This window comes from Roseibium sp. AS2, assembly GCF_038900065.1.
Lineage (GTDB): Bacteria > Pseudomonadota > Alphaproteobacteria > Rhizobiales > Stappiaceae > Roseibium.
In genome coordinates this window covers 569,166-682,544 of record NZ_JBBMQN010000002.1, presented here as the reverse complement: position 1 = coordinate 682,544, position 113,379 = coordinate 569,166, and the positions used below count along the sequence as shown (strand labels likewise).

The window sequence follows — 113,379 nt, the reverse complement described above, 5'->3', positions numbered from 1 at the left end:
GGGACCGGTGTTGACGTGATCGATATCGAGGATCGGCAGATCGTGATACCCGCGCTCAACCAGCTCTTCCAGCAGCTTGCCAGTGATCTCGTCTCCGGCTTCGCAGTAGATTTCACCGCTCGTGGCATCGACAAGGTCTTCGGCCAGATACTGGGCGTGCAGGTCCTCGTCGGTCACTTTCAGCGCGGTGACGCCCTTTTCCTCGAGCTGACGGATGGTGCGCGCGGTAATCTTGCGCCCGCCCTCGATGACAACGTCGCCGCTGTCCGCGTCGATCAGGTCAAATGAGGCCTTGGTGCCCTTGAGGCGGTTGCCGTCGAACGGCATGCGCCAGGACCCGTCCTTCTGGCGGGTGTAGTCGATCCGCTCGTAGAAGGTGTTGAGGATTTCCTCACCGTCCAGACCGAGCGCCATCAGCAGAGATGTCACCGGGATTTTGCGACGGCGGTCGATACGCGCATGCACGATGTCCTTGGCGTCGAACTCGATATCGAGCCAGGAACCGCGATACGGGATCACGCGGGCTGCGAACAGCAGTTTTCCGGAGGAATGGGTCTTGCCCTTGTCATGATCGAAAAAGACGCCCGGAGACCGGTGCATCTGGGAGACGATCACGCGTTCGGTGCCGTTGACGATGAACGTGCCGTTGTCCGTCATGAAGGGCATGTCGCCCATGTAGACGTCCTGTTCCTTGATGTCCTTGACGGACTTCGCACCGGTGTCCTCGTCGACATCGAAAACGATCAGGCGCAGAGTGACCTTCAGCGGCGCGGCGAACGTCATGTCGCGCTGGCGGCACTCGTCGACGTCGTACTTCGGAGCTTCAAATTCGAAGGAAACAAATTCCAGCAGTGATGTGCCGGCAAAATCGGAGATCGGAAATACGGACTGGAAGACGGCTTCCAGGCCTTCAACCTTGCGGCCACCGCCCGGCATCTCGTCGACCTGAAGAAACTGGTCGTAGGATGCTTTCTGAACCTCGATGAGATTGGGCATAGCCGCGACATCGCGGATCGATCCGAAATATTTACGGACCTTTTTGCGACCGTTGAACGTTTGGGTCATTGTCGCTCCTCGTATCGGCCGGGTAACGGCTTCCCGAAACGCCCCTTTTTCAATCGGGCCTGGGCCCGGGCGCTTCGGAAAACCGTCCCCCTCGGATCAACCTGCTTCAAAGTGACCTCACCAGAAAGCAGACGCGTTGATCGGTCTGTGGGGTCCAGGACATACCGTGCCATCGGCAGTTTCGGCATGCCCTAGTGGTACGTTCGCCCCGGAAACGGGTCAGACCCGCCGGGGCAATCAACGGTCCCGGCGAGCCGGGACCGTTCATAAGGCCAAAGGCCCTATTATTTCAGCTCTACGGAAGCACCAGCTTCTTCAAGCTTCTTCTTCAGCTCTTCAGCTTCGTCCTTGCTGACAGCTTCCTTGACGGCCTTCGGAGCGGACTCGACGAGTTCCTTGGCTTCCTTCAGGCCCAGGCCGGTGATGGCGCGGACTTCCTTGATGACGTTGATCTTCTTGTCGCCGGCGGCGGTCAGAACGACGTCAAATTCGGTTTTCTCTTCAGCAGCGGCAGCTTCGCCGGCACCACCGGCAGCAGCGGCAACTGCGACCGGAGCAGCAGCGGATACGCCCCACTTTTCTTCAAGAAGCTTGGAAAGTTCAGCAGCTTCCATGACGGTGAGGGCGGACAGTTCTTCTACGAGCTTTTCAAGATCAGCCATTTTCTTAGTACCTTAAGTTCGAACCAGTGTTGGTTTCGTGAGACAGTGTTTGGTCGCCTTATGCGGCCTCGTCCTTCGCGGCATACGCATTGAAGACGCGGGCGAGCTGCCCGGCCGGTGCGTTGACAACCTGAGCGATACGGGATGCCGGGGTCTGGATCATGCCAACCAGTTTCGCGCGCAGCTCATCGAGCGACGGCATGGTTGCCAGGGTCTTGACCCCGTCCGGGTTCAGGTTGGTCGAGCCAAGAGCACCGCCAAGGATTGCAAACTTCTCGTTTGCCTTGGCGAAATCGACGGCTGCTTTCGGAGCGGCTACCGGATCGTCGGAGTGGACGATGACGGTCGGGCCCTGAAACAGGTCGGAGATGTGCTCAAGGTCGGTGCCTTGAAGGGCGAGTTTCACAAGGCGGTTTTTCGCGACTTTCACAGTGCCGCCGGCTTCACGTACAGACGCCCGCAAGGCGGTCATCTGAGAAACCGAAAGACCTGCATAGTGCGCAACAACAACAACACCGGAGCTACCCAGCTCGGCGTTGAGAGCCGTCACGAACTCGTGCTTTTCCGCTCTTTCCACTTGCCTTCTCCATTTGGCGGCGTTGCCGCCGCCGGTTTACCTTTGCCGCCCGAAGGGTGGTTCCGAACCCGGAACCGCCGGTCAGGCGACGCTCAGGGTCCTGTCCCCTCGCCTTCACACCTGTTCGGTGCGCGGCAAGGTCTGGTTCGAACCAGGTGGTCCGCCGGATCGGCGGAGAAACCGGTTCTCACCCATCTATGCAGGCCTTGATGGCTTAAGCCGGTTTCCCGGCACCTGCAGTCTCGGACAGGGCAACCCGGCGGCGAACCGCCGGATCTTTCCGGCCTTGCGGCCGGAATCTCTTCAAGTCAATCCGGCCTGGCCGGATTACTCGCCGGCAACGCTGGCGAGATCGATCTTCACACCCGGGCCCATCGTCGAGGACACGGCGATGCGCTTCAGATAGGAGCCTTTCGAGCCGGACGGCTTGGCCTTCTGGACGGCATCCAGGAGCGCCTTGACGTTCTCCGCGATGGCTTCTTCGGAGAAGGACACCTTGCCGACGCCGGCATGAACGATACCGGCCTTTTCGACGCGGAATTGGACGGCACCGCCCTTGGCGTCGTTGACGGCTGCGGTCACGTCCGGGGTCACCGTTCCGACCTTCGGGTTCGGCATCAGGCCGCGCGGGCCAAGCACCTTGCCGAGACGGCCGACCAGCGGCATCATGTCCGGAGTGGCGATGCAGCGGTCAAAGTCGATCTTGCCGCCCTGCACTTCCTGGACAAGTTCTTCCGCGCCGACGATGTCGGCACCGGCCGCCTTGGCCTCGTCGGCCTTGTCGCCACGGGCGAACACGGCGACACGGACATTCTTGCCTGTGCCGTTCGGCAACACGCACACGCCACGGACCATCTGGTCGGCGTGACGCGGGTCAACACCCAGATTGATCGCAAGTTCGACGGTCTCGTCGAATTTGGTCTTGGAGCGCTCTTTCACGAAGCTGATGGCTTCGCCGAGCGAGTACAGCTTGTTGCTGTCGATGCCCTCACGAGCGGACTTGAGACGTTTTCCAACCTTCGCCATGATCTTACCCCTTAACCTCAAGGCCCATGGAGCGGGCGGAACCTTCAACCATCAGCATCGCGGCTTCGATGTCGTTGGCATTCAGGTCCTTCATCTTGGACTCGGCGATTTCCTTGACCTGTTCGCGGGTCACGGAACCGGCGGTGCCGCGGCCAGGGGTCTGTGCGCCCTTCTGAACCTTGGCGGCCTTCTTCAAAAAGAAGCTGACCGGAGCGGTCTTCACTTCGAAAGTGAAGGACTTGTCCGAGTAATAGGTGATCACGGTCGGGCACGGAGCACCCTTTTCGACATCCTGGGTCTGGGCGTTGAACGCCTTGCAGAATTCCATGATGTTCAGACCACGCTGACCGAGCGCCGGCCCGATGGGCGGCGACGGTGTCGCGGAAGCTGCCGGTACCTGAAGCTTCAGGAAACCAGTGATTTTCTTCGCCATGTGTCTCTCCTGTCATTTACAACCGGTCGGCAAACCGGCTGCCTGGGAGGTGGTGGTACGGCCCTTGACGGGACCCGGCGATGAGCCCCAGAACCTTCCACCCAATTCACCGCGGCACCTGCCTCTTCAGACCGGCGCCGGGCACTCGAATCCGCCCTTGCGGGCGGACAACAGTCAGAGCTTGTCGACCTGACCGAATTCCAGTTCCACCGGCGTCGCACGACCGAAGATGGACACGGCCACCTTGAGACGCGCGCGCTCGTCGTCGACTTCCTCGACCAGACCGGAGAAGGAGGCGAACGGCCCGTCGGACACACGCACCTGCTCGCCGATTTCGAAGGTGACGGACGGCTTCGGCCGGTCCACGCCTTCCTGCACCTGGTTGATGATGCGCAAGGCTTCCTTTTCCGGGATCGGCATCGGCTTCTGGTCCGCGCCCAGGAACCCGGTCACTTTCGGGGTGTCCTTGATCAGGTGGAAAGCCTCGTTGGTCATGTCCATCTTCACCAGCACGTAGCCCGGGAAGAACTTGCGCTCGGCGTCGACCTTGCGGCCACGGCGCACTTCAACGACCTTCTCCATCGGAACGAGAATCTCTTCAAACAGATCGGACAAGCCTTGCTGTTCGGCCTTTTCGCGGATGGAATCGGCGACCTTTTTCTCGAAATTGGAGTAGGCGTGCACAATGTACCAGCGCTGAGCCATGGATTTCAGTTCCGCTTCTTGTTCTTTGTCTTCTAACCGGTCGGCTGCAACTGCCTAGCCGCCGACACCCAGCAGGTAACCGATCCCGAGGCCCATCAACTGGTCCGCCACGAGAAAGAAGATCGAGGCGATCAGGACCATGATGAACACCATGACGGTGGTCACCGCGGTCTCGCGCCGCGTCGGCCAAGTCACCTTGGACGTCTCCGCCCGCACTTCCTGGATGAATTTAAAGGGATTGGTCTTTGCCATTCCGATTCCGGTCTTCTAAATGCGAGCGGGCGCGCGAAAATCATTCGCGCGCCTTGCTCAAGGAAACTGTTTAAGCCCTCGAGGCAAACTAATCAAGAGCAAAATGGCAGGGGCAGCAGGGTTCGAACCCGCGACCTACGGTTTTGGAGACCGTCGCTCTACCAGCTGAGCTATACCCCTTCAAGGCGTCCGCTTTCACGAACACGCTCCTGATACCTCTCAACGCTGCTCACCGCAACACTTAAGAGGCGCGGCCGCCGGACACAAGTCCGGCGGCCCGTTCATCTTACTCGATGATCGATGCGACGACGCCGGCGCCGACGGTACGGCCGCCTTCGCGGATCGCGAAACGCAGGCCTTCTTCCATGGCGATCGGAACGATCAGTTCAACGTCGACGGAGACGTTGTCGCCCGGCATAACCATTTCCGTGCCTTCCGGCAGCGACACCACACCGGTCACGTCCGTCGTACGGAAGTAGAACTGCGGACGGTAGTTGGTGAAGAACGGAGTATGACGGCCGCCTTCTTCCTTGGTGAGGATGTAAGCCTCGGCCTTGAACTTCGTGTGCGGGGTCACAGAACCCGGCTTGCACAGAACCTGGCCGCGCTCCACGTCTTCACGGGCAACACCGCGGATCAGCGCGCCGATGTTGTCGCCCGCTTCACCGCTGTCCAGCAGCTTGCGGAACATTTCAACGCCGGTAACCGTCGTCTTCGTGGTGTCCTTGATGCCGACAATCTCGACTTCCTCGCCAACCTTGACGATGCCGCGCTCGACACGGCCGGTCACGACGGTGCCGCGGCCGGAGATCGAGAACACGTCTTCGATCGGCATCAGGAACGGCATGTCCTTCGGACGTTCCGGGGTCGGGATGTAGGCGTCGACCTGAGCCATCAGTTCGCGGATCGCGTCACGGCCGATGGCCGGATCGCGGTTTTCCACGGCTGCCAGCGCCGAGCCCTTGACGATCGGAATGTCGTCGCCAGGATACTCGTAGGAGGACAGAAGTTCGCGGATTTCCATTTCGACGAGCTCGAGAAGCTCTTCGTCGTCGACCTGGTCAACCTTGTTCATGAACACCACAAGTGCCGGAACGCCGACCTGACGGGCAAGCAGGATGTGCTCGCGGGTCTGCGGCATCGGGCCGTCTGCGGAAGACACCACAAGGATGCCGCCGTCCATCTGCGCGGCGCCCGTGATCATGTTCTTCACATAGTCGGCGTGGCCAGGGCAATCAACGTGAGCATAGTGACGGTTTTCCGTCTCGTACTCGACATGCGCCGTGGAGATCGTGATCCCGCGCGCCTTTTCTTCAGGCGCACCATCGATCTCGTCGTAGGCTTTTGCTTCGGCTCCACCGCTTTCCGCAAGCGTCATCGTGATCGCTGCGGTCAACGTCGTCTTGCCATGGTCAACGTGGCCAATCGTGCCAATGTTAACGTGCGGCTTCGTGCGCTCAAATTTTGCTTTCGCCATCGGCGTCGCTCTCTATCCAATACTCAGTTCGGTCGACACAGGCCGCTCTCCGGCGTCAAGGACAGGTCCGAGAACGACGAATTGCTTCCCATTGAACTTCTTGTCAGGATTCCCGGGCGAAAGAGCCTTCCGTTCCGGACACTCCGATCAGCACCCATGATGGAGCGGGTGAAGGGAATCGAACCCTCGTCGTCAGCTTGGAAGGCTGCTGCTCTACCATTGAGCTACACCCGCACAACGAGAGAAACAGAAACGATGGTGGAGGAGGTTGGATTCGAACCAACGTAGGCATAGCCAACGGATTTACAGTCCGTCCCCTTTAGCCACTCGGGCACTCCTCCATCTCGTCCTGCTTCACGCCGAAGCGAACAGGATGGCTTACCGAAGAGCCCGCCCGGATGGGGCGAGCAATCCCGTGGCGCGTGTTATGCAGATGCGGACCTGCCCTGTCAACGCTGATTTTGCAAACAAATGCACAAAATCAGCGGGTCGCTCGAAACAGGTGCTTCGAACGCATCGGATCGCCCCGGGCGGCCACCTGCCAAGAGTGCCGCGCATGCGTTCGAATGTCACCAATTCCCGTGAATCGGACCTTTGAAAACCATGCCCGCACCGCCAGCCTGTGGACAACTTTCCACCGGCCCGACCGGTGCCCCGCGGTCTTGCGCCTTGCCCGCGCCCATCCTTTGTTGTACCTACAACAGATGACGTCTAACCTTGATGAAATCGACTTTCTGCATATGGGCAGAACCTGTTTCGGGCACGCCGCGCGGCGCACCGCGAATCTGCTCACCCGGCACTACAACCGGCACCTGGCCGGGCTCGGGCTGGAACTGACGCAGGCGCAGCTTCTGGCGGCCATCGCCGAAGGCTCCGCCGGCTCCGCCGCGGAAATCGCGCGTTTCCTCGGCATCGACCGGTCCACCCTAGCCCGCAACCTGAAACCGCTTGAGAAGGCAGGTCTCATCACCCGGCGGCAGGATGGCGGCCGCAGGGTTCTGCCGGTCCTGACAGCGGACGGTGAGCGCAAGGTCATCGAGATTCACCAGGCCTGGCAACGTGCTCAGGACGAACTCGGCGCATTGCTCGGTCCGGACGGTGCCGAAGCAGTCCGGGCCCACATGTCCGCGCTGCGCAAGGCCGTTCATGTTCTGGAAGACCATAAGCCGCCACGACCGGCAGACGTCACATCGCCTGCGGAAACCCGAATTCAGCCCCTCAATAGCAGTCAGGACCCGAGTTCATGACCGACACCATCACCGATAACGGCAGGACCCATGCGCTCGACGCCCTGCCCCGGTCCGCCTTCGCCACCCTGACGGGTCTGGAGATCTTTGAAAGAATGATGGCCGGCGACCTGCCCGCGCCGCCGATCATGGCGCATTCCAATATAAGAATGAAGGAATTCGAAAAGGGACGGGCCGTGTTCTCTGGCCTGCCCGCGAAGGAATTCCTGAACCCGCTCGGCACGGTCCACGGGGGCTGGATCTCGACCCTGATCGACACGGCGCTCAGTTGCGCCGTGCACACGACTCTGCAGCCCGGCGAGTTCTACACCACCACAAGCCTCAACGTGAACATGGTACGCCCGCTGCGGGCCGACAGCGGCGAAGTCATCTGCGAGGGCCGGATCGTGCATCGCGGCAACCGTCTTGCGACCTCCGAGGGAGACCTGCGCGACAGTGCCGGCAAGCTGATCGCCCACGGCACGGTCAGCTGCATGATCCTGCAGCAGGCGTGACACACAAACGCCGGCTCATCGTCACCAGGCTCTTTTCCTGCGTCGGGATTCCGGTTAGAGCTGCGCCATGAGTGACGACAGAAAACCGTCGCGCCCGGGCGGCAAGCCCGGATATCGCGGCAACAGGAAATTCGCCGGCAAGCCGGCCCCGCGCCGGCCCGGCCTGCCGCCGGAAGGCCCCGTGCTGCTCTACGGGCTGCACACGGTCGAGGCCGCCTTCGCCAATCCCGACCGCAAGCGGCTGAAGCTCCATGCGACCGAGAACGCGCAAAACCGGCTTCAGGAGCGCGGCATTGTCATTGACGTGCCGGTCGAACCCACGATGCCGAAGGCGCTCGACCGCATGGTCACCAGGGATGCCGTGCACCAGGGCATGATCCTGGAAGCAGATCCCCTGCCCGCCTATGGCCCGGAGCACCTGTCGGGCGCGAAGCTGGTGCTGGCGCTCGACCAGGTCACCGACCCGCACAACGTCGGCGCCATCCTGCGTTCCGCCGTCGCGCTCGGTGCAGATGCCGTCGTCACCACCGAACGGCATGCCCCGGAAGAAGGCTCGGTGCTGGCCAAGTCCGCTTCCGGCGCCCTCGACATGATCAAGCATGTGCGCGTCAAGAACATGGCGCGTTTCGTCGCCGAGATGACCGACGAGGGCTTCGGCTGCATCGCGCTCGACAGCGACGGTGCCGCCAGCCTGGAGGAGACGCCCTTCACCGACCGGACCGTGCTGGTGCTCGGCTCTGAGGGCAAGGGCGTGCGCCACGGCGTGCGCGAGGCTTGCGGTCTGACCGCCCGGCTTGACATGCCCGGTGCCATCCGCTCCCTCAACGTCTCCAACGCCGCCGTGCTGTCACTCTATGTGGCACGGATGAAGATGGGCCTTTAGAGCAAATCGCACTTGATCGGAATCGCTTTTCACTTTCTGGAACCAGGCGTTCCAACGCAAAAAGCGATGCTGATTTTTCCGTTCGAATGCAAAACGCTCCAGGAAACAGTCCCGTGCATATGGCCGTCCGGCTGAATGCCGCAGCAGGTGAATGCTCACTCGGCGGACTGGGCCTGCTGCCGGTTTGCGGCGCGCGTGAGAAATGGCGCCAGCACAAGACTCAGTCCGATCATCGGCGCCAGTGCCATCAGCCCGGCCCGGATGCCGTAGGCATCGGCCAGCGGTCCGATGATCAGCGGCCCGACCAGAAAGCCGAGCAGCGCGACGAGCGAGAGCACGGCGACATTGGACGCCGCGCTCGTTCCCGGGGCGGACGCGGCCGCGCTCACACCGAGCGGAAAGGCCAGCGCCGCGCCGACACCCAGGATGCCGAGCGCCGCCAGAGCCGCCGGCGCGCCCGGAGCCAGCCAGATCCCGGCCAGACCCACCAGCGCGACCACCGCCAGCCCCTGCCCGAGACGGCTCGGCGGTGCCACCTGCCGCAAACGGTCACCGAACAGGCGCGTCGTTGCCAGGCACAGGGAGAAAACGGAAATGCCGAGCCCGGCCAGCCCCGGGCTGGCCGCGAACGCATCGCGCAGGTAGACCGCCGCCCAGTCGGCGACGGCGCCTTCCACCAGCGTGGTGCCGAAGGTGAAAACGCACACGCCCAGAAGCAGCGGATGCGGCAGCCTCACCCCCTGCCGTTTCGGGGCCACGGCCGCGCCCGCCCCGGCAACCCGCTCCGGCAGGCCCAGGATGATCGGCAGGACCAGGGCCTGCACCACAAGAGCGATCCCCAGCCCGGCCACGAACGGATCGAAGCGCAGGCCGGCGACGGCCGAGCCGATCAGGGTCCCGGACAGCAGGCCGAAACTCCAGCAGCCGTGGGCCTTGCTCATGATCTTGCGGCCGGTGTCCTTTTCATAGTCGTCCGCCAGCACGTTCAGCCCCAGTTCCAGCACCGACAGGGATCCGCCGACCAGCACAAGCGCCCCCATCAGCAGCCATTGTGAGGTTGCCAGAAAAGGCAGCAGCATCGCGCACAGGAAGACCGGATAGAACACCAGCGTGATCTTCCGCGCGCCGATCCGGTTCGCCAGCCACCCGGCCACCAGCAGCGCGGACGACGTGCCCACCGGCCCCCCGACGAGCGCGAGCGCAAGCGCGCTGTTGCTGAGCCCGAGCGCCGTCTGAACACCGGGAATATGCGGCAGCCAGGCCCCAAGCGCGATCGGCTGAAGAAAAAAGACAAGGCAAATGCGCTGCGACTGGGTCATCTGGACTGGTCCGGGAAAACGGGTGCTGACCGCCGGCATGCCGTCCTGCCGCGCAGTCTTGCGATGCAGTCTTGCGATGATGGCTGAAACCCGAAGGATCGAAGACGGCCTGCAGCCGCCCGAAGAGAAATACGCTGCTACCAGACACGCTTTGCCGGGCAGTTTCAAGTCGTGGCACACGACCGGGGTCAAGACCGGCGCGGCGCAGCGCCGATCCGGACCGCACTTGTTTTCGCACAACACAAACACCCCCGGCCGGCCCGTGTCGTTCCGCACGTTTGTCCACAGCGGCTATGCAATTTCATGAAAAATCTCAGTGCCTTGACGCGAAACAAGCGCAGCTTGCCAAAAATTTCACTCGAGAGCATGGACAAGCGCGCCCAATCTGGTAGAAGCCTTCCCGGCGCCGGTATAGCTCAGCTGGTAGAGCACGTGATTTGTAATCTCGGGGTCGCGGGTTCGAATCCTGCTGCCGGCACCAGTTTTCCCTTTTCGATCCGAGTGATGAAAGCCCGCAGCGAACCTGCGCAAGCGCGCGCCTTCGCGTGCAGATGTAGTGTAGCGCGCAACTTCGACTGGCGTTCCCGATTGTAGCCAACCGAACCGGTGCCGAGTCCGGTTTGCCCCTGGCCCTGATGACTTCCGCCACTATTTGTCCCAGTCGGGAATGAGGGGGAGCGATTCAAGTATCGAAGATTTCGGAGGCGCTGAAGGCGTTCATGGCGACGCGCCGGGAAGAAGAAGTTCCTGTTGCGGAGATCTGGCGTGAGACCGGGACCGGCCGGGTGGACCGTTTCAACTTACCCAACACACATGCGGGTCTGATGCCGGCGATGCTATGTGCCTGAAAGAAGCTCGATCATCTGGTCGCGCATCACGAATTTCTGCGGCTTTCCGGTGATGGTCATCGGCAGATCGTCAACGATCCGGACGTGTCTGGGCACCTTGAAATGCGCAATCTGGCCATTGCAGAAGTCCCTCAGCTCTTCCCCGGAAATGTCCATCCCCGGCTTGGGGATCGCCCAGGCACAGATCTCTTCGCCGGATTTTTCATCCGGAATGCCAAACACCTGAACATTGCTGACCTTGGGATGACGCATGAGGTATTCTTCGATTTCGCGCGGATAGATGTTCTCGCCGCCGCGAATGATCATGTCCTTGGCCCGTCCGACAATCGAGCAGAAGCCGTCCGCATCCAGCACCGCGAGATCGCCTGTCCGCATCCAGCCGTCCTGAATGCTGTCCGCCGTCTTCTCTGCATCGTCCCAATAGCCCTTCATCACCGAATAGCCGCGCGTGCACAATTCGCCCGTTTCGCCCACGGGAACAATCTGGCCATCTGATCCGATGACCTTGACCTCGAGATGAGGATGGACACGGCCGATCGTTTCGCAGCGCTTTTCAGTCGGATCGTCGACAAAGCTCTGAAAGGACACCGGCGAGGTCTCGGTCATGCCGTAGCAGATGGTGACATCGCCCATGTTCATGTCCGAATTGACCCGCTGCATGATCTCGACCGGGCACGGTGCTCCGGCCATGATGCCGGTGCGCAGGCTGGAGAGATCGCGCGGCGCCTTTTCCAGTGCTTCCAGCATGGCGACAAACATTGTCGGCACCCCATAGAGCGCCGTGCAGCTTTCCCCCGCCAGAACATCAAGCACCCTGTCGGGCTGAAACGCTTCGCCGGGAAACACCATGGCCGCGCCCTTGCTGACGGCCCCCAGCACGCCCATGACCATCCCGAAGCAATGATAGAGCGGCACCGGAATGGCCAGCCGGTCGGTTTCCGTGAGCTGTATCCTGTCGGTCACGAACCGCGCGTTGTTGACGATGTTGTAGTGCGAGAGTGTCGCCCCCTTGGGCTGCCCGGTGGTGCCGGATGTGAACTGGATGTTGACCGCATCATCAGGGCTGAGCGTCTTGTCGATGTCGGGCAGGCGCAGCTGTTGCGCCGGGCCGCCGAGTGTCCTGAGTTCCCCGAATGAATACGTTCCCGCCAGGCCGGCATCATCCATCAGAACGACGCTGCGCAGGTGCGGCAGTCTGGCTGCGCGCAGGCGGCCCGGCTGACACCGGTCAAGCTCGGGAGCCAGAGACCTGATCATCCCCGCATAGTCTGAAGACTTGAAGGATCTGGCTGCGATCAGGGCCTTGCAGCCCACCTTGTTGAGCGCATAGTCCAGTTCGGCCAGACGGTAGGCCGGGTTGATGTTGACCAGGATGAGGCCGACCCGCGCGGTCGCAAACTGGGTCAGCACCCACTCGAACCTGTTGGGCGACCAGATCCCGACCCGATCGCCCTTTTCCAGCCCGAGCGCCAGCAATCCGGTTGCCAGCTCGTCAACGGCCCGGTCAAGATCATAATAGCTCATCCGGATATTCTGTTCGCAAAACACCGCCGCCTCGCGGGGCCCGAACCGGGACACCGCCTCGCGCAGCAACCTGGGGATGGTGATATAGGCCAGCGGCGGATCGAAAGCGCCTCTCACATAGGAAACCCCATCCGCCGGAGCCGTTGTGTCAGCACCCGCACCAGAGCTCGTGTCCCAGCCGGCGATCCGGTCTGCAAGGCTTTCATTCAAGATCGACATGACCGTCTCCTTCAACCGGTGCGCCAGTCGCCGCTTTGTTCAAACGCGTGGGCGGCCTGATAGATTTTCATTTCACCGTAATGCGGTCCGACCAGCATCATGCCGATCGGCAATCCCTCGATCAGTCCGCAAGGAAGGCTCATGGCCGGCAATCCGCCATTGAAGGGCGCGGTGTTGGCGACCATTTCGAAGGCACGCTGGACATAGAGACTGATGGAACAGTCCGCGGGCGGAATTTCCTGCGGCTTGACCGGCATGGTCGGCATCAGCAGGACATCGAAATTCTGCAGCGCCGCCAGATAGCGTTCGTTGGCCCTGCGCATGAGGTTTTGCCCCTTGCCGTAGAACCGGCCGCGGTACTGGGTCTGGAAGTGTTCGCCGACGAACATGCAGGCCTTCAGTGAATGGCTGAGTTCGTCCGCCCGGTTGCGCCATTGCGCCATGTGATCGGTCATCGACGGCAGAAACAGGCCCCGGTAATTGCTGCCCGTGGAATGCCCCCACATCATGCCGTCCTGCAGGCCTTCGAGCGTGATCGCCGTCCAGGCGTCCATCGCCATGTGATGCTCCGGAATGGACACGTCTTCGACCCGCGCGCCCAGTTCGCGGAACCTTTCCGCTGCCTGCAGAACTTTCTGGTCAACGTCGCTTTCGCTGTTGGGGTGTGCAAAACCTTCCTTCAAGACGCCGATCCGCAGCCCCTGCGCGCCCCGGCCCAGAGCGTCGGTATAACGGTAGGTCCTGGGCTTGTACTGGCGCGGGTCCAGCCCGTCTTCACCCGCCAGCACTTCCAGCAGAAGCGCGTTGTCGGCAACAGTCCTGGTGACCGGCCCCAGATGATCGATCGTCTGTTCGATCGGCATCGCGCCGGTATAGGGCACCAGCCCGTGCGTTGCCTTCATGCCATAGACACCACAGCACGATGCCGGCAGGCGGATCGATCCGCCCTGGTCCCCGGCAATCGCCATGTCGACTTCGCCTGTTGCGACCAGAACGGCGGACCCGCTCGACGACCCGCCGGCCATATACCCGTGTTTCCAGGGATTGTGGACTGGCCCCTTTGCGTTGGTATGCGAGCCGCCGGACAGGCAGAAGTTCTCGCAATGCGCCTTTCCGGCAATGACCGCACCTGCGTCCAGGAGCCTTGTGACGATGGTCGCGTCGATTTCGGGCGTGTACCCTTCCATGATGGACGACCCGTTCATCATCGGGACACCGGCGAGGCAGATGGTGTCCTTGAGGGCGATCCGCTTGCCACGCAAGGGTCCATCGGGCGCGCCGCGCACCTCGGTCTTCACATACCAGGCGTTCAGCGGATTTTCCGAAGGGGCCGGGAAATGTCCGGGACTGCGCGGATAGCGGACTTCCGGCAGATTGTCCGGCATTGCGTCCAGACGGTCATAGGCCTGCATGTAAGGTTCGATGATTTGCGAATATTCGAGCAATTCCGCATCGGAAAGGCTCATGCCGAAGCGATTTGCCATCTCGCGCATTTGCGCAAGGGTCGGACGTTTGACTGTCATTGCTGTCACCGTGGAAGGCCGGATGTCTTGTGGCGGGGAATGCGGGTGGGCGATCGAAGCGGAGGCGGCCGCCTCCGGGCCCCGGATCGGTCCAGGATCTGTGGAGTGGCGGGATACCCTCTCCCCTGGTCCCCGGGTCGCGCGCGCTGCGCCCAACCCGAGAAACTGGGTCACCTTGGTCTGATCGGAGAGTTCGTGCCTGTTCAGCTCTCCCGTGATGCGGCCGCGCTCCAGCACGAGAACCCTGTCGGAGAGATCGGCGATGAAGTCGAAATTCTGCTCCACCAGAAGGATCGACAGACCCCGGGTCTTCTTGAGCTGCAGCAGTGTTTCAGCCATCTCTTCGATGATCGACGGCTGAATGCCCTCCGTCGGCTCGTCGAGAAGCAGGAAATCCGGATCGCCCATCAGGCACCGTGCAAGGGACAACAGTTGCTGCTCTCCACCCGAAAGCGCTCCGCCATCCCGGTCCAGCAACCGGTGCAGCCGTGGAAAATCCTCCAGAACCTTGTCGAGAACGTCCTCTTCCGGCCCGCCGGAATACGCGTGCCAGGCAAATCTCAGATTGTCGCGAACCGAAAGCTGCGGGAAAATCCCGCGCCCTTGCGGAACGTAGCCAATACCCAGTCCGGCCCGCTGGTTGGGGGGCATCCGGGTCACGTCGGTTCCATGAAACCTGACCGTGCCCGACGCCGGGGCCAGAAAGCCCATCAGGGTTTTCAGGAGGGTCGTCTTGCCCATGCCATTGTGGCCGAGAATGCCGACGACCTCGTTTTCAGCGACGGAAAACCCGATCCCGTGGAGGATGGGAACGCGCCCGTATCCGCCGGAGAGCGCCTTGACGTCCAGAATTGCCGAGACATCATCTGTCATGTCAGGCCTTCCTTCCAAGATATACGTTGCGCACGGTCGGGTCGGACATCACCTTGTCGACATGGTCCTCCATCAGCACCGCCCCCTGATGGAAAACCGTCACGTCCCGGGCAATCGAGCGAATGAACTGCATGTCGTGTTCGACAATGACGACGGCCGCTGTCTTGTTGACCTCGTGAATGATCCCGGTCATGCGCTCGACATCCTCGGCGCTCATTCCGGCGGCGGGCTCGTCAAGCAGCACCAGCCAGGGGTCGCCGACGGCAACGAGCCCCAGTTCAACGCCCTGGCGTTCGCCATGCGCGAGACGACCCAGATCGGTTCGCGCGATGGCGTTGAGCGAAAGGCGCTCGATGATTTCCTGCGTTTTCCGGTTGGCCTCGCCCTTTGGATGAAAGCGGCGGGCCGCCAGCCAGATGTTCTCGAAGACGCTCAGGGCATCGAGGACATTCGGGGTTTGCGTCTTGATCCCGACACCGAGCGAGGCGATCTCGTGCGGCAGCCACTGCGTGGTCTCCTCGCCGCGCATGTAGACATGCCCCTCGCTCGGCGTCTGCAGACCTGTGACGCATTTGAAAAACGTGGATTTGCCGGCGCCGTTGGGACCGATCAGACATCTCAACTCACGTGCCCTGAGCTTGAAATCGACGTTGTTGGCCGCCACAACGCCGCCGAAACGCATCGTCAGGCCTGTGGTCTCCAGGACGATTTCAGCCATATCAGACCTCCCTCCGGCGCGTATGCCGGGCACGGATCGTCCGCCCGGACCGCCGGCGCCAGGGCACGCTCCTGAAGAGATCCACAAGTGTCGGCACCGCCCCGCGCGGCAGGAAAAGCACGAACAGAACGAGGATGAGGCCCATGATCAGCGTGTTGTCGATCATGCTTTGCTGACCGAGCAGAAACTTCAGGTAAGCAAGCCCGGCAGCCCCGAGGATCGGACCGAACCGTGTCCCCAGACCTCCGACGATGCACCAGATGATGATTTCCGCGGACTGGCCGAGCGAGAAGAGGTTCGGAGTGACGATCTCGCCCCAGTTGGCAAAAAGCGCACCGGCCAAACCCGCGATCGCGGCCCCGGCGGTGAACAGGACCGTCTTTCGGGCCCGCACGTCATATCCCATCAAGGACATGCGGGTTTCGTTTTCCCGGATGCCGACAGCGATGCGCCCGAAACTCGATCGCAACAGCGCCGAGACCAGAAGAAAGACCCCGGCAAGCGCAACGGCACACACATGGAAATAGGCATCCCCCCAGATGTAGGCGTCCGGTCTGCCCGGAACATTCAGGGTCTGGAAACCGGGGATGCCGTTGAAGCCACCCAGACGCGCGTTTCCGATGGTGTATTGAGGCCCGGCGGTCGAGTTGATGAACTTGAAGAGAATGAGGGTGACGACCAGCGTGATCACCCCCAGATACACATCGTTCAGGCGGCCGTAGAACATCATCGCACCGAGCAACGCCGCAAGGACCGCAGGCACGGCGACCGCCAGCAGCATCGGCAAGGTGCTCTCGCCGATGTTGAGGGCCGCAATGGCATAGGTATAGGCGCCAAGCCCGAAAAACGCGGCCTGACCAAAGCACAGGATTCCACCGAAACCCCAGATCAGGCCGAGGCTCAGGCCCAGCATTCCATAGATGATCAGCACCGTGAGCGTGAATGTACTGATGAAGACCGGCATCAGCCATATAAGCAGCGCCGTTGCGATCACCGTCACGACGATGTCTTTCTGGAAACTGCCGTTCATCAGAATTTGCCCCGGAAGAATTTGCTTGTGATGCCTTGCGGGATCAGGCGCAGCAGAACCACGGCGGAGACCAGGAGGGCGACCTCGCCGAAGACGGGCGACACGGCAAAGGTGAACACCTGGTTGACCGCGCCGAAGAAACCGGCGCTGGTGAGCAGGCCCGCGATCAGGGATGGTCCGCCGGCAATGACCGTGATGAAAGCCTTGGCGATATAGGCGCCACCGGAGGTTGGCACCAGGCCGACCAGAGGCGCCAGAACGGCGCCGGCAAGTCCTGACAGCGCCGATCCGCAGAAGAACGTCGCCATGTAGATGCGCTCAGGGCTGTATCCCAGAGCTGCGGCCATGTCGGCGCGCTGCATCGCGCCCCTGGCGATCAGCCCGGCCCGGGTTGTTTTCAGTATCAGGAAGACGGCCAGAAGCAGAAGAAACGCGACGGCGATGATGAAAAAATTGTAGCCGCTGATCTGATAGTTTCCGACCGAAAACCCTGGGATGGGTGTCGAGATACCGGTCGTGGTATTGCCGAAGATCATCGTCGCCAGACCGATGAAGAACAGGCTCAATCCCCAGGTCGCCAGCATGGTATCGACAAGCCGGCCGTAGAGCCGACGGATCACCAGCCGTTCAACGACCAGTCCGATCATCCCCACGATGAGGGGGGCAACGACCAGCATGGCGATGAAGATGTTCACGCCCAGGTCCACGGCGGTGATGGTCGCATATCCGCCCATCATCATGAATTCGCCATGGGCAAGGTTGATCACCTTCATCATGCCGAAGACCACTGCAAGTCCGGCGCTGATGAGGATGAGAGACCCGATGGCGTAGAGAATTTCCAGCAGGATTACGAAGAAGAGATCCATCCCAGGTGCCCCACGGCAATAGTTACCCTTGGAACGCAAGCGCGTTCCGCCCATCGGCTGCAACGGCACGCGCCGTCGCAGCCGGTCAAGTCCGGGAGGTCAGATCTTGATTTCGTATTGTTGATTGTCGTTGGGATTCGCCTTCAGATCGCACACGGCCTGGGTGTCGATAGGCGCGCGCTGCGGCAGACCCTTGATGACCTTCATGCGCTGGTTCTCAAGCTCCATGATGTAGACATCGAGATAGGCATGGTGCGATTTGGAATCGACCGTGACCTTGCCGGCCGGGCCATCGATCGTCACGCCGTTCTCGAGAGCCTCGACCACCTGATCACGGTCCAGGGAACCGGCTGCCCGAATGCCTTCAGCCCAGGTCATGACGCCCTGGTAGGTGGACACGGCAAGTTCGTGAATGCTGCTCGTGTCGCCATAGGCCCGTTCCCAGTTTGTCTGGAAATGGGTATTGGCCCGGCCACGAAGCTCTTCACTGTAGTTGTAGGCAACCATGATTCCATCGCCCTCTTCCGGCGTCAGGACCTTGTGTTCATTGCCAACGCCAAGCGTGGTGGAGGCAAGCGGGATCCGGTCTTTCATTCCAGCCGCGGCCCATTGACGGAAGAAGGACAGATGAGCCCCGCCGACCAGCGGCGCAATCACGAGATCGGGTGCTGCTGTCTGGATCTTGGCGATTGTCGATCCGAAGTCGGACACATCCAGCGGGAAGAAATCCACGGCAACCGTTTCGCCGCCGTTTTCGGCAACATATTTCTGGATCCACTTGGCCGTAATGTGTCCGTAGTTGTAGTCGGCGGCGAGAACGTAGACCTTCTTGCCACCCGCCTTTTCCAACGCATAAGGCACCAGCGCCTCGACCTGCTGCGCAGGCGTGACACCGTTGATGAAGATGTTGCGGTCGCAGACGCCCCCCTCATAGAGCACGTTGTAGAAATACAGCGTCTTGGATTTGCGGAGCGTTTGCCGGATGGCCTCGCGGGACGCCGACAGGATGCCGCCGTGCACCACGTCAACCTGATCCTTGCGGACGAGCTGCTGCGCATACTGGGTGTAAAGGGCGATGTCGGACTGGGTATCGTAAGCCACGACATCGACCTGCCTGCCCAGAAGGCCGCCGAATTCATTGATTTCATTGACTGCGAGCCGCAGCGCCATGTCCATCGGTTTACCGTAGGCGTCAAAAATACCGGACGTATCAAGCAACGACCCCAACTTGATGGTCTCGGCGGCCATGGCCCCGCGCGGCAGCAATGAGGATCCGGCAAGAGCTGTGGCTGCTGCCAGTAGACTTCTTCTGTTCAATGTCATTTCAGACCTCCTGAGTGGACCTTCAGTCCCGTGGTGGAATGCGCCCCGGCATCATTCTTTGGTTTTTGGCTGGATGCGGTTGGCATAGTCGGCCGTGCGGCCGGCAAGGTTGGCATCAAAATCCAGACCGATTTCTTCGCCCATCTGTTTCATCGCCGGCAGGCGAACCGCCATTCCGAGGATCTGATCCATGGCTGAGCCGAAGGCGCCGTCGGCGCCGTCACCGGAGCCGCCGCCGTTGACGCCGGTAATCTGGTTGATGCGAATGGAATCGATCTTCTCGACCGGCTTCATCATCTGCGTCATGATTTCAGGCATGCGGTCGAGCTTGCGCTCTTCGAGCCGCATCCGGATCACCGCTTCACTCAAGGTGTTTTCCGCGGAATTGAGCGCACTCATGCCGGCAGCTTCAGCCTCCATGCGAATCCGGCCGGCCTCGGCGGTCCTGGCTGTCGCAGAGGCCTCCGCCTCGGCTTTGGCCAGCAATGTTGCCGTGTCGCTTTTGACCCGGGCGGCTTCCAGCTCGAGGTCCTTGTCCTGTTTCAGACGCGCAATCTCGCGCTCGCGTTCGGCAACCGCGCGGTCTTTTTGAACCTGGACGTTCTCGGCGGCGAGCAGAACCTGCGCCCGGGCCTCTTCTTCGGCCGCTTTGGCTTCGGCTTCCTCTGTCCGTTTTCTGGAGAGCTGAATGCTGTTGGCAATTTTCTCTTCTTCCAGCGCCAGAAGCGCGGCCATTTCCGTGGACCTGAGTGTCTGGTCGTTCTCGACCTGGCTTGCCTTTGCCCGGCCGTCATTTTCGATCCGGACCTTTTCGCTCGCGAGCTTTGCATCGTTGCGCGCGGCCTCTTCGCGTGAGGCGGCATCGGCTTCGAGTTTCGCCAGATGTTCGTGCTGGGAAATCTGGGCTTCACGTTCTTCGCGCTGCAATTCCAGTTGCCGCTGATGTTGTGCCAGCCGGCTTTCGCCTATCGAAATTTCCGCTTCGGTTTCAATGCGAATGCGCGCCTTCCGCTGATCGGAAACAAGCTCGGCCAGTCGGCGCATCCCCAGGGCGTTGAAGGCGTTGTTTTCATTCCACAGGCCGAGATCGCTCTGATCCAGAGAGACAATGGAGGCGGAAACGAGCCGGAGCCCCATGAGCCCAACCTGGGCATCGACCACTTCCGCCAACTCTTCGGAAAACCCGCTGCGATCCAGATGGATTTCTTCCAGGGTGCGTGCGGCCCCAGCATTTTGAATGGCATGGACCAACGCACCGGAAATGACCTCCCGGACGGTTTCCCCGCCCCGGGCGATCCGCTGGCCGAGGGATTTTGCCGCGGTGGCAATCCCTTCGGCATCCGGTGCAACCTGGAACTCGAATTCGCACGAGATGTCGGCCCGCATCTGGTCCCGGGTCAGAACGGCATTCCGGCCTTCACGCTCGATCGAAACCGTCAGCGCGCCCATGGACACTTTCTGCAGGCGGTGCAGGAACGGCAATACCAGGCACCCGCCGTCCATGACGACACGCCGGCCGCCAAACCCGGTTCTGACCAGAGCCGTATCCAGAGACGCCTTGGCGTAGAAGCGTTGAAGAAACCAGATTCCGATCAGGACGATCAGTGCCAGTAGCACCGTTGAGATAATCCAGAGCAAGCCCGTTCTCCCCTAGCTTGTCGAGCGCATCGCACATTTTTTTTGCGTGCAACCAAAGTCGGCAAAGCGTGGGAGATATTAATTTCCAATTCAAGTAAAAAATATGAATTGGAAATTAAAAAATTATAAGGCTATGATTTATAATTGTTTTATCACTTCAAATTTCAACCCATCTGCACGTGCCAGATAGATCGGTGCCCGGCTGCTCTGGCTTGGAACCTGGATATGACGGCCGCTGCGATGCCTCACGGTCAAGTCCGCGGTGACACAGCGCCGACGCCACTTTCCGGGATGTCCGTGCATGAGCCCGGCCAGAAAATGAACCCCTTCGTAGGTGGATTGCCCAAGCCCGTTCAGAACGGGAGCCTGATCTCCGTGCAGACTGTAGTAAAGCTCCTTGAAGGCCGCATTGGCATCCGTCGGCAAGGATCCGAAATAGGACGATGCCGAAAACATGCGTTTGCTGTTTCGTGAGCCACAGGCCAGAAGGCCGTTCTCCTCGATGGCACAGGAAAGGCGAACCATGCGGTTGTGCAGCCCGGCACTTCCGAAGGCCCGGTTGAAGGCAATCGCATCCTGGCCAACAAGGGAAATCAGCACCGCTTCGGCACCGGAGGTGCCGATCGCCTCCACACGACGGGCCATATCTCTTGCCCCGAAAGGCACATAGCTCTCGTGGGCCAGTCCTGCGGACATCTCCTTCAGCTTGGCCTTGGCATAAAGATGAGACGTTCGCGGCCAGACATAGTTGTTGCCGATCAGCGCCCAGCTCGATGGCCGGAATTCATTTTGAACGAACTCCATGGACGGCCCAAGCTGCTCCTGCGGCGTCTCACCGATCGCGAACACCCCGGCCGTGTTTTCCCCTCCCTCGTAGAGAGGGGTGTATATGTAGGGAATTCTCTGGCGAACCACCTTGCTCAGGCGTTGACGGATCGCGCTGATATGCATCCCGACGATGGCATCGATGGCGTTGGTCTCGATCAGGTCGTTGATGGTCTCCTCGATCAGAATCTGCGCTTCGAGCGCGGCATCGATCATGATGAGTTGAACCTTGCGGCCGTCAATGCCGCCTGCCCGGTTGAGTTCCTCGACCGCAACCTGCGCACTGGAGATACAGGACGGTCCCCAAAGTCCGGCCGAGCCGCACAAGGGAATCAGCAAGGCTATTCGATAGGTCGCTCTTCTGCGCAGATGAATATCATCACGCAGCTCATCCAGCTCGGTGGGGACAGAGGACATTCTCAAAAGCATTGCGTTCTCGGCTGCACCTGCCTCCATGGACGTGAAGTCTACATTTCATTTGAATTTATTTTCCAAGTCAACTAAATTTCAGTCTGAAACACCGGTGAAGAGCATGGACCCCAAAAACAGCCCCATCCAGAACTACCTGTCTTATGCCCTTGCAGCAGCGCACAGGAAGGTCAGCACCTCCCTGAACGCGCGGCTGCGCAAACACGGCATCCAGGTCGAGGCCTGGCGCATTCTTGAAACACTGGAAGCAGGGGACCGCCTCACCATGGGCGAACTTGCGGAAATCGTGCTGATGAACCCGCCGACGCTGACCAAACTGGTGGACCGGCTTGTGTCCGACGGACTGGTGCACCGCCAGGTCGCCCGGAACGATCATCGTCAGGTCAACGTCCTGCCCACGGCCCTGGGCAGAAAACGCATGGTTCAGATCCGGCAGGAAATACAGGATCAGGACGCCATGCTGCTGGAAAAACTGGGCGATTCACAATCGCAACAACTCATTCAGTTGTTGCGCGGGATTGTCTGAAATCAGAGTGCCCGATCCGCTCCATCCGATCTCGCGCGCCGCGTAACCGGGAATGACCGGCCACACCCTGGCTTGCCGCAGGAACCAGCGGGGCTGGCCTGTTTCAGGTCAGCCCCGCCAGGCTATTCGGGCCACTCCAGCCAGGGCCTCTCCAGCCAGAGCTTGTCCCGACCAGCCTCCTGATCACCGCTGCGGAATTCCCTTGCGCTCCCCGTCACCCGCATCGCGCGTGGTGACGCCGTCGACCAGGACAAAAACGATCGAACACGGCTCGGTGCCGCGGTTGGACCAGGCGTGGTTGGTGCCGCGCTGGACAACGGTATCGCCGGCTTTCAAAAGGACCTCGTCCTCGTCGAGCAGCATGTAGATTTCCCCGGTCAGAACAACGGCATAGTCGACGCTGTCAGTGCGGTGCATGAACGGATGGCGGGCGTTCTCGACGATATTGTCCCCTGCCCCCATCTCCGCGAAGGCGGCCTTGCCGTCGAGTGTCGCCATCACTTCCGGATCCTCGGGCAGGAATTCCACCACGCGGAAGACGCTGCCGTTTCTCGGCGGATGCAGGATGAACGGCCCGTCGCAGGTCTCCACCGACCCATCATATTCGGCGGGCGTTCCTTCCGAGATCCAGAAATTGGTCAGGGTCACGCCCGGGCGGCTCGGCCGCTGCAGCTTGTGGCTCGCGATGACGTCGCTTTCGACAATCGCGACGCCGTTCTGGTCGTGACCGGTTACGACGCGCCGGAATTCTCTCGTCATGTCAGTTCCATCTTTGTCAGTGTTTGAGGGAAAACGGTCTGCGGGGCGCATGCTGCAGCACCTGCCAGGCCAGCAGCAGACCGCCGATGGCGGCGGTCGGCCAGGATTGCACCAGCAGGCACAGCCCGGCCGCCAGAACGATCAGCCTGTTGACCGGCGTGAGCGGCGAAAACAGGCAGCCGACCACGCCCGCGGCGACGGCGCCGACACCGGCGACCCCGGTGACCACCGCCATCAGGTTGGCCACGCTGTCCGCCTGCAGCAGCAGCCCCGGACCGAACACGAAAGCGAACGGCAGCACGAAACTGGTTGCGGCATAGGCCGCAGCCGTCCAGCCGACCTTGTTGACGTCCGCCCCGGCAATGCCTGCGGCCACGTAGGAGGCCAGCGCGACCGGCGGCGTGATGGTCGAGATACAGCCGTAGTAGAAGACGAAAAAATGCGCCGTCAGCATGGGCACGCCGAATTTCACCAGCGCCGGTGCCACCACCGTCGCCAGGATCAGATAGGCCGCGGTCGTCGGCAGGCCCATGCCCAGTATGATCGAGGCGATCATCGTGAACAGCAGCGCCAGGAACAGATGGCCGTTGGAAGCCACATCGATCAGCAGTGCGATCTTCGATCCGAGGCCGGTGATGCCGAGCGTGCCGGAAATCACTCCGGCGGCGGCACAGGCCGCCGAAATGGTGACGACGTTGCGCGAGCCTTCCGCGATGCCCCCGGCAATGCGTTTGAGAAGCGCAAGATCCGCCCGGCGGCGACTGACGACATCCAGGCCGATCAGCACGCCCATGGCCCAAAGCGATGCCTTGAACGGAGAAAACCCGGCCAGCATCAGCGCAAGCAGGCTGCCGAACGCCCCGATGAAAGGTGCCCCCTGGATCAGGACCGCACCGAGCGGCCGGCCATCGTGCTGCGCGTCCTGAACCGGTTCGATGCCGGATTTGACCGCCTGAAGATGGACCACGACAAAGGCAGAACCGAAAAACAGCAGCGCCGGAAGAATGGCCACGCTCATGACGGTCGTATAGGGAACGCCGACAATTTCAGCCATGATGAAGGCCGCCGCGCCCATCACTGGCGGCATCAGCTGCCCGCCGGTCGAGGCGACCGCCTCGATCGCGCCGGCCTGGTGGGCCTTGTAGCCTTCCCGTTTCATCACCGGGATCGTCACGGTGCCCGTGACGGCGACATTGCCGGCCGCCGATCCGGACACCATTCCGATCAATGTCGAGAACAGGACCGCCGACTTGGCGCTCGCGGCCCGCAATCCCCTGGTGAGCCGCGTCGAGATCTCGAAGAAGAAATCCCCCGCCCCGAAGCGGGACAGCATGGCCCCGAAAATCGTGAACACGATGATATAGGTTGCCGCGACACCGATCGGGATGCCGTAAACGCCCTGCGTGTCCGTCGTCAGGAACAGCACCATGCGCTCAAGGCTGTAGCCGCGGCCATTGAGGATGCCCGGCAGATAGGGGCTGAAAAACGGATAGCAGAAGAAAACCAGCGTGATCAGCGCAAGTATGAGGCCGACACCGCGCCGCGCGGCTTCGAACACAACAAGGAGAATGATCGCGCCGGCGTAGAAATCGCCGTCTGTAGTCAACCCGCCGCTGAAGGCGATTGCCTTCCAGCGCGTGATCAGCCAGACGCTCGCCCCGACAATCGCGGCAATCAGGATCAGGGTCGCCGCAAGGTCGCGCTTCGTGCCCTTGAGACCGGGCGTGAGCGGTTTCATCGCGAACAGAAGCGAAAAGGCGAAGGCCACATGCACCAGCCGCATGGGCATGGTCGAGATCGCGATCACGCCGGAGACGGCCGCCAGATGGAACAGGCCAAAGACGAAGGCCGCCGCCAGAACGAGGCTGTGGCGACTGATCAATGAAGTGTTTTCGAGCTTGCCCGGCACCTGGCCTGCCCTTTCTCAGGAAACCGTAAGCGGAACCCGGCAGACCGGGTTCTGCTTAGCGAGGAATGATGGCCGTTTCAGCCGGCCTATTTGTTGAAGTAACGCGCGGCACCTTCATGCAGCGGGATCGCCAGGGTCTTTGACTGTTCCGGCTTGATCTGCTTGGCGTTGGCGTTTTCGGCCTGGAAAGCGTCCAGGTGATCGAAGACCGAAGCGACGATCTTCTCAACGACATCGGCCGGCATGGAGTTTGGCGCGATCAGCATGTTGTTGACGCCGATCACCGTGCCGGGCGCCTCCGTGCCATAGACATCGGCCGCGATGTCGACCGCGTTATAGGCGCCGTTCTTTTCAAGCGCCTTGTCGAGCATGCCGTCGGAGAAGGCAATGAAGCGCAGCTTGCTGCCCGCCGCCGCCTGCATGACCGCCCCTGCCGGATAGCCGGACAGGGCGAAAGCCGCATCCACGTTGCCGTCGCTCAACTGGCTGAAGCCATCCGAATAGGACAGGAAGCTCGGCACGATGTCATCCAGGGACATGTCGTGGAGCGGCAACAGGAAATTCATGAAACCGAGGGTGCCGCCGCCCGCCGGACCCACGGCAACGCGCTTGCCCTTGATGTCCTCGAAGGTCTTGATGTCTGAATCTTCCAGAACGATCATGTGCAGAACGCTCGGATGCAGCGCAGCGACGGCGCTGATGTCGATGGGGCCACTCTTGTAGGGACCTTTGCCGTTTACAGCCAGGACCGCGAGGTTGTTGTTGGTGATTGCGATCTCGACCTCGCCGCTGTCGACGAGCCTGGGGTTCTGGACCGATCCGCCGGTGACAACCGGAACCATCGTGATGTCACCGCCCGCGTGTTCGTTGACCAGGTTGGCGATGCTCTGCCCCATCGGATAGAAGGCGCCGCCGAGGCTGGCCGTGCCGATGCGCAGTTCTTCAGCCTGCGCGATACTCGCCGAGACGAGGAAGCCGACGGCGAGGCCCGTCGTTTTGATCAGTTTCAACATGGTAATCCTCCCGAGATTTTCACTCAGGTTAAACGATATTTATCCTCTTTCAAGTTTTTTATCGATTTTTTAAGAGCGCTAACACCGCCGGCCGGCGAGACAAGGCCGCGTGTCCCCTGGCAGCTCACAGTCAACGCTCCTGACCGGAAAGCCTCGGCAAATATACCGGGGCCATCCCGGACAAGCGCAGCAAGTCCCGATGCCATTCGTTTCAAGAGCAGTTGCAATAGGACACGCCGTCGCCGGAAGCGTCAGACCTCGTCCGGACCTCCGGGCCTGTCTGGCCCGGACACCTCTCGAGGCGGCATCGGCTGCAGGGATTGTTTCTCCCGGCGGGAGCCGCGTCACATCATCCGGTGATGCAGGTCCGTCATGATCCACAGGCTGCCGCCGACCATGATGACGATCAGCACCGCGGCAAAGCCGAGAAAGAACAGGTTCTCCGCCGGGGTCGATCTCAGGTTGAGGTGCAGGAAGAACACCAGATGCACCACCACCTGCATGAGCGCGGCGGCGGCGATGACCGCGTAGACGGCCGGGCCGGTCACCAGCCCGCCCCAGACGATGGCGAAGGGAATGGCGGTCAGGATGATCGCCAGCACGAAGCCGGTGAGATAGGTCGCAACGCTGCGCTCGGCGGTATGGTTCATGTTGCTCGCTCCTACATCACGCCCGGCAGATAGATGACCGAGAAGATCCCGATCCAGACGATATCGAGAAAGTGCCAGAACAGCCCGAGCCGGATCAGCCGCGAACGGACCGGCAGGGTCAGGCCCTTGATCAGCACCTGTCCCGTCATCACGACGATCCCGAGCGCGCCGAATGCGACATGCAGGCCATGGGTGCCCACCAGCGTGAAAAACGCGGACAGGAATCCGCTGACCTCAGGTCCTCCGCCCTTGGCGATCATGCCGTGGAATTCCAGCAGTTCCATCACCAGAAACCCAAGGCCCAGCGCCAGCGTCACGATCAGCCACAGCACCACCCGGCCCGCGCGGCCCGCCGTCATCGCGATGGTCGCCATGCCGAAGGTCAGGCTGGACAGGAGCAGCAGCGCCGTTTCCACGGCAGTGTGCCTCAGATCGAACAGCTCGTTCGAGGTGGGCCCGGCCGCGGAATTCTTCGACAGGACCACATAGGTGGCAAACAGGAGCGCGAAGATGATCGCGTCGGTCATCAGATAGACCCAGAAGCCGAACTCCCTGGCTTCCAGCGATCTGGTCTCTTCTTCTTCCAGAACGGTCGCAACGGACATCGCTCGATCCTTTTCTAAACCGTCCCGGGCAGAGGCGCACCAGAGGCGGCTCCGCGCGGCAGGAAATCACGCATGTCATGAAGATCCGCCGGACTGATCTGCGCCAGCCGTTCGGTCTCGATCCGGGCAACCTCAGCCGCCGGCAGCACGAAGTCGGTGTCGTCGTCGCAGGCACGGATGGCGACACAGACCAGCGAGAGCAGGAAGCAGAGCGCCACCAGCCACCAGATGTACCAGACGAAGGCAAACCCCAGACCGAAGGCAAGCGCGCCGAGGACCGGGCCGATCCAGGTGCTTTTCGGCATGACGATGTCTTCATACTTCTGCGGCGGCCGGTAGGCCTCCCCCGCAAGCTTCATGTCATGAAAGGCGTCCAGGCCGTGAACCTCCGGAAGGACCGCGAAATTATAGGGCGCGGCCGGCGACGAGGTCGCCCATTCCAGTGTGCGCCCGTTCCAGGGATCACCGGTGATGTCGCGGGCCGACCCCCAGGTCTTCGCCGAGACATAGAGCTGGATGGCGATACAGGCGATGCCTGCCAGGACACACAGCGCCCCGATCGCCGCGACGACAAGGTAAGGCTGCCAGTTCGGATCGGCGTAATGCTCCATGCGCCGGCTCATGCCCATGAACCCGAGCACATAGAGCGGCATGAACGCCAGATAGAAGCCGATGAACCAGCACCAGAACGAGCGGATGCCCCATTTGGCGTCCAGCTTGAAGCCGAAGGCCTTCGGGAACCAGTAGTTCAGGCCGGCGAAATAGCCGAACAGGGCGCCGGGAATGAGCATGTTGTGGAAATGCGCCACCAGGAAGGTGGAATTATGCATCAGGTAGTCGGCCGGCGGCAACGCCAGCAGAACGCCGGTCACGCCGCCGATGACGAAGGTCACCATGAAGCCGATCGTATACACCATGGACGGGTGGAACTCGATCCGGCCGCGGTACAGGGTGAACAGCCAGTCGAAGATTTTCACCCCTGTCGGCACGGCGATGATCATGGTGGCAATGCCGAACACGGCATTCACGTTGGACGAGGAGCCCATGGTGAAGAAGTGGTGCAGCCAGACGGTGAAGGACAGCAGCGCGATGCACGCCGTCGCATAGACCAGCGACGTATAACCGAACAGGCGTTTGCGCGAGAAGGTCGCGACGACCTCGGAAAAGATGCCGAAGGCCGGCAGGATCAGGATGTAGACTTCCGGGTGCCCCCAGATCCAAAGGAGATTGGCGAACATCATCATGTTGCCGCCGTCGCCATTGGTGAAGAAGTGAAACCCCAGCGTCCGGTCAAGCGTCAATTCGGCGGCGACCACCGTCAGCCCCGGAAAGGCGAAGGCGATCAGCACCGAGATGCACAGCGTCGTCCAGGTGAACAGCGGCATGCGCATGTAGGTCATGCCCGGACAGCGGTTCTTGACGATGGTGACGATGAAATTGATGCCCGCCAGGGTGCTGCCGATGCCGCTGACGATCAAGGCCCAGAGCCAGTAGTCGACGCCGACGCCGGGGCTGTACTCGATCCCCGAATAGGGCGGATAGCCGGTCCAGCCGGCCTGGGAGAACTTGCCGACCACCAGCGAGACCAGCACCAGGGCGGCCCCGGCCGCCGTCAGCCACAAGCTGACGGAATTGAGGAACGGAAAGGCGACATCGCGGGCCCCGATCTGCTGCGGCACGATGATGTTGATCAGCCCGGTCAGGAACGGCATCGCCACGAAGAAAATCATGATGGTGCCGTGGGAGGAGAAGATCTGCTCGAAATGCTCCGGCGGCAGATAGCCTTCGCTGTTGAGCGCGATCGCCTGCTGGGCACGCATCATCAGGGCATCGACGAAGCCCCGCACCAGCATCACCAGGGCGAGCACCACGTACATGATGCCGATCTTCTTGTGATCGACGCTGGTCAGCCAGTCGGTCCACAGCACCTTCCAGGCACGCAGATAGGTGATCAGCAGGAAGACGGCGAGCCCGCCGCCAACGGTCACCGCCGCTCCGCCCATGGCGACCCACGAATAGAACGGCAGGGCATCGACGGTCAGACGTCCCAGCATCACGAATTCCCCCGGCAGATCAGTTCGGCCGCTTCACTTTCGTACGGACCGACGATCGGAGCGTATTTGCGCAAGATGATGTCGAACAGCTTGGCTTCCGTGGCCGAATAATAAGCCACCGGATTGGCTGTGCTGTCCTTGTGAAGTTCCAGATAGGCCGGCGCGTCGAGCACATCCGCTGACGCGGAGACCTTTGCCTTCCAGGCCGTGAAGTCGCTTTCGCTCATCGCATGGGCCTTGAAGTGCTGATCGGAAAAGCCGTCGCCGGAATACATGGTGTTGCGTCCCGTGAACACGCCCGGCCCGTCCGCCAGCAGATTGAGCTCCGAGCGCATCCCGGCCATGGCATAGATTTGCCCGCCGAGCGCAGGGATCATCAGCGAATTCATGACCGTGTCGGAAGTGATTTCGATGGAAAGCGGCCGGTCCGCAGGAAAGGCAAGTTCATTGACGCTGGCCGTTCCCAGCTCCGGATAGACAAACAGCCATTTCCAGTCGAGCGCGACCGCCTGGACCTTGAAGGCCGGTTTGTCGGAGACCAGCGCCTTGTAGGGGTCGAACTCATGGGTTCTGGTCCAGACCAGCGTGCCGAGCACGACAACGATGGCCCCCGGCACCAGCCAGACAACCGCCTCCACGATCCAGGATCCGTCCCAGTCGGGTGTGTAGACGCCGCCGTTCTTTCTCTTTCGGTAGCGCCAGGCGAAGAACAGGGTCAACACGATGGCCGGAATCGCGACGATCATCATGATCGCGAAGGCCGTGAACAGGAGATCCCGCTCAGCCAGTGCGATCGGTCCCTTGGGAAAAAGCACCGGCGCGTCGGAAAGCCCACAGCCCGAAAGCAGAAAACCGAGGAAGACAGGCGCTGCCGACAGCACGATTTTGCGAAGCCATTTTGAACAGAAACCGGCAATCACGTCCATTCCGCCCCTTGCTGGAAAGACCAGAGGCAACCGAAACGGATACACCGCCGCCCATGTCTTCGCCCGTGTCACAATCTGTATCTATGTGACTGGATCCTAAAGAGAATCGGTGAAGATACCATGACCGTCACTTCAGGAATCACTTGTTCCGGGAAAGCCTAGCCGAGCACAGCCGCCTTTGAAAGGTCACAGCCGGAGAATCTCGCCGGCACGCCCAGCGGTCAGAAACGGCACCTGTTCGGGACCGGATCATCACCGAAGCCGGAGTGACGTCAGCGGGAAGCCCCGGACAGGTCGATCAGCGCCTGCAGCATCAGGTTCGCGCCCTGCACAATGTCTTCCCAGTCGCTGTGTTCTTCAGGGGCATGGCTGATGCCCGCACGGCTCGGTACGAAAATCAGCCCGGCAGGGCAGAAACCCTGCAGCGTCTGGGCGTCGTGGCCGGCGCCGGACGGCATCCGCCTGGCGGGCAATCCGTGCGCGTCGGCCAGCTCCGACAGGCGTGCGGCAATGTCCGCATCGAGCCGGACGGGTGCCAGCCAGCTCCGCTCCGTGGTCTCCAGGCTCAGCCCGTGCCGTCCCGCGACAGCAGCAGCGCGCTCCACGAACCCGGACTTGAGCGCACGCATGACCTCTTCGCATGTATCGCGCAGGATGACCGAGAACACCGCCCGGCCCGGGATCGTATGCGGCTGATTGGGGCTCAGCTCGACATGTCCGATGGTGATCCGGCTCTGGTCGGTGCCGTGCTCCAGGATCAGCTCCGGGACGGTCCCGGCGAGTTCGGCCAGGCCGGCAAAGGCATCCGACCGCAGATGCATCGGCGTGGTTCCGGAATGATTGGCAATGCCGGTCAGCGTCAGTTCCAGATAGCAGACACCGGAAACCTCCTCGGCAATGCCAATGGGCAGCCTTTCCTGTTCCAGCACCGGCCCCTGCTCGACATGCAGTTCCAGAAAAGCGGCAATGGAACCGGCAGGCCGCGCCGCATCGAGGATATGACCGGGCTCAAGACCGCTGGCCGCCATCGCCGCGCCCAGGCGGATGCCGTCGGCATCGACGGCACCGTCGATCCAGCCGGCAGTCACCTCCCCGGTGATCGCCTGTGATCCCAGCATGCCACCGAACCGGCCTTCTTCCTCTGACGTTGCGACCACCTCGATCGCCCTGTCCGGTTCAAGACCGGCGTCTTTCAGGGCACGGACGCATTCCAGCGCGACACAGACCCCGAGCGCACCATCGAAGGCACCGCCGTTGACGACCGTGTCCAGGTGGGATCCGGCCATGATGCAGGGTCCGTCCGGCGGCCCGAACCGCCCGAATAGATTGAGGGCGCCGTCGCTCCACACTTTGAGGCCATCGGCCTGCATTTGCGCGGAGAACCAGGTCCGGCAGTCAAGGTCCGCACCGGAGAACCCCGGCCGGTTGTAGCCCCCCGTCGCCGGGTCGAATCCGAAGCTGTTGACGCCGGCAAGAAGCGTTTTCAGACGCTCCAGTTCGATGGTGGCGGAAGGCCGTGGCATCCGGAATTCTCCCCATGTTTCAGCGCTTAAGCGCTCGATTGGCCTGGAGTCGCACCCCTCAGGCGAAATTAAATATGAAATAATTGTTGAATGAATGCAATTAATCATGATTAATTATTCGTCAGAACACAATGAGGGGAATGGTCATGAAAAACATCCTAGCCGCGGCACTCGCCTCGGCCTTCCTGGCTCTTGCGCCGCAAGCGCAGGCCCAGACACCGCCCAATGTGCTGGTCGTCGGCCAGATTGCCGAACCCAAGTCGCTCGACCCGCATGCGGTCACGGCGGTCAATGACTTCCGCATCCTGGTCAACCTCTATGACGGGCTGGTGCGCTACAAGGACGGCACGCTGGAGGTCGAACCGTCCCTGGCCGAGAGCTGGACGATCTCCGAGGACGGCAAGAGCTACACCTTCAAGCTGAAGGAAGGCGTCACCTTCCACGACGGCACGCCGTTCAACGCCGAAGCGGTGAAATTCAATTTCGACCGCATGCTGAAAGAGGACCATCCCTTTCACGACACCGGCCCCTTCCCGCTGTCGTTCTTCTTCTCCACCGTCGAGGACGTGACGGCCGAGGATGACACCACGGTCACTTTCAGCCTCAGCGCGCCCTACGCACCGTTCCTGTCCAACCTTGCCTATCCCACCGGCCTGATCGTCTCACCGGCGGCGGTCGAAAAATTCGGCAAGGATTTCGGACGCAATCCCTCCGGCACCGGCGCCTACAGGTTCGGCGAGTGGGACGCGAACGCAAAGATGGTCGCGGTCCGCAACGAGCACTACTGGGACGGCGTTCCCGACCTTGAAGCGGTCATCTACCGCCCGATCACCGATGCCAACACGCGGATTGCCGAAATGCTCTCCGGCGGTCTGGATGTCATGGTCGAGGTGCCGCCCGACAGCCTGCAGCAGTTCAAGTCGGATGAGACTTTCACGGTGCTGGAACAGGCCGGACCCCACGTCTGGTTCCTGATCCTCAACGCCAGGGAAGCCCCCTTCGACAACAAGGCCACCCGTCAGGCCGCCAATTACGCCATCGACAAGAAGGCACTGGTCGAGAACATCCTGCAGGGCACTGCGGAAGTTGCCGCCGGCCCGACGCCGCCGGCTTTCGCCTGGGCATACAACGAAAGCCTGAAGCCCTATCCATACGACCCGGAAAAGGCGAAGGAACTCCTGAAGGAGGCCGGCTACAACGGTGAGGAAGTCACGTTCTACGTCACCGAAGGCGGCTCGGGCATGCTCGATCCGATCGCAATGGGAACGGCCATCCAGGCCGACCTTCAAGCCGTCGGCATGAACGTCAAGATCGAGACCTACGAGTGGAACACCTTCCTCGGCAAGGTCAATCCGGGCCTTGAAGGCAAGGCGGGCATGGCCGAAATGGCCTGGATGACCAACGATCCGGACACATTGCCGTTCCTGGCCCTGCGCACCGGCGCCATGCCCGACAAGGGCGGCTTCAACTCCGGCTATTATTCCAACCCCGAGGTGGACGCGCTGCTGGAGAAAGCCCGCGAGGTCACCGATCAGGCTGAACGCGCGGCCCTTTACAAGGAAATGCAGGAAATCGTCCAGGAGGACGCCCCCTGGGTCTTCGTCGCCAACTGGAAGCAGAACGCGGTGACGAAAGCATCGGTCGAGGACTTCAAGCTGCAACCGTCCTTCTTCCTGATGCTTCAGAACGTGAAGAAGCCGCAGTAGGCTGAAAACACGGTCCCGGCGAGCCTTCAGGTTTGCCGGGATGCCGGAATTTGCTTCCTGAACGCAGGGCGGGTCCGGCGCAGGCAGCACCTCTTGCGGCAATTTTCCTGGCCCCTTGATATGGCGGTTCACGGATTGATCGAGAATTCCAGACGACGTGCCGTCCCGGCCTTGAGCCGGGACCTGCCAGGAGACCCCGGCTCAAGGCCGGGGAAGCGCAAGGGACAAAAGCCTCACACCGGCCTGATAGGGAGATAACGCCGGCGAAACTGTTGGCATGATCCTCTTCGGGAGGGGCGACCGGAGCGAGAACCGCAGTTCGAAGTCCTTTGTGACAGCGCTGCGCAAAAGAGGGGGAGAACGTTGGCCGCTTATATCGTCAGGCGTTTGCTCGCCGCCATACCCGTTCTGTTCGGGCTGACCGTGATTGTCTTCCTGATCATGGCCATGATCCCCGGAGATCCCGCAACCGCCATTCTCGGCTCTTACGCCACCCCGGAAAATGTCGCCAGGCTCAACCGGGACCTCGGCCTCGACAAGCCGCTGGTCCAGCAGTATTTCATCTGGATCGGCAACCTGTTCCAGGGCGACCTCGGCCGTTCCTACACCCTCAACCGGCCGGTGCTCGACGAGGTGCTGGAGCGGTTCTCGGCAACCCTCATCCTGGCCGGCACCTCGCTCATACTCTGCTCGATCCTCGGTCTGCTGGCCGGTATCGTCTCCGCCGTGCGGCAATACGGCTGGGCCGACAAGATCATCACGCTTCTGGTTCTGATCGGCATCTCGACGCCGTCCTTCTGGCTCGGCCTGCTGCTGATCCTGATCTTTGCGGTCAATCTCCGCCTGTTCCCGGCCTCCGGCATGTACGCGATCTATGGCGGCGGTGATCTGCCGGACCTCGCGTATCACCTGGCCCTGCCCGCGCTGACCCTGTCGGTGGTCGCGACCGGCGTGATCGCCCGCCTCACCCGCACCGCCATGCTGGAAGTGCTGCGCCAGGACTATATCCGCACGGCCCGCGCCAAGGGCCTGTCGGAGCGCAAGGTCATCTACAAGCATGCCTTCAAGTCCGCCCTGGTCGGTGTTGTTCCCGTGATCGGCATCCAGGCCGGTTTCGTTATCGGCGGCGCGGTCTATATCGAGACCGTGTTCCAGTGGCCCGGCATCGGCTCCATGCTGGTGACCGCCATCTCCACCAGGGACCTGCTGCTGGTGCAAGGCGGTGTGCTGGTCGTCGCCGCGGCCTACGTGCTCTTCAATCTGGTCGCCGATGTCGTCCAGACCGTTCTCGATCCGAGGTTGCGCTGATGAGCGACACCTTGAGCCCGGCGGCGAAGTCCGCCCGAAAGCCCGGCCGCAAATCCGCCCGGCCCGGTACCCTCGCCCTTCTCCTGAACAACACCCTCGCAACCGGTGGCCTGATCATCCTGGCCGCCATCTTCCTGGTGGCGCTCGCGGCGCCAATCCTGCCGCTGCCGAACCCGGATGTCACCGCCCCGGCCAATCGCCTTCTGCCGATCTTCAGCGACGGCCACCTGCTGGGCACCGATCACCTCGGACGGGATCTCTTGTCGCGGCTGATATGGGGCACACGGGTTTCGCTCGCCGTGGGCCTGTCGGCAACGGTCATCGCCGCCTTCTTCGGCTCGCTTCTGGGGCTGGTGGCCGGCTATGCGGGCGGGCGCACCGACACGCTCATCATGCGCGGCATCGACATGGTGATGGCGTTTCCCTACATCCTGCTGGCGCTGGCCATCGTCGCGGTTCTGGGACCGGGACTGCTCAACGCGCTTTACGCCATCGCCCTGGTGAACATTCCCTTCTTTGCCCGCAACATCCGCGGCATCACCCTCGGCCTGTCGCGGCGCGAATTCGTCGATGCGGCGCGGCTGTCCGGCAAGTCCCCCGCACAGATCCTGTTTCTGGAAATCCTGCCCAACGTGCTGCCGGTGATCGTGATCACCATGTCGACTACGGTCGGCTGGATGATCCTGGAAACGGCCGGCCTGTCTTTCCTCGGCCTCGGCGCCCAGCCGCCCCAGGCAGACCTCGGTTCCATGCTCGGCGAAGGCCGCAAGATCCTGTTCACCGCGCCGCATGTCTCGATCATCCCCGGCCTGATGATCTTCGTCCTCGTCATGAGCATCAACCTGTTCGGCGACGGCGTGCGCGACATTCTCGACCCGCGTCTCAGGGCCGGATCGCTGACCCGGCCGGTCTCGCGCACGGCTGTCGAGCGAGACGCGTCCGATATTCCCGCCCCCTCCGCCCACGACGGAGTTCTGGAAGTCCGGCAGATGCGCACCGAATTCCGGATAGGGTCCTCCGTCTACAAGGCGGTCGGCGGCGTCTACCTCAACCTGCAGCAGGGCGAGTGCCTGGGCATTGTCGGCGAAAGCGGCTCGGGCAAATCCGTCACCGCCATGTCCATCATGGGCCTGGTGCCGACGCCGCCCGGCCGCATAGCCGGCGGTGCGGCCTATCTGGAGGGCGAGGATCTGTTCGCAGCCAGCGACAGGCGCATCCGCGACCTGCGCGGCGGGTCGGTTGCCTATGTCTTCCAGGATCCGCTGTCGACCCTGCATCCGCTGTTCACTGTCGGCGACCAGCTCAGCGAAGCGATCACCGCCCACCAGCCCCTGTCCGGGGCAAAGGCAACCGCAAGGGCCGTCGAATTGCTGTCTCTGGTGCGCATTCCCAACCCGGACGAGCGCCTGGGTGCCTATCCCCACGAACTCTCCGGCGGCATGCGCCAGCGGGTCTGCATCGCCATGGCGCTCGCCAACGACGCCAGGGTGCTGATCGCCGACGAGCCGACCACGGCCCTCGATGTCACCGTCCAGGCCCAGATCCTGACCCTGATGAACGGCCTGCGCCGTGAGCGCAACGCGGCGATCCTGTTCATCACCCATGATTTCGGTGTGGTCTCTTCCATCTGCGACCGGGTGGCTGTGATGTATGCGGGCCGGATCGTCGAAACCGGCACGACCGAAGAAGTCCTGAACAGCCCGCAGCATCCCTACACGGCCAGGCTGATCGAATGCGTGCCGGTTCTGGGAGAACCGGAACGCCGGCTCGATGCCATCGAAGGCCGTCCGCCCGTTGTCAACGACCTGCCCGCGGGCTGCGCCTTCGCAGATCGGTGTCCCAGTGTGCAACCGGCCTGCCGGCATGGAGAAATCGAGCTGGCCATGAGTTCCGGCTCACGTGGCGTGCGCTGTCTCTTTCCGCTGACTTCGGGAGCCTCCGCATGAACGCGTCGAGCCGGAAGCCGGCGGGAGACGAAGCGCTCCTCACCATCGAGGCCGTCGAACGCATCTTCGGTGGAGGGCGCAAGCTCCTCGGCGGGCATCACCCGGCTGTTCACGCGGTTCAGGGCCTCAGTCTCGACGTAAAAAAAGGCGAGACGCTCGGTGTGGTCGGGGAATCCGGCTGCGGCAAGTCCACTCTTGCCCGCCTTGTCGTCGGTCTGGACCTGCCAACCTCGGGAACGATCACCTTCAACGGCGAGGATCTGACGGCTCTGGCCCGGAAGGATCGCAGAGCTCTCGCCCGCAAGATCCAGTATGTCTTTCAGGACCCGGTCGCCTCGCTCAATCCGCGCAAGACCATTCGCACCATCCTCGAAGCCCCGCTGAAACACCTCACCGGGCTGAACGCCGACGGACGCAAGCACCGGCTGGACGAGCTTTTGCAGGCGGTCAACCTGGCGCCAGAGTTTCTGGACCGTTACCCGCACGAGTTTTCCGGTGGTCAGGCCCAGCGGATCGGGATTGCCCGGGCCCTTGCCGCAGGGCCTGAACTGATCGTTCTGGATGAACCGGTGTCCGCGCTGGATGTCTCCGTGCAGGCCCAGGTGCTCAACCTTCTGGACAGGCTGAAGGACAAATTCGGCCTCACCTACATCTTCATCAGCCACGACCTCTCGGTCGTGGAAAGCGTCAGTGACCGGGTGGCGGTGATGTATTTCGGTCGTTTGGCCGAACTTGGCCCGGCAAGGGATATCTTCCGGCAGCCACTGCATCCCTATACCGGCCTGCTGATGCGCTCCGCCCCCGCCCCCGGCCGGCACGACCTCCTGGCCGAGGATGCCACGACCGAATTGCCCGACCCGTATAACCCTCCAGCGGGCTGCGCCTTTGCCGCCCGATGCCCGAACCGGACCGACACATGCGTTACCGCGAGGCCCGCGCCGGATGAGGCCAGCGGCGGACCGGATCATTTCGCGGCTTGCTATCATCCTCTGGGGCGGGCATAGGCTCTAACAAGGGGCAACCAGATTATACGGTCATGAGAATTCCTGAAGGCGCAACAGATCCGAAGACCCGCAAACGGCTGAGGCGGTCCGACCTGGTCGCCCAGCAGATCCGCGAGCAGATCGTCGAGGCGGGCTTGCGGCCCGGAGACCGGGTGCCCAACGAATGGCTGTCGCCGGATGCCGTCAGGGTCGCGCGCGGCACCTTGCGCGAAGCGCTCAAGGTGCTTGAATACCAGGGGCTGATTTCAACCCGAAGCGGTCCCGGCGGCGGCGTCTTTGTCGCGTCGGTGGAACCGGGTGAAGCCATCCGCCTGCTGGACAACCTGTTCCTGTTCGACCAGCCGTCCATTGCCGACATCTACACGCTGCGCAAGCAACTGGAACCGGAACTTGCCGCCTCGGTCGCCGGCACCCTGACGGAAGACGCCTTCCAGTCCCTGCAGGGCTGCATCCGGCTCTACGAGGATGAGCCGAAGACCGCGGAAGAGGAATACGCGCAGCGCCTCGCCGAACTCGATTTCCACGAAGAGCTTGCCCGGCACTGTCCGAACCCGATCCTCGCCTTCACCTGTTCGTTCCTGCTCAGCCTGCTGCGCGACATGACCGTCTGCCGGTCCATTTACAAGCAGCCCAACCCGAATTTGAGGGCAACGGGACTGCATTATCAGGTGCAATTGCTGCGCGCGATCAAGGCGGGGGATGCGGAACTCTGCCGCATGATCATGCGCGGCCATATGATCGAGGCAGAAAAGTACATGCTCGAGCGGGCTGCCATGCGCGCCCGGCGCGGCGCGCCATCGCCCGCGGCACGATAGGCCGAGCGCCGGTCGACGGCCGCAGCGGGACGAACGATGCCCTTTGCCGGATCGCCGAGCCGGACGGCGTTTCCACCACCCGCAACCGTGTTTGTCCGGCCGGTTTCAGTCTCCTTTAAACCGCATGCCGGACAATGGGACCCGTAACGGGACCCGAAGACATGCTTGCCAGTGCAAAAAAGCCCCGACCGAAGGCTGCGGCGCCGGGCCGATCGCTGCGCCGCTGGGCAACACCGGTCCTTGCGGCCCTCGCCGCCTTGGCAGCCATTCCCCTGTCCGTTGCCGGCGACCTGACTGTCATCGACAGCACCGAGGCACCCTGGCCTTCCATCGGGCGGGTCAATGTCGGCGGCTATCGCTCAACCTCCATGTGCACCGGGACGCTGATCGCCCCCGGCATCGTGCTCACCGCCGCCCATTGCCTTTTCAACAAGAAATCGCTCAAGCCCTTTCCGGTCGAGGATATCCATTTCATCGCCGGGGTTCGCCGTGACGAATTCGCCGAGCGTCTGGATGCCGCATGCGTCCTGACCGCCAAGGCCTATGTGCCGCGAACGGGCCCGAAACTGCGGGACGTGCACAATGATGTCGGCATCCTCGTGCTGAAGGACGCCAGCTCCCTGCCGCCCGTTCCGGTTCTCTCTCCGGCCGATGCCGGCATTCTGAACCGGGACACGCGGTTCCGCTCCGTCGGCTACCGGCGCAGCCGTCGGTTCCTGCCCACGCTCATACCCGCCTGCCGTGTCCTGGGAACGGTGGGGGAAAGCTGGGTCACCGACTGTGCTTCCGAAAGCGGTGCCTCGGGCGGCCCGCTTCTCGTCGAAACGCCTCACGGGCTCCGGGTCGCCGGCGTCATGTCGGCAAGCATCGATGACACCCGCTCCGCGATCGTGCCGTTTTTCGCCTGGCAGGAGCTGCTGGAAAACCCGGTGTGCCCGGCGCCGGAGACTGCCGCGAAACCGGCTCTGCGGAGTTCGATCGCGGACAACGGCCGGCCGGCGAACACGGCCCCCAGGTAAATTTTCTCTGCCCCTTGGCGCACAGCCCGGTTATGGTGCTGCTCCACACCCTTGGCCGGCACGCTGTTCGACAGACGGACGTCCGGGACCGGGCAACGCTGTCAGACACAGATCTCCGCAGGCCATGAACCAATCCCTCCCGCCCGATCCAGAATTCCTCCGTCCCGCAGCGACGGAAAAACTCGCCTTCGTCTCGAGCGATACCGAGGAAGCCCGCGAAGCGCTCGAAGAGCTTTCCGAGCGTTATGGCAACGTCCCGCCACAGGAAGCCGACGTGATCGTCGCACTTGGCGGCGACGGCCTGATGCTGCAGACGCTCCATGCCCACATGGGCTCCGGCAAGCCGATCTACGGCATGAACCGGGGTTCGGTCGGCTTTCTGATGAACGAGTACCGGCACAACGATCTGAAAGAACGGCTTTCAAAGGCGGACGTGACCACGATCCGGCCTCTGGAAATGACGGCCACCACCGAGGACGGAAATGTTCACAAGGCCCTGGCCATCAACGAAGTGTCCCTCCTGCGCCAGACCTCCCAGGCCGCGCGCCTCAGAATCTCGGTCGACGGCCGGGTCCGGCTGGATGAGCTCATCTGTGACGGCATCATCGTCGCGACACCGGCCGGCAGCACCGCCTACAATCTGTCCGCGCACGGCCCCATTCTGCCCATTAATGCCCAGCTCCTGGCCCTGACGCCGATCAGCGCGTTCCGCCCGCGAAGCTGGCGCGGCGCCCTTCTGGCGAACGGAGCCCGGGTGGACATCGAGATTGCCGATGCCTCCAAGCGCCCGGTCAGCGCATCCGCGGACCATACCGAGATCCGGAATGTCACCCATGTCGCCGTAAAGGAATCGACCGAGGCGCAAGGCGTGATCATGTTCGATTCCGATCATGGCTGGGACGAGCGTATCCTCACGGAAATGTTCCGCTACTAGAGCCCTTCCCGCTCGGATTCGTTCATTTGACAGGAGCGCCCTTGTTTGCGGATGAGGCGACTTGCGCGCGTTGGTGCAAACACCGGGAGCGCAAGCCAACGAAGTCAGCGAGCAAATCAGCCAATCTGAGCGGGAAAGGCTCAAACTGTCCAAACCGACAGAACAGTTTTTGTGCGATCGGTCGCCGATCTCGTCTCGCATCGGCGGTCCGGCAACGCCCTGTTAAGCATGTTTACCGATACTCGTGGTCAACGGTTCCCTGCCGGACCTGCTGATGAGGACACCTAGCGTTATGGCTGACACCGCCAAGGATGAGGACTACGAGATCCTGTCCCCGCCAACCAACCTGCGCGACAAGGTCAGGGAACTGACACCCCGGGAAGCCAGGAAGTTCGATCCCGTCAAGGCGGCGGAGGCGGCGCTGGCACGGCTGTCCCCCCAATTCGGCAACTGGATGGACGATGAGACCAGGACCCTCATGAGCGCGTGGCAGGCGGTTCGATCCGACGGACTGAACGAGGAAACGCTGGCGACCCTGTTCCAGGCAACCCACAACATCAAGGGTCAGGCCCTCACCCTCGGCTTCCCGCTGGTCGGACAGGCCGCCGCCGGCTTCTATCACCTCATGGAGAACATCCCTTCCCCGGACAAGCTGCCGCTCGAACTGGCCGAACGCTATGTGACGGCCATCCGCGCAATGGTCATGGAAGGCGCGAAGAACGACGACAACAAGACCGGGGTCGCCCTGCTGAACTCCCTGAACAGCGTCACCGCAGACTATCTGGCCCAGTTTCCCAAGAACCCCGACGAGAGCTGATCGGGCGAACGCTCCCTGGGCACTCTCCGGTCACTCGGGCCGGATCTCAACCGGCAGGAACGCGGAACAGGAACGGCAACGCGTCAAGCCAGGGCACAGCCCCATGGACGCCACATCAAACCGGTCGTGTTTTGACTTCCCCCGGGGGCAAAGGTAGGATTCCGGTCCTTGGGGGAAGTTGTTTTGAGACATGTTTTTTTCATCCTATTTATTGTTTTGTTTTCACTCGGGACTGCCCATGCCGAGCGGCGGGTAGCCCTTGTTATTGGCAATTCCGACTACGACAATGTCTCCCTGCTGCAGAACCCGCGCAATGACGCGAACGGCATGTCCGAAAGGCTCCAGGACCTCGGTTTCGATGTGACCCTGGGTGTGGATCTCAAGCTTGGCGATCTGCGCAGGACCATCCATCGCTTTGTCAGAAAGCTCGAAGGCGCGGATCTTGCCCTGTTTTTCTATGCCGGACACGGACTGCAAGTGAACGGTCAAAACTATCTGGTGCCGACGGACGCACAGCTCGAATCCCATCTCGACCTGGATTTCGAAACCGTTTCAACCAACCTCGTCATGAACGCGATGGAAAAGAGCGCCAAGGTCAATCTGGTGTTTCTGGACGCTTGCCGCGACAACCCGCTCGCGGAAAATCTGGCACGGTCCATGGGAACGCGCTCGGGTGCGATAGGCAAAGGCCTGGCCAAGATCGGGTCGGGTGTCGGCACGTTGATTTCCTTCGCGACACAGCCTGGAAACGTCGCTCTTGACGGCAATGGCAGGAACAGCCCCTTTACCGCAGCACTGCTGAAGCATCTGGGCACCCCAGGGTTCGACATCACCCGCGAACTCATTTTGGTCCGCAGGGACGTGCTCGCAGCCACCGGTGGCCAGCAGGTTCCCTGGGAAAACTCGTCGCTGACCGGTGAAGTCGTCCTGAAACAGAAGGAAGTGGTCGCGCCGGTCGTGCCAAGAATCGATCCTCAGATCGAACTGACCTATTGGAACTCGATCAAGGACGGCAGCAGCGTTGCCTATTTTGAAACCTATCTGAACCGCTATCCGTCAGGCCAGTTCGCCGATATCGCCCAGATACGGATTGAAGAGATCAACGCCGGTCTCGCGAACGCGGAGACAGAGCGCAAGCAGCAAAAAGCATCGGCCGAGATTGCCTATTGGCAATCCATTCAGACCGCGCGGGAACCTGAAATGTTCGAGAGCTACCTCGCCCGCTATCCTGAAGGGCTCTATGCGGATCTGGCAAAATTGAAAATTTCATCGCTGCGAAAACAGGCCGCAGACGCTGCTAAATCCGAAACCATCGATGTGACACTGAAGAGCGAACCTTCACTCGAGCAGCAGGTCGCTACACTGACGCCGGAAAAACCACGTTCTGATCCAACCCGCGAAACCGCCACTCCGAAGGAACTTGCAAGAGCCATCCAAACCGAACTGAATCGCCTCGGCTGTTCTGTCGGCCGGGTGGATGGCGACTGGGGAAGACGAAGCCGCAGCGCCCTCAAATCCTACTACAGGGAAGCCGGGAGCGATCTTGCGTCGCTTGATCCGGAACCAGCGGTTCTGGATCAGCTCAGGAAATCCTCGGGGCGCGTTTGCCCGCTGACCTGCGGACGCAACCAGAAACTTGAGAACGGAAGCTGTGTTGCGTTAAAGCAAAAACTTCCTTTCAACGAGACGGAAAAGAAGAACAAAACAAAATCAGCAAGTTCGGCGAGGTCCTGCCCAGCTGATCCGACCGCCAGGCTGCTGCAGTTCAACACCTCCGGCGGCACACGTATCTTGACACATCCGTGTGGTCGCTCGGCAATATGCCGCTTTGGCAGCCCCACAGGTCGAGATACTCAACCAATCCGTTGTTACTGGAAATAAAGACCACTTCGTTCGGCCTAAAGTTCAAGACTGCCGTGCAATCAAGGCGCGGCTCACGCCGCCGCCGTCACCTGAAGGCGGCTGTTTCTGACCAGCAGCCGGGCTTCCAGGCGGGCGACATCGATGGCGAAGCGGCGCAGGAACGCGACCACGTCCTCGTCGGCACCGAGTGCACCGTCCTGCATTTCCGCAAGCAGTGTTTCGGTCAAGGCGCGGGCCTCGTCGAGGGCAAGATCGTAGGTGAAGTCCGCCTCCGCCTGGCGGGCAATGTCGATCGCCAGCAGGAATGCCTGATGTGCGCGCAGCGGCAGGCCGGCCTTTCTGAGAATCGCCTGGAGCGCTGACCGGCGCACGGTGATCAACAACTTGCACAGGCGTGGCAGGGGCACCTGCCCAAGGTTGGCGAGGGCGGCCGCGAAAAACCGCAGCCGGCCGCAGCAGACCGCACGCAGCATCAACCGCGTCGTGAGCTTGCCGCTGGCGCGCAGATGCTCGACAAATTCTGGAAGGTCCTCGGCGCCCGCCTCCAGCGCCAGGCGCAGGACCACCTTGTCTTCCGCGTCGCTCAGAAACGAATGTCGCTGATTTTCCGGAACCCGCTCCAGCACGATCGGATGGTCGTCCAGGTTCTCGGCCAGCCGCATCAGCAGCTGATAGCGCACCGCAAGCGGCAGATCCCGGGTTTTCAGAAGCTGGTCGCACAGGTCCGGCCGGTCCTCGAAGCGCTGCGCCAGCCGAAGCAGCGAGGATTGAAGAACCTGGGCGCCGGTGTTCTCAAGCAAGGTTCTGCACGCCGTTTCACATCCAACCTCGCAGATCGCGGCGCAGACGGATGCCGCCAGTCCCGCGCGCGCGGCGATCGCCCCCTGCACCGCATCGCTTCCTTCCGCAACAAGGTCGACCAGTTCGACATCGGTCAGTATCGGCGAGCAGGCAAGAACGGGAAGCGCGACCTCGTCGACATCGCTGGCAAGGCAGCGAATGACGTGGCCGGGGGCGTGCGGGCTCGAGCGCAGGGCTTTCGCAATCGCCTTGCGGACGGCCCGGCTCGGATCGTCGAGCAGGATGGTCAATGCCGCCGCCATGCTCGTCCGCTCCCTGCTGCCGGCTTCGGTGGCCAGATAACGCGCCGCGATGTCACGTGCGGCCTGTATATCCAGGGGTCGCTCATCATCTTCATTCAGCTGCAAAAAGTCGTGTATGGTCATGGCGGTGAAACAATCTTCCCAAGTGTCAGATCCAGTCTGGCATCAAAGGCTTAACGATCGGTTCACCATAATTTTGACAAGGGCCAGCCGGCGGCCTAGGCCGGTGGCAGCAAGTCCCTTTGCTCTTCTTCGGCCTTCAGACGAAGGAAGCGGGTCAGATCCAGCGGTCCGCCCTGGTTGGCCAGGGCCAGTTCCTGTGCCTGCACCTGACTGGACGTCCCCGTCAGCGAACTGAACAGGGCGGCTTCCTCGACGGCGGAAAAGGCCGAGGCGAAGCGCGTGTTGACCTCGGCCCGGGAAGAGCCGTCGTCATTGCGGAACAGGGCCTCGAACGGACTTGACGTTTCCGTCGCCTGGAAAGCGGACAGCACCCGTGTGGTCGCATCGAAGTCGCTTCCCTTGATCGAAGCCTCATCCGGGTCGCGCGGCGCGCGGCGGACCTCGGGTAATGGCACGCCCGCTTCGGCAAATTCAACCGGGTTGTCCGCAGGAAGCTGCGGTGCCGCAGTGGCGGCCGACGCAACTTGAACCGCCGCCTGCGGCTTGCCCCGCATGGCGAAGGCAGCAGCCGGATCTCCGGCAAGGTGATCGAATCCCCCGCTGTCGAGCGGTGCTCCTTGGACAGGTTCGCCAGTCGGCTTCGCTGTCGGCAGCGCGGCAACCTGGGTCAGTTCGCCGGACGAGCGCAGGTTTTTCTTGCCACTCGCCTGGGCGATCATGTTGACCGCGTCATGCTTGGAAACGATGACCTCGTAGACTTCCTGCATGGACCGGGCCTTGCCGCTACGGTCATAGAAAATCGGTTTGTTGGCACGCGCCTGGGGCGCGAAGATCCTGTCGGCCCGCATGTCCGGATTGGCGGCGGTCGCGTCGATCAGCTTGCCGGCACCATTGGCACCGAGAAAATGCGCCATGTAGAGCTCACCGTCCGTCGGCTCGCGGCCTATCCTGCGTTCAAGGTGCTGCGCGTTTTTCTGCGTCAGCGCCCCCGCCATGATCGACGATATTTCCGGATCCTTGCGCAATTCCAGGATTTCCCGGCGCATCTGTGGATCGCTGACAAAGTACTTGCCGCTCTTGGAACGCTGAATCTCGTCGGAAAACTTTTCCAGCCCGTGTTTCGGTCCGGCTTCTTTCAGGGTTTCGAGCCAGGTGGACTCGATGAACTGGAACAGGCCGGTTGCGCTCGACGTTTTTGCCTTGGCCGCCGGATTGAATGACGACTCCCGGGCGGCAGTTTTCACCAGGTAGTCAAAAGACGTCCCTGTGGAAGTACTCGCAGACTGGAAAGCAAGCTCGATCCGTGACGCGACCGAGGTAGTGTCAGCAACAAGCATGACGCTGTCTCCTCGACGGAACTAAGTTATCTCTTCGTTAACTTTCGCGCTCGAATGGTTAACAAAACCTTAACAGCCCACAGGGTGGCGCCTTTTCGGACGGTGGCGGATAAGTTTTTTCATCGACCTGCGCAGATCTGCCGATACGCGTGCCCGCAATTGCGGAAATCAAGGCAAATCCGGACATTTTCCCGGGAAAATCCCGCCAGGAAAAAGCAGCCGCGCGAAGCCTGATAGCTCTCGCCGACTGAGTCGGCAACCTTTTTCAAACAAAAACGCCGACTCTGCCGGCGTCTTGTCCCGTCAAACAACGTCACATCAGGACATCAACCCGAAACCTTGGGCCGGCCCATCTCGAAAACCTCGGTCACGGCGGCATAGTCCATGTAGCCGAGCCGTGCCAGGGGCTTGTAAAGGGTGACATCGACCCGTCCGTCGACAATCACGCTGTCGTCGATGTGTACCCCGACGACTTGGCCGAAGATGACGTAACTGTCGGTTTCGGCACCATCGAGCCCCTTGAGACGAAGTGTCTGCAGATGCCGGCATTCCAGCGCGGTGACGGCCTTGGCAACGCGCGGTGCCCGCACCAGCCGCGACGGCGCCATTTCCAGGCCGGACAGGTCGAACTCCGAGGTTTCATGCGGCACGGCAGCGGAGGTCTGGTTCATCGCGTCCCTCAGGTCCCAGTTTGCCATGTTGCACACGAATTCGCCGGTCGCGTCCACATTGGCGACGCTGTCCTTGTAGCCTGTTGAGGAAAACATCACGATCGGCGGCGCGTCACTGACCGCGTTGAAAAAACTGTAGGGCGCCAGATTGGCGCGCCCGTCCCTGTCGAGGGACGAAATCCAGCCGATCGGCCGCGGTGCCACAATCGCCTTGAGGGGATTACGCGGCAGGCCGTGGTCGTTTGTCGCAGTGTCGTAGAACATGTTCAATCAATCTCGGTCCAGGTGGTGATCAGGTCAGAAAGGTTTGGACGGGGCCGCTCGACGGGGGGCTGGGTCGCGGTTCCGATATGGACGAACCCGGCGAAGCTCTCTCCCGGACGGGCTCCCAGATAGCGGACCGCCAGGTCATCGAAGCTGTACCATTCGCTCAGCCATTGCGAGGCGAAGCCGGATGCGGCTGCCGCCGTGACCAGGTTCATGCACACTGCGCCGGCGGACAGTTGCTGCTCCCACAGCGGGATCTTGGGGTGTTCGGCCGCCTGGCTGACGACGCCGACCACGAGAGGCGCCCGGGTAAAGCGGGTCCGTTCCTTTTCCCGCTGTTCGTCGTCAAGCGGCCCGCTGATCCTTGCGTAGCGTTCTGCCAGCCAGCTTCCGATCTTCCGGCCTGCGTCCGGCCGGTACAGGATAAATCGCCACGGCGCCAGTTTGCCATGGTCGGGCACCCGCGCCGCGATGGTCAGGATCTCGTCGATCTGGTCGTCGCCGGGTCCGGGTTCCGTCATGGTGACGGACGGATGCGAGCGCCGGTTCTTCAGGAAGTCCAGTGTGGCCGGCGATCCGGCTGTAAAACTCGGCATGCAGAAGTCCTGTCCTGCGGTTTCGGTCCTTGCTCCACCTAATTCATTGACCGTAATTGTCAACTTTAATGGCCGGGTCTTGAATTTGCCGGATTTTCAGGCGCATTAGTCACGCGCCGGCGTCAAGCATCGGAGCTAGGCAACGGAGCCAGGCATCGGGCAGCGCCGCGCACAGGACACCGGCCCGTTCCGGACCCCGATCCGGTCCGGCGCAGGTACCAACCGCATCGGCAACGGGTGACACGGGTTCCAAAAGACTGGTAAACCTTTTCGAGTCGAAATGATAATAAAGTGGGCATGGTGAACACACAAACTGACACAGGCCGATTTGGCATCAGGCGCATGATCCGTTGCGCTGCGATCTGTACACTGTTTCTGGGCCTTCCGGCTGCGGGTCTGTCACCGCAGGCTCTGGCCCAGTCGGCCGAACTGCCGCCGCCCCCGGCTCAAAAACCGGACCCTGATGCTCCTTCGAGAGCACCGGAAAATCCGATCATCAACTTGCTCGACAGGGAACCCGAGCCGCTCTTTTCCGATACGCTCGTTCCATATGCCCCCGCGCGCTCCGCCACGACCGGAATTTCCGGTGGCCTCCAGCAGGGAGCGCTGTACCTGATGGCCAAGCTCACGCCGGACAGCCCGCCGCTGAATGAGGGTCTGATCTGGCGCATCTATTCCGAGACGACCAATACGGACGGCCGGCTTCAGCTCGTCGCCACGTCCAGCGGCGGTGACGCCGACTTCCGCCTGGATCCCGGCACCTATCTGATTCACACCGCCTACGGCTTTGCCCAGGCCACCAACCGGATCGTGATCGGCAAGGAAGTCCAGTCCAAGATGGTCACGCTCAATGCCGGCGGCATCAAGTTCGGCGCTGCCCTCAAGGACGGCGAGGACCTCGACGGCAAGCCCGTGTCCTTCGAAATCTTCGGCATGGATTTCAATCAGCGCGGCGAACGCCACGTGATCGCTCGAGACGTCAAGCCGGGATCGATCATGCGGCTGAACGCGGACACCTATCACGTTGTCAGCCACTACGGGAATGCCAACGCCACCGTGCGCGCCGACATCCAGGTGCTGCCCGGCAAGCTGACGGAAGCGACCATCTTTCACAAGGCGGCCGGGATCACGCTGAAACTGGTCAATGAACGTGGCGGAGAGGCGATCGCCAACACCACCTGGTCGGTACTCAGCCCCGGCGGCGACATCGTCGTGGAAGCCACCGGAGCCTTTCCGGATTTTGTGCTCGCCGAAGGTGAATACGAGGCCCTCGCCCGCAACAACGGCCGCACATATCTTCAGACCTTCAGGGTCGATCCGGGGGAGGACCGCGAAGTCGAGGTGGTCACGTCACTGAGTGAGTTATCGGTTCAGGAAGTCGGTTCAAGCAACTGATTTCGAAAATAAAATCATCAATTTACCCGCGATAAACAACTGCTGTTCTGTCGGCATGCAGCTCAGGTACGGAATCTGCTTCCTGTGCCGGGAGGAGCCTCGGCCGCGCTCACCTGGACCGGACATCATCGCGAAGTGCAGACCTGAAGCCGGCTCAGCGCCTGCGGCCGAGCAGCCCGCGCCCGCGCGCCGCCGGCGCCATTTCCAGGACCTGGGTCTGCAGGAAATCCATGATTTCCTTCTGGTCGCCCAAGCCGGACAGGGTTTCGAAGGGGATCGGGCGGCCGGCACGCGCGGTGATCACCGAGCCGAGGATGCGGCGGAACTCGCGCACCAGCAGCGACAGGCGCAGGGTCAGCGAATATTTGCTGACCAGATGAAACAGCCAGGAGTTCTGGCCGTCGAAATACAGCGGCAGCACGGTGGCCCTGGACGAACGGATCATCTTGGCAGTGAAGGTCTTCCAGGGAAGTTCCTCGGCTCGGCCGAACGGTTTTGCCGCCGTGGCCACTCCGCCGCCCGGAAAGACGATGATGGTGGTGCCTTCCGCAAGCAGGCGCAAGGCTTCCTTGCGGGTTGCCATGTTGGTCTTCAGCGCATCCTTGGTTTCCTCGAAATCCACGGGCAGCGAAAACGGCCGGACTTCGGGCACCTTCAGGAGTTCGTTGTTGATCAGGATCTTGAACGGGCGGTCCAGTTTCTCCGCCAGCGCCAGGAGCGCAAGCCCGTCACCGATGCCGTAGGGATGGTTCGCGATCAGAACCAGCGGGCCTTCCGGCAGGTTCTCCGGCGGCCACTGGCCGTCCGCCACGGAAACGTTGAGATTGATCAGGCCGAGAAGATCGTTCCAGATATAGTCCGACGTGCCGACCATGGTGTCTTTCCACACGTCGTAGATGTCGACCAGTTTCCGGCGCCCGGAGATGCCCTCGATGGCGCGGATGGTCCACCGCTTCAAGGGCGGCTGTTCCGGATTGGCATAACTGAATTCAGCGTGGTTCACGGCTGTGATCTTGGTCCCGAGAGAGTTCTGGCAAATCCGGAACCCAATAGCAAAAATTCTGTTTCACGAGTGTGACAGCACATTGCCTTTTTGTCTCAAGGAATGTGCCGCGCCATTCAAACATCGATAACGCGCACCTGGACAATGCCAACGCACAATATCCGGATGCTCGGTCAATCGCGACCGGACACCCGCCAGTCAGGCATATGCCCTTAAGGCCAATCGGGCATATGCCCCAAAGGAAGGTCCTGGCACAAGCTGTCAGTTTTTACCTTAACCTCGTGTAATACCAGGCTCGAAAACAGCGTCCTGTCTGTCGAGCCTGGTATCACGGCTTACTTCAGGTCCGGCGGCGTTGCTTCGTCCACAAAGGCGGCAAGCGCCTCTTCGAGACCCATGGATGTCTGGTCTCTGGAGCCGAGACGGCGGACGTTGACGGTCCGCTCTTCGGCTTCCCGCATGCCGCAGACGATGATCACCGGCACCTTCGCTAGCGAATGCTCTCGGACCTTGTAGTTGATCTTCTCGTTGCGGAAATCGGTCTCGACCTTGAGCCCCCTGGCCTTCAGCAGATCGGCAACTTCCTGTCCATAGCCGTCAGCCTCGGACGTGATCGTGGCCACGACAATCTGCAACGGCGCGAACCACAGCGGGAAATGGCCGGCATGGTTCTCGATCAGGATCCCGAGGAACCGTTCCATCGAGCCGCAGATGGCCCGGTGGATCATCACCGGCGTCTTCTTCTCGCCGTCACTGTCGACGTAGAAGGCGCCGAAGCGTTCGGGCAGGTTGAAATCGACCTGGGTCGTGCCGCACTGCCATTCCCGTCCGATGGCATCGCGCAGCGTATACTCGAACTTCGGACCGTAGAAGGCCCCCTCGCCCGGCAGGATCTCGGTCTTCACCCGGCCTTCCGACTGCGCCTCGATCTGTTTCAGAACCTCGCCCATGACCTCTTCGGCGTGGTCCCACAGATCATCGGTGCCGACGCGCTTTTCCGGGCGGGTCGACAGCTTGACGACGATCTCGTCAAAGCCGAAGTCCTTGTAGACCGACAGGATCAGGTCATTGATCTTCAGGCACTCGTCCGCCATCTGATCCTCGGTGCAGAAGACGTGGGCATCGTCCTGGGTAAACCCTCGCACGCGCATCAGGCCGTGCAGCGCGCCGGACGGCTCATACCGGTGCACCACCCCGAATTCCGCGAGGCGCAGCGGCAGGTCGCGGTAGCTCTTCAGGCCGTGCTTGAAGATCTGGACATGCCCCGGGCAGTTCATCGGCTTCAGCGCGAACACACGGGCGTCCTCGGCCTCCGGGTCGGCGGACTGCACGGAGAACATGTTCTCCTTGTACCAGCCCCAGTGACCGGACGTTTCCCAAAGCGACGTGTGCAGCACCTGCGGCGCGTTCACTTCCTTGTAGGTCTCTTTCAGCACCCGGCGCTTGTAGGCGATCAGGTTCTGGAACATGTCCCAGCCCTTCGGATGCCAGAAGACGACGCCCGGGCCCTCTTCCTGGAAATGGAACAGGTCCATTTCCCGGCCAAGCTTGCGGTGATCACGCTTTTCGGCTTCTTCCAGCATGTGAAGGTAGCCTTTCAGCTCCTTCTCGGTGTGCCAGGCGGTCGCGTAGATGCGTGACAGCATCTCGTTGTTCGAATCGCCGCGCCAGTAGGCCCCGGCCACCTTCATCAGCTTGAAGGCATCGCCGATCTGTTTCGTGGACACCATATGCGGGCCGCGGCACAGGTCCAGCCACTGGCCCTGCCTGTAGATCTTGAGATCCTGGTCTTCCGGAATGGCGTCGATCAGCTCGACCTTGTAGTCCTCGCCCTTGGCCGCGAAGTAGCGTTTGGCTTCCTCGCGCGACCAGATTTCCTTGGTGAACTGCGCACCGCGCGAAATGATCTCGCGCATCTTCTTCTCGATGACAGGCAATTCTTCCGGGTGGAACGGCCAGTCGTCGCCGCTGTCCGGATGGACGCGCTTGAAATCGTAGTAAAATCCGTTTTCGATCACCGGGCCGATGGTGACCTGCGTGCCCGGCCAAAGTTCCTGCACGGCTTCCGCCATCACATGCGCCGCGTCGTGACGGATCAGTTCAAGCGCGCGCGGATCGTCCCGCGTGACGATCTCGATGGCGTGGCTGGTGTCGATCTGGTCGCTGAGATCTCTCAGCTCCCCATCCAGAGACATCGCTACAGCCTTCTTGGCGAGCGATTTGGATATGCCTTCGGCGACCGCCAGGCCGCTGGTGCCTGCCTCGTATTCGCGCACGGAATTGTCGGGGAAAGTCAGTTGGATCATCGTTGTTCTCCTGCTCACTCCTGCAGACAAGGCAGGTAAGCTGTTGATCGTCTATCGAATGGGCGTGGCATACGGGATTCAGGGTAACGCGGCAACCTTTTCCCGGACTTTCGCCTGTCTTTTATGTCGATATTCCCTCACCTGGCTTCAAGCCGGAAACTCCGGCTGCCGCTAGTCACTTCCCGCGCCGGCAATGACCAGCGGAGGTGGACGGCGGCGGATCGGCTGGGATTTCACGATCGACGTGCTGGTTTCCGCCTTGTCGGAGATGCGGTCGAGAATGCCGTCCAGAAGATCGATCGACGGGATCATGAGCCGGGCGACGAAACAGTCCTCGCCGGTGACCTTGTCGCACTCACAGAATTCCGGAATGTCCTGGATCAGTTGCTGGACAATGTGCAGTTTTCCCGGCAGCGGCCGGATGCGGACGATGGCCTGCAGGCTGTAGCCCAGCGCCTTGGGATCGATATCGGCGGTGAAGCCCCGGATGACGCCCCGGTCCTGCAGGCGCCGGATCCGTTCCGACACGCCGGGTGACGACAAACCCGCCTGGGCAGCCAGGTCCTTCAGCGACAGGCGCGCATCGCCAATCAGGGCTTCGATAATTTTCCTGTCAATCTCATCCATCTTCATTCCAAAACTTTTCAAGCAGCTTCACCTAACAAGATACAGAAATATTCGATTTTGTCCTAATTATTCAAATGGAAGCATTGCGCCGGTTTTGACAGACTCCTGCCATCGTCAATTGCCGGATGGCCCGCATCTGCGAGCGGACATCCCTTGCTACAGGAGGCAGACATGGACAGAACCTTGCGCGGCGCCGCCGAAATGACCGCCGCAATGACCATTCTCGGAACCATAGGATTGTTCGTGGTGCTTTCGGGCCAGGCAGCCGTCGACGTCGTCTTCTGGCGTTGCGCGTTCGGCGCGCTGGCACTTGTGATCATCTGCGCCGCCCAGGGTCTGTTCCGGCGGCAACTCACCTTGAAAAAGCTCGGCATCGCGGCGGTCGGCGGTGTCGCGATCGTCGTCAACTGGGCAATGCTGTTTACCGCCTATGGCGAGACCTCGATCGGCGTCGCCACCGCCGTCTACAACACCCAACCGTTCATTCTGGTCGGCTTCGGCGCGATGTTTCTGGGCGAACGGATCACGATTGCCAGGCTTGGCTGGCTGGCGGTCGCCTTTGCCGGCGTCCTCCTAATTGTCCTGTCCAGGCCCGGCGGTGCGGACTATGCCGGATCGCACTACGCGCTCGGCATTGCTCTCGCCCTGGGCGCCGCATTCTTCTGGGCGGTGGCGGCGCTCCTGACCAAGAAGCTCACCGGCACGCCGCCACAGCTGATCGCGCTGATCCAGGTCTGCGTCGGCATCCTGATGCTGGCTCCGTTTGTGAGCTGGCAGGCGCTGCCGGAAGGAACAACCGCCTGGGGCGCACTGATTACCCTCGGTGTGGTCCATACCGGCATCATGTACATCCTGATGTACGGAGCCGTTCAGAAACTGCCGACCTATCTGCAGGGCGCGTTCTCGTTCATCTATCCCGTGGTGGCGATTGTCGTCGACTATGTCGCCTTCGGCCACAGGCTGCAGCCGCTCCAGCTCATGGGAGCCGCCGCGATCATCCTGGCCGCAACGGGCATGACATTCGGCTGGCGTCTGGTTCGCACCCGAAAGGCGGCCGCGACCGCCTGCCCGTCATGACGGTGTCGCCGCCCGCGCCCGGTCCTTGCCGGCCTTGCGCAAGGCGGCGTCGCGGACCTGCCGGGCCACGGCTTCCGTGCCGCCGCGCGTTTCCCGGATCATGGCGAGGTCCTCTTCCAAGGTCCCGTCCATCGGAGCAATCGCCAGATCGGTATAGTTGCGCCGGTCCGGCGACGCCTTGACCCTTCTGTAGATTCGGTAGACCCGCCACACCGCCGAAAGATAGGCCCAGTGTTTGGAAACGATCTCCGCAAGATAGCGCGTGTAAAAGGGAACCGGGTGCTCACGCGGCAGACCGACGCGCCGGTCCCTCCGAACCTTCAGCCGGAAATAACCGCCCTCCAGCGGATGTACGCCCTCGCACTCCACCATCAGCTTGAACCACATCATCAGGAACAGCTTGTTGCCCGGCCGCCCCTTCCTGTGGGCGGCCGCGCGGCGCAGAACCGTCTCGATATGCGCATCCGAATAATAGTTCTGCCAGGCTTCCCGGTAGGCTTCTTCCCATTCCGCGTCGCTCATCTTCGGGTGGTGGGTCACCCGGTGGTTGAGATCGTATTTGTTGAGATCCGGATCCATCCAGGTACCCTTCGACAGCAGCACCTTGTGATCCTCGGAGCCGGGCAGCGGGGTCAGGTAAAAAAACTCCAGCAGGTCGAGCGGAAGCTCTTTCTTGATGATCTCCACATCCCGGAGAACCGCCTCCTTGGTGTCGCCCGGAAAGCCGATGATGTAGCCGGCATAGGTGGTCGCGCCGTGAGCGCGCCATTTCTGCAGCATTTCGCGGTATTCGGTGATCTTGTTTTGGCGCTTTTTTGCCGCCAGCAGATTGTCCGGATTGATGTTCTCCAGGCCGATGAACACCCGGTTCACACCGGCGCGGGTGGCTTTCTCGATGAAGCCGTCGATCCGGTGGCACAGGGTGTCCACCTGGATGATGAACTTGATGTCGAACTTTTCCTTCTCCCGCAGCAAGATCAGCCGGTCGAAAAGAGATTCCCATTCCCGGTTGCGGGCGAAATTGTCGTCCGTGATGAAAAACCGGTTGATGCCCTGGGCATGGTTTTCCCGGATGATCCGTTCCAGGTCATCGGCGGAACGGAACCGGCTCTTGCGGCCCTGCACGTTGATGATGGTGCAGAAGGAACACTGGAACGGGCAGCCGCGCCCCAGATCGAAGCTGGAATGAGACCCGGCGGTGAACTGAATGTGCTTGGACGGCAGGATCGGCGTCGGCTCACCTCCGAGCGAAGGCAGATCCGCCATGAAATCGTAGAGCGGTTTCAGCGTGCCATTGAAAGCGTCCCGGAGCACCATGTCCAGCCTGCGGTCCTCCGCTTCGCCGGCGAAATAGCACACGCCCTCTTGCTGCAACCCGACCATGTCCGCAGGCATCTCGTCGAGCATCGATATACAGCCGGACACGTGAAATCCGCCGATCGCGGTCGGCAGGCCTTCTGCCATGAACTTGCGGGCGAGATCGGTCGCTCTCGGAAACTGGTTCGACTGCACACCGACAAGGGCGATCAGCGCCCTGCCACCCTGTTTGCGGATCTGCGCGGCGATATGCGCGGGACGAACCCGCTTGTTGGTTTCGTCAAAGGTGTGCAGGTGAATGCGAACCTCTTCGCCAAGCGCATGCCTGTCGCGGGCGGCCTCCGCAAGGCCGTTCAGACTGGCAAGCGTGTTCGACGGGATTGCCGAGCGAAGCCACTGGATCGGGTAGCCGTCGTCATCGTAATGGGTCGGCTTGATCATCACGAGATGGAAGTCGCGCGCGCTCATGTGCCATTCCACCTTCCGGTTGAAGACCATGAGGGTTGCACTCACCTTCCCCTGGGTCAATCCCTTCTCGTCAAATATGCGGTGGTCCCGACTGCCGGCGGCGGCGCGGCTTAGTCCAGCCGGTGTTCTTGCGCAATATGCCGGCCGCTCCAGCGGCCATAGCGCCAGGGCAGGAACCAGCGGGCATTCTCGGGCAGGCTGTCGGCAACCGGATCGAACCCGGACGCGCCCCAGGGATTGCACCGGAGTATCCGTGCCAGACCGACCCAGCCGCCGGCCCAGAAACCGAACCGGCGGATCGCCTGCTCGGTATAGTCCGAGCAGGTCGGAGCGTAGCGACAGCCCCGCCCCATCACCAGCGACAGCGAATGGCGGTAGATCCAGATCAGGCCGACCGCGATCCGCCCGGCGACGGAAAGGGGCCTGCTTGCGTCCGCGTCCTGTCTTGAAGGAGTGCACATGTGTTTTTCAGAGGTTTCTGATCGTTCGGATCCGAAAGCTGACACCTGAGTGGCGCCGGCTTCACGCGACGATGTTGTCCTGCCCGGCCGTGGCCTCGATCTTGTCGATCGCGTCGACAACCGCGTCGAAAGTCAAGAGGGTGGAAGCGTGCCTGGCTTTGTATTCGCGCACGGGCTCAAGGAACTTCAGGTCGGCGAACCGGCCCTCGGGCGGCTCGCCCCCCTCCTTCAGCATCGCGCGCATGGCCCTGCGTACCTCCCGCAATTCGCCGGCGCTGGCACCGACGATGTTCTGCGCCATGATCGAGGACGACGCCTGGCCGAGGGCGCAGGCCTTTACGTCATGGGCGAAGTCGGAGACCACGCCGTCGCTCATGCAAAGATCCACCACGACGGTCGAGCCGCACAATTTGGAATGCGCTTTCGCGCTGGCGTCCGGATGCTCGAGACGGCCGATCCGGGGTATGTTCCCGGCATATTCCAGGATTTTCGCGTTGTAGATGTCGTCAAGCATTCTCGCCTCTTCGTGAAAGCCTGTGATGCGCGACACATTGATGGCGCACTGCTTTCATATATATAGATCAGACGCCACGGCAAATTCGCAAGGGCGGAGTGGTTGAAGTTGGTCGTCCCGGTGCCGCGAACGCACCTGAACCCGGCTTTACCGACTCGGAAACTGTGCGTTCGTCTTTTGCGTGGAGTATGATAGATGTCCGCGGCCTCTAAGCCCGGGCTTGTGATCTGTGCACCGCGAGCGCCGTATGATGAGTGACAAGGGTAATATTGCGAGGATCCCAATGGACGCTGTCCTCAAGCCGGTTGAAAAATCCTTCGAAAGGAAGACACCGGATCAGTTGCATCGGCCGAGCCGCGAGGAAGCCGAGGCGGCCGTGCGCACGATTCTCGCCTGGACCGGAGACGATCCGGACCGAGAAGGCCTGCTTGACACTCCCAAGCGCGTCGTCAAGGCGCTGAGCCAGCTTTACAGCGGCTATTTCGAGGATCCGGCAGAGCATCTGTCCCGGACCTTCGAGGATGTCGGCGGGTACAAGGATATCGTGCTGGTGCGCGGCATTCCTTTCCATTCCCATTGCGAGCATCACATGCTGCCCTTCATCGGTGAGGCGCATATCGCCTATTATCCGGCGGAAGGCGTCGTCGGCCTGTCGAAACTCGCGCGTGTCGTCGACATTTATGCCAAGCGCCTGCAGACTCAGGAGAACTTGACGGCACAGGTCGCATCGGTCATTGACGATGCGCTGGCCCCGCGTGGCCTGGCCGTGATGCTGGAAGCAGAGCACCAGTGCATGACCATGCGCGGTGTCCAGAAACCGGGGGTCTCCACGATCACCACCCAATTCACAGGCGTATTCCAGGATGATCCGGCCGAGCAGGCCAAATTCATGACCCTGGTGCGCGGCATGGGCGTTTAAGGTTCCCGCCCCTGCCGACTTTTCTACTGGCAGGGGTTCTTACCGGATGTGTCAAGCTGAATTATCCGAGCGCGGCGACAAGAAGGCGATCGAAGACGGCGATCTCCTGATGCCGAAATTCGACGCCGACGGCCTGATTGCCGCTGTCGTCACCGACATCGCGACCGGCGAGGTGCTGATGGTCGGCTACATGAATGCCGAAGCGCTGAAGCGCACCATCGACACGGGCGAAGCCTGGTACTGGAGCCGCTCCCGGCAGGAGTTCTGGAAAAAGGGCGCGACTTCCGGGCAGATCCAGAGCGTCCATGAAATCCTGACCGATTGCGACCAGGACGCGCTGGTGCTCAAGGTCTCCGTCGCCGGCAACGGCGCCACCTGTCACGTCGGTTACCGTTCGTGTTTCTACCGCAAGGTTGTCAGCGGCGACGACGGCACCGTGCGTCTGGAGCGCATCGAGACGGAGCGTGTCTACGATCCGGCGGAAATATACGGCAAGGATTGACGCCACATTTCCGGCCTGCGCAACAGTCTTCGGCGCAGGCCCTGTCTTTAGCGGTTTTCGGCGAACCACAGAGCGTGTCTCAAGCCGCCAGGCGGGTCGGAAGCTCGGGGCGTTGGTCCTTCCCGGGCGGACATTCAGCTGTTCACCGACAGGATCGGCGGCTCCCTGGTCTCTCACCAGAGCGACGGCGCCAGCGCCCCCCTGCTCGAACCCACCATGATAGACACCCGTCGCTTCTGCTTGTCGCGCAAAACCCTGGAACTCCGGGGGGGTTGAAGCTTGAGCAGACATCCGTTTGGGGCGAAGCGAGTGCGTCCCGTCAAAATTCTTCTTGATATGTTATAATATTACAAATATGCATTTTGCTCTTCGAGTTTTCTATCCAGCTTCCGGAGCCTATTTTGTCCAAGCAGATTATCAGACCCGCCTTCGCCGCACTCTTGGGAATGGGCGCCGTTGCGCTGGTTGCATTTACGGTCGCTCCTCAAGCCGCCAATGCTGCCGAAAAAACCATGCGTATCGCTGTTCCCTTCGGCCCAAAGAGCAGTGTGCCCGATCCAAGAGCACGGCAAAACGGCTGGCTCAGCAATCGGGCGGGTGTATCGGAAACCTTGATTGGGCTCGGTTACGACATGACCATGCAGCCGCGTCTTGCCGAAACGTTTGAAAACCTGTCGCCGCTCGAATGGAAACTGACACTTCGCAAGGACGTGAAATTCCACGACGGGTCCGCAATGACGGCGCAAGATGTGCAGGCGTCGTTTGAAAAAATCGATACGGAAGGGCATCCGGCTCACAATCCCCGGCTGTCCAGACTGCTCGATATTGACGGTATCACTGTCGAGGGCGATTACGGCCTGATCTTCAAAACAAAGTCACCGAATTCCGCTTTCTTGTGGTCACTGACCGAACCGTCCGCTGCGGTGCTGAAGGACGGCACGGATGAATTGCCGCTGATTGGCACCGGACCTTTTGTCTTTGACATGGCTGAACCGGAAAAGACCTACCAGACCCGCAAATTTACCGACTACTGGGGCGGCGAGCCCAAATTGGACCGCATTGTGATGGACGCGTTGTCTGATCCGTCCGTTGCCGCTTTGGCGCTTCAGGCCGGTGATGTCGATCTGGTAACCAACTATCCGGAGCCAGACTTTGCTGCTCTGAAAGAAAAGAACGAAGGCCAACTGTTCTCGCGACCAACGACCCGCCTGTTCTTTTTCCAGGTGCGCACTGCGGATGGTCCCCTGGCCAATGCAACGCTTCGAAGCGCCGTGTCTCTTGGGCTCGACCGCGAAACGATTGTTGCCGCGTCTTTGAACGGTGTTGGCGGCGACGTTGCGCACGGCATCTTTCCGGCAAGTATGGCCTCCTGGGCCAACACAAGACTGACGCTTGATTACAACCCTGAAAAAGCCAGGGCGCTGCTGGATGAAGCCGGCATCAAGGACACTAACGGTGATGGGATTCGGGAGCTGGATGGAGAAGAGATTAGCCTGAAAATCCGCTCCTACGAAGGCCGCGCCGCGCTGCGTCCGACTTTGGAGATCTCACAGGCATTGCTTCGGCAAATAGGCATCGGCTCCGAGATTTCCATGGCGGAATATGATGCCAATAACGAAGCCCTGAAAGCGGGTGAGATCGACATGCATCTTCAGGCCTGGGGAACAGCGCCGCAGGGTGACCCTGGCTATTTTCCGAGCACCTTGGTTGAAACCGGTGTCAGCTACAATTTTTCCGGATACTCCAACACGGAGCTGGATGAGCTTCTCAAAAAAGGTCGCGAGCATTTCGATGATGAGGTCCGCAAGTCGTATTACGACCGTGTTCAGGAAATCATCAACACCGATTTGCCGCTGATTCCGGTCTTTCACAAGACGCAAGTGTCCGTTGGCAATGGCAAGGTGGAAGGCTACAGAATCCACCCGGCTGAAACTTATCTTGTAACGCCGGACCTGACACTTGCCGAGTGAACCAAACACATTGCTGGATCTGGAGAACCTGTCGGTCCGTATCGGCCGACAGGTGATTTTGAACGATGTCAGTCTGCAGATCAGGCGTGGTGAATGCCTCGCTGTCGTCGGCGGGTCAGGGGCGGGAAAGTCGACACTGCTGCGCTGTCTGATGGGGCTGACCCGTCCGGCAGTACCGTTCGCGGGGCGACTTGCCTTCGATGGTCAGGAGAGAGACTTCTCTGCTTTGGAAAAACCCCGGAAACCAAAGCGCATTGCCTATGTTCCGCAAAACCCTGACCAAGGCTTCGATCCCCTCAAGCGGCTCATGTGGCAATGGCGGCAAGCCCTTCGGGTTTTCGCAGGCCGCAAGAATATTTCCCGAGCGCAGGAGCCGCTGCTTGAAGAGCTCGGTCTTAAGCCGTTTGGGACATGTTTTCCCTATGAGTGGAGCCGCGGTATGCAGCAGCGCCTGCTTCTGGCCATGGCTCTGATAGGTGAACCGCGTTTGCTCATCCTGGACGAGCCGACGTCAGCGTTGGACCCGCTGATCGCCGCTCAGGTGCTTCGCGCCGTGATGAAATATGCCGGGATGCACGATGTTGCCGTTCTGATCGTGACCCACGATCTGTCTCTTGCGGCAAGATATGCGGACCGCACAGCCATAATGAACGCCGGACGCGTTGTTGAAGTCGGCGAAACCGCGCATCTTTTGTCGGCGCCCCAATCCGATTACGGCCAACTCCTCGTGAACCATCGAGATTGGATCGCAAGGGATTTTGGGCAATCGTCCTGTTCCATTGCGGCGGAATAGACTTTACATGCTCTCCGTTGACCGCCTCAGCATCACCATTTCCAAAAACACCATACTTGAGGAAGTCTCCTTTTCAATTCCCGAAGGGGCAACGCTTTGTATCGCTGGTGAAAGCGGTTCGGGCAAAAGCAGTTTGCTCAAGGCACTGAACGGCTTGATACCAGCGCGCTTTGAAAAGCTGTCGTTCCATCCCAGAACCTGCCCGGCAATTACCCATAAAGGACGGTGGCGAGGCCCTCCAGGCCTGCAGCACAGCCGATGGGTGATGCAGGATCCGATCGCGGCCTTGAACCCCAGGCTCTCGCTGGGGGCCTCCATTGGCGAAGGAGCCTATTCGAAACGGCTCTCGGGGTCCGAGCAGGACAAAGCCGTCGCAGCCGCGCTTGACGATGTCGAGCTGCCACACGCATTGGCAACACGCCGACCGACTGAAGTCTCTCTGGGCCAGGCTCAGCGTGCTTGCCTTGCCCGGGCTCTTGTTGCGCAGCCGGATCTCATCTTTTTTGACGAACCCCTCAGTGCGCTTGACGCAATCGTTCAAAAACAAATCGCAGCTACCATGAAACGAATTCAGGCGCGCTACGGAAACACCTTTGTCATCGTTACTCATGACCTGGGTTTTACCGCGGCCTTCGCGGACCAAATACTGGTGCTTCGCAACGGCAGGATGGAAGCCTGTCAGCCTGCGAAGATGTTTTTCGAACGTCCGGCGAGCCGCTACTGCCGGGACCTTATCGAGGCTGCCAGGGACTTGGGCAGTTTGCCGCAAGCCCCCCTCATGGCAGATGAGGGACGCCAATGACCAACTTCGCATCTCGACTGGTATCTGCTGTCCTGGCGACCGGCAGACGATTGTCCGGCTTGGTGTGTGTTCTCCTTGGGATAAGCTTCATCACGTTCACGATGACCTATTTCGCACCGGGAGACAAAGCAGCGGCCATCGCGCACGCACGCTATCCGGATGCTCAGGGATTCCCGCCGGAAATCCTGGATAGCATTCGCCAGGAATTTTATTTGAGCGAACCCTTTTTTGTGCAGTTTTTCCAATGGCTATGGCGCTGCGTTCAGGGCGACTTCGGCAACTCCTTTGCGTCCAACGTACCTGTACTGGAGATTTTCCTTGCCAACATCACGGAGACACTCGCGCTCACCGCGTCATCCCTCGCAATTGGCTTGGTCGCCGCCTATTGTTTGAGTGCAATCTCGGTTTGGAAGCCGGGAAGCCTCGCCGACCGGTTTGCGGTCGCCCTCGCGTCAATCGGTGCCGCTATGCCGAATTACTGGCTCGGGCTCCTGTTGATCCTGTTGTTCGCCGTAGAGCTCAATTGGCTTCCCTCCTACGGGACGGGTACTCCGGCTCACATTGTCCTGCCGGCCCTTACGCTGGCTTTCTGGATCATGGCCTCGCAAACCCGGCTTTTGCGAACGTTTTTTCTGGAAGCCAGATCGGCCCCCTATATCGAGACGTTGCGGCTGCGTGGTGTCAGCGAGAGAGAGATCTTCTGGAGGCACATCCAACGACATGCGGCGGTTCCAGCGCTCACGATGATTGGTCTGGACGTCGCCAGTCTTCTGGAAGGGACCATTATTGTTGAGCTGACCTTCGCCCGGGGCGGTATTGGCTCGCTCTTGGCTGGGGCAGTACTGTCCCGAGATTATCCCTTGATCCTGTTTCTGGTGATGTTCTTTGCACTTGTATACGTTCTGATCAACTCGCTGATTGAGCTCTTTCAAGATGCTCTGGATCCGCGAAAGTCGCTCGAGCTGCTCTCAAATACTGACGTCGGCGACGAGGTGCGCTCATGACAGTCGCAAGCGACCTGAACCTCACGGAGGAAGCCAACCTCAAACAACAGCAGCATGGCAAAAATCTTGACCGTTTCCTCAAGACCATCGGCTTGGGTCTCGTTGTTTTAGGAGCGATTGCCGCGGCAGGGTTTTTCTTCACTCCCTATGCTCCCAACACACCGGATTTTCTCAATCGGCTCTCGCCTCCCTCCTCGGAGCATTGGTTTGGCACGGATCAGCTTGGCCGGGATGTTGCGACAAGACTGCTTTATGGCGGTGTCTGGTCGGTTGGTCTGGCATTTGTAATCACGTTGATCGGCGCAATTACCGGAACCCTTGTTGGTCTTGCCGCTGGCCACTTCGGAAGGTTTGCCGACATCACGTTAATGCGCATGACGGACAGTTTCTTTGCGTTTCCCGAATTGGTCGCCGCCGTCACCATCGCCGGTGTTTTGGGTCCAAGCACGGCTAATATGGTGTTGGCGCTCATTCTCGTCGGCTGGATGAAATTCGCCCGTCTTGTTCGTGGCCTCAGCATCGATCTCGCACACCGTGATTTCATCACCCAGGCCAAGCTGAACGATCTGCCGTCATGGCTCATCCTGTGGCGCCACATTCTGCCAAACATCGGCGCCAGCCTGCTTGTGCTATGGACCAATTCCTGGTCCCGAAGCATCCTGTCTATTTCCGGATTGAGTTTCCTTGGCTTTGGTGTCCAGCCGCCGAACGCGGAATGGGGGGCCATGTTGCTCAGCGGCAAAGCCTATCTGCAGACCGCACCCCATCTTATGATTTTTCCTGGACTGGCAATCCTTGTGACCGTTCTTGCGATCAACCTTGTGGGGGATCAACTGCGCGACCTCGTCGACAGTCGCGGCACGATTTCGGAATGAACATGTCTTTTGATTTTAAAGGCATCAGCCTGCGGGTTGGTGCGACTTTCTTTTTTGCCCTGATGGTGCTCTTCATCAAACTCCTGTCCGGAGAGATCCCGGTTGGTCAGGTCGTTTTCTTTCGAAGTGCGTTTGCCTTGATCCCTTTGGTTTTGTTCCTGATGTGGACACGTGAGTTTCCCTCTGGCCTTAAGACAAAACGCCCGGGCAGGCATATCGTGCGGTGTCTTCTGGGGTGCATCGCCATGTTTGCAAGCTTTGCAAGCCTGAAATACCTCCCCATGTCGCATGCTTCGATCATCGGTTACATGGCCCCTGTTCTGGCGGTTGTCCTGGCAGCCATTCTGTTGAAGGAGACCGTCAGCAACGCACGCTGGTTTGGGGTTCTTTTCGGCTTTGCGGGCATGTTGGTGCTCATTCTGCCAACGGCGGCAAGCGCTGATTTCGACGCCGAGTATCTGACTGGAGTTGGACTTGCCCTGGCGATGGCAATCCTGACCGCGGGCGCAAAAATCCAGATCCGGAGCCTCGCTCTAACGGAAAACGCCGGCGCAATTGCCTTTTACTTCGCGCTCACTTGTACGGTTGCCGGTCTGGCGACGTTGCCCTTTGACTGGGTGTTACCAAGCTGGGAACTGCTTGGCCTTTTGATTTGCACGGGTTTTTCCGGCGGAATAGCACACATCCTGATGACGCTGAGCTATCAGTACAGTGAAATCTCAAAACTGGCCGCTTTTGAATATCTGTCGCTGGTGTTCGCGGTGATCGCGGATGGGCTTTTCTTTGGCATCCTCCCGGAGCCAGCCTTCTATTTGGCTGCAACATGCATCATAGCTGCGACAATGGTCGTTGCGCTGAAAGACAGGACACTCAGTGTCCAACCGGCGCCACGCTGATCTTCTGCAAAAATGCATCGCTCTACCAGGAGCAACACCAAACCCACGGCGCGTCAGCAAGAACTGATCCTGAGGTCTGTCAAAATCAGAAAGCGCTGCGCTTAGCCGACTATATTCAAAAAGCTGCGACAAAACACTCAGGCTTCCCACCCAGGCGCGCATATAGCCTGCCCGGGTGACCCTGCCGGGAGGACCGGTCTTGCCGCCGGTCCGAGGCCGGCCGCCATGGCCGGCCTGTTGCGAGGCTCAGGTCATCGTGATGTAGCTGCGCATCTGCTCGGCCTCGAGCTCGACCTGCGCGATCTTGAACTTCACCACATCGCCGATCGAGATGACGCCGGTAAGCTTGCCGTCCTTGACCACCGGCATGTGCCGGAAGCGGCCCTGGGTCATGCGCGCCATCACTTCATTGATGCTGTTGTCTTCCGTGCAGGTCACGACGTTCTTGGTCATGACTGTGGAGACAGCCAGTTGCAGGGCCGACGCGCCCTGATTGCCTATGAAGCGAACGATATCGCGCTCGGAGATAATGCCCTCGATATCAAGGTCGCCGCTGCAGACGACGACCGCCCCTATCTTGTTTTTCGCCAGGGTTTCACAGATTTCGCTCAACAGCGCGTCGCTACGCGCCGTTATCGTTTCGTGGCCCTTCCCACTCAGGATCGCGGCTACGGTCATCCAAAACACCTCCCATGGCATCAATGCCCGTTACATACGGGGATCTTCATCATGGCAAAAAAAACTGTCCACGCAAACCGTTGTGGTGAGCCTGGGAACCGTTATCAAGCACGGAAGTACCTTTTTGGGGCATCAGTGAAGCCGCCGCTGCGGCACCGGATCGAGAAACGGGAACAGGGCGAGACCGGCGACAAATCCGCCGATATGCGCCTGCCAGGCGACGCTGGCCGGCTGTCCCGCCAAGGGGCCGCTCATCAGGCCGAACAGGAGATTGAGACCAAACCAGACCCCGACGAACACCAGAACCTGCTGATTGCGAAGGCATTCGGACAGCGGTTGCGCGGGCACGAGATAGGCACGGCGGTCCGAACTGCGGAAAGCGCCCAGCGGTCCGCCAAGCTCGAAAACGAACCGCAGGGCAGCCGCCATCTGGCCGGAGATCGCGGCCGAGGCCCCCACCATGGGCGCGGTATCACCCCAGTTTGTCGCCAGATGCGCCAGGGCCCCGCCGACAGCGCACAGGGCGGAGAATACCAGGAACCGCCCTGCCCCGAACCGGCGCGCGACGGCGGTTCCGAAAATCGCCATCCAGAGAAGGTTGAAGATGATGTGCATGGCACTGCCATGCAAAAAGCCGTAGCTGACGAAACCCCAGATACTGGAAGCAACTTCAACCGGTGTCAGGCTGGAGAATGCCGCGTATTTTACCGGCCAGAAGGCAAACAGATATACGACAAGATTGTCCCATCCTCCGGGCAGCACGAGAGAGCGCAGCAGATGGATCGCGACCATGACACCGCCAAGCCAGACGATGACCGTCGGCAGATTGAAAATCGGCGGTTCCGAGGGCTGTTCGCGTTCCGCGTCTTTTCTGGCCTGCTCGCGCCGGGCGCGCTCTTTGTCGAACTGATAGATGCTCATGAAACCTCAGACTATACGGGCGCCGAATTCAGGCTGACTCACGAAGGAAGCCTAAGCAAGATCCGGGACAAAACAAGGGCGGGTAGTCGCGCAATCAGGTTCAAGTGCAGGATATAGTGAATCCCCGGTGTTTCATGAAGAGGCATCAAGCAGGCGCCAGACAACAAAACGCCGGTCATCCTCAGAATGACCGGCGCCTTGCGATGCCCCCCGAATAGCGGTCGCGTCCCCACGCGCCTCAATCGGCCCTGTGCTCACGTCGCCCGGCGCTTGTTTTGCCGCAAGCCGGCTCTTGTTGGCCGATCCTCACGGTGCGCTGCCTTGTCGGCGAACCCGGATACCTCCCACCCGAACTCTTCGTGAACAAGACCTTAAGCTGCCAGCCAGCCCCCGGCAGAGCAAGCTTTACCTCCAGTTAACCTTAACAATCCCCGCCTGCCTGAAGCACACATCAACTCAAGGACTTGGCACACCCCCTGCTTAGGAACACTCAAACAATCACAGGGAAAGGCATGCGTCCCGTTTTGAAACAGACACTGTCTTGAGACGAAACACCGGACGCAGATCGGCAAGGAGGCGATACCAGATGAAACATGGCGTGACCCAAACACTCTATAACTATTGGGACAACCTGCGCGGCGCCCGCCCGGCCCCAAATCGCAGCGAAGTCGATCCGGGCGAGATCCGCGGTCTGCTTGGCGACACGTTCATCCTGGAGACCAGCGGGCCCAGGGATGTGCGGTACCGCCTCGCCGGTACCCGCCTGTGTTCGGCACACTGCCGGGAACTGAAAGGACGCAATTTCCTGCGCGGCTGGAGCGAAAAGGACAAGGAAGCCCTTGAAAGCCTGATCGCCGCGATTGTCGAGGACGGCGCGGCGGCGGTGATCGGCATCAACGGCCATACGGAACGCGACCACGTCCTGCAGATGGAAATGCTGCTGGTACCGCTCAACGTGCCTGGCGAAGGCCGAGTCCGCATTCTGGGCAGCTGTACTCCGATGGAAAAACCCTACTGGATCGGCCTGCATCCCATTTTGAGGCAGAGCGTCAGCAGCTTGCGTCTGGTCTGGCCCGACGAACGCCCCTATTTCATGGAATCGCAGGCATCGGTGAACCCGATCTTGCCGCGTTTCACTGCGGAAGGCCTTTCCATGCCGACACCTCCGCTTCCGAAGGGGGCCGAACGCAAAGTGGGACACCTGACGGTCTATTCCGGCGGCAAGCCCTGACAAGATCGCCCACGTCCGGAGGCCCCCGACACGCCCGCGCAAAGGCCCAAACAACGGTATTTGCGCGGCGCGCGCGCGGTCTCGACCGGCAAGGCGATTTTTTTCCCGGGCCGGTTCCGGCATATTTCACACGTCCATTGAGTGAATTGCCATGGCCAGTTTTGCTGCCCACCACCAGGCACGCGCGCCGGATGTAACGAACCGGAAGCGCAGCCCGACGCCCGGAAAGAAACAGGCATCAGAAGTATTTTATTTATTTAAGTCAATAATTTAGCAAAAATCAACAAAACCGGAAACAGTGCAGGACGATGCCGTCGACAGTGGAGGCTTGCTGCCCCACGCACTACCACACAACCTGTGGAAGAGCCCTCACTTCATACGCGGAATGCGTCATCACGACCCCGCGGCCAGGGCCTCCGGACCGCCGCACTCTTACACATCGTTAACCCCAGCTGCCTAAAGTAGACACTGGACGTCTTCAGAATCGCATCTCGGCCGGGAAAAGTGCGATTTTCGCACGGGTTTGGATACAGCAGCCATGAGCGCCGGATTGGCAACAGCACCAGAAGGAAGCAAATCGCTTCAAGTCACTGACCGCCGGCGGCACCAACGGGTTCAGGTGAACATTCTTGGCCGGTTCATGCTTGAGAACCGCTGCGAGTATCCGTGCCAGATCATCGACATGTCCCCGGGTGGCATGGCCATGATCACACCGGTGACCGGCAGGGTCGGCGAACGCGTGATTGCCTATCTCGATCATATGAGCCGCGTTGAAGGCAAGATCGCCCGTCTGATCGAGGGTGGTTTCGCGGTCGAACTGCGCAACACGATCCGCAAGCGCGACAAGATTGCCAATGTCCTGACCTGGCTGGCCAACCGGGACGAACTCAATCTTCCCGAAGACCGCCGCCATGACCGCTTCGTTCCGAAGAACCCGATGACGAAGATGATTCTCCCGGACGGAACAGAGCATGTCTGCCGGGTCGTTGACGTGTCCCTGTCCGGTGCGGCAATCGCCACCGATGTTTTCCCGGAATCCGGTGACAGGATCACGCTCGGCAAAATGACCGCGCGCGTGGTCCGCCGCATCGAGGGCGGCATCGCGGTCGAATTTGCCGCCGTACAGAGCCGCGCGCTGCTGGAACAGCACATCACGGATCCAGACGCGGGCTGACGCCTCCGAAATTCCTGAATCAACCGCTCTATCGAACCCGGCATTCCGTCATGTATAAAGACGGCCGCCGGGTTTTTTGCCGTCTCGGCCCCGCCGCGCCGGCTCCAGTCAAAGAAAATTCAATTTTTTTTCGCCGCCCCGACAATCTGCCCCTACGGCAGATTTAGGTTGCGGGAATGCCTTCGTGCCGTCTTGCCGGGCAACCCCTTCAGTGCAATTTCGAGAGTTTTTCAATATTTCACTGGCACTTACAGAGGATAATTCCAATTTTACGAAAATTCTCTTCAAACTTAAATCGAATAAGCATCAAACTAAATTCAAAATAGAATAAAATAAACCTCAAACACAATTATAGTTTTACTTTGAAGTTTTTCTCGAAATAAAATCCAGTCAGTCATCGTTACGTCAGCCTTGGGGAGGGCGTTACGATGAAATTACTTAGAAATACAGTACTCGCAACTACCTTGATCTTGACATCGATCGCATCCGGCACGTCTGCGTTTGCCGACCCGGGACGCTTCATGATCATGAGAACGTCGGTGAAAGCACCGGTGGGCCATGTCCAGTTCTGCCGGGAAAACACGGGCTCATGTCCACGTGAAAAGTACGATCCGGTTGTGGTCCGTCTGGACGAAGCCCGCTGGCAAGAACTCATCGCCATCAATGCGGACGTCAACCGACGTGTCCGGCCGATGACCGACACCGACCTGTACGGCAAGGAAGAACACTGGACCTATCCTGTCAACGGATACGGCGACTGCGAGGAATACGTGCTGGAAAAGCAGCGTGTGCTGATCGAAGCCGGCTGGCCGAAAAGCGCGCTTCTGATCACCGTGGCCAAGGACATCCAGAATTCCGGCCACGCGGTCCTGACCGTGCGAACGGACCATGGCGACATGATCCTCGACAACCAGATCGAGGCCGTTCTGCCCTGGTATTCGACGCCGTATCGTTACATCAAACGCCAGTCCGCGCGCTCACCCGTGCTGTGGACCGGCATTTCGGACACACGCGTGACCACTGTCAGCAGTGTGACGAACTAGGATTGGGAATTGGCCGGTTCGCCGGCCATACGGACGATCCGGTCGCGTCCCCACCCTCCCCATCCCTACCACGACCGGATCCAGGAAGCCGGCTTGCCCCCCGCAAGCCGGCTTCCGCCTTTTCAGGGTCATGAAGTCAGGGATGAAGCAATCGGGCCGGCGCTCAGGTAAGAGATCAGGCTTCCCGCAGGCCCGCCTTGAAGCGGCGCCAGTTGCGGACGTACCCCTCGGCCGATTTCGCGATATCGGCCGCAGCCGTATCGGGCAGCGTCCGGACAACTTTCCCCGGCACGCCGACAACCAGCGAATTATCCGGGATTTCCTTTCCTTCCGCGATCAGCGCGTTGGCGCCGATGATGCAGTTCGACCCGATGACGGCGCCATTGAGCACGGTCGCGCCCATGCCGATCAACGAGTTGTCCCCGATCGTGCAGCCGTGGAGGATCGCATTGTGGCCGACGGTGCAATTGGCACCGATCGTCAGGGGATGCCCCATGTCGGTATGGAAGACACAGCCATCCTGGACGTTGGAGTTCGCGCCCACGGCAATCGTTTCATTGTCGCCGCGCAGAACAGCGCCGAACCAGACACTGGCGCAGTCGTGCAGAACGATGTCGCCGATCAGCGTCGCGGTCGGAGCGATCCAGTAGTCACCGGTGTCCGGAAAAACGGGCCTGCGCCCGTCGAGCGAGAATACGGGCATGAAACCTCAGTTGTAACCGATGAGCACCAGGGCGACATTCATGACCATCACCCCGGAACACATGCTCCACATGCCCGCAATGGTGGAGGACGCGACCAGCCAGCCGAGCGGCCGTTTTTCGATCCGGCGTCCGCGGATGGCATTGCGCATGATGATGAACGGACCGGCGAAAACGCACACGACGATACCCGCGAAGAATCCGGGCAGGTTTTCTCCGGCAAAACTGAATCTGGGTGGTTCGCGGGTGATCAACTGATACAGGCTGCCAAGCACCCCGGCAGCCACAAAACCCGCGCATGCGATATATCCAACGAGAAGTAGATCGAACAGCACGGCCGTTAACCCCTTGTTAACTCTTCCCCACGGAAACTGATGAAGAATTCCTTAAGGGTCAAGAGCAAAGACTGTGCCGGAACGGCGAATGGGCCAAATCCCCGAAACACCGCCGCTTGATGCGGTTAAACGACCATCCCCGACCGGGACATGTGTTCCGTATCGGGACAGGCTGTGCCAATCCTGCGCAATCCGGCATGGGACGGCCCGCTGGTGATCCCTGTTTCCCTTCCCCAGCCCATCAGGACGCAACCGCGCCACTTCACCTGGCTTTCGGCGGCGATCTGTGTCCTCGGGGCCGCGCTTTTTGCGTTGAAGGTGCACGGCTGGTCGGAGTACGGACTGCCGGTTTCCTTCGTCCCGTCGGATGAGCCGGTGTCCGTATCAGTCGGCCCGGCAACGCTCCGTTTGCCGGAGAGCTATATCGCGACCGCCCGCCAGCGCCGCATGTCCCGCCTTGAGGATGCGCGCTTCGAAATGCTCCGCCTGGCGGTGCGCTGGCCCGTCATGTCCGCCGCCGACGCACCGGCCGGGGTCATCGTCCCGGAGAACGGGACCATCGTGATCGAGCTGGAAAGCAGCCCCGGACGGGAAAGCCTTCGCGCCAGGCTGGATCCCTTTTACCGCCGGCTGGCAAGGGGCGGCGAACTGGCGGGACCGGACGGACTGAAGATACTGAGCCTGTCCGCGCGCGGGGAACCGGCCGCCGATCTGATCGCCTTCGATCCAACGGCACAGAATGGCTTCATCGCCAGGTGCCGCAGCACACCGCCTGCGGTCTCCGCCATATGCCACCGCGCCTTCACCGGGGCTTCCGGCGTTGAGGTTCGTTACAGTTTCGAACAGGCGCTGCTTTCCGACTGGCGCCAGATCGACCGGGCCGTCGCCGAAAAGATACTGGAATTCCGGCTGCGTTAGCCACTCACAAAAAAACGGCCCGCGACGGGCCGTTCTTTTTTGGCAGGCATGATCCCGGATACGCTCAGACGTCTTCCAGGTCGATTTCCAGAATGGCCATCTGGAAGTTCCAGCTCAGGTCCTCGTCCTCATCGTCGCGAAAGATCACGCCGATAAATTCCTCACCGATGTAGACTTCCGCGGAATCGTCCTTGCGAGGACGGGCGCGAACCTGAAGGCTCGGCAATTCGAACTTCGAACGCATATACACTTCGATCTTGCGGATTTCATCGGGCTTCACGGCGATCTCCTGATAGTGCCAATGATTTTTGACTGGCCGGGACCCTACAGGAGCAGGTGCCGATGCCAAAGCCTTTCCGTGAGCTATCCCCGTCTTCCTGACCCCGTTTGGCAGCCAGTTTCAGACCGACGGATGATCCTCGCCGAGCAACTGGTTCATGCTGCGCGCGGGCTCCGCGCAGCCTGCCTTGCCGACGATTCTGGCGGGAACGCCCGCAACCGTCGTATTGGGCGGAACATCGGCAAGCACGACCGATCCGGATGCGATCCGCGAGCAATGGCCGATCTCCAGGTTGCCGAGCACTTTCGCCCCCGCCCCCAGAAGCACACCGCAGCGGATCTTCGGATGACGGTCACCGCCCGTCTTGCCCGTTCCCCCGAGCGTCACCCCTTGCAGGATGGAGACGTCGTCTTCGATCACCGCAGTACCGCCCACGACGATGCCCGTGCCATGATCGATGAAGATGCCGCGTCCGACCGGAACCGCCGGATGAATGTCGATCTGGAAAACCTCCGAGGCACGGCTCTGCAGGTACAATGCGAAATCCTTGCGCCCCTTGCGCCACAGCCAGTTGGCGAGCCTGTGGGTCTGAAGACCGTGAAAGCCCTTGAAATAGAGCACCGGTTCCAGGTAGCGGAAACAGGCCGGATCACGATCGTAAACGGCGACGATGTCGACCCGGAAGATCTTGGCGAGTTCCGACTCGTCCGCCAGCGCTTCCAGATAGGTCTGGCGGATGAGCGACGCGGATACGATGTCGCGGCCCAGGCGCTCGCCCAGCCGATGCACCACGGCCTCTTCCAGGCTGTCGTGATTGAGCACCGTTTCATAGACGAAAGAAGACAGCGCCGGTTCCTGCGCAACCATGGCCTGCGCTTCACTGCGCAACTGGTGCCAGACCGGATCGTGGGTCGGAACCTGTTGCAGACCGGACTTGCTGATCGGTGCGGACATCGCCTGTTTCCTTTTCAAGCCGTCAGGTAGGAGACCTAAGATAGGACTGTCGTCTGATATTCCAAAATGAAACTTCCTGATATCAGACATGAAGCTTTATAATGAACCCGCAAAATTCCTAATTTTCAGTGCGTTCAAGTCACAAACCGTGTTTTGAGGAAACCGCATGCCATCGCGCAAGAGTTCCCCCGCCCGCCCCGACAATCCGCTGCTGAGCGTTCGCGGGCCGATCGCGGAACTGCTGTTGAACGCCCCTGTCCGCAAGAACGCGCTTCCGCTTGCGGCCTGGCAGGCGCTTCCCGGAGAACTCGAAATCGTGCGGCAGGATCCGTCGGTGCGCGTGTGTGTCCTGCGCGGTGCGGGCGGCGAAAGCTTCTGCGCCGGCGCGGATATTTCCGAATTCGAGGCAATCCGCTCCACTCCGGCCGCTGCGAAACACTATGACGACATCAATGTCGCTGCCTTCAAGGCACTGAAATCCCTCCCTGTGCCCGTCTTTGCCGCCATCGAGGGTCCTTGCCTCGGCGGTGGGCTCGGCCTGGCGCTGGCCTGCGACCTGCGTATCGCCGCCGGTTCGGCCAGCTTCGCCATCCCGGCAGCCAGGCTGGGACTGGCCTATCCGCCGGAAGCGCTCGGCGATCTGCTCGAAGCCGTCTCGCCGTCGGAGGCCAAGAAACTTCTGTTCACAGCGCAAAAGCTGTCTTCGAGCGAAGCCCTGCGCATCGGCCTGATCAATGAGGTGGTCGAAGACACCGAGCTGGACAGCCGGATTGAGGCGCTCTGCGCGCTTGTCTGCGACAACGCTCCGCTCTCTCTCAAGGCGGCCAAGCGGGCCATCAACCTGCTTGCAGCCCCTGCCCGGGCAGAAAATCTGGCAACGCTCCTTGAGGATGCCAGGACTTGCATCGACAGCGCGGACTACCGGGAGGGCTGCCGGGCTTTCCTGGAAAAACGGGCAGCACGGTTCAAGGGCACTTAACCACCTCGCGGGCCATCTGACCGTACCTTCCGGCCGTACCTTCTGGCCGCGACACGCTGCGCCCTGGAGCATGTCGCGTTAAGTTGAATTCAGGAAATCGCCCGAACGCATTTGAAATGCAACCGCTGCCTCGGGCGTCTTCCTGAACCCGTGAAGCCACTTAAACGCGACATGCCCTAGAAGAGATAGTCGAGCACCGACAGATCGCTCAGGGAACCCAGAGCCGCGTAACTCGCTTCCAGCTGGACTTCGTAGCTGGATGCCTCGACGATGAGTTCGGCGATATCCGCCGAGGACACCTCCGTGATCATTTCCTCGGCACTGGCGATAAAGCTCTCTTCGGAAGTGATGAAGCTTTCCAGACTGGCGGCGGTGGTGGACGACATGCTCTGCAGAGCGATGATCCCGTCCTGGGCACTGACCAGCAGGTCCGACAGCGTCGCGACGTCATCCATCGACAGGGGATCCGCACTCGCCGCATATGAAATCGCGCGCAACGCCGCCTCGATGGCGTCCTCGTCCGCGGTGACACCATATTCGATCGTCCGATCCGTGCCGAGGCGGACCGACTGGGTGTAGTCGTCGCCCGTATAGTAGCCGGTATCGACATCCGTGAGAGTGGCCGCCTCGTAGGTCTGCAGGTCGACCGGGGCATCCTGCGTGGAACTGCCGGCGAAGAGATAGCGGCCGGCAAGCTGGGTATTCAGCAAGGAGGCCACATCCTCCAGATAGGATGCGGCGACCGTCTGCAGGCCGGCGATGTCCTCCTCGGTCAACACGGCCGTGACGTTGCTGCGCATTGAAGTGAGAATATCGCTGATCCCGCCGAGCACCGAATAAGTCGTCTCGACGCGGGTCAGCGTGTCCCCGGCAGCATCCACCGCCGCCTGAGACCGGGAGACCGACACCTCCAGGTCGACCAGAGTGACCGCAGATTGCCCCAGCCCGGCATAGTCGCCGGACAGAATCCCGCTGGCCTGCTGCTCCTGGTTCTGAGCGAGCCTGGCCTGAGTCTGCAGCGCGCTCTGCAGGATCGTCGATGTCTGGCTGAATGTGGCAACGCGCATGACCATCGTCCCGCTCCTATTGTACCGCGGCCATCAGGTCGTCGAACATCTCCTGAACCACGCTCAGAAGCGTCGATGCGGCGGAGTAAAGCTGTTCGAGTTCCGAGAGCCGGACCAGTTCCTCATCGATATTCACCCCGTAGGTGGAGGATATCGTGTCCGAGACCGTGGTCAGTTCGGTCTCGGCAAGTTCGAGCCGTGTCGCGGCTGCGGTCGCCTTGCTGACCACATCCGCAAGCAGATCGCCGGCATACTCCGTGAAGGTCATGGAGCCACCCGCGTGATCTCCGGCTGCATTGAAATCTGCGTCCGACTGCAGGACGTCCAGCATGTCGTAGGCGACCTCGGACGGCAGCGTGTCGCCGAGCATCAGGGCGGGTGTCTCCCGCACGGCGTCGCTGACTGCAATGTCCGCCGCCCCGGTCCCGGTCAGCAGGCCCGGGCTTACGGAATTCATGCCGGCGACGAACACCGTCGCAAGTTCATCGAGCAGCTCCAGCGTTTCCGGCAGGGTCTCGTCGCGCAGGGTGATCAGGGCGCCGAGGCGGCCGCTGTCCAGATCGTCCGTGATGTCCGTCCCGTTGACGGTAATGGCGGTCAAGCCGTCAGACCCGGTGTCGGCATCGAGCAGGTGAGCCGTGTCACCGACCAGAATCTGTCCGCCGCTGGTATAGACCTTCACCGTGCCGTCTTCGCCGTTGAAGGTGGTGATCTCCACCTGCTCCGACAGCGTCACAAGCGCGGCATTCAGATCGTCCTCGAGATCCGCTGTCGCCGCGCCGCGCGCCGCGGCCGCCTCGATCTGCCCGTTCAGGGTGTCGATCGTCTCGATGGCCTGGTTCGCAGCAGTCACTGCATCGACGATTTCCGCGTCTGCGGTGGCGATCTCCTCCTGGATCTCGGCTGCCTGCTGTCTCACCTGATAGGTCAGGTCTTCCAGTGCCGACACCGCCGAGCTGGCCAGGCTTGCGCTTTCCGGTGTCTGCGCCAGGTCCGTCAGCGCGGTCTCGAACGCGGCAATCGTGTTTGCCAGGGAGTTTCCGTCGCCATCATCCCCGGTGGTCTGCCCCAAGGATTGTTGCAGGCTGTCGAGATAATTTGCGGTCACTGTCGCACCGGCCGTCTCCGACGTTGCGCTCAGCAGATCCGCCATCAGGTATTTGCTGACGCTCGACGAAATGCCTGAAACGGAGACACCCGCCCCGTAGCCCAGCGTCGACTGCGAGGTCACGCTGACGGACTTCGCGGTATAGCCCTCGGTGTCCGCGTTGGCGATGTTCGCCGACGTCACCGAGACCTGAACCTGAGACGCCGTCAGGGCACTGCTTGCGATCAGGCTCGCGACATTGAGGCTGGACATCGGGCTGTCTCCCTTGGCAACTCCGGATCAAACTTCGTATCGGCGGCCGATCGACAGCGGCTGAGACGGCTTTGCGCCATACCGGCCGGTCTTGTCGTAGCGCGCACTGGCGGATTGCTTGTCCCGGATTGCCCGCATGATCGTATCCACCCTGCGCCGGTTCGCCGTCAGCGCCCGGACAAGATTGCGGCTGTTTTCCGAAAGTGCGCTCGCCAGCTTCTCGTTGCTGACCTGAAGCTGGGTGAATTTTTTCGGCGACGCCAGCAGGAACAGGTTGCTCTGCTCCTTGAACGATTTGAGAAACGCTTCCAGTTCGCTCACGAGCGCCCGCTTGCGGTCCATCAGGTCGTCAATGGAGGTCGGCCGGCCGCTCTTCAGACGACGGTTTTCCTCCAACGTCACCGTGTGGAGTTCATCGGAAACCTGAACGGCCCGGTCGACGGCGGCTTCCACCCTGGCGACATCGGCCGGCGAGAGCAGGACTTTCATGTGTTTTCCCGGTTTGGTCTGCATGGCTAACGTCCTTTGTTGGTCCAGGCTTGGGCGGTCCTGGCATAGGCATTGACGGCCTGGGTCACGGCGGTGGAGCGGGACATCTGCTGTCCAACGAGCGACTGCTGTTCGCGCAGGTTTCGGACAACATCCTGCAGGTCGCGCTTCAACAGAATCAGCTTCAGTCGGCTTGAAGCCGATCCCGCGGAGACTTCGAGCGAACGGACCTGCGCCATCAGGCGGCGGCGCATGTCCGCCGAGGCCTTCAGGTCGGTCGTGACCTCCGTCAACGGACCGCATCCAGCAGCGTGTCGAACATGTCGTTGGCAGTCGACATGATCTGCGAAGCGGCCGAATAGGCCTGCTGCGCCGACAGCATCTTGGAGAACTCTTCGCTGGTATCGACCGTGCTTGCTTCCAGCCAGCCACCCTGGATCGTCCCTGCCCCGCCTTCACCCGGTTCGTGCAGCGTGGCATTGCCCGACGTTGCGGACCGGGCGTAGATGCCGTCGCTCATTTCGTCCAGGCCGTCCGGACTTCCAAAGGTGGCCACCGGAATCTGATAGATCGGGCGCTCCTCGCCATTGTCGAAGAAGGCAACGACCGTACCGTCGTCGGAGATCTCGATGGAACTGAGATTGCCGTAGGCCAGGCCGTCCTGATCGATCGACTGGACATCGATCGACGGATCCCCGTCGCCGGAAGAATACTGTGTCACCCCGTTCGTGCCGCCGACCTCGCCAAGATCAATGCCGATGGAACTGTCTTCCGCGCCCGTGGTCCAGCCTTCGATCGTCAGTTCGGCGGGATCGGGCACGGTCGACGCCAGCGTGCCGTCCTCGTTGAACGTCACCTCGACGGTTCCCGAGGTCACCGTTCCGACAGTTTCGCCGGTCGACGGCAACGTCGGATCGGAATATTCGATCTCCCAGGTGTTCTCCGCAGTCTTGGAATAGGTGGCGGTCACGGTGCTCGTCGTACCAAGCGAGTCGTAGACTTCAAACGTCATTTCGAAACTGTCGCCGGTCTCCGCATCCGCCGGCAGATTGGCCTGGAAAGCGACGCTCGTGGTGGCATCGACCGAACTCTGGACAGAATCGAGGTCGATCGGTTCCAGGGCATTCTCGCTGGTTCCGCCAATGGCATTGCCATCGCTGTCCGTCGCCCATCCAAGCAGGTAATAGTCCCCGTTGGTCAGGTAGCCCGCGCTGTCGACCGTGAATTCGCCGTTGCGGCTGTAGTAGGTCGAGGCCCCGTCAACGCCGTCCGCAACGATGAAGAACCCGTCTCCCTCGATGGCCAGATGCGTCGCTTCGGTGGACTGGACCAGCAGTCCCTGCTGGTCGACATTGGAAACCATGGTCGCGGCAACACCGCCGCTCGAATTCGAGCCACTGCCGGCCACGAGGCTCGAGAAGCTGGTGGTGGAGGATTTATACGCAGTCGTCTGGGAATTCGCCAGGTTGTCGGAAATGACGGACAGCGCGCTGCTTTGCGCAGCCAGCGCCGAGATGGAGGCGTTCAGGGCTCCTTGCAAACTCATACCGGCCTCCCCTTACTGCGTCGCCCGAACGGCGAGCACGTTTTCAAGAAGGACAGACGCATCGCCGATACCCAGAACAGCTTCGTCGCCTGAAGAATCCACGGCGCTGACGTCGGCGATGACGGTGGTGTAGCCGGAGACATCATTGCCCTCGTCATCGACCGCTTCGACCTGGATCGTGTATTGACCGCCGTCGGCGAGCTGGTCGCCCTCCGAGGTCAAGCCGTCCCACTCAAACGAATGGGAGCCGGCTTCCGTCTCGCCGCTGGTGCTGTGGACCGTGTTGCCGTCCTCATCCAGAATGCTGACCGTCACGCTTTCGGCGTCACTGTCGAGGCTGTAGGACCACTGCGCCTCACCGTCCTGCAGGGACGTGGTGTTGCCGACCGCCTCGACCGTCTGGCCGAGATAACCGAGACCCTGGGAACTCATGAAACCGGACAACGTATCGGTGATCGTCGTCAGCTGATCCGAAATGTCGGCCTGGGTCTGGTAGCTCGCATAGTCGACCATCTGACTGATGTATTCGCTGGTGTCGGTCGGATTGGTCGGATCCTGGTTCTGAAGCTGTTCCACCATCAGCAGCAGAAATTCATCGCTGTCGACAGTCGTGCGCTCATCATCCGTAGATGTCGTCGACGTCGTGCTTGAAGTGACCGCGTAGGAATTCACGGTTGATATGGTCATATCTCCGCCCTCATCGTTGAAATACATTCAGAGGGTGAAGCTGAATTCATGCGCTCAAACATTCACCCGATCTGTTATTGAAACGGGCGGGCTCACAGATCCGGGCGCAGTAAATTACATTTTTTACTTGGGAATATTTTGCCGACCACATACGATGTATTGGGAAAAATTTGCCTACCGGCTGAATTTTTCTTGAAATGCACCTGTTCCCGACCTCATACCGACCTCACCAGACAGGGTCCTGTTCTGCGAGGAGCGCGTCGCGGGGCCTCCAGTGGCCCATTGACACCGGCCGGACTTCGGTGCGCCGCTCGCCCGGTCAACCGGACCGCGCAACGCGAGGCCCCGCGCAGGCACCCGGAAACGCGTCCGGGAATTGCCGCGTTCAATCGACGGCGGCAAAGCGATTGAAGGTCAGGTCCGTCGGGAAAATTGGCGGGAAGTCCGGCCGCAGCAGCGGACCGGCCGCCGCCCGTCGGCAGACGACGGGACGGCGGCGTTTCGATACCCTGTGCAAGGCATCAGGAGAGATGCGGTCCTGGCGTGTTCAGAAAACGAGACGTTTTCACTTCAGCAGTCAGGAGGTTTCGATTGCTTTCTTGACGATCTTTTGCGCAAGGCCGGCGGGCGCCGGGGGTACGGGGCGCGCAGACAGCAATGCGGACAGAGCACGCTCGTCGTTGATCCTTGAGCGCGCGGCACTGGACATCTTCAGAAGTTCCCTTGCGGCCGCCTGCTCAGTCACAGGCCAGACATCCACATTCGGCCCGTGCTGATCCAGCAGGGCATCAAACTTTTCGATCGCCATAACAGGCATTGAAGTGACCATTTCCGAAACATGGATTCTGCGTACGATTTTGTAACGCTACATGTCTGCAGATTGAATGTCCATGAGTTTGAAACATTCAGCAACATATCGTTCGCTATGGATATCTCTCAGGAGAGCCTCCCGATTTCTCGGCAAAAGCGTCGTCATTTCAGCCCATGCGTTGCGCAGGTCAAGCAGCCCTTCCGCGATCGATACAAAACGGTCCTCCGCGTCCGGTTTTACAACTGCACCGTTCAGGGCAAAGATGTTTCGGGTGTACATTGCGACCAGCTGCCTGCCCAGGGATTTATCGATCTCGAGATCGACGTTCTGACGCAGGCCCCGCAGGATACCGGTCGCCCTGGCAATGCGGGCATGCGCGTTTTCGTAGTGCCGCCTGCGCAGCTCCTCAGCGGCCAGCACGATCGCGTTCAGCACCTCGTCGAACAGCAGCGTCACGGCTGCGGGAGGCGCGACGGTCGTCGCGGCGGTGCGATAGGCCGCGATGGCCCGGTTCATGGCATAGCTCATCGTCTAGTCTCCTGAGTTGAGAAGAGCTTCAATGTATTCTAGGTCGATTTCCGCCTGCTCGATCGCGGTCTGATAGGAAGCATAGAGCGTCGTCAGGTAGTCCCTGTAATCGTCCGCATCGGAAATGATGCTGTCGTATTCTTCCTGGTAGTCGGCGTTCTGCTCACTGAGATCGGCCAGGATCTCCGTCAGCAGCCCGTCGCTTTCGTCCGCATAGGAATTGACGGCGTTGTAGAGGCTTTCCGAGATCCCCGTGCTGAATGTCATGTCGACAGTCTGGCTTTCGGTCCCCGTGAAGACAAAGCTGATGCCCTCGTAGACGGACCCTTCGGCACCGACGATCCGAGAGCCGCTGATCTCGAACAAGCCGCTTTCGCCGTCCACCTGAACACCTGTCACATTGCCGTCGGCATCGGTTGCGATATCCAGGGACAAGGCGTCCGGCATGGCGTCGTTGCGCGCCAGAAGCGCCAGGTCGCTCGAGCTGGTCTGCATGCTGAACAAGAGCAGGCTCTCAATGACATCCAGGTTGGTCAGAAGCGCATCGGCAAGGGTGTCGTCGTCGACTTCAAGATAATTGCTGCTGTCGTAGGAGAGTCCGAGCAGCGCCATGCTTTCCTCGTCGATGACCGTCGAAAGGCCTTCTGCGATGTCGGAATTCGCGCTGCGCAGGATGCTGTCGCCGAACAGGGCGGCATCGTCCGCCGCGCCCCCGCCCGAACTCACTTCCTGCTGCGTCAAGGCCCATTCGCGATAGGCATTATAGGCATCGACAAGATCATAGACCGCATTCTGGACGCTGGTCAGCGATTGCGAGATTTCGACGGCGACATAGCCCTCGTCCCCGGTCTCCTGGTAGATGGAGAACGTGATACCGTCGATGACGTCATCGATGACGTTACTGTCGCGCGTGATGTCGACCCCGTCGACGCTTATGATCGCGTCCTGGGAAGACTGCAGCACCTCGGAGAACCCGCCGGTCGCATCGACGACACCGAGCGCCTGGCCGACATCATCGCCAGAGACACTGGAAAAAACGATTTCCTGCCCCGTTTCCGCAGCACTCAGGACGAGCTTGTATTCCGCGTCGGAAACCTGGATGACCGACGCGGTGACCCCGGTGGTGTCCGACTGGACACTGATCGCCTCCGCAACCTCGTCGAGAGACATGTCCGCGGTGATCTCGATTTCGACGGCGCTGTCCCCGTCCTCGTAGTCCGCTCCGTCAAGTTCGAGCGAAAAGACGCCGGAGACCCCAAGCTCGGCCGAACTGTCCGCAAAGACGCTTCCCGTCACCTTGTGGCTCGTTGCGAGCTGCAGGATCTGCAATTCATAAGTGGCGACATCAATGCCGTCCTCGGCCGTCACCACGACCGCCGACTCCGCATCGACATCGCCGTATCCGGTCAGATAGGCTTCCCGCAGCGAAAAGATGTCGTCGTTTTCAGTCAGGGAATTGTCGGTGCCGCGTATGGTGTCGAGCGCTGTCAGCATGCCCTGCAGGAGCGACTGCATCTCTTCATAGGCCGCGATCTCGGCGTCGTTTTCCTCCATCTTGATTTCGATCGTATCGGCCGGCACCTGCTTTACAAGCACGGCGGCCTCGATCAGCGCGTCCCAGTCAATGCTCGAGTCCGCATTGGCGGACGCCGTGTAGACGGTCGTAGATGTCGCCGACGATGTGGTGTCGGTCACGCTCATGGCGAAATCCTTTTCGAACGGATGAAGGGCTCCCGGACCGCCGCTGCCACTGCTCTCGCAGATTATTGGGGGGGACTGACGGCAACGGCCCGGGAACTGGGAACCGGATCAACCTGCCTCCGGGACAACAGCCCCGAAGGCACTCACTCCTGACCGCCCGGCGCTGCCGCCGGACGTCCCTCGACCTAGCGGATGAGGGCGAGCAGGTTCTCCGGCATTTCGTTCGCCTGGGACGCGGCTGCGACCGCGGCCTGCACCTTCACGCTGGCGGCGGAAAGCGTGGCCTGTTCCTTGGCGATATCGACATCGGCGATCGCGGATTGAGCGGCATCGAGATTTTCGATGCTGGTTTCAATCTGGGCGGACCGGAATTCGAAACGTGACATGGTGGCGCCCATTTCGGCGCGCGCATTGGAGACCTCGTCGATCGCCATGTCGAGAACCGAGAGCGCTTCCTTGGCACCGTCCGCGGTCGACACGTCGAGGCTCTCGATACCCAGGGCCTCGGTGGTCAACTCCGGCAAGGCAAGATTGATGGTATCGGCCGAAGAGGATCCGACAACGATATCGGCGCCGGTCGTGTCGACCTCCGTCGTGGTGCCGGTCGTGGTTCCCGCGGTCAGGCCGAGGGTCGCGAGATTGAGCGTGCCGGTGCCGTCTTCCAGGCTTATGGAGGAATTTTCACCCGAATTCAGCGTGGTCAGGGTCAGTGTGCCGGATTCGTTCGATGCAACGATCGTGTATTCGCCTTCCGACTGCAGGCCGGTATTGATCTGGTCCACCATTTCGTCGACCGTCATGGTCGTGTCGTCGCTCGACAGTTCGATCTCGATATCGTTGACGATGATGGTACCGCTGGTGTCCGCGGTCACTGTTGCGTCCGCAGTCGCACCTGCAACGGTTGCCGCGGTGTCGATGGAATCGTCGGAGAAATCGCTCGATCCGTCCAGAAGGCTCTGGCCGTTGTAGCGCGTGCTTTCGGCGATACCGTCGATTTCTTCCTGGAGCTGCTCGAATTCCGCCTGGATATACGCGCGTTCGGTATCCGTCACGGTACCGGAGGCGGACTGCGATGCCAGGGTTTTCATCCGTTCGAGAATGTCGCTCACATTCGCTGCACCGCCATCGGCGGTCTGCAGCACCGAGATGCCGTGGGACGAATTGGTCGAAGCCTGTTCCAGGGCGGCGACGTCCGAAGAGATCTTGGTAGCGATTGCAAGGCCGGCGGCATCGTCGGATGCCTTGGTGATGCTCGAGCCGCTCGCGAGCTTGGCAAGGGACTCCGACTGTTCGCTCGCGTTGGAATTGAGGTAGCGAACCGCGGTATTGGCGGCCGTGTTGGTCGAGATTACTGGCATCGTCTTCTCCTAGTGTCAGCAAACCGCGTCCGGAATTCGACGCAGCGGCGCGATGGCCCGCGCTCTGACAGTTGAACGGAGTGACTGCCTCGTATCAGGCGGTTTTTTATTACCGGCCAGAGAAGTAGAGTTAACTATTCGTAAACGCGGTCAGGATATCGGCCCGCTGCCGCCGCAGCAACTGCTTGAGTTTCTGCCGGCCGCGCTTCAGAAGCGACTCGACGGCGGACACGGTCGTTTCCATGATTTCGGCGATCTCGCCATTGCTCATGTTTTCATTATAGGAAAAGACCAGCGCGACGCGCTGCTGATCCGGCAGTTCCATCATGGCGCGTTCCAGCAATTCGCCCGCCTCGCGCCGCTCCAGGTCCCTCGACTGGTTGCTGCTGCTGTCGACCAGTTCCGGCAGTTCGGCGACCGTTTCCGTCCGCGGCTTGCGCAACAGGTCGATACAGCGATTGCTGACCACGCGAAACAGCCAGGTGGAGAATTTGGCCCGGCCATTCTCCCACACCTCCCGGCGCGTCCAGACCTTCAGAAACGCGTCCTGGACCACATCCTCCGCATCGGAGCCATTCTGCAGAATGCGGTAGGCAACCGCATAGCCCCGATCGATATGCCGCTCGACCAGCACCTGAAACGCGTCTTCCCGGCTGGTGCGGATCAATTCGAGCAAGTCTTCATCGGACATTGCCTTCAGGTCGGCCTCGGCTTCCCCCGGCGCCTTGTTGGCCCGCCCGTCCCGGCTGCCGTCCGCGCTGCCGTCCCCGCCGTCATCGATGCGACTGCCGGACGCTGCAGACTTTGACATAGCAACACACATATCCCTGGCCCCAAGTCGTGACTGAAATGGTCAGTAGCCCCTGCTACAAATCTATAACGCAATAATAATGATTTTCAGGCGCGAAAAGTTAAGTTTATTTGGATTTTTACTAGGAAAATACTTCCACTTCATTAGGAAAAATTTTCCTGCAGGTAGGAATTTTCTGCCGATGGTAGTTTTTCAAAAGAAATAATACAGCAAAAACCAAGAATATAATGGTTTTCAAATTATTAATTTACGTATTCATTAACTCTGCAAAAACTGCCGACCGGCCCCGGAGAGAGCTTCCAAATGAAACGTTGAACTCATCCGGCAAGGTGACACCGAAGATCTACGCCACCGGACGGATCGAGTGCATGGCACGCAGAGCGGTCCGGCCGGTCCCGTTCGACGCAATTGCGCCCTGGCGCCGCATTTGTCCGCGGCACGCGAACAATATCACGCCGGCTCCGCGTCCGACTTCAGCTTGATCAGGAAATCCTCGACGGCGCCGGCGAACACGTCGTTGCGGTCGCCTGCCACCATGTGGCCCGCATTGCGGATGTCCGCGAAAAAGGCGTGGGGCACCAGATCCTGGAACTCCCGGACGTGGTCCATGGACACCAGTTCGGAATTCTGACCGCGCACAAGCAGAACCGGGAGTGAAAGATTGCCGGCCGCCTCGAGCATGGCCACCTGTGCTGCCTCCGCCCGCGCCGGATCCTGGTGATGCTTCGACTTCAGGAAAGCCGGGTCCCAGTGCCAGCGGTAGCGGCCGTCCTCGTGCAGTCTCAGGTTCTTTGACAGGCCCGACAGGTCCTTCGGCCTGGCGCGGTTGGGCAGGTAGCGCGCGATCGCCTCGGCCGCTTCCTCAACATCGGCAAAACCCTCGTCGACACGTTCGCCCATGAACCCGAGGATCTTGCTGACCCCGCCCATGTCGATCCGGGGCGTGATATCCACCAGAACCAGCGCCGAAAGCCCACCCGGGTTTTGCTGCCCCTCCGCCAGCATGCCGGCAAAGCCCCCCAGCGAAGCACCGACGACAACCGGTTTGCGGCGATGCAGCGCGCCGACCTGACGGGTCACCGCCACCAGGTCCCCGGCAAAATCGTCGAAGGCATAATGGCCGGACCCGACCCAGGCGCTCTCACCGTGGCCACGCTGGTCAAGGGCGTAGACAGGATGTCCGAGGTCCGCGATGCGCCGCGCCGCGCCAACCCAGGAATGCCGCGTCTGACCGCCGCCGTGCAGCATGATCACCGGCTGTTCGCCCGTGCCATAGCGGTCCGCAACAAGTGTGTTTTGTTCGGCTCCCTGAAAGTCTACCCGCTTCGGACCCATGTCCCCTCCATTGTCACGTTCAACCGGCCAGGCACCGCGCCCCGGCGTTGCCTGCCGCTTCAGCCCACCCCGCCGATGTTCAGGCCCCGACTGTGTTCAGGCCTCAACTGTGTTCAGAAACGCCAGGACGCCCTGCTTGTGGACCTTGTCTCCCACGGCGACCATATGGTCGCGTCCCGGTATCTCCAGAACGTCCGCATTAGGGATCAGCGCGGCGAGTTTTTGCGGTGAACCGGCGATATCGTCCTTGGTGCCCACAGCGACCAGGACCGGGCGTTCGATGCGCGCGACATCTTCTTCGCTGATCTTCTGGCGCGAGGACCGCATGCAGGCCGCCAGGGCCAGACGGTCCGATCCGGTCTGTTCGGCAAAGGCCCTGAATGCCCGGCCGGTCCTGTCGACAACGTCCTGCAGGCGGTCCGCCTCCAGCGCGGTTGCAATCGGCTCCGGGTCGCCGACACCGGCAATCATGCCGTAGCCAAGACCGCTGAAGACGGCCCTTTTGATCCGGGCTGGATGGTTCAGCGTGAGGAACGCCGATATCCGGGCCCCCATGGAATATCCCATCACGTCCGTGCGCTCGATCTTGAGATGATCCAGCAGGCGCCGCGCGTCTTCCGCCATCACGGGCGCGCCATAGGCTGCAGGATCGTGAAACTTCTGGCTGTCGCCATGCCCCCGGTTGTCGAGTGCGATCACCCGCCGTCCATCCTTTACCAGGAGATCCACCCAGCCGGGATATTGCCAGTTGACCTGCTTGTTGGAAGCAAAACCGTGGATCAGCAGGATCGGCGCGCCTTCGCCTTCATCCAGATAGGCGATCCGGACCCCGTCATATTCGAACTGAGGCATGCAGATGATAACCTTTACGTAAACGGAAAACGTCAATCACGTTAGAGTAAGCAGTAAAACGGTCTTTGCAAAGATCAAATCCGGAGGATCCCGTCTCCAGTTGCAGCAGTGGACCGCGGCACGATTTCCCTACCCATCCATTTTACAAATGGATATGGTCCGCGAAATTTGTTATCGGGAACTGCCCCTTGCAAGAAAAGGAAAGTGACAATGGCGGATCATGTCGTCCCGCATTTCCAGAACTCGAGCGGACACGATTCTGTTGCGATCGGTGCAAAGGAATTCATGTGCATCGGCGCAAATCCCCCGTTCGATCATCCCCACGTATTCCTGGACATGGGCAGCGAGAATGAAGTCGTCTGCCCGTATTGCTCCACCTTGTACAAGTTCGACGCCACCTTGCAGGCCACCGAGTCCTCACCTGTCGACTGCACCTGGACGCCAGTCGCCGCCTAGAGATGACCAGCGGTGGTGACAGTGTCCAGCCGATCGTCGTAGCCGGCGCCGGCATCGGCGGGCTTGCGGCCGCCCTGGCCCTGCGCGCGCAGGGGCACACCATCGTGCTGATGGACAAGGTTCCCGCGCTCGAGGAAGTCGGTGCGGGCCTTCAGCTTTCCCCGAATGCCTGCGCGGTTCTCGATCAGCTCGGCCTGCTGGATGACCTTGAGCCATTTGCCTGCGCCCCTGACAATCTGCGCATCTGGTCCGGCGGCACCGGCCGCCAGCTTGCCACGGTGCGCATGGGCGCGTTCCTGAAGGAACGTCACGGCTATCCGTTCTGGCAGATCCACCGGGCCGACCTGCAACAGGTGTTGCTGCGAAAGGTCGAGGCCACGCCGGGCATCACGGTGCGGCTGGGCTGCGCGGTTCAGGACCTCACGGCAACTCCCTACGACCATCTGACCTGCGGATTTCGCGAGGGCGATGCGGCCGGCAGTCAGCATTGCAAGGCCCTGATCGGCGCGGACGGGGTCTGGTCCAAGGTCAGGCGTCTCGTACCCGGCCACGCGAACACGCGTTTCAGCGGCCAGGTCGCCTACCGGACCACGGTGCCGGTGGACGCCGTTCCCGGGAGATGGTCCGCCGACCCCGGCCTCTGGCTGCACCGGGACAGCCATCTGGTCCACTACCCCGTGCGCGGCGGACGCGATCTCAACATTGTCGCTCTGGCTGAAGAGGCCTGGCAGGATGAGCGGTGGTCGACCAGAGCCGACAGGGATGCCCTTCTGCGCCTCTTCAGGGAGTGGCCTTCGGACGTGCGCAATCTTCTGGCGGCCTCCAACGAATGGTTGAAGTGGGCCCTGTGCAGCGTTGACGCGTCCGGGCCCTGGAGCCACGGCAATGTCGCGCTCATCGGCGACGCGGCCCATGCCATGCTGCCCTATATGGCACAAGGAGCCGCGATGGCCATCGAGGATGCTGCCGTTCTGGCCAGGCATCTGCCGCAAGATGTCCGGAACATCCCGGCGGCCCTCAGGTCGTTTGAACGCGAACGCAAGTCACGCGTGACACGGATCCAGAAAATATCCTTCGGCAATGCCCGGACCTTTCACTTTTCAGGCCCGCTGGCCTTCGCGCGCGACACGGCCCTCAGGTTGTCGAAGCCCGACCGGCTGGCCGCCCGCTATGACGACATTTACGGCTGGACGCCGGATCGATAGTCCCGCTTTTACTTGAGCCGAGTGGAAAGCTGCGATAAAGCCAAACCCCACCGAGGTGCCAGGGAGTAGTACGATGACCGGTCAGAAGACACACAACGTTGTAACCGCAGCGTTTCTGGTCATCGGAGATGAAATCCTGTCCGGCCGCACCAAGGACAAGAACATCGGCTTTCTCGCCGACTACCTCACATCCCTGGGCATCGACCTCAAGGAAGTGCGCATCGTACCGGACGAAAAACCCGAGATCGTCGCAGCCGTCAACAGCCTCAGGAACCGCTACGGCTACGTGTTCACTTCCGGGGGCATCGGCCCGACCCACGACGACATCACCGCCGAGTGCATCGCGGAAGCCTTCGGCGTGCCCCTGAACCTGGATTCCCGGGCTGTGGCGATTCTTGAAACACACTACCCGCCGGGACAGTTCACCCCGGCGCGGCAGCGCATGGCGCGGATCCCCGAAGGGGCCGAGCTGATCGAAAACAAGGTCTCCAAAGCACCCGGTTTCCGGATCTGCAACGTGCACGTGATGGCCGGCGTGCCCTCGATCATGCAGGCGATGATGGATGCCATCGCCCCGACGCTGAAGACCGGAACGAAAATGTTGTCGGAAACCGTGGCTGCCGACATGCCTGAAAGCCGGATAGCGGAACGGCTTGCCGCCATTCAGGACGCTCATCCCCACACGCTGATCGGTTCCTATCCCAGGGCGACGGACGGAAAATTCACCACGCAGATCGTTATCCGCTCGCGGGACGAGGCAATTTTGCAGGCGGCCGTCAAGGACGTAGCCGAAGCCGTTGCCGAGATCGCGGGATAACCTGAAGGACAAAAAATGGAAAACCCCGCTCAAAACAAGGCATTCCCGGTCTCCTGGGACATGTTTCACCGAGATTCGCGCGCGCTCGCGTGGCGGCTGTCGAGCGAAGGCGAATGGAAAGCCATCGTCTGCATCACCCGCGGCGGACTGGTCCCGGCCGGTATTGTCGCACGCGAACTCGGCATCCGTACCATCGAGACGGTCTGTATTGCCTCCTATCACGATTACGAGAACCAGGGCGCACTGAAGGTGATCAAGCCGGTCGACCCGAAAGTCGTCGACCTGGAGGGCGGTGAAGGCAGCGGCGTCCTGGTCATCGATGACCTTGTCGACACGGGCAAGACCTTGAAGGTGGTGCGCGAAATGCTTCCCAAGGCGCATTACGCGACTGTCTATGCAAAACCGGTCGGCGTGCCGATGGTCGACACATTCATCACGGAAGTCTCACAGGACACCTGGATCTATTTCCCTTGGGACATGGGGTGGCAATTCCAGCCGCCGCTGGCGAAGGACACCGCCGGCTGAGACTGTGCAATTGCGGCCGGAACAGCTCCGGTTCCCGGCAACGTTTGTGGACCTCACCGGAAGGTGAAGCCGGTGCCACTTTTCCGCCGGAAATATCCTGATAAGGCTTTGATCGACCGGTCGGACACGCTGTCCCGCCGGTCGTTTTTCGTCCGGCCGGACCAGAGCGGAAGGTTTCAAGACCTTCTGAAGTCGGTTCAAGAACACGACAACAGCGAACTTTTTCGATTGATCCGCGTTGCTCTCTAACGACATGCACTGCGTGGAAACCAAAAGATCTGAACGGGATATGGAATGCTGAACCGAAGATTGTTCCTCGCCTCCGCCGCGGCCGCACTGGCCGCCGGCTGCGCCTCAAGCCAGCGTGGGGGCCAATTGCCGGCCCGGCCCGGCCGCCCCGGCAGCGGCCCGGTCGCAGGTGCACGCATTGCTCCCGAATATCTGCAGATGTATCGGGCAATGCCTGAAGAGCGGTTTCCGATCCCCGCCGTCGACCTGACCAAGATCGACCCGCTCTATTATCGCCAGCTGGTCGACTATGCGGCTCCGGAGCAGGCCGGAACCATCATCGTGGACACGCCCAACAGGTTTCTCTACCTGACCATGGAGAACGGCAAGGCCATGCGCTACGGCGTCGGCATCGGCCGTGCCGGGTTTGCCTGGGGCGGACGGGCGAAAATTCAGTACAAGAAAGCCTGGCCCACCTGGACCCCGCCCGCGGAAATGATCGCCCGGGAGCCGGAGCTTGAGAAATACCGCACCGGCATGGCCCCCAGCCTGGAAAATCCCCTCGGCGCGCGCGCGCTCTACATTTTCGAAGGCGGCCGCGACACGCTCTACCGGCTGCACGGCACATCCGAGACCTGGTCGATCGGCAAGGCCGTTTCCTCCGGCTGCGTGCGGCTCCTGCACCAGGATGTGATCGATCTCTACAACAGGGTTCCGAACGGGACGCCGATAGTCGTCAGGCAGGCTTAACCGGGAGGCGTCATCTGGCAGCTAGGCCGACCGGCCGGCCCGCGCGGCACACCGTCAGATGACAAGGGTCACCGGCTTGACGGCATCGATGCCGTCGAGACGGACGTCACAGCCGATGGCATAGACTTCCACGCCCGCCTCGCGGGCGCTCTTGAAGGCGTCCGCGTAGGTCGGGTCGATGTCCGCGGCCAGATCGAGCCGCGCGCAGTCCGGCCGCTGCACCAGGAACACCATGGCCGCCCTGTGCCCCTCCCTGACCATGTCGGCCAGTTCCCCCAGATGCTTGGTGCCACGTGCGGTCACGCTGTCGGGAAATTCGGCAAGCCCGGCTTGACGCATCAGGTGCACGTTCTTGACCTCGACATAGGTCCTTGCGCCTCCCGCCTGCTCCAGCAGCATGTCGATCCGCGAATTCTTGCCGTATTTCACTTCCCGGCGCAGGCTGTCGAATTTCGAGAGCGCCTCGATGCGGCCGGCCTGCAGCGCCTCTTCCACCAGCTGGTTCGGATGTGCGGTGTTGATACCAACCAGAACGCCGTCCGCCTCGGCCACCTCCCAGGAGTACTTGAGCTTGCGCTTGGGATTGTCGGACTGCGACAGCCACACCCGGGACCCCGGCTCCTTCAGACCCAGCATGGCTCCGGGATTGGCGCAATGCGCCGTGACCGCGCTGCCGTCCTCAAGAAGCACATCGGCCAGAAAACGCTTGTAGCGCTTGACAAGACGGCCGCCGACAAGCGGAGCGGAAAATTTCATGTCATCAACACCCTGTTCGGAAGTTCACGTAACGGCGGCCGTCACGCCGGCTCACTTGGACCAGAAGTCCGGGTCGAGCAGCACCAGCACGGTGAACAGTTCAAGACGGCCGACCAGCATGGCGAAGGACAGCAGCCATTTCGCGCCATCGGGAAGCGGCGCGAAGTGACCGGACGGACCGATCACGGGACCGAGCCCCGGACCGACGTTGCCGACGGACGTCGCAGCCGCCGAAATCGCGGTCACCAGGTCGAGGTCGAAAAACGACAGGGCCACCGTGATGATACCGACGGATCCCATGTAGACGACCAGGAATGCCAGCACCGAAAAGGACAGTTCCGGGGTCAGACGGGTGCCGCCGTATTCTTCCGACATGATCCGGTGAGGCCGCACCATGCGGCGCAGATGCGCGCGCACCGTGCCGAAGAACACGAGGAACCGGAAGATCTTGATGCCGCCTGTGGTCGAACCGGTGCAGCCGCCGACGAACATCAGCAGCAGACCGATGCCGACAACCGGCGGCCCCCATTCGGTAAAGTCGCCAAGCGCATACCCGGTCCCTGTAACGATGGAGACCACGTTGAACGTCGCCTTCAGCAGGGCATCGTCGAACGGGAACTGCATGTTCAGGCCGAGATAGACGGTCAGGGTCAGCGACACGAGCGCCAGGAAGCCCAGGAGCGCCCGCACCTGGGGATCGCGCCAGAGCTGCAGCGGATGTCCGCGCAGGGCCTGGACGATCAGCACGAAGGGCAAGGCACCGACAATCATGAAGAACACCGCAACCCATCCGGAAGCCGGGTTGGTGAAATAGCCGAACGACTGGTCGTGGGTCGAGAAACCGCCTGTCGCGATCGTGGTCAAGGCGTGGTTGAACGCATCGAACAGCTCCATGCCGGTGGCCAGATAGGAGACGATGCACGAAACGGTGAGGAACAGGTAGGCCAGGCCGATCAGCCGGATCAGCTCCACGGACCGGCTGACGATCTTCTCCGAACGGTCGGAATTTTCGCTCTGGAACAGTTGCATTCCGCCGATCCTGAGAAACGGCAGCAGCACGATCGCCATGACGACGATACCCACGCCGCCCATCCACTGCATGAGGGAACGCCACACAAGCAGGCCGGGCGGAAGACTGTCCAGGCCCGTCAGAACGGTGGAGCCGGTGGTGGTGAATCCGGAAACCGCCTCGAACACGGCATCCGCATAGCCGATGCCGAGCCACAGAAACGGCAACGCCCCGAAGGCCGGCAGCGTCGTCCAGGCCAGCGTGGTCAGGATGAAGGTCTGCCGCGTATCCAGCCCCTCCCGCAGCGCGCCGCCGACTGCAATCGACAGCAGCATCCCGACCATTCCGGTCAGGAGAGCGGAGAAAACAAATGCCTGCCAGTCCGCATTCTTCTGGGCGACGTCCACGATCGCCGGAATCAGCATAGCCGTCGCCAGGCCCACATAGAGGAAGCCGAGAACGTTCAGGACGGGTCTGAGAGAAATCAAGCAGCAGTCTTCCCAAGAATCCAACCGGGTGGCGCATCACATGGCGGCCACCTCAGCCTCCCGTCCTACCCGCTTTCCGGTCAATTTCCAATGGGCAGCACGAACCTTCCCCGTATGATGGAGTCATGCGGGAAGTCCATACTGGACCCGCAAGTCTTCAATTCGCGCTGTTTATGATGATTTTCACTATCATGTTCAGGTTTTCGTAGCGAATAAAGCTTACTTTCGCGTGCCGCACTCAAAAAAACCTCCTTAACGAGAAACAGGCAAGGAATAGTGCAATAAAACGGCTTGGTCTCAACACGCTCGTGTTCCGGATCAGCGTCATCCTGGTTGTTCTGGTGCTTTGCAGCATCGGCCTCGTCTCGGGGTTGAGCTTTCAGGAAGTGTCTAATTCGGCCAAAGAGAACGCGTCCATACAGATCGACCGCGCCGCCCGGGCTGCGGTGGCGATCCTTTGTTATGGCACCGACTCGGAATTTCATCCCCAGATCGGGGCCGAGGGCCAGCCTGTTTCCTTGCGCCTGACGACGAATACCGCGGACACAGTTCTGGTGCCTTCCGACAAACTGGACCAATTGCTGCAGGCAATTGCCCAGACCAACCAGGGTGCAGCCAACCTGTTCCGCTGGTCTGCGGACACAGCAACTTTCGACCGGTTCGCCACCACATTCCGTACGCCGGACGGCAATCCGGAACCCGCCGTCTCCTTCGGCGCGGACCATCCGGCCCACGCCCGACTGGCCGCAGGCAAGCCTTATGTCGGTCCCGTTCCCGTCCACGGCCGTTTGCGCCTTGCCTACCTGACACCGATCCTCGCATTGAATGGAGATGTCGCTGGCGCCGTGGCCGTCGATGTCGGCTGGGTCGATGATCTGACCCTTGCGGAAAAGCGGCTGAAAGTCCGCATTTTCTCCGCGGCGGCGGTCATCCTGGCCGTCGTGATCCTGCTGGGAGGAATGCTGATGGGCATTGAATTGCGTCCCCTGCGCCAGCTTGCGAAGACAGCGGAACAACTGGCGGCCGGGACACGACCGAAAGACATCCCCTATACGGAGAGACGTGACGAGATAGGTGACCTGGCCCATGGCCTGGCAAGGGCGACCGACCTGCAGGACAAGCTGCAGAAGCTTGCCTATACCGACCCGGTCACGACTGCGGGCAACCGCGCGAAATATTTCTCCGACCTGACCGAAACGATCCGGCGCACGCGGACGGAAGCGTACACGGCGTCCCTCAGTCACCTGGATTTCAAGGGTTTTTCAAAGGTGAATGACGCCTTCGGCCATCAGGTCGGAAATCGGGTCCTGCTCCAGGCCTATGCCCGTCTCGCCAGCATCTTCGGACCGTCCGCCCAGATCGCCCGTATTTCCGCCGATGATTTCTGCATCCTGCTGCCTTTCGATGGCAAGGGGGTCGTCGCGGAAGACTACGCCCTGAAGGCCATCGACCTGCTGTCGGCCCCGTTTCAGCTCGAGGAGGGCGAAATCAGGCTGGAGCCGAGCATCGGCATCGCACTCCTGCCCCGGGACGCCAGCGACGTCGAAACCGCTCACCGCGTCGCCGGTCTGGCGCTCAGGGCTGCAAAAGACCGCAACGGTGCCCAGTACGATTTCTTCTCCCCGCCGCTCAATGAGCAGGTGCAGATGGAGATGCTGACGGAAACACTTCTTCGCACCGCCTTGAAAACGCGGCAGCTCACGCTGCATTACCAGCCCCAGGTCTGCCCCGCGAACGGGCAGCTGGTCGGTCTGGAGGCCCTGATCCGCTGGCCCAGCGAGAAGCGGCAGTTCATTCCGCCTTCGGAGTTCATTCCCGTTGCCGAAAAGACCGGACTGATCCTGGAACTGGGACAATTTGTGCTCGACGAAGCCTGCAGGCAGGCCGCCCTCTGGCGCCGGGAGGGATTTGAGTTCGGCCAGGTCTCCGTGAACGTCTCGCCGATCCAGTTCCGCCGGGGCAACTTCGCGAACATCGTCAGGCAAACACTGAGTGCATATGACCTGCCCGCGCACCTCGTGTGCCTGGAAGTCACGGAAAACGTCTTTCTCGACACCGGTGAGCAACTGATCCTCGACATTCTTTCGGAATTGCAGACCATCGGTGTGCAGATGTCGCTGGACGATTTCGGCTCGGGCTACTCGTCCCTGAGTTACCTGCACCGGTTGCCGTTCCAGGAACTGAAAATCGACCGGGCCTTTCTGTCAGGAGCGGACCAGCACCCCCAGAAAGCCAGGCTTTTCAAGGGGATTGTCGGTCTTGGCCGCAGTCTGGGCCTGCGCATTATCGCCGAGGGTGCCGAGACCGCCGGAGAATACGCGCTCGCCGCGGCGCATAACTGCGACGGCCTGCAGGGTTTCTTCTGCACACCCGCCATTCCTGCCGATGAAGTCGCGAGCCGGCTCGCCGCCTTCCACAGGTCGCTTGACGAGGCCGCCGGCAACTGCCTTGGCGAAGGAGAGCGCAAGCTGCGCGCCTGAGGCAACAACACCTGTCCGCGACACCGAAAAGCCAGTCAGCCGGACACCTTGCCTGTCATCAGAATGGGAGCGGCATCAAGCTTGTGTGCGTTCATCATTTCGGAAATCCGCTCGATGGCGGAAATCATCTGGGCCCGGTCCCCGGCGTCGAGGTCAGCGAATTTCTTCTCGAATTCCTCATGCAGCAATCCGGGAAGATTCTTGGCCGTCTCCTGCCCGCGCCCGGTGAGCCGGGCATGAACGATTCGCCGGTCGGAGACGGACCGGTAACGCTCGACCAGCCCTTTTTCCTCGAGTTTGTCCAGAATGGTCACCACCGTCGCGGAGCTGAGGTCCGCATTCTCCGACAAGGCCTTCGTGGTCACCTCTCCAAGATCGCGAACGCCCTGAAGAACAACGATTTGCGGAATTGTCAGGCCCGTCTGCCTGGACACCTCCCGCGAGCGCAGATCAATGGCCCGAACGATCTTCCGGATGGCCTTGATCACTTGCGATGACTCCATCGCCTGCATCATTACACCTCTACTGATTTGAACTCTAATGATTAGAGTTCTATATAGTGGCCGTCTTTTCAGGAAACGGAGAAATTTGTCAATATGTGCGGCATTTGCGGCGAAGTGGTTTTCAACGGTGGTCAGGCGGATGTGGTCCGGGTCAGCCGAATGGCGGATGCGATGGAAAAGCGCGGGCCGGACGGCATGGGTGTGACCCAGCGCGGCCGGGTCGCCTTTGGCCACCGGCGTCTCAAGATCATCGACCTGAGCGAGCGCGGTGCCCAGCCGATGACCGACATGGCTCTCGGCCTCTCATTGGTCTTCAACGGCTGCATCTACAATTACCAGGAGCTGCGGGAAGAACTGTCCGGCAAGGGCTATTCGTTCTTCTCGACCAGCGACACGGAAGTCATCCTGAAAGCCTGGGCGGAATGGGGCAAGGACTGCTTCTCACGCTTCCACGGCATGTTCGCCGTCGCCATCCATGAGCACGAGAGCGGCCGTGTCCATCTGGCGCGGGACCGCTTCGGCATCAAACCGTTCTATCTGAGCGAATCCGGCGGGCGCCTGGCCTTCGCCTCCTCCCTGCCCGCCCTGTTGGCAGGGGGCGGCATCGACAAGTCGATCGACCGGGTCGCCCTGCATCACTACATGAGCTGGCACGCGGTCGTTCCCGCTCCCCGCACCATACTCAACGGTGTGCGCAAGCTGCCGGCCGGCACCGTCCGCACCGTGGAAGCTGACGGCTCGGCAAGCGACTACACCTACTGGGAGCCGGAATTCGAGAAATCGGCCGAGGACCTCGCCCGCAGCGCAGACGACTGGCGCGACGCGGTTCTCGAAAGCCTGCGCACCGCCGTGCGCCGCCGCATGGTCGCCGACGTTCCGGTCGGCGTGCTGCTGTCGGGCGGTGTCGATTCCAGCCTGATCGTCGGCCTTCTGGCGGAAGAAGGCCAGAAGGATCTGGCAACCTTCTCGATCGGCTTCGAAGAAGCCCACGGCGAAAAGGGCGACGAATTCCAGTACTCGGACCTGATCGCAAACCACTACGGCACCAATCACCACCAGATTTTCATCCCGTCTTCGGAACTTCAGGCAAATCTGCCCGGAGCGATCAGGGCGATGTCGGAGCCGATGGTGTCCTATGACAATATCGGCTTTTATCTGCTGTCCCGGGAAGTTTCCAAACACATCACCGTGGTCCAGTCCGGCCAGGGAGCGGACGAGGTCTTCGCCGGCTATCACTGGTATCCGAAGCTGACCGGATCGAACCGGCCCGCCCAGGATTATGCAGCCGCGTTTTTCGATCGCACCCAAGCGCAGATGACGGAAGCCGTATCGCCGGACTACCTGTGCGAAAGGGATGAAAGCATGGCCTTCGTCGAGGCGCATTTCGCGCGCTCGGGCGCTGCGGACCCGGTCGACAAGGCCTTGCGGCTCGACACCAATGTGATGCTGGTCGACGATCCCGTGAAACGTGTGGACAGCCATTCCATGGCCTGGGGTCTTGAAGCCCGCGTCCCTTTCCTGGACCACGAACTGGTGGAACTCGCCGGCCGGATCCCGGCTGAATTCAAGCTGGCACAGGAAGGCAAGGGTGTCCTCAAGGAAGCCGCGCGTCTGGTGGTGCCCAGCGCGGTGATCGACCGACCGAAAGGTTATTTTCCTGTGCCTGCCCTGAAGTATATTCAGGGGGATTATCTGGACATGGTGCGTGATACGCTGTCCAGTCAGGCAGCGAGGGAACGCGGGCTCTTCAACAGCGTTTACCTGGAGAAGCTCTACGCCGACCCGACTGAATACATCACCCCCCTGCGCGGCTCCGAACTCTGGCAGGTCGCGCTGTTGGAAATGTGGCTGCAGGCACAGGAGGTCTGATCCTTGGCCGACAACGAACCATCTCGGCCGAAAGGCGCGTTTGACCACCGCCTGAAGCGCATGCGCGAACACGGGCTCAAGCCGGAATTCCGCATTGATGAAAGCGATGCCCACAAGGACCGCTACATCAATTGCGGCTGGGGCCGCCTGGTTTTCGCCAACACCTACCAGGACACCGGAAAACTCGTGGAGGTCCTGCGCAACGAGCGGCCCGACCGGCGCGACATCGCCTTCTATGTGCGCGATCCCCATGTGCTGGTCGGCTCGGCTCCCCAGGAACTGTTCCTCGATCCCTCCCATACATTCCGTCTGGATCTGGCCACCTACCGGCCGGCCCGCAGCCGGCGGATGGGCTTCACGGTCCGCCGCCTGTCCTCCCGCTCCGACGCCGAAGCCATCAATGAGCTTTACATCAGCAGGGGCATGGTGCCGGTGCCGCCGGAATTCTTCTGGTCGGACCTGGATCCCAGGATGATCACTGTGCTGGTGGCGGAGGAAGACGACACCGGCGCGATCGTCGGCACGGCCATGGGCGTTGATCACGGCCAGGCCACCAGCGGCGCGGACCTCGGCAGTTCGCTCTGGTGCCTTTCGGTCTCGCCCCAGGCCCGGTTTCCCGGGGTCGGCGAAGCGCTCGTGCGCCGTCTGGCCGAGGTGTTCAAGGGCAAGGGCCTGCCGCACATGGACCTGTCGGTCCTGCACGACAACGAACTGGCGATCGGCCTGTATGAAAAGCTGGGATTCCAGCGCGTGCCGTTTTTCACGGTCAAGCGCAAGAATACCATCAACGAAGCTCTTTTCGCCGGCCCGGCCCATGACGACAAGCTCAACCCCTACGCCACCATCATCGTCAACGAGGCCCGCCGCCGCGGGATCCAGACCGAGATCATCGATGCGGAGGGCGGCCTGTTTCGGCTTTCCTACGGCGGCAGATCCGTCGCCTGCCGGGAATCCTTGAGCGAATTCACCAGTGCGGTTGCCATGTCCATTTGCGACGACAAGGCCATCACCCGCAGGATCGTCGAGCGCGCCGGCGTCGAGGTCCCCGATCAGATACAGGCCGGTTCGGCTGACGACATCGCGGCCTTTCTGGAAAAACATCCCTCCGTGGTGGTCAAGCCTGCCCGCGGCGAACAGGGCAAGGGCATCTCCATCGGCCTGACCACAGTCAGTGACATCATGGCTGCCGTCGAAGTGGCCAGAACCTATTCGAACGTCGTTCTGGTGGAGGAATGCGTCACCGGTCAGGATCTGCGCCTCGTCGTGATCGACTACAAGGTGGTCGCCTCCGCGCTGCGCAAGCCGGCTGAAATCACCGGCAACGGCAAGGCGACGATCAGCGAACTGATCGACATCCAGTCCAGGCGCAGGGCGGCGGCCACCGGCGGCGAATCCAGGATCACTATCGACGACGAGGTTATCCGCTGCGTCAGCGGCAACGGCTTCGCCCTTGAAGACGTGCTGCCGCAGGGCCGGACCCTGACCGTGCGCCGGACGGCCAATCTTCACACCGGCGGCACCATTCACGATGTCACCGGCGAAACCCATCACACGCTGATCGATGCCGCCATAAAGGCAGCCCGCGCAATAGAAATTCCGGTCACGGGCATTGACTTGATGGTCAGGGACCCCCGACAACCTGAGTATCGCTTTATCGAGGCGAACGAGCGGCCGGGGCTGGCAAATCACGAACCGCAACCGACCGCCGAGCGTTTCGTCGATTTTCTTTTCCCCCTGTCCGTGCCGCAGCCGGTCAGGACGACTTTGAACAGAGCCGGTGCATGACCCTTTTGAATATCGACATTGCCTATCTCACGGAAAAACTGGAGAAGTTTCTCAAGATCCCCAGCCCGACCGGCTACACCGACGAGATCGTCCGGCACCTCTCGAAGGAACTGGAGGCGCTCGGTGTTTTCTATGAAATCACCCGCCGCGGCGGCGTCCGTGCACGAGTCCCCGGCAAGAAACGCAAGCCCGCCCGTGCGTTCGTCTCCCACCTGGACACGCTCGGTGCCCAGGTCAAGTCGCTGAAGGACAATGGCCGGCTGGAACTTGTCCCGATCGGTCACTGGTCCGCCCGGTTCGCGGAAGGTGCCAGAACGACGATTTTCTCGGAAAACGGCGCCTACACCGGCACGATCATGCCTTTGAAGGCCTCCGGTCACACCTTCAACAAACAGGTGGACGACCTGCCGATCGGCTGGGAATACGTGGAACTCAGGGTCGACGCCTATTCAAAGAACACCGAAGACCTGCAACGGCTCGGCATCGACGTCGGCGATTTTGTCGCCATCGATCCGGCACCGGAGTTTCTCGACAACGGCTTCATTGTCTCGCGCCACCTCGACAACAAGGCCGGCGTCGCCGTGATGCTGGCAGCACTGAAGGCGCTCGTGGAATCGGGCGAGGAACCGACCGTGGACGTGTTCTGGCTGTTCACCATCGCCGAGGAAACCGGCCATGGCGCGCAATCGATCCTGACCCCGGATATCGCCTCGCTGGTGGCCATCGACAACGGCACCACCGCGCCGGGTCAGAACTCCGACGAATTCGGCGTCACCATCGCCATGGCCGACCAGACCGGGCCGTTCGACTATCACCTGACCCGCAAGATGGTCCAGCTCTGCCGCGACAACGACATCAAGTTCCAGAAGGACGTGTTCCGCTTCTACCGCTCCGATGCCGCCACGGCGATCGAAGCGGGCGCGGATGTGCGCACCGCTCTGATCACGTTCGGTGTTGACGCCAGCCACGGCTACGAACGCATTCACATGCATGCGTTGCGCTCGCTCGCCGAACTGGCCACCGGCTACATTCTCAGCCCCGTGGAAATCCAGCGTGACGCCCGCGAATTCGCCGGTCTCAAGGGTTTCACCCGCCAGCCGACGGAAGACGCCGACCAGACGCTGGCGCCGGAAACCGACGAACCGCTGCCGGAACCGGCAGGCGAATAGCCGCCAAAGTAGCGGCCGGCCGCCTGGCCGGCCTGCTCAGGCCAGACGTTCGGCGACCATGTGCCAGTGCCAGGACCCGGGTTTGCTATGCAGCTTGTCCTCCAGGGACCGGAGTTCGAAATCCCCGAAGAGCGCGACCAGTTCACCTGCGTCGCAATAGAAATGCGGGTGGTTCTTGTCGTCGTCGCCCTCGCGCACGTAGGTATCCGGAGCGACTTCGGTTCCAACCCCGAAATTGCCGTTGCGCTTCGACAGCATGGTGCCCTGATAGACACCGCCCGGCTTCAGCACCCTTGCGATTTCGGCGATGGCTTTTGCCACGATCGCCGGATCGCCGTGATAGATCACGTTGAAGGACAGGACATAGTCGAAAGAGTTGTCCTCGAACGGCAGGTCCGTCATCGGCGCCAATTGTGTCCTGACCGCCAACCCTTCCGAGCCTGCGCTTTTTGCCAGTTCGGCAAGCCCCGCCTCGGACATGTCGACGGCGTGGGTCTCGAACCCCGCCCGGGCGAAGGCAAGTGCGTGGCGGCCGACGCCGCATCCAAGATCAAGCGCCTTGACCGGACCGGCCTGGCCAAGGGACGCAATCAGCCTGGCGACATCCTCCTCCGGCTTCAGCCAGTCCGCACGCCCCTCTTCGGTCTTCCACCTTTTGTCCCATGCCAGATGGGCGGTGTCGGTTTTTTCCAGGCTCTGCATGTCGCTCATTGAGACGACCCCTCCAAAATGCGGCTGCGGGCGATACTGCCGAGCCGTTCAACAAGAAGCACCAGCACGAAGATCATCAGGATGATGGTCATCGCGAGCTGATAGTCGAAAAAGTCCATCGCCACCTTCAACTCGATGCCGATACCGCCGGCGCCGACAAGACCGAGAACAACCGAGGATCGGGTGGCCTTTTCCAGCGCGAACAGGGCCGTCGTGATGAAGGACGGCATCGCGGCGGGAACCACCGCGCAAAAAATCGTGTCGAACCTGCCTGCTCCCGCGGCGGTCAGCGCCTCGCTCGGGCCCTTTTCGACATCCTCCATCGACTCGGCGAAAAACCGGCCGCAGAACCCGATCGTGTCGATTGCAATGGCCAGCATCCCCGCGAACGGCCCGAGGCCGACGGTGATGACGAAGACCAGCGCCCAGACCAGGTCCGGCACCGTCCGGAAAAACGCGATCAGCAGGCGCGATGTGGAGTAGAACACTCTGGATACGAGTGTCTGCCGGCTCAGGCTCTTTGCGGCCAGAATGGCCAGCGGCAGGCTGACGATGACGCCGATGATGGTTCCGGCAAGCGCCATCTGGAACGTCTCGACCAGAGCCTCGGAGAGCTGCGGCAGGCGCTCCAGAGACGGTGGCCAGGTCCGGTACAGGAAATCCGCCATGGCCGGACCGCCTGACATCAGGGCGGAAAACGACCAGCCGGCCCCCTGGAACGACCACAACACAAAAGCGGTCAGGGCGACATAGACGGTGAACTGGAGCGCCCCCGGCCGGTCGACCCGGCTCGGCAGTCGGTCGCGTCTGGTCCGGACAGCCTCATCCATAATGCTTGCCCAGATCCGCTGCCGACACCTGGCCGCTCGGTTTGTCCAGAACGATGACACCCTGCCTGATCACAAGCACCCGGTCGCAGTAGTCCAGCGCCTGTTGCACGTTGTGAGAGGTGAACAGCAGCGCAATGCCCTCCTCACCCGTCAGCTGGTGGAACAGATCCATCACCTCGCGCCCGGCGACCGGATCGAGGCTGGCCACGGGCTCGTCCGCCACGATCATCCTGGGCTGCTGCATCAGGGCCCGGGCGATCGCAACCCTCTGCGACTGACCGCCGGAGAGCTGATCGGCGCGTTTGGCCGCATGATCGGCCAGTCCCACCCGCTCAAGGCACGCCATTGCCCGTTCGCGCAGTTCGGACCGCGCAAACACCTGGGACCATCCGCGCAGCCCGCCGGAGCGGCCCAGATTGCCGTGGAGCACGTTGGTCAGTGCGGACACACGCGGCACCAGATTGTGTTTCTGGAAGACGAACCCGACATCGGCCCGAACCTTTCTGAGCTGCCGCGAATGCGCCGAGGAGATATCCTCGTCAAACAGGGCCAGCGACCCGGCTTCAGGCTCGACAAGCCTGAGCGCGCACCGCAAAGCGGTGGACTTGCCCGCACCGTTGGAGCCGATCAGAGCGACCGCCTCGCGCCGGCGCACCGAAAAGGAGACGCCGCGGAGCACTTCGCGGTCCTTGCCGAAGGATTTGCGCAATCCCTCGACCCTGAGTTCGCATGGGGCCTCGGAACTCCCGGGCTGCGGCACGGCCACCGGCGCCTGGGCGTCGGCGGCACGAAGTTGGGCACTCGGCATCATTCGCCGATGAAGTTGTCGTATTGCGGGAACCCGGCGGTCGTGTACATGGACCTGACGAGACCGTAGGCACCGTCCTCGATCGCAACCAGGTCCATGCCGGAATACTTGTCGTTTTCCTCATGCTGCAGGATCGCGGTGATGATCGCTTCCTTGTTGTCGAGGATCGCGTCGCGGATCCCTTCCGCCGTTGCCGGATCCACATGGGCGGCAACCATCAGCATGTCGTTCGGCAGGTCGCCGGACCGGGCCACCACACGGAAGAACCCGTTCGGCACGCTGTCGTCCTTGTTGCGCACGTTCAGCCAGGAATTGTGGTTGGTGCCGATGGCCGCCACGTCGCCTTTCTTCAGGGCTTCATGGGCGATGTTGCGCGACGTGTGCAGCTTGTCGACATCCTTGACCGGGTCGACGCCGTAGTCCGCCATGAGCTGCATCGGGCACAGCATGTTGGAGGTGGAGCCGATGTCACCGAAGGCGACCTTCTTGCCCTTGAGATCCGCAGGGCGGGTGATGCCGCTGTCGGCGCGCACCACGATCGCGCAGTAATAATCGGGACGGCCGAGACCGATCAGCGGCGTGGCTTCGGTCAACGTGTTGATGACGATGTATTCCGCCGGGCCGGTGACGACAAAATCGACGCGCTTGGCGCGCAATGCCTCGGCGGCGGCCGTGCGGCTGGTGACCGGGAAGAATTCGAACGTGTGATCGGTCGCGTTTTCAAGGGCTTCCTTGAAAGGGGCCCATTCAACCTGAAGACGCTCCAGGCCTTCCACATCCGTGACGGCCAGTTTGAAGGTGTCGGCAAAGGATGAGGACAGGGAAACGGCGAGAGCGGCGGCGGTGACCGCGGCGAATTTCAGAAAGCGCATATCGGGAACTCCGTGTGTAGCCGGTGCAAAGCCGGCAAGGCAACGGAAACGTAACGACAAGGGCGGCGCTGAAAGTGAATGTATTATGTAAATTGGACGACATTTACAAAGACGATCGAAGCAAAAAATTGCAGTAAATTATTTTATCAATAAAAAGCTCAACCAAAACTTGGACTTATTATTTTCACGGCAAATAATATTCTGAAGACCGTCGCAAAACTTCATAAAAGTATAATCGTATAGACATCTGCCAAGGACGGTTTCTTGCTAGGTCGCTCTCCGTTTCCCGGAGGTGTGCATGCTGGTCATTGAGCAATTGTCAAAAGAGTTCGGCAACCTGGTTGCGGTTGACGGAGTGTCGCTGGCGATCCCGCAGGGACAGATGATCGGGGTCATCGGCCGGTCGGGCGCCGGCAAGTCAACGCTGTTGCGCATGATCAACCGGCTCACCGATCCGAGCCGGGGCACCATCATCAACGAGGGCCGCAACATCACGGCGCTGCGCGGACGCGACCTGCGCCTGTGGCGGGCCTCCTGCGCCATGATCTTCCAGCAGTTCAATCTGGTGGAGCGCATGGACGTGCTGACCAACGTGATGGTCGGCCGGATTGCCCATACCGGGTTTGTCCGGGCCATGACGCGCTCCTTCACGGACGAGGATCGTGCCCGGGCCATCGAGGCGCTGGACCGGCTCGACCTGGTACCGCAGGCGCTTCAGCGCGCGGGCACGCTGTCCGGCGGCCAGCAGCAGCGGGTCGCGATCGCCAAGGCACTCGTCCAGAACCCGCGCATCATGCTCGCCGACGAGCCGATTGCCTCCCTCGACCCGGCAAACGCCACGCGGGTCATGGATGCGCTGCGCGAGATCAACAGAACCGACGGGCTGACCGTGCTGGTGAACCTGCACACGCTGGATACGGCCCGCGCCTATTGCGACCGGATCATCGCCATGCGTGCCGGGCAGGTTCATTTCGACGGAACGCCGGATGCCCTTACCAGCGAAAAGGTTCGCGCGATCTACGGCTCGAACGACCTGTCGGCACCTATCGACGAGGCTGTCACCTCCACGTCCATGACACCTGCTTCGCCCCGGCCGGCCAGACAGGCCGCCGGGGCCTGACCCGCGGGAGCGGTTGACCGCTCGCGCATCCCTGGAGCGGCCGCGGCCGCGCACCCGCCGGAGACCCCGGCGACAAGGAGCATCACCATGAAGGCCATTCTCGCAGCAGCAGTGTCCACTGCCGTTCTGGCAGCCTCTCCGGCCCTGGCGGACAGCTGGAAAGATCAGTACAAGACCATCAAGTTCGGCATCCTATCCGGCGAAAACGAAAAGGACCGGATCGCCCGCTACACGCCTTTTGAAAAATACCTGGAACGCGAACTCGGCGTCGAAGTCGATATCTTCACCGCCGGCTCCTATGACGGCGTGATCCAGGCGATCGCCGCCGACCAGATCGAATTCGCCTTCTTCGGCTCGTCGTCCTATGCCGCCGCCTACACCGAAACCGACGGCGGTGTCGTTCCGCTGGTATCGCGGCTGCAGAAGGACGGTTCCACCGGCTATTTCTCTGTCGTCGCCGTGCGCTGCGACAGCGGCTACAAGTCGCTTGAGGACCTCAAGGGCAAGACCCTCGCCTTCGCCGATCCGGACAGCACCTCCGGCTACGCCGTGCCCTATTTCAACCTGGCCAAACAGGGCTTCGACCCGAAGAGCTATTTCGCCGCGACGCCGTTCTCCGGCGCGCACGAGACCGGCGTGCTCGGCGTCTACAACAAGCAGTATGATGCGGCTGCCACCTACATCACCAACGAAGCCGACGGCATTCCCCAGCGCATGGTCACCAAGGGTATGATCGACGAAGGCGCGATCTGCACCATCTGGAAATCTCCGGAAATCACATCCGGCCCGCTGGCAGCCCGCGCCAACCTTCCGGAAGACCTGATCAGCGACATGCGCCAGGCCCTCATGGACATTCCGGAAAACGACACCCTCGCCTTCATTGAAATGACCGGCGGTGAAGACAGCACCCAGGAAGGCTGGATCGAGGTCGATCACGACCGCTACCAGTGGATTGTCGACATGCGCGACTGGCTGAAAAAACAGCGCCGCGGCGGCTGATTTCACATCCTGAAGGGAGGCGGCACACGGCGCCTCCCTTTTTTCCACTGAAGAGACCGTCCAGCTCATGACCACTCTTTCCCCCGCCATCGATCTGTTCGAACGCGACTATGCAGCCGCACGCAGGTCGGCGCTGCGCGTCAACGCGCTATCGACCGTATTGTTCGCGATCTGTTTTGTGGCTGCCGCCTGGGTCGGTGGATTTTTCGACATGACCGACGTGACCCTTGCCAATGGGGATCGGGTCTCCATGTGGAAGATCTGGGCCGGGCTGCCAAGGCTCGGGGAATATCTCTACAAGACCCTGCCCGTCCTGCGCCGGGACACGCTCGGGGCGGATCTGGCGGAGTGGTTCTGGCGCTGGAAGGTCTGGCTCCGGCTTCTGGTCGAAACCATCCTGATTGCCTATCTGGCGACGCTGCTCGGCATCGGCGGCGCTTTCCTTCTGAGCTTTCCGGCCTCGCGCAACCTGACGCCGAATGCGCTGGTGTTCAATGTCACGCGCCGCTACCTGGAGATCCTGCGCACGGTGCCGGATCTCGTCTGGGCGCTGATCTTCGTCTTCTGCTTCGGGGTCGGCCCGCTCGCGGGTGTTCTTGCCATCGGCATACATGCCACGGGCGCACTCGGAAAACTCTATTCCGAAGCCAACGAAAACGCCGACATGCGCCCCGTGGAAGGTATCCGGGCCTCCGGCGGCTCCTGGTTCGACCAGATCCGCTACGGCATCGTCCCGCAGGTGGTTCCGAACATCATCAGCTACACGCTGCTCCGGTTCGAGATCAATGTGCGGTCCTCCTCCATCATCGGCTTTGTCGGCGCCGGCGGCCTGGGTCAGGAAATCCGGGTGGCCATGTCCCTGCAGGAATACACCGACCTGTCGGCCCTGTTCCTGATCATCTTCGTGACCGTGATCGTCATGGACATGCTGAGCGAAAGGGTCCGCCACCGCATCATCGGTCTGACCGGAAAAGGCGTGCGTTCATGACTGAAGTATCACCCGATCTGGCACGGGCCAGGTCCCTGGTTCCGGCTGCCTTCGGCACCCCGCGCAGAACCCGGCTTCTCCGCCTAGCCGCCTGGTCGGCCTTCGTACTGCTGACCGGCTGGTGCCTGTGGGCCTTCGGCTTCTCCCCTGCCCGCCTTCTGGCGGGCGTGACCCGGTTAGGCGACGTGCTTTCCTTCATGTTCCCGCCCTATGTCTGGACCACCTGGGCCGAATGGCGGGAAATTCTGAAAGGCCTGGCCGAGACGGTCTCCATGGCATTCATGGGCACGCTGCTCGGCGCGATCATCGCCTTTCCGCTTGCCTTTCTCGGCGCCGGAAACATCATGCCGTCCCGCTGGTTCCGCCTTGGCATCAGACGGGGTTTCGATGCTCTGCGCGCCATCGAGCAGCTGATCCTGGCGCTGGTGTTCATCCGCGCCTTCGGCCTCGGCCCGCTCGCCGGCATCCTGGCGATCGCGGTGTCGGAAATCGGCACCTTTTCCAAACTGTTTTCCGAAGCGATCGAGAACACGTCGAACAAATCGGCCGACGGCATCCGCGCTTCCGGAGGAGGCAACTTCCACACTGTGCGCTTTGCCATCCTGCCACAGGCCCTGCCGGTGATCCTGTCGATCGTGCTCTACAACTTCGAGAGCAACACCCGTTCGGGAACGATCCTGGGCATTGTCGGCGCCGGTGGCATCGGCTTCCTGCTCGCCGACCGCATCAGTGCCTACCGCTGGCCGGAGGCCTGGACGATCATCTTCCTGATCATCTTCATGGTCTACCTGATCGACGGCTTTTCCGGGTTCCTGCGTAAAAGGATCATTGGCGGCGAGGACCAGGGCCGGACGTAGCCTTCGGCAGGTGTTCATGGCATCCAGATCTGCCGCCAGGCAACGGCATGGATGCCAAGGTCAAGCCATGGCATGACGAATTGGATAGGTAGAGAGAAGAAAGCCCGCCCACCCAAACTTCGTCATTACAGGGCTTGACCCTGCAATCCACGCCGCTTTCTATCGGAGCATGAGGCGTTTCTGGGTCTATATCCTCACAAGCCGCAAGAACGGGACGCTATACACTGGCGTCACAAACGACCTCTCTCGCAGAGTTTTTCAACATGAAAGTGGGCAAGGCTCCAAATTCGTGGCACGCTACAGCGCGACACGTCTGGTTTGGTACGAGGAGCATTCATAAGCGCCACACGCCATCGCAAGGGAAAAGGCCATCAAGTCCTGGCCGCGCAAGTGGAAGATCGAATTGATCGAAACCATGAATCCGGAATGGTTCGACCTGAAGCGCTTCATTCACTTTTGAGGAAATGGTCAGGTATTTCAAGAGAATAAGTCACGGCATGGATTGCAGGGTCAGCCCTGCAAAGACGCAGTTCTTGGGCCGTGTAGACGGGCAACAAACCGACATCTGCCGTCGTCATCCCATGGCTTGGCCATGGGATCCATGCCGTTCCATTTCCGCGCGGCTGGCCCGGCGGAACAACGCCCTCAAAGCACTCGGTTGCCCGCCCGCCAGGCCTGTTTCACGAACGGATGGCCGCCATGCACGCCGACATGGAGCAGGTCGGCGCGCTTGCCTTCCGCGATTGCCCCCCTGTCGGAGAGGCCGGCGACTTCGGCCGGCGTCGCGGAGACCATGCGCACCGCTTGCGGCAGGTCGATCTCCAGGGCCTCCTCGGCAGCAATCACGAAGGCACAGTCCAGCAGCGCGCGCGGCACGTAGTCCGACGCCAGGATATCGACCAGATCCTCGGCCATCAGGTCGCCGACCGCGACATTGCCGGACTGGGACCCGCCGCGGATCACATTGGGCGCGCCGCCGACCACAAGCATGCCGTTTTGCCTGGCCTTGCGCGCGGCCTCCTGCGTGCACGGAAATTCCGAGACGCTGATGCCTTCACCGAGTGCCTCGTCGATATGCTCCAGCTCCGTGTCGTCATGGCTGAGCAGCGGCAGCTTGTGGGCATGGGCCAGGGCCACGACTGCGGGCCGGACCGCGGCGCCGGTCTCGTCGGAAAAACGCAGCAGCTCCTGTGTCGCCCGCTCCGTCATCTGCCGCGTCTCGCCGGTTTCGGCCATCCTGCGGGCAATGTAACCCTCGATATCCTTGCTCTGGCGGCGTCCGGGCAGGTGTTCCATCACCGAAACCATGCGCACGATGTCCTTGCCGATGTTCTCTTCGGTCAGGCGCGTGGTTTCCGCATCCGTGATTTCGCAACGCAGATGCACCAGGTGCTCCGCGCGCAGCATCCCGGCCGCCTGTGCCTTTTCCAGCGCATCGATCATCGGCGCCAGGATTTCGCGCCGTTCCGGGTTCTTGATGGTCGCCCCGACACACAGGCTGTCGAACACGGTGGTGATGCCGCTGCCGATGATCTGCGCATCATGCGCCATGGCTGCCCGCAAGGGATCCCAGCGCACATGCGCGCGCGGAAACACGTGCTTTTCGAAATGGTCGGTATGAATATCGACCAGTCCCGGCAGGAGATAGTCGCCCTCAAGATCCAGACCGGCCCGCGGCGCAACACCGGTGTCGATGGCGACGATCCTGCCATCTGCCACGGACAGATGGCCTGTGACAATCTCATTGCCGAACACGATCCGGGCGTTTTTCAGGACGGTCAGCTCGCTGCCCGTGGGCACGCGGTTGTCGGCAAAGGTCATGGGCTCTCCTTGTCGCGGCGGGCAGGCTCCGGCGCGTTGACCGCACGCGGCTCCACTTGAATCTGGCGGAACCGCTTTCTACGCCCGATTCCCGCTCGAATTGTAACAGTTTCGCCACGGGAGCGTGACATTGACGACGCAAGACCTAACGGACCATCGTCAACCGGTTCCAGTCGGCATAATCCGGCGAACCCTCGCGGCGGATCTCGCCCTGATACCCGTATTCCACCATATGCACCATCACCGAAGCCTCACTTGCCAGGATGACCGCATAGCTTTCCGGCAGGTCGCAGGCGCTGAGATTGCTTTCGTTGCCGAAGTCCGGCCAGCCGGCATGATTGGTGCCGCGCGGTGCGCTGAAGGGGACGCCGTGCAGGGATCCGCACAGGGGCAGATGGCAATGCCCATGGAAAATATGACGGATCTTGCCCGCGTGAGCAGCCACAAGCGCGCCGAACGCCTCGGCATCCTGCAGCATGATCTGGTCCACCGGCGCGATGCCGATCGGCACCGGATTGTGATGCATGAACAGGAATGCCGGAGCTTCGAGTGCCGCCAGCCGGCTGTCCAGCCAGGCTAGCCGCGTCTCGCAGTAAAATCCGGCATGGGTGTCCGGCCCCCAGGTATCCAGAAGAATGCCGCTGCCGCCCGGCAGGTCGAAAACCGATTGCACGAAGCCGTTTTCATCCGCTCGCTCGGGGAAAACCGACAGGAAGGTGTCGCGCTCGTCGTGATTGCCGATGCACAGATGAACGGGCACGGGCAGGTCTGCGATGATGTCCTTCAGGCGCAAATAGTCGTCTTTGTCACCCCAGTCGGACAGGTCGCCGGTGATGACCAGGGCGTCGGCATCCGCATGCCGCTCGAGCGCATGGCCGATGGCTTTCCTGAAATTCTCGTTGGGCTCGCGTCCGCCGATGGTCTGGCCCGGTGCGTTCAGATGGATGTCGGTCAGTTGAAGAAGTTTCACGGCTTCCTCCAATTTTTGTTCTGATTGAAAACGCCGCCCGGAGACCGGGCGGCGCTGCATTGGGGAAACAGGATCAGTTGCCGGAAGGAAGAAGGTCGCCGACCTCTTCGCCCAGGTCTTCCTGAAGCGCGTTCATGTCCTCATATTCACCGGTGACGATGCCCTCGATGCCGTCGTAGATCACCTGGGTGACCGCGAGGCCGTTGTCACCCGGATAGGCCTGCCAGTCGCGCAGCAGCGGCAACTGGCGCACGGCGGTCTCCTTGTTCGGGTTTTCCTTGTAGAAGTCCGCCAGGATCACTTCGTTGGCGGCCTTGTTCGGCGGCATGTAGCCGGTGGTGCGGGCAACTTCCGCCGCACCCTGGCCGGACGTGATGAACTTCAGCCACTTCCAGGCAGCGTCCAGTTCCTTGGGGTCCTCGGACGTGGACACCAGCATGGCGGCGTTGCCGCCCGCCGGCAGGCCCTTCGGGCCGGAGGCCTCCAGACCAGGGAACTCGTTGGTTTTCAGCTCGAAATCACCCTTCGCGCGCTCGACGGCGCCGAGAGCCGAGGTCGACCAGAACATCATGCCGATTTCACCGGCCGAGAAGGAGGAAAGCGCGGCTTTCCATTCGATGTTCTGCATGTCGCAGCCGCGGAACAGCGACTTCATGGTTTCCAGGGACTTCAGGCCTTCGGCGGAGGAAATCTGGAAAGCGCCGTCTTCCATGGTCGGCTTGTCCTGGGACCACATCAGCGCCTGCAGGAACCAGTTTCCGGTGATGTTCCAGCCCCAGAACATCGGGTTCCGGACACCGGCCTCACGCAGCTTGCCGCAGGTCGCGACGACTTCTTCCCAGGTCTTGGGCAACTGGTCGGCGGACGTGATCCCGGCTTTCGCCATCACGTCCATGTTGTAGTAGCCGACCGGCAAGGAGATGGAGAACGGCAGGCCGAAGATGTCGTCGTTGAACGTGCCCAGCGCCAGCATGGCATCGTGGTAGCCGTCCTTGGCGAAGTCTTCTTCCCTGAGGATGAACGGCTCGAGCGACCTGGCGATGCCCTTGTCGACCAAGATCGCCTGACGGTTCAGGCCCTGCATGGTGACATCGGGCAATTCGCCGGCGACGGCCTCGCGCAGGATGGTGTTGGAAGCGTCCTCGTAGGATTCGTAGGACGCCCGCATCTTCACCTCGATGTTCGGATACTGCGCGTTGAACATCGGCAGGACCTTTTCATAGGTCACATCGAAGAGGTGGGAATAAGGGTATGCGAATTCGATGGTGATTTTCTCGTCTTCCGCCTGAGCCGAACCGGCCATGAGCAGAAAAGCAATTGCAGTGAGACACTTTTTCATGGAACTCTCCGTCGTATTGCCGGGGTGCGGTCCGGTCGCCAAACTGTCCGCACCCGGTCGATCCCGGTCGGGATCTGGGTACGGGGCCGCCAACCAATGGCGGTCCCGACTTGAAACCCCGCGCGGCTATTTCATGCCGCTCAGGGTAATGCCCTCGATGAACCGCCTCTGGGCGATCAGGAACGCCACGATCAACGGCGTGACGATGATCGTCGCCGTCGCCATCATCGGCCCGAAATTGTCGCCGTCCGCATCGCCCTTGAATTCGCGCAGGCCCAGCGGCGGCGTGAACAGGCTGCGGTCGCCGGTGATCACGATGCGTGGCCAGAAATAGTCGTTCCAGTGCGCCACCACCGAGAAGATGGCAAAGGCCAGCAGCGCCGGGATCGCGGTCGGCAACATGACGTTCCAGATGATCGAGAATTCGCGCATGCCATCCATGCGTGCCGCGTCGATCAGGTCGTCCGGAACCGTCATGAAGAACTGGCGCATCAGGAAGATGCCGAACACCGAGATCGTCCAGGGGATGACCAGCGCGGCGTAGGAATTGGTCAGGCCGAGCTTGGCCAGCATGATGTAGAGCGGCAGCGCGATGGCGTGGACCGGGATCAGCAGGCAGAACAGCACCAGCCCGAACACCGCCTCGCGCCCCCAGAAGCGCAGCTTGGCCAGCGCATAGGCACAGGGCAGCGCGACCAGCACCTGGATGACGAAGATCGATATCGTCACCACAAGCCCGTTGAAGAGGTAACGCAGCAGCGGCGCCTTCTGGAACGCCGTGGTGTAATTGTAGATCACCGGCGTCACCATGCAGTCGGCCAGATCCCGGCCGAGCTTGACGCAGTAATCGTCGCGGAACAGCTCCTGGGCACCGAAGAAGCCGCCCATGTTCTGCATGATTTCCGCCGGGCTCTTGAAGCTGTAGCTGACCATCACGTAGAAGGGCAGCAGCACGACCAGGCTGCCCAGCACCAGTATCAGGTGCTTCGCCGTTTCCGCCACTGAGAACCGGAAAGCCGGCCCGGCACGGGAAGCGGAGACAGGCGCGCTGGCAGGGAGGGCTGTGTCACTCATGAATAATGCACCCTTTTTTCCACCAGCCAGCGCTGGACCAGCGTCAGGAACATGACGAAGGCCAGGAACACCACGGTGATCGCCGCGCCGATGCCCATCAGGTTCTGCTGGATGGCTTTCTCATAGATGGCGAACATCATCACATACACAGACTTCGACGGGCCGCCGCCTTGCGGATAGAACGCCTCGACGGTGTCGAACACCTGGAAGGAGCGAATGAACGAAATGGTGACGACGAACACCGTCGTCGGACCCAGCATCGGCCACGTCACCAGCCGGAACCGGTCCCAGGCGGATTTCGCGCCGTCCATTTCGGCGGCGTGGTAGAGCTCGCGCGGCACCGATGTCAGCCCGGCGAGATACAGCACCATGTTGAAACCGAAGCCCTGCCAGACGCCGATGAAGGCCACCGTCCAGATCGCGTAGTCCCTGTCGGTCAACCACAGGGGAAAACCGCGTTCACAGCCCCGGGCAAACCAGGACCATCCTTCCAGAAACGTGCCGCAGCCCCGCTCCAGCGTTGAATTGACGATGCCGACGGTCGGATGAAGCGCGAATTCCCAGACGATCGCCATGGCGATCAGCGCGGCCATCACCGGCAGGAAATAGATCGTCTTGTAGAGATCGCCGAAGCGCTTCGTCGAATTGATCAGCAAGGCCGCTCCGAGGCCCAGACCGACGGAGAGCGGCACCACCACGAACACGTAACGGAAGGTGGCGCCGAACATCTTGGCGTAGGTCGAGCGGGTGAAGATCTTCTCGTAATTGTCGAAGCCGACAAACGCCGCGCCCGGATTGCCCAGGCTGTAGCTGGTGAAGCTCAGCGCGCCGG

General features: G+C 61.2%; 107 protein-coding genes, 4 tRNA genes and 3 pseudogenes (2 of these 114 running past the window's edge). 43 read left to right on the top strand and 71 right to left on the bottom strand.

From position 1 onward, the window contains the following. The 11 genes from rpoB to WNZ15_RS08170 all read right to left on the bottom strand — a co-directional run. Positions 1–1,065, bottom strand: partial view of a DNA-directed RNA polymerase subunit beta gene (gene rpoB, locus WNZ15_RS08220; protein ID WP_342892470.1) — the 5' portion only. 3,075 nt of this gene lie to the left of the window's left edge; 1,065 of the gene's 4,140 nt are visible here — the first part of the coding sequence; the start codon lies at positions 1,063–1,065; its stop codon lies off the left edge, out of view. A 284-nt stretch (positions 1,066–1,349) separates the two neighbouring features. Then, positions 1,350–1,727, bottom strand: a complete 378-nt coding sequence (gene rplL, locus WNZ15_RS08215) for a 50S ribosomal protein L7/L12 (RefSeq protein WP_342892469.1) — start codon at positions 1,725–1,727, stop codon at positions 1,350–1,352. Positions 1,728–1,785: 58 nt separating this feature from the next. Beyond that, positions 1,786–2,304 (bottom strand): 50S ribosomal protein L10, encoded by a 519-nt coding sequence (rplJ, locus tag WNZ15_RS08210; RefSeq protein ID WP_342892468.1) that lies wholly within the window; start codon positions 2,302–2,304, stop codon positions 1,786–1,788. A gap of 327 nt (positions 2,305–2,631) precedes the next feature. Continuing rightward, on the bottom strand, positions 2,632–3,330 hold the full coding sequence (rplA, locus tag WNZ15_RS08205; RefSeq protein ID WP_342892467.1) for a 50S ribosomal protein L1: 699 nt from the start codon (positions 3,328–3,330) through the stop codon (positions 2,632–2,634). 4 nt (positions 3,331–3,334) lie between these two features. After that, entirely contained in the window at positions 3,335–3,763 is a 429-nt protein-coding gene (rplK, locus tag WNZ15_RS08200; RefSeq protein WP_342892466.1) for a 50S ribosomal protein L11, read from the bottom strand. Between the two features lie 174 nt (positions 3,764–3,937). After that, entirely contained in the window at positions 3,938–4,468 is a 531-nt protein-coding gene (nusG, locus tag WNZ15_RS08195) for a transcription termination/antitermination protein NusG (protein WP_342892465.1), read from the bottom strand. A 54-nt stretch (positions 4,469–4,522) separates the two neighbouring features. Then, positions 4,523–4,720, bottom strand: coding sequence for a preprotein translocase subunit SecE (secE, locus tag WNZ15_RS08190; protein ID WP_342892464.1), 198 nt, complete (start codon positions 4,718–4,720; stop codon positions 4,523–4,525). Positions 4,721–4,824: 104 nt separating this feature from the next. After that, positions 4,825–4,900 (bottom strand) — tRNA-Trp (locus WNZ15_RS08185). 106 nt (positions 4,901–5,006) lie between these two features. Further along, the gene (gene tuf, locus WNZ15_RS08180; protein WP_342892463.1) at positions 5,007–6,197 is read right to left on the bottom strand and encodes an elongation factor Tu; all 1,191 of its coding nucleotides are present in this window, start codon (positions 6,195–6,197) and stop codon (positions 5,007–5,009) included. Between the two features lie 160 nt (positions 6,198–6,357). Next, positions 6,358–6,431: transfer RNA gene (locus tag WNZ15_RS08175), tRNA-Gly, on the bottom strand. Positions 6,432–6,453: 22 nt separating this feature from the next. Further along, a tRNA-Tyr gene (locus WNZ15_RS08170) sits at positions 6,454–6,538 on the bottom strand. Positions 6,539–6,901: 363 nt separating this feature from the next. Between WNZ15_RS08170 and WNZ15_RS08165 the strand changes: the two genes are divergently transcribed. From WNZ15_RS08165 to WNZ15_RS08155, 3 genes are all read left to right on the top strand, one after another. Beyond that, positions 6,902–7,444, top strand: coding sequence for a MarR family winged helix-turn-helix transcriptional regulator (locus tag WNZ15_RS08165; RefSeq protein ID WP_342892462.1), 543 nt, complete (start codon positions 6,902–6,904; stop codon positions 7,442–7,444). Then, positions 7,441–7,938, top strand: a complete 498-nt coding sequence (locus tag WNZ15_RS08160; protein ID WP_342892461.1) for a PaaI family thioesterase — start codon at positions 7,441–7,443, stop codon at positions 7,936–7,938. The genes WNZ15_RS08165 and WNZ15_RS08160 overlap by 4 nt, the downstream gene beginning before the upstream one ends. Before the next feature lie 67 nt (positions 7,939–8,005). Next, on the top strand, positions 8,006–8,821 hold the full coding sequence (locus WNZ15_RS08155; protein ID WP_342892460.1) for an RNA methyltransferase: 816 nt from the start codon (positions 8,006–8,008) through the stop codon (positions 8,819–8,821). A 155-nt stretch (positions 8,822–8,976) separates the two neighbouring features. Here the strand turns inward: WNZ15_RS08155 and WNZ15_RS08150 are convergent, their stop codons facing one another. Further along, positions 8,977–10,140, bottom strand: coding sequence for an MFS transporter (locus tag WNZ15_RS08150; protein WP_342892459.1), 1,164 nt, complete (start codon positions 10,138–10,140; stop codon positions 8,977–8,979). Positions 10,141–10,545: 405 nt separating this feature from the next. On the opposite strand from WNZ15_RS08150, the gene WNZ15_RS08145 reads away from it, so the two are divergent. Beyond that, positions 10,546–10,621: transfer RNA gene (locus tag WNZ15_RS08145), tRNA-Thr, on the top strand. A 355-nt stretch (positions 10,622–10,976) separates the two neighbouring features. Here WNZ15_RS08145 and WNZ15_RS08140 read toward each other — a convergent pair. From WNZ15_RS08140 to WNZ15_RS08100, 9 genes and pseudogenes are all read right to left on the bottom strand, one after another. Next, positions 10,977–12,731 carry an AMP-binding protein gene (locus WNZ15_RS08140; protein ID WP_342892458.1) on the bottom strand — a complete coding sequence of 585 codons (1,755 nt, stop codon included), beginning with the start codon at positions 12,729–12,731 and terminating at the stop codon, positions 10,977–10,979. A gap of 11 nt (positions 12,732–12,742) precedes the next feature. After that, a complete protein-coding gene (locus WNZ15_RS08135; RefSeq protein ID WP_342892621.1) occupies positions 12,743–14,254 on the bottom strand; it encodes an amidase in 1,512 nt (503 codons plus the stop codon). A gap of 198 nt (positions 14,255–14,452) precedes the next feature. Further along, a pseudogene (locus tag WNZ15_RS08130) lies at positions 14,453–15,127 on the bottom strand (ABC transporter ATP-binding protein); the annotation flags it as partial. A gap of 1 nt (position 15,128) precedes the next feature. Then, positions 15,129–15,845: an ATP-binding cassette domain-containing protein gene (locus WNZ15_RS08125; protein WP_342892457.1), complete on the bottom strand. Its 717-nt coding sequence runs from the start codon at positions 15,843–15,845 to the stop codon at positions 15,129–15,131. A 1-nt stretch (position 15,846) separates the two neighbouring features. Further along, positions 15,847–16,875 (bottom strand): branched-chain amino acid ABC transporter permease, encoded by a 1,029-nt coding sequence (locus WNZ15_RS08120; RefSeq protein WP_342892456.1) that lies wholly within the window; start codon positions 16,873–16,875, stop codon positions 15,847–15,849. Next, positions 16,875–17,741, bottom strand: coding sequence for a branched-chain amino acid ABC transporter permease (locus tag WNZ15_RS08115; protein WP_342892455.1), 867 nt, complete (start codon positions 17,739–17,741; stop codon positions 16,875–16,877). The genes WNZ15_RS08120 and WNZ15_RS08115 overlap by 1 nt, the downstream gene beginning before the upstream one ends. Before the next feature lie 99 nt (positions 17,742–17,840). After that, positions 17,841–19,064 carry an ABC transporter substrate-binding protein gene (locus tag WNZ15_RS08110; protein ID WP_342892454.1) on the bottom strand — a complete coding sequence of 408 codons (1,224 nt, stop codon included), beginning with the start codon at positions 19,062–19,064 and terminating at the stop codon, positions 17,841–17,843. Positions 19,065–19,115: 51 nt separating this feature from the next. Continuing rightward, positions 19,116–20,702 carry a flotillin domain-containing protein gene (locus WNZ15_RS08105; RefSeq protein ID WP_342892453.1) on the bottom strand — a complete coding sequence of 529 codons (1,587 nt, stop codon included), beginning with the start codon at positions 20,700–20,702 and terminating at the stop codon, positions 19,116–19,118. A gap of 138 nt (positions 20,703–20,840) precedes the next feature. Next, the gene (locus tag WNZ15_RS08100) at positions 20,841–21,944 is read right to left on the bottom strand and encodes a substrate-binding domain-containing protein (RefSeq protein ID WP_342892452.1); all 1,104 of its coding nucleotides are present in this window, start codon (positions 21,942–21,944) and stop codon (positions 20,841–20,843) included. A gap of 115 nt (positions 21,945–22,059) precedes the next feature. Between WNZ15_RS08100 and WNZ15_RS08095 the strand changes: the two genes are divergently transcribed. Then, positions 22,060–22,482 (top strand): MarR family winged helix-turn-helix transcriptional regulator, encoded by a 423-nt coding sequence (locus WNZ15_RS08095; RefSeq protein ID WP_342892451.1) that lies wholly within the window; start codon positions 22,060–22,062, stop codon positions 22,480–22,482. 183 nt (positions 22,483–22,665) lie between these two features. On the opposite strand, the gene WNZ15_RS08090 is transcribed toward WNZ15_RS08095, so the two are convergent. From WNZ15_RS08090 to WNZ15_RS08055, 8 genes are all read right to left on the bottom strand, one after another. After that, positions 22,666–23,241: a cupin domain-containing protein gene (locus WNZ15_RS08090; protein WP_342892450.1), complete on the bottom strand. Its 576-nt coding sequence runs from the start codon at positions 23,239–23,241 to the stop codon at positions 22,666–22,668. A gap of 16 nt (positions 23,242–23,257) precedes the next feature. After that, positions 23,258–25,123 carry a TRAP transporter fused permease subunit gene (locus WNZ15_RS08085; RefSeq protein WP_342892449.1) on the bottom strand — a complete coding sequence of 622 codons (1,866 nt, stop codon included), beginning with the start codon at positions 25,121–25,123 and terminating at the stop codon, positions 23,258–23,260. 113 nt (positions 25,124–25,236) lie between these two features. Continuing rightward, positions 25,237–26,163, bottom strand: coding sequence for a TAXI family TRAP transporter solute-binding subunit (locus WNZ15_RS08080; RefSeq protein ID WP_342892448.1), 927 nt, complete (start codon positions 26,161–26,163; stop codon positions 25,237–25,239). A 344-nt stretch (positions 26,164–26,507) separates the two neighbouring features. Beyond that, positions 26,508–26,813 (bottom strand): cytochrome o ubiquinol oxidase subunit IV, encoded by a 306-nt coding sequence (gene cyoD / locus WNZ15_RS08075; RefSeq protein ID WP_342892447.1) that lies wholly within the window; start codon positions 26,811–26,813, stop codon positions 26,508–26,510. Between the two features lie 11 nt (positions 26,814–26,824). After that, complete coding sequence (gene cyoC, locus WNZ15_RS08070) at positions 26,825–27,418, bottom strand: cytochrome o ubiquinol oxidase subunit III (RefSeq protein WP_342892446.1); 594 nt, start codon at positions 27,416–27,418, stop codon at positions 26,825–26,827. Between the two features lie 14 nt (positions 27,419–27,432). Then, positions 27,433–29,472: a cytochrome o ubiquinol oxidase subunit I gene (gene cyoB / locus WNZ15_RS08065; protein ID WP_342892445.1), complete on the bottom strand. Its 2,040-nt coding sequence runs from the start codon at positions 29,470–29,472 to the stop codon at positions 27,433–27,435. Further along, positions 29,472–30,398, bottom strand: a complete 927-nt coding sequence (gene cyoA / locus WNZ15_RS08060) for a ubiquinol oxidase subunit II (protein WP_342892444.1) — start codon at positions 30,396–30,398, stop codon at positions 29,472–29,474. The genes cyoB and cyoA overlap by 1 nt, the downstream gene beginning before the upstream one ends. A 272-nt stretch (positions 30,399–30,670) precedes the next feature. Continuing rightward, on the bottom strand, positions 30,671–31,921 hold the full coding sequence (locus WNZ15_RS08055; RefSeq protein ID WP_342892443.1) for a Zn-dependent hydrolase: 1,251 nt from the start codon (positions 31,919–31,921) through the stop codon (positions 30,671–30,673). A gap of 146 nt (positions 31,922–32,067) precedes the next feature. Between WNZ15_RS08055 and WNZ15_RS08050 the strand changes: the two genes are divergently transcribed. The 9 genes from WNZ15_RS08050 (at position 32,068) to WNZ15_RS08010 (ending at position 43,351) form a co-directional block, all read left to right on the top strand. Continuing rightward, entirely contained in the window at positions 32,068–33,627 is a 1,560-nt protein-coding gene (locus WNZ15_RS08050; RefSeq protein ID WP_342892442.1) for an ABC transporter substrate-binding protein, read from the top strand. Between the two features lie 363 nt (positions 33,628–33,990). After that, positions 33,991–34,935 carry an ABC transporter permease gene (locus WNZ15_RS08045; protein ID WP_342892441.1) on the top strand — a complete coding sequence of 315 codons (945 nt, stop codon included), beginning with the start codon at positions 33,991–33,993 and terminating at the stop codon, positions 34,933–34,935. Beyond that, positions 34,935–36,881, top strand: coding sequence for a dipeptide/oligopeptide/nickel ABC transporter permease/ATP-binding protein (locus WNZ15_RS08040; protein WP_342892440.1), 1,947 nt, complete (start codon positions 34,935–34,937; stop codon positions 36,879–36,881). The genes WNZ15_RS08045 and WNZ15_RS08040 overlap by 1 nt, the downstream gene beginning before the upstream one ends. Then, a complete protein-coding gene (locus WNZ15_RS08035; protein ID WP_342892439.1) occupies positions 36,878–37,885 on the top strand; it encodes an oligopeptide/dipeptide ABC transporter ATP-binding protein in 1,008 nt (335 codons plus the stop codon). Before WNZ15_RS08040 ends, WNZ15_RS08035 begins: the two co-directional genes overlap by 4 nt. A 32-nt stretch (positions 37,886–37,917) precedes the next feature. Next, entirely contained in the window at positions 37,918–38,700 is a 783-nt protein-coding gene (locus WNZ15_RS08030) for an FCD domain-containing protein (RefSeq protein ID WP_342892438.1), read from the top strand. Between the two features lie 161 nt (positions 38,701–38,861). Next, positions 38,862–39,719 carry a trypsin-like serine protease gene (locus WNZ15_RS08025; RefSeq protein ID WP_342892437.1) on the top strand — a complete coding sequence of 286 codons (858 nt, stop codon included), beginning with the start codon at positions 38,862–38,864 and terminating at the stop codon, positions 39,717–39,719. Positions 39,720–39,843: 124 nt separating this feature from the next. Further along, the gene (locus tag WNZ15_RS08020) at positions 39,844–40,653 is read left to right on the top strand and encodes an NAD kinase (RefSeq protein WP_342892436.1); all 810 of its coding nucleotides are present in this window, start codon (positions 39,844–39,846) and stop codon (positions 40,651–40,653) included. 292 nt (positions 40,654–40,945) lie between these two features. Beyond that, positions 40,946–41,470, top strand: a complete 525-nt coding sequence (locus WNZ15_RS08015) for an Hpt domain-containing protein (RefSeq protein ID WP_342892435.1) — start codon at positions 40,946–40,948, stop codon at positions 41,468–41,470. Between the two features lie 168 nt (positions 41,471–41,638). Next, complete coding sequence (locus WNZ15_RS08010) at positions 41,639–43,351, top strand: caspase domain-containing protein (protein ID WP_342892434.1); 1,713 nt, start codon at positions 41,639–41,641, stop codon at positions 43,349–43,351. Between the two features lie 53 nt (positions 43,352–43,404). On the opposite strand, the gene WNZ15_RS08005 is transcribed toward WNZ15_RS08010, so the two are convergent. The 4 genes from WNZ15_RS08005 to WNZ15_RS07990 form a co-directional block, all read right to left on the bottom strand. Continuing rightward, positions 43,405–44,559, bottom strand: coding sequence for a DUF2336 domain-containing protein (locus WNZ15_RS08005; RefSeq protein WP_342892433.1), 1,155 nt, complete (start codon positions 44,557–44,559; stop codon positions 43,405–43,407). A gap of 95 nt (positions 44,560–44,654) precedes the next feature. Beyond that, entirely contained in the window at positions 44,655–45,896 is a 1,242-nt protein-coding gene (locus tag WNZ15_RS08000) for a transglycosylase SLT domain-containing protein (RefSeq protein ID WP_342892432.1), read from the bottom strand. A gap of 326 nt (positions 45,897–46,222) precedes the next feature. After that, a complete protein-coding gene (locus WNZ15_RS07995; protein ID WP_342892431.1) occupies positions 46,223–46,831 on the bottom strand; it encodes a flavin reductase family protein in 609 nt (202 codons plus the stop codon). A 2-nt stretch (positions 46,832–46,833) separates the two neighbouring features. Beyond that, positions 46,834–47,355, bottom strand: a complete 522-nt coding sequence (locus tag WNZ15_RS07990; protein ID WP_342892620.1) for a nitroreductase — start codon at positions 47,353–47,355, stop codon at positions 46,834–46,836. A gap of 417 nt (positions 47,356–47,772) precedes the next feature. On the opposite strand from WNZ15_RS07990, the gene WNZ15_RS07985 reads away from it, so the two are divergent. After that, a complete protein-coding gene (locus WNZ15_RS07985; protein ID WP_342892430.1) occupies positions 47,773–48,825 on the top strand; it encodes a hypothetical protein in 1,053 nt (350 codons plus the stop codon). 154 nt (positions 48,826–48,979) lie between these two features. Here the strand turns inward: WNZ15_RS07985 and WNZ15_RS07980 are convergent, their stop codons facing one another. The 3 genes from WNZ15_RS07980 to WNZ15_RS07970 all read right to left on the bottom strand — a co-directional run bounded on the left by WNZ15_RS07980 (position 48,980) and on the right by WNZ15_RS07970 (position 52,761). Then, the gene (locus WNZ15_RS07980) at positions 48,980–49,828 is read right to left on the bottom strand and encodes a lysophospholipid acyltransferase family protein (protein WP_342892429.1); all 849 of its coding nucleotides are present in this window, start codon (positions 49,826–49,828) and stop codon (positions 48,980–48,982) included. Positions 49,829–50,163: 335 nt separating this feature from the next. Further along, entirely contained in the window at positions 50,164–52,134 is a 1,971-nt protein-coding gene (gene thrS / locus WNZ15_RS07975; RefSeq protein ID WP_342892428.1) for a threonine--tRNA ligase, read from the bottom strand. Between the two features lie 171 nt (positions 52,135–52,305). Continuing rightward, positions 52,306–52,761 carry an Lrp/AsnC family transcriptional regulator gene (locus WNZ15_RS07970; RefSeq protein WP_342892427.1) on the bottom strand — a complete coding sequence of 152 codons (456 nt, stop codon included), beginning with the start codon at positions 52,759–52,761 and terminating at the stop codon, positions 52,306–52,308. Positions 52,762–52,932: 171 nt separating this feature from the next. Here WNZ15_RS07970 and WNZ15_RS07965 point away from each other — a divergent pair, with 171 nt between their 5' ends. Continuing rightward, positions 52,933–53,838, top strand: a complete 906-nt coding sequence (locus WNZ15_RS07965; protein ID WP_342892426.1) for a DMT family transporter — start codon at positions 52,933–52,935, stop codon at positions 53,836–53,838. Here the strand turns inward: WNZ15_RS07965 and WNZ15_RS07960 are convergent. From WNZ15_RS07960 to WNZ15_RS07950, 3 genes are all read right to left on the bottom strand, one after another. Further along, a complete protein-coding gene (locus WNZ15_RS07960) occupies positions 53,833–55,623 on the bottom strand; it encodes a radical SAM protein (protein ID WP_342892619.1) in 1,791 nt (596 codons plus the stop codon). The two genes, WNZ15_RS07965 and WNZ15_RS07960, sit on opposite strands and share 6 nt — an antisense overlap. Positions 55,624–55,733: 110 nt before the next feature. Then, a complete protein-coding gene (yidD, locus tag WNZ15_RS07955; protein ID WP_342892425.1) occupies positions 55,734–56,084 on the bottom strand; it encodes a membrane protein insertion efficiency factor YidD in 351 nt (116 codons plus the stop codon). 61 nt (positions 56,085–56,145) lie between these two features. After that, positions 56,146–56,598, bottom strand: coding sequence for an iron-sulfur cluster assembly scaffold protein (locus WNZ15_RS07950; RefSeq protein WP_342892424.1), 453 nt, complete (start codon positions 56,596–56,598; stop codon positions 56,146–56,148). Positions 56,599–56,881: 283 nt separating this feature from the next. On the opposite strand from WNZ15_RS07950, the gene folE reads away from it, so the two are divergent. From folE to WNZ15_RS07910, 8 genes are all read left to right on the top strand, one after another. Then, a complete protein-coding gene (folE, locus tag WNZ15_RS07945; RefSeq protein ID WP_342892423.1) occupies positions 56,882–57,517 on the top strand; it encodes a GTP cyclohydrolase I FolE in 636 nt (211 codons plus the stop codon). A gap of 46 nt (positions 57,518–57,563) precedes the next feature. Continuing rightward, complete coding sequence (hisI, locus tag WNZ15_RS07940) at positions 57,564–58,019, top strand: phosphoribosyl-AMP cyclohydrolase (RefSeq protein WP_342892422.1); 456 nt, start codon at positions 57,564–57,566, stop codon at positions 58,017–58,019. Between the two features lie 401 nt (positions 58,020–58,420). Continuing rightward, positions 58,421–59,989, top strand: a complete 1,569-nt coding sequence (locus WNZ15_RS07935; RefSeq protein WP_342892421.1) for an ABC transporter substrate-binding protein — start codon at positions 58,421–58,423, stop codon at positions 59,987–59,989. Between the two features lie 10 nt (positions 59,990–59,999). Further along, on the top strand, positions 60,000–60,782 hold the full coding sequence (locus tag WNZ15_RS07930; protein WP_342892420.1) for a dipeptide/oligopeptide/nickel ABC transporter ATP-binding protein: 783 nt from the start codon (positions 60,000–60,002) through the stop codon (positions 60,780–60,782). Between the two features lie 7 nt (positions 60,783–60,789). Continuing rightward, on the top strand, positions 60,790–61,584 hold the full coding sequence (locus tag WNZ15_RS07925) for a dipeptide/oligopeptide/nickel ABC transporter ATP-binding protein (RefSeq protein ID WP_342892419.1): 795 nt from the start codon (positions 60,790–60,792) through the stop codon (positions 61,582–61,584). Further along, a complete protein-coding gene (locus tag WNZ15_RS07920) occupies positions 61,581–62,588 on the top strand; it encodes an ABC transporter permease (protein WP_342892418.1) in 1,008 nt (335 codons plus the stop codon). The genes WNZ15_RS07925 and WNZ15_RS07920 overlap by 4 nt, the downstream gene beginning before the upstream one ends. Continuing rightward, positions 62,585–63,463 (top strand): ABC transporter permease subunit, encoded by an 879-nt coding sequence (locus WNZ15_RS07915; RefSeq protein WP_342892417.1) that lies wholly within the window; start codon positions 62,585–62,587, stop codon positions 63,461–63,463. Before WNZ15_RS07920 ends, WNZ15_RS07915 begins: the two co-directional genes overlap by 4 nt. Positions 63,464–63,465: 2 nt before the next feature. Next, a complete protein-coding gene (locus tag WNZ15_RS07910) occupies positions 63,466–64,359 on the top strand; it encodes a DMT family transporter (protein WP_342892416.1) in 894 nt (297 codons plus the stop codon). Between the two features lie 246 nt (positions 64,360–64,605). Here WNZ15_RS07910 and WNZ15_RS07905 read toward each other — a convergent pair whose 3' ends face one another. Both WNZ15_RS07905 and WNZ15_RS07900 read right to left on the bottom strand, forming a co-directional pair. Continuing rightward, a complete protein-coding gene (locus WNZ15_RS07905; RefSeq protein ID WP_342892415.1) occupies positions 64,606–65,037 on the bottom strand; it encodes a CBS domain-containing protein in 432 nt (143 codons plus the stop codon). A 132-nt stretch (positions 65,038–65,169) separates the two neighbouring features. Then, complete coding sequence (locus tag WNZ15_RS07900) at positions 65,170–65,958, bottom strand: rhomboid family intramembrane serine protease (RefSeq protein WP_342892414.1); 789 nt, start codon at positions 65,956–65,958, stop codon at positions 65,170–65,172. A 586-nt stretch (positions 65,959–66,544) separates the two neighbouring features. On the opposite strand from WNZ15_RS07900, the gene WNZ15_RS07895 reads away from it, so the two are divergent. From WNZ15_RS07895 to WNZ15_RS07885, 3 genes are all read left to right on the top strand, one after another. Continuing rightward, on the top strand, positions 66,545–67,189 hold the full coding sequence (locus tag WNZ15_RS07895; RefSeq protein ID WP_342892413.1) for a PAS domain-containing protein: 645 nt from the start codon (positions 66,545–66,547) through the stop codon (positions 67,187–67,189). A gap of 538 nt (positions 67,190–67,727) precedes the next feature. Then, positions 67,728–68,363 carry a PilZ domain-containing protein gene (locus WNZ15_RS07890; protein WP_342892412.1) on the top strand — a complete coding sequence of 212 codons (636 nt, stop codon included), beginning with the start codon at positions 67,728–67,730 and terminating at the stop codon, positions 68,361–68,363. A 521-nt stretch (positions 68,364–68,884) separates the two neighbouring features. After that, positions 68,885–69,406: a transglutaminase-like cysteine peptidase gene (locus WNZ15_RS07885; RefSeq protein WP_342892411.1), complete on the top strand. Its 522-nt coding sequence runs from the start codon at positions 68,885–68,887 to the stop codon at positions 69,404–69,406. 175 nt (positions 69,407–69,581) lie between these two features. Here WNZ15_RS07885 and WNZ15_RS07880 read toward each other — a convergent pair whose 3' ends face one another. Both WNZ15_RS07880 and WNZ15_RS07875 read right to left on the bottom strand, forming a co-directional pair. After that, entirely contained in the window at positions 69,582–70,109 is a 528-nt protein-coding gene (locus tag WNZ15_RS07880) for a gamma carbonic anhydrase family protein (RefSeq protein WP_342892410.1), read from the bottom strand. A gap of 6 nt (positions 70,110–70,115) precedes the next feature. After that, on the bottom strand, positions 70,116–70,442 hold the full coding sequence (locus WNZ15_RS07875; protein WP_342892409.1) for a hypothetical protein: 327 nt from the start codon (positions 70,440–70,442) through the stop codon (positions 70,116–70,118). Positions 70,443–70,616: 174 nt separating this feature from the next. Here WNZ15_RS07875 and WNZ15_RS07870 point away from each other — a divergent pair, with 174 nt between their 5' ends. Beyond that, positions 70,617–71,360 carry a hypothetical protein gene (locus WNZ15_RS07870; RefSeq protein ID WP_342892408.1) on the top strand — a complete coding sequence of 248 codons (744 nt, stop codon included), beginning with the start codon at positions 70,617–70,619 and terminating at the stop codon, positions 71,358–71,360. 64 nt (positions 71,361–71,424) lie between these two features. Here WNZ15_RS07870 and WNZ15_RS07865 read toward each other — a convergent pair whose 3' ends face one another. Next, positions 71,425–71,640: a DUF3126 family protein gene (locus WNZ15_RS07865; RefSeq protein WP_342892407.1), complete on the bottom strand. Its 216-nt coding sequence runs from the start codon at positions 71,638–71,640 to the stop codon at positions 71,425–71,427. 120 nt (positions 71,641–71,760) lie between these two features. Then, entirely contained in the window at positions 71,761–72,594 is an 834-nt protein-coding gene (gene cysE / locus WNZ15_RS07860) for a serine O-acetyltransferase (protein WP_342892406.1), read from the bottom strand. 166 nt (positions 72,595–72,760) lie between these two features. Here cysE and WNZ15_RS07855 point away from each other — a divergent pair, with 166 nt between their 5' ends. Continuing rightward, positions 72,761–73,573, top strand: coding sequence for an enoyl-CoA hydratase-related protein (locus tag WNZ15_RS07855; protein ID WP_342892405.1), 813 nt, complete (start codon positions 72,761–72,763; stop codon positions 73,571–73,573). A gap of 176 nt (positions 73,574–73,749) precedes the next feature. On the opposite strand, the gene WNZ15_RS07850 is transcribed toward WNZ15_RS07855, so the two are convergent. From WNZ15_RS07850 to WNZ15_RS07785, 14 genes and pseudogenes are all read right to left on the bottom strand, one after another. Beyond that, positions 73,750–74,640: a flagellin gene (locus WNZ15_RS07850; protein ID WP_342892404.1), complete on the bottom strand. Its 891-nt coding sequence runs from the start codon at positions 74,638–74,640 to the stop codon at positions 73,750–73,752. A 16-nt stretch (positions 74,641–74,656) separates the two neighbouring features. Beyond that, positions 74,657–76,000 (bottom strand): flagellar hook-associated protein FlgK, encoded by a 1,344-nt coding sequence (gene flgK, locus WNZ15_RS07845; protein WP_342892403.1) that lies wholly within the window; start codon positions 75,998–76,000, stop codon positions 74,657–74,659. Positions 76,001–76,027: 27 nt separating this feature from the next. Continuing rightward, the gene (locus WNZ15_RS07840; RefSeq protein ID WP_342892402.1) at positions 76,028–76,513 is read right to left on the bottom strand and encodes a hypothetical protein; all 486 of its coding nucleotides are present in this window, start codon (positions 76,511–76,513) and stop codon (positions 76,028–76,030) included. Between the two features lie 2 nt (positions 76,514–76,515). Continuing rightward, complete coding sequence (locus WNZ15_RS07835) at positions 76,516–76,782, bottom strand: hypothetical protein (RefSeq protein WP_342892401.1); 267 nt, start codon at positions 76,780–76,782, stop codon at positions 76,516–76,518. Beyond that, on the bottom strand, positions 76,779–78,035 hold the full coding sequence (flgE, locus tag WNZ15_RS07830) for a flagellar hook protein FlgE (protein ID WP_342892400.1): 1,257 nt from the start codon (positions 78,033–78,035) through the stop codon (positions 76,779–76,781). The genes WNZ15_RS07835 and flgE overlap by 4 nt, the downstream gene beginning before the upstream one ends. A 12-nt stretch (positions 78,036–78,047) precedes the next feature. Continuing rightward, complete coding sequence (locus WNZ15_RS07825) at positions 78,048–78,722, bottom strand: FlgD immunoglobulin-like domain containing protein (protein WP_342892399.1); 675 nt, start codon at positions 78,720–78,722, stop codon at positions 78,048–78,050. A gap of 577 nt (positions 78,723–79,299) precedes the next feature. Further along, positions 79,300–79,539, bottom strand: coding sequence for a hypothetical protein (locus WNZ15_RS07820; protein ID WP_342892398.1), 240 nt, complete (start codon positions 79,537–79,539; stop codon positions 79,300–79,302). A 48-nt stretch (positions 79,540–79,587) separates the two neighbouring features. Further along, the gene (locus WNZ15_RS07815; protein ID WP_342892397.1) at positions 79,588–80,061 is read right to left on the bottom strand and encodes a flagellar protein FliS; all 474 of its coding nucleotides are present in this window, start codon (positions 80,059–80,061) and stop codon (positions 79,588–79,590) included. A 3-nt stretch (positions 80,062–80,064) separates the two neighbouring features. Beyond that, on the bottom strand, positions 80,065–81,762 hold the full coding sequence (gene fliD / locus WNZ15_RS07810) for a flagellar filament capping protein FliD (RefSeq protein ID WP_342892396.1): 1,698 nt from the start codon (positions 81,760–81,762) through the stop codon (positions 80,065–80,067). A gap of 185 nt (positions 81,763–81,947) precedes the next feature. Continuing rightward, a complete protein-coding gene (locus WNZ15_RS07805; RefSeq protein ID WP_342892618.1) occupies positions 81,948–82,196 on the bottom strand; it encodes a flagellin in 249 nt (82 codons plus the stop codon). A 492-nt stretch (positions 82,197–82,688) separates the two neighbouring features. Further along, positions 82,689–83,120: pseudogene (locus WNZ15_RS07800) on the bottom strand (flagellin); the annotation flags it as partial. Positions 83,121–83,250: 130 nt separating this feature from the next. Next, positions 83,251–83,931, bottom strand: a complete 681-nt coding sequence (locus WNZ15_RS07795) for an RNA polymerase sigma factor (protein ID WP_342892395.1) — start codon at positions 83,929–83,931, stop codon at positions 83,251–83,253. Between the two features lie 450 nt (positions 83,932–84,381). Next, the gene (locus tag WNZ15_RS07790) at positions 84,382–85,266 is read right to left on the bottom strand and encodes an alpha/beta hydrolase (protein ID WP_342892394.1); all 885 of its coding nucleotides are present in this window, start codon (positions 85,264–85,266) and stop codon (positions 84,382–84,384) included. Positions 85,267–85,362: 96 nt separating this feature from the next. Continuing rightward, positions 85,363–86,118, bottom strand: a complete 756-nt coding sequence (locus tag WNZ15_RS07785) for an alpha/beta hydrolase (protein WP_342892393.1) — start codon at positions 86,116–86,118, stop codon at positions 85,363–85,365. 210 nt (positions 86,119–86,328) lie between these two features. Here WNZ15_RS07785 and WNZ15_RS07780 point away from each other — a divergent pair, with 210 nt between their 5' ends. The 5 genes from WNZ15_RS07780 (at position 86,329) to WNZ15_RS07760 (ending at position 90,099) form a co-directional block, all read left to right on the top strand. Further along, the gene (locus WNZ15_RS07780; protein WP_342892392.1) at positions 86,329–86,574 is read left to right on the top strand and encodes a zinc-finger domain-containing protein; all 246 of its coding nucleotides are present in this window, start codon (positions 86,329–86,331) and stop codon (positions 86,572–86,574) included. 2 nt (positions 86,575–86,576) lie between these two features. Then, positions 86,577–87,779 carry an FAD-dependent monooxygenase gene (locus tag WNZ15_RS07775; protein ID WP_342892391.1) on the top strand — a complete coding sequence of 401 codons (1,203 nt, stop codon included), beginning with the start codon at positions 86,577–86,579 and terminating at the stop codon, positions 87,777–87,779. A 73-nt stretch (positions 87,780–87,852) separates the two neighbouring features. Beyond that, positions 87,853–88,596: a competence/damage-inducible protein A gene (locus tag WNZ15_RS07770; protein WP_342892390.1), complete on the top strand. Its 744-nt coding sequence runs from the start codon at positions 87,853–87,855 to the stop codon at positions 88,594–88,596. A 15-nt stretch (positions 88,597–88,611) separates the two neighbouring features. Beyond that, positions 88,612–89,121, top strand: a complete 510-nt coding sequence (gene gpt, locus WNZ15_RS07765; protein WP_342892389.1) for a xanthine phosphoribosyltransferase — start codon at positions 88,612–88,614, stop codon at positions 89,119–89,121. Between the two features lie 294 nt (positions 89,122–89,415). Further along, complete coding sequence (locus WNZ15_RS07760) at positions 89,416–90,099, top strand: L,D-transpeptidase (RefSeq protein ID WP_342892388.1); 684 nt, start codon at positions 89,416–89,418, stop codon at positions 90,097–90,099. Between the two features lie 54 nt (positions 90,100–90,153). On the opposite strand, the gene sfsA is transcribed toward WNZ15_RS07760, so the two are convergent. Together sfsA and WNZ15_RS07750 are read right to left on the bottom strand one after the other, a co-directional pair. Continuing rightward, the gene (sfsA, locus tag WNZ15_RS07755) at positions 90,154–90,855 is read right to left on the bottom strand and encodes a DNA/RNA nuclease SfsA (protein WP_342892387.1); all 702 of its coding nucleotides are present in this window, start codon (positions 90,853–90,855) and stop codon (positions 90,154–90,156) included. 51 nt (positions 90,856–90,906) lie between these two features. Then, the gene (locus WNZ15_RS07750) at positions 90,907–92,331 is read right to left on the bottom strand and encodes a TrkH family potassium uptake protein (protein ID WP_342892617.1); all 1,425 of its coding nucleotides are present in this window, start codon (positions 92,329–92,331) and stop codon (positions 90,907–90,909) included. 329 nt (positions 92,332–92,660) lie between these two features. Between WNZ15_RS07750 and WNZ15_RS07745 the strand changes: the two genes are divergently transcribed. After that, positions 92,661–94,832: an EAL domain-containing protein gene (locus WNZ15_RS07745; protein ID WP_342892386.1), complete on the top strand. Its 2,172-nt coding sequence runs from the start codon at positions 92,661–92,663 to the stop codon at positions 94,830–94,832. A 35-nt stretch (positions 94,833–94,867) separates the two neighbouring features. On the opposite strand, the gene WNZ15_RS07740 is transcribed toward WNZ15_RS07745, so the two are convergent. Further along, the gene (locus tag WNZ15_RS07740) at positions 94,868–95,335 is read right to left on the bottom strand and encodes a MarR family transcriptional regulator (protein ID WP_342892385.1); all 468 of its coding nucleotides are present in this window, start codon (positions 95,333–95,335) and stop codon (positions 94,868–94,870) included. Positions 95,336–95,428: 93 nt separating this feature from the next. Between WNZ15_RS07740 and WNZ15_RS07735 the strand changes: the two genes are divergently transcribed. From WNZ15_RS07735 to WNZ15_RS07725, 3 genes are read left to right on the top strand one after another with little or no spacing between them, the layout of a single operon-like run. After that, positions 95,429–97,204, top strand: a complete 1,776-nt coding sequence (locus tag WNZ15_RS07735; RefSeq protein ID WP_342892384.1) for an N-acetylglutaminylglutamine amidotransferase — start codon at positions 95,429–95,431, stop codon at positions 97,202–97,204. A 3-nt stretch (positions 97,205–97,207) separates the two neighbouring features. Next, a complete protein-coding gene (ngg, locus tag WNZ15_RS07730; RefSeq protein WP_342892383.1) occupies positions 97,208–98,989 on the top strand; it encodes an N-acetylglutaminylglutamine synthetase in 1,782 nt (593 codons plus the stop codon). Next, a complete protein-coding gene (locus WNZ15_RS07725; protein ID WP_342892382.1) occupies positions 98,986–100,158 on the top strand; it encodes an osmoprotectant NAGGN system M42 family peptidase in 1,173 nt (390 codons plus the stop codon). Before ngg ends, WNZ15_RS07725 begins: the two co-directional genes overlap by 4 nt. A 36-nt stretch (positions 100,159–100,194) precedes the next feature. Here the strand turns inward: WNZ15_RS07725 and WNZ15_RS07720 are convergent, their stop codons facing one another. Genes WNZ15_RS07720 through phnD (WNZ15_RS07705) form a run of 4 tightly spaced genes read right to left on the bottom strand, consistent with a single transcriptional unit; the run spans position 100,195 to position 103,379 of the window. Continuing rightward, positions 100,195–100,869: a class I SAM-dependent methyltransferase gene (locus WNZ15_RS07720; RefSeq protein ID WP_342892381.1), complete on the bottom strand. Its 675-nt coding sequence runs from the start codon at positions 100,867–100,869 to the stop codon at positions 100,195–100,197. After that, positions 100,866–101,699, bottom strand: coding sequence for a phosphonate ABC transporter, permease protein PhnE (gene phnE, locus WNZ15_RS07715; protein WP_342892380.1), 834 nt, complete (start codon positions 101,697–101,699; stop codon positions 100,866–100,868). Before phnE (WNZ15_RS07715) ends, WNZ15_RS07720 begins: the two co-directional genes overlap by 4 nt. Beyond that, positions 101,692–102,510, bottom strand: a complete 819-nt coding sequence (phnC, locus tag WNZ15_RS07710) for a phosphonate ABC transporter ATP-binding protein (protein WP_342892379.1) — start codon at positions 102,508–102,510, stop codon at positions 101,692–101,694. The genes phnE (WNZ15_RS07715) and phnC (WNZ15_RS07710) overlap by 8 nt, the downstream gene beginning before the upstream one ends. Further along, complete coding sequence (phnD, locus tag WNZ15_RS07705) at positions 102,507–103,379, bottom strand: phosphate/phosphite/phosphonate ABC transporter substrate-binding protein (RefSeq protein ID WP_342892378.1); 873 nt, start codon at positions 103,377–103,379, stop codon at positions 102,507–102,509. Before phnD (WNZ15_RS07705) ends, phnC (WNZ15_RS07710) begins: the two co-directional genes overlap by 4 nt. A gap of 298 nt (positions 103,380–103,677) precedes the next feature. Here phnD (WNZ15_RS07705) and phnC (WNZ15_RS07700) point away from each other — a divergent pair, with 298 nt between their 5' ends. The 5 genes and pseudogenes from phnC (WNZ15_RS07700) (at position 103,678) to WNZ15_RS07680 (ending at position 107,803) form a co-directional block, all read left to right on the top strand. Then, a complete protein-coding gene (gene phnC / locus WNZ15_RS07700) occupies positions 103,678–104,499 on the top strand; it encodes a phosphonate ABC transporter ATP-binding protein (RefSeq protein WP_342892377.1) in 822 nt (273 codons plus the stop codon). 87 nt (positions 104,500–104,586) lie between these two features. Then, positions 104,587–105,498 carry a phosphonate ABC transporter substrate-binding protein gene (phnD, locus tag WNZ15_RS07695; RefSeq protein WP_342892376.1) on the top strand — a complete coding sequence of 304 codons (912 nt, stop codon included), beginning with the start codon at positions 104,587–104,589 and terminating at the stop codon, positions 105,496–105,498. 67 nt (positions 105,499–105,565) lie between these two features. Then, positions 105,566–106,486 (top strand): phosphonate ABC transporter, permease protein PhnE, encoded by a 921-nt coding sequence (gene phnE, locus WNZ15_RS07690; RefSeq protein WP_342892375.1) that lies wholly within the window; start codon positions 105,566–105,568, stop codon positions 106,484–106,486. Then, a complete protein-coding gene (phnE, locus tag WNZ15_RS07685) occupies positions 106,483–107,343 on the top strand; it encodes a phosphonate ABC transporter, permease protein PhnE (RefSeq protein ID WP_342892374.1) in 861 nt (286 codons plus the stop codon). The genes phnE (WNZ15_RS07690) and phnE (WNZ15_RS07685) overlap by 4 nt, the downstream gene beginning before the upstream one ends. Positions 107,344–107,512: 169 nt before the next feature. Beyond that, a pseudogene (locus WNZ15_RS07680) lies at positions 107,513–107,803 on the top strand (GIY-YIG nuclease family protein). Between the two features lie 185 nt (positions 107,804–107,988). Here WNZ15_RS07680 and WNZ15_RS07675 read toward each other — a convergent pair. From WNZ15_RS07675 to WNZ15_RS07655, 5 genes are all read right to left on the bottom strand, one after another. Next, positions 107,989–109,164 carry an alpha-D-ribose 1-methylphosphonate 5-triphosphate diphosphatase gene (locus WNZ15_RS07675; protein ID WP_342892373.1) on the bottom strand — a complete coding sequence of 392 codons (1,176 nt, stop codon included), beginning with the start codon at positions 109,162–109,164 and terminating at the stop codon, positions 107,989–107,991. Positions 109,165–109,309: 145 nt separating this feature from the next. After that, positions 109,310–110,134, bottom strand: a complete 825-nt coding sequence (locus tag WNZ15_RS07670) for a phosphodiesterase (protein ID WP_342892372.1) — start codon at positions 110,132–110,134, stop codon at positions 109,310–109,312. Positions 110,135–110,207: 73 nt separating this feature from the next. Beyond that, a complete protein-coding gene (locus tag WNZ15_RS07665) occupies positions 110,208–111,473 on the bottom strand; it encodes an extracellular solute-binding protein (protein WP_342892371.1) in 1,266 nt (421 codons plus the stop codon). Between the two features lie 126 nt (positions 111,474–111,599). Beyond that, complete coding sequence (locus WNZ15_RS07660) at positions 111,600–112,547, bottom strand: carbohydrate ABC transporter permease (RefSeq protein ID WP_342892370.1); 948 nt, start codon at positions 112,545–112,547, stop codon at positions 111,600–111,602. Further along, a protein-coding gene (locus WNZ15_RS07655) for a sugar ABC transporter permease (RefSeq protein WP_342892369.1) crosses the window boundary here: on the bottom strand, positions 112,544–113,379 show its 3' portion. It continues 85 nt past the right edge of the window; the window shows 836 of its 921 coding nt (coding positions 86–921); its start codon lies off the right edge, out of view; its stop codon occupies positions 112,544–112,546. Before WNZ15_RS07655 ends, WNZ15_RS07660 begins: the two co-directional genes overlap by 4 nt.

Excerpts from the sequence above, each read along its gene's own strand:
- WNZ15_RS07770 (WP_342892390.1), top strand. The coding sequence starts at position 87,853 with ATGACCGGTCAGAAGACACACAACGTTGTAACCGCAGCGTTTCTGGTC.
- WNZ15_RS07815 (WP_342892397.1), bottom strand. The coding sequence starts at position 80,061 with ATGAGCTATGCCATGAACCGGGCCATCGCGGCCTATCGCACCGCCGCG.
- WNZ15_RS08000 (WP_342892432.1), bottom strand. The coding sequence starts at position 45,896 with ATGCTTGTTGCTGACACTACCTCGGTCGCGTCACGGATCGAGCTTGCT.
- WNZ15_RS07905 (WP_342892415.1), bottom strand. The coding sequence starts at position 65,037 with ATGACCGTAGCCGCGATCCTGAGTGGGAAGGGCCACGAAACGATAACG.
- WNZ15_RS07880 (WP_342892410.1), bottom strand. The coding sequence starts at position 70,109 with ATGCCCGTATTCTCGCTCGACGGGCGCAGGCCCGTTTTTCCGGACACC.
- WNZ15_RS07970 (WP_342892427.1), bottom strand. The coding sequence starts at position 52,761 with ATGGATGAGATTGACAGGAAAATTATCGAAGCCCTGATTGGCGATGCG.
- gpt (WP_342892389.1), top strand. The coding sequence starts at position 88,612 with ATGGAAAACCCCGCTCAAAACAAGGCATTCCCGGTCTCCTGGGACATG.
- yidD (WP_342892425.1), bottom strand. The coding sequence starts at position 56,084 with ATGTGCACTCCTTCAAGACAGGACGCGGACGCAAGCAGGCCCCTTTCC.
- WNZ15_RS08040 (WP_342892440.1), top strand. The coding sequence starts at position 34,935 with ATGAGCGACACCTTGAGCCCGGCGGCGAAGTCCGCCCGAAAGCCCGGC.
- WNZ15_RS08120 (WP_342892456.1), bottom strand. The coding sequence starts at position 16,875 with ATGAACGGCAGTTTCCAGAAAGACATCGTCGTGACGGTGATCGCAACG.
- WNZ15_RS07790 (WP_342892394.1), bottom strand. The coding sequence starts at position 85,266 with ATGGGTCCGAAGCGGGTAGACTTTCAGGGAGCCGAACAAAACACACTT.
- rplL (WP_342892469.1), bottom strand. The coding sequence starts at position 1,727 with ATGGCTGATCTTGAAAAGCTCGTAGAAGAACTGTCCGCCCTCACCGTC.
- phnC (WP_342892379.1), bottom strand. The coding sequence starts at position 102,510 with ATGATGCCGAGTGCCCAACTTCGTGCCGCCGACGCCCAGGCGCCGGTG.
- rplK (WP_342892466.1), bottom strand. The coding sequence starts at position 3,763 with ATGGCGAAGAAAATCACTGGTTTCCTGAAGCTTCAGGTACCGGCAGCT.
- phnD (WP_342892378.1), bottom strand. The coding sequence starts at position 103,379 with ATGCGCTTTCTGAAATTCGCCGCGGTCACCGCCGCCGCTCTCGCCGTT.
- WNZ15_RS07900 (WP_342892414.1), bottom strand. The coding sequence starts at position 65,958 with ATGAGCATCTATCAGTTCGACAAAGAGCGCGCCCGGCGCGAGCAGGCC.
- fliD (WP_342892396.1), bottom strand. The coding sequence starts at position 81,762 with ATGAGCGTGACCGACACCACATCGTCGGCGACATCTACGACCGTCTAC.
- phnE (WP_342892375.1), top strand. The coding sequence starts at position 105,566 with ATGACCACTCTTTCCCCCGCCATCGATCTGTTCGAACGCGACTATGCA.
- sfsA (WP_342892387.1), bottom strand. The coding sequence starts at position 90,855 with ATGAAATTTTCCGCTCCGCTTGTCGGCGGCCGTCTTGTCAAGCGCTAC.
- WNZ15_RS08110 (WP_342892454.1), bottom strand. The coding sequence starts at position 19,064 with ATGACATTGAACAGAAGAAGTCTACTGGCAGCAGCCACAGCTCTTGCC.
- WNZ15_RS07780 (WP_342892392.1), top strand. The coding sequence starts at position 86,329 with ATGGCGGATCATGTCGTCCCGCATTTCCAGAACTCGAGCGGACACGAT.
- WNZ15_RS08005 (WP_342892433.1), bottom strand. The coding sequence starts at position 44,559 with ATGACCATACACGACTTTTTGCAGCTGAATGAAGATGATGAGCGACCC.
- WNZ15_RS08015 (WP_342892435.1), top strand. The coding sequence starts at position 40,946 with ATGGCTGACACCGCCAAGGATGAGGACTACGAGATCCTGTCCCCGCCA.
- WNZ15_RS07720 (WP_342892381.1), bottom strand. The coding sequence starts at position 100,869 with ATGAGCGACATGCAGAGCCTGGAAAAAACCGACACCGCCCATCTGGCA.
- phnE (WP_342892380.1), bottom strand. The coding sequence starts at position 101,699 with ATGGATGAGGCTGTCCGGACCAGACGCGACCGACTGCCGAGCCGGGTC.
- WNZ15_RS07740 (WP_342892385.1), bottom strand. The coding sequence starts at position 95,335 with ATGGAGTCATCGCAAGTGATCAAGGCCATCCGGAAGATCGTTCGGGCC.
- WNZ15_RS08035 (WP_342892439.1), top strand. The coding sequence starts at position 36,878 with ATGAACGCGTCGAGCCGGAAGCCGGCGGGAGACGAAGCGCTCCTCACC.
- WNZ15_RS07675 (WP_342892373.1), bottom strand. The coding sequence starts at position 109,164 with ATGACCTTTGCCGACAACCGCGTGCCCACGGGCAGCGAGCTGACCGTC.
- WNZ15_RS07965 (WP_342892426.1), top strand. The coding sequence starts at position 52,933 with ATGGACAGAACCTTGCGCGGCGCCGCCGAAATGACCGCCGCAATGACC.
- WNZ15_RS07840 (WP_342892402.1), bottom strand. The coding sequence starts at position 76,513 with ATGCAGACCAAACCGGGAAAACACATGAAAGTCCTGCTCTCGCCGGCC.
- WNZ15_RS08140 (WP_342892458.1), bottom strand. The coding sequence starts at position 12,731 with ATGTCGATCTTGAATGAAAGCCTTGCAGACCGGATCGCCGGCTGGGAC.
- rplA (WP_342892467.1), bottom strand. The coding sequence starts at position 3,330 with ATGGCGAAGGTTGGAAAACGTCTCAAGTCCGCTCGTGAGGGCATCGAC.
- WNZ15_RS07925 (WP_342892419.1), top strand. The coding sequence starts at position 60,790 with ATGCTCTCCGTTGACCGCCTCAGCATCACCATTTCCAAAAACACCATA.
- WNZ15_RS08165 (WP_342892462.1), top strand. The coding sequence starts at position 6,902 with ATGACGTCTAACCTTGATGAAATCGACTTTCTGCATATGGGCAGAACC.
- phnD (WP_342892376.1), top strand. The coding sequence starts at position 104,587 with ATGAAGGCCATTCTCGCAGCAGCAGTGTCCACTGCCGTTCTGGCAGCC.
- WNZ15_RS08050 (WP_342892442.1), top strand. The coding sequence starts at position 32,068 with ATGAAAAACATCCTAGCCGCGGCACTCGCCTCGGCCTTCCTGGCTCTT.
- WNZ15_RS07895 (WP_342892413.1), top strand. The coding sequence starts at position 66,545 with ATGAAACATGGCGTGACCCAAACACTCTATAACTATTGGGACAACCTG.
- phnE (WP_342892374.1), top strand. The coding sequence starts at position 106,483 with ATGACTGAAGTATCACCCGATCTGGCACGGGCCAGGTCCCTGGTTCCG.
- cysE (WP_342892406.1), bottom strand. The coding sequence starts at position 72,594 with ATGTCCGCACCGATCAGCAAGTCCGGTCTGCAACAGGTTCCGACCCAC.
- WNZ15_RS07910 (WP_342892416.1), top strand. The coding sequence starts at position 63,466 with ATGTCTTTTGATTTTAAAGGCATCAGCCTGCGGGTTGGTGCGACTTTC.
- WNZ15_RS08090 (WP_342892450.1), bottom strand. The coding sequence starts at position 23,241 with ATGACGAGAGAATTCCGGCGCGTCGTAACCGGTCACGACCAGAACGGC.
- tuf (WP_342892463.1), bottom strand. The coding sequence starts at position 6,197 with ATGGCGAAAGCAAAATTTGAGCGCACGAAGCCGCACGTTAACATTGGC.
- WNZ15_RS08095 (WP_342892451.1), top strand. The coding sequence starts at position 22,060 with ATGGACCCCAAAAACAGCCCCATCCAGAACTACCTGTCTTATGCCCTT.
- cyoD (WP_342892447.1), bottom strand. The coding sequence starts at position 26,813 with ATGAACCATACCGCCGAGCGCAGCGTTGCGACCTATCTCACCGGCTTC.
- WNZ15_RS07820 (WP_342892398.1), bottom strand. The coding sequence starts at position 79,539 with ATGCCTGTTATGGCGATCGAAAAGTTTGATGCCCTGCTGGATCAGCAC.
- WNZ15_RS07825 (WP_342892399.1), bottom strand. The coding sequence starts at position 78,722 with ATGACCATATCAACCGTGAATTCCTACGCGGTCACTTCAAGCACGACG.
- folE (WP_342892423.1), top strand. The coding sequence starts at position 56,882 with ATGGACGCTGTCCTCAAGCCGGTTGAAAAATCCTTCGAAAGGAAGACA.
- secE (WP_342892464.1), bottom strand. The coding sequence starts at position 4,720 with ATGGCAAAGACCAATCCCTTTAAATTCATCCAGGAAGTGCGGGCGGAG.
- WNZ15_RS07735 (WP_342892384.1), top strand. The coding sequence starts at position 95,429 with ATGTGCGGCATTTGCGGCGAAGTGGTTTTCAACGGTGGTCAGGCGGAT.
- WNZ15_RS08100 (WP_342892452.1), bottom strand. The coding sequence starts at position 21,944 with ATGTCCTCTGTCCCCACCGAGCTGGATGAGCTGCGTGATGATATTCAT.
- flgE (WP_342892400.1), bottom strand. The coding sequence starts at position 78,035 with ATGAGTTTGCAAGGAGCCCTGAACGCCTCCATCTCGGCGCTGGCTGCG.
- WNZ15_RS08135 (WP_342892621.1), bottom strand. The coding sequence starts at position 14,254 with ATGACAGTCAAACGTCCGACCCTTGCGCAAATGCGCGAGATGGCAAAT.
- WNZ15_RS08155 (WP_342892460.1), top strand. The coding sequence starts at position 8,006 with ATGAGTGACGACAGAAAACCGTCGCGCCCGGGCGGCAAGCCCGGATAT.
- WNZ15_RS07665 (WP_342892371.1), bottom strand. The coding sequence starts at position 111,473 with ATGAAAAAGTGTCTCACTGCAATTGCTTTTCTGCTCATGGCCGGTTCG.
- WNZ15_RS07775 (WP_342892391.1), top strand. The coding sequence starts at position 86,577 with ATGACCAGCGGTGGTGACAGTGTCCAGCCGATCGTCGTAGCCGGCGCC.
- WNZ15_RS07660 (WP_342892370.1), bottom strand. The coding sequence starts at position 112,547 with ATGAGTGACACAGCCCTCCCTGCCAGCGCGCCTGTCTCCGCTTCCCGT.
- WNZ15_RS07850 (WP_342892404.1), bottom strand. The coding sequence starts at position 74,640 with ATGCGCGTTGCCACATTCAGCCAGACATCGACGATCCTGCAGAGCGCG.
- phnC (WP_342892377.1), top strand. The coding sequence starts at position 103,678 with ATGCTGGTCATTGAGCAATTGTCAAAAGAGTTCGGCAACCTGGTTGCG.
- WNZ15_RS08160 (WP_342892461.1), top strand. The coding sequence starts at position 7,441 with ATGACCGACACCATCACCGATAACGGCAGGACCCATGCGCTCGACGCC.
- WNZ15_RS07760 (WP_342892388.1), top strand. The coding sequence starts at position 89,416 with ATGCTGAACCGAAGATTGTTCCTCGCCTCCGCCGCGGCCGCACTGGCC.
- WNZ15_RS07890 (WP_342892412.1), top strand. The coding sequence starts at position 67,728 with ATGAGCGCCGGATTGGCAACAGCACCAGAAGGAAGCAAATCGCTTCAA.
- WNZ15_RS07985 (WP_342892430.1), top strand. The coding sequence starts at position 47,773 with ATGATCCGTTGCGCTGCGATCTGTACACTGTTTCTGGGCCTTCCGGCT.
- WNZ15_RS07960 (WP_342892619.1), bottom strand. The coding sequence starts at position 55,623 with ATGAGCGCGCGCGACTTCCATCTCGTGATGATCAAGCCGACCCATTAC.
- flgK (WP_342892403.1), bottom strand. The coding sequence starts at position 76,000 with ATGTCCAGCCTCAATGTCGCGAGCCTGATCGCAAGCAGTGCCCTGACG.
- cyoB (WP_342892445.1), bottom strand. The coding sequence starts at position 29,472 with ATGCTGGGACGTCTGACCGTCGATGCCCTGCCGTTCTATTCGTGGGTC.
- WNZ15_RS08030 (WP_342892438.1), top strand. The coding sequence starts at position 37,918 with ATGAGAATTCCTGAAGGCGCAACAGATCCGAAGACCCGCAAACGGCTG.
- WNZ15_RS07990 (WP_342892620.1), bottom strand. The coding sequence starts at position 47,355 with ATGACGGAACCCGGACCCGGCGACGACCAGATCGACGAGATCCTGACC.
- WNZ15_RS07885 (WP_342892411.1), top strand. The coding sequence starts at position 68,885 with ATGATCATGAGAACGTCGGTGAAAGCACCGGTGGGCCATGTCCAGTTC.
- nusG (WP_342892465.1), bottom strand. The coding sequence starts at position 4,468 with ATGGCTCAGCGCTGGTACATTGTGCACGCCTACTCCAATTTCGAGAAA.
- WNZ15_RS07805 (WP_342892618.1), bottom strand. The coding sequence starts at position 82,196 with ATGGCGATCGACGAGGTCTCCAATGCGCGCGCCGAAATGGGCGCCACC.
- WNZ15_RS07920 (WP_342892418.1), top strand. The coding sequence starts at position 61,581 with ATGACCAACTTCGCATCTCGACTGGTATCTGCTGTCCTGGCGACCGGC.
- WNZ15_RS08080 (WP_342892448.1), bottom strand. The coding sequence starts at position 26,163 with ATGTTGAAACTGATCAAAACGACGGGCCTCGCCGTCGGCTTCCTCGTC.
- WNZ15_RS07855 (WP_342892405.1), top strand. The coding sequence starts at position 72,761 with ATGCCATCGCGCAAGAGTTCCCCCGCCCGCCCCGACAATCCGCTGCTG.
- WNZ15_RS08150 (WP_342892459.1), bottom strand. The coding sequence starts at position 10,140 with ATGACCCAGTCGCAGCGCATTTGCCTTGTCTTTTTTCTTCAGCCGATC.
- hisI (WP_342892422.1), top strand. The coding sequence starts at position 57,564 with ATGTGTCAAGCTGAATTATCCGAGCGCGGCGACAAGAAGGCGATCGAA.
- WNZ15_RS07995 (WP_342892431.1), bottom strand. The coding sequence starts at position 46,831 with ATGTTCTACGACACTGCGACAAACGACCACGGCCTGCCGCGTAATCCC.
- WNZ15_RS07795 (WP_342892395.1), bottom strand. The coding sequence starts at position 83,931 with ATGTCAAAGTCTGCAGCGTCCGGCAGTCGCATCGATGACGGCGGGGAC.
- cyoC (WP_342892446.1), bottom strand. The coding sequence starts at position 27,418 with ATGTCCGTTGCGACCGTTCTGGAAGAAGAAGAGACCAGATCGCTGGAA.
- WNZ15_RS08125 (WP_342892457.1), bottom strand. The coding sequence starts at position 15,845 with ATGGCTGAAATCGTCCTGGAGACCACAGGCCTGACGATGCGTTTCGGC.
- cyoA (WP_342892444.1), bottom strand. The coding sequence starts at position 30,398 with ATGGACGTGATTGCCGGTTTCTGTTCAAAATGGCTTCGCAAAATCGTG.
- WNZ15_RS08025 (WP_342892437.1), top strand. The coding sequence starts at position 38,862 with ATGCTTGCCAGTGCAAAAAAGCCCCGACCGAAGGCTGCGGCGCCGGGC.
- WNZ15_RS08020 (WP_342892436.1), top strand. The coding sequence starts at position 39,844 with ATGAACCAATCCCTCCCGCCCGATCCAGAATTCCTCCGTCCCGCAGCG.
- WNZ15_RS07785 (WP_342892393.1), bottom strand. The coding sequence starts at position 86,118 with ATGCCTCAGTTCGAATATGACGGGGTCCGGATCGCCTATCTGGATGAA.
- WNZ15_RS07725 (WP_342892382.1), top strand. The coding sequence starts at position 98,986 with ATGACCCTTTTGAATATCGACATTGCCTATCTCACGGAAAAACTGGAG.
- WNZ15_RS07950 (WP_342892424.1), bottom strand. The coding sequence starts at position 56,598 with ATGCTTGACGACATCTACAACGCGAAAATCCTGGAATATGCCGGGAAC.
- WNZ15_RS07915 (WP_342892417.1), top strand. The coding sequence starts at position 62,585 with ATGACAGTCGCAAGCGACCTGAACCTCACGGAGGAAGCCAACCTCAAA.
- WNZ15_RS08055 (WP_342892443.1), bottom strand. The coding sequence starts at position 31,921 with ATGCCACGGCCTTCCGCCACCATCGAACTGGAGCGTCTGAAAACGCTT.
- thrS (WP_342892428.1), bottom strand. The coding sequence starts at position 52,134 with ATGATCCAACTGACTTTCCCCGACAATTCCGTGCGCGAATACGAGGCA.
- WNZ15_RS08115 (WP_342892455.1), bottom strand. The coding sequence starts at position 17,741 with ATGGATCTCTTCTTCGTAATCCTGCTGGAAATTCTCTACGCCATCGGG.